The 115,343-nt window shown below is 55.7% G+C and carries 105 protein-coding genes and 1 tRNA gene (2 of these 106 only partly in view); 65 read left to right on the top strand and 41 right to left on the bottom strand.

From position 1 onward, the window contains the following. Positions 1-1,123, top strand: the 3' portion of a protein-coding gene (locus JYB85_RS16420; protein WP_207380153.1) for a methyl-accepting chemotaxis protein. 551 nt of this gene lie to the left of the window's left edge; 1,123 of the gene's 1,674 nt are visible here — the last part of the coding sequence; the start codon falls outside the window, past its left edge; the stop codon is at positions 1,121-1,123. Between the two features lie 12 nt (positions 1,124-1,135). Here the strand turns inward: JYB85_RS16420 and JYB85_RS16415 are convergent, their stop codons facing one another. The 3 genes from JYB85_RS16415 to JYB85_RS16405 form a co-directional block, all read right to left on the bottom strand. Then, positions 1,136-1,657: a GNAT family N-acetyltransferase gene (locus tag JYB85_RS16415; protein WP_207380152.1), complete on the bottom strand. Its 522-nt coding sequence runs from the start codon at positions 1,655-1,657 to the stop codon at positions 1,136-1,138. A 136-nt stretch (positions 1,658-1,793) separates the two neighbouring features. Beyond that, on the bottom strand, positions 1,794-2,615 hold the full coding sequence (map, locus tag JYB85_RS16410; protein ID WP_207380151.1) for a type I methionyl aminopeptidase: 822 nt from the start codon (positions 2,613-2,615) through the stop codon (positions 1,794-1,796). Next, positions 2,608-2,820, bottom strand: coding sequence for a ParD-like family protein (locus JYB85_RS16405; RefSeq protein ID WP_207321012.1), 213 nt, complete (start codon positions 2,818-2,820; stop codon positions 2,608-2,610). Before JYB85_RS16405 ends, map begins: the two co-directional genes overlap by 8 nt. A gap of 256 nt (positions 2,821-3,076) precedes the next feature. Here JYB85_RS16405 and JYB85_RS16400 point away from each other — a divergent pair, with 256 nt between their 5' ends. Beyond that, a complete protein-coding gene (locus JYB85_RS16400) occupies positions 3,077-4,633 on the top strand; it encodes a methyl-accepting chemotaxis protein (RefSeq protein ID WP_207380150.1) in 1,557 nt (518 codons plus the stop codon). 18 nt (positions 4,634-4,651) lie between these two features. On the opposite strand, the gene JYB85_RS16395 is transcribed toward JYB85_RS16400, so the two are convergent. Next, on the bottom strand, positions 4,652-4,924 hold the full coding sequence (locus JYB85_RS16395; RefSeq protein WP_207380149.1) for a lysylphosphatidylglycerol synthase domain-containing protein: 273 nt from the start codon (positions 4,922-4,924) through the stop codon (positions 4,652-4,654). 620 nt (positions 4,925-5,544) lie between these two features. On the opposite strand from JYB85_RS16395, the gene JYB85_RS16390 reads away from it, so the two are divergent. Continuing rightward, a complete protein-coding gene (locus JYB85_RS16390) occupies positions 5,545-7,122 on the top strand; it encodes a hypothetical protein (RefSeq protein WP_207380148.1) in 1,578 nt (525 codons plus the stop codon). Here JYB85_RS16390 and JYB85_RS16385 read toward each other — a convergent pair. Next, entirely contained in the window at positions 7,116-9,170 is a 2,055-nt protein-coding gene (locus JYB85_RS16385; protein ID WP_207380147.1) for a sulfatase-like hydrolase/transferase, read from the bottom strand. The two genes, JYB85_RS16390 and JYB85_RS16385, sit on opposite strands and share 7 nt — an antisense overlap. A 79-nt stretch (positions 9,171-9,249) precedes the next feature. Then, positions 9,250-9,573 carry a hypothetical protein gene (locus tag JYB85_RS16380; RefSeq protein WP_207380146.1) on the bottom strand — a complete coding sequence of 108 codons (324 nt, stop codon included), beginning with the start codon at positions 9,571-9,573 and terminating at the stop codon, positions 9,250-9,252. 351 nt (positions 9,574-9,924) lie between these two features. On the opposite strand from JYB85_RS16380, the gene JYB85_RS16375 reads away from it, so the two are divergent. The 16 genes from JYB85_RS16375 (at position 9,925) to JYB85_RS16300 (ending at position 25,239) form a co-directional block, all read left to right on the top strand. Further along, positions 9,925-11,352, top strand: coding sequence for a L,D-transpeptidase family protein (locus tag JYB85_RS16375; RefSeq protein WP_207380145.1), 1,428 nt, complete (start codon positions 9,925-9,927; stop codon positions 11,350-11,352). Further along, on the top strand, positions 11,349-11,747 hold the full coding sequence (locus JYB85_RS16370) for a helix-turn-helix domain-containing protein (RefSeq protein ID WP_207380144.1): 399 nt from the start codon (positions 11,349-11,351) through the stop codon (positions 11,745-11,747). Before JYB85_RS16375 ends, JYB85_RS16370 begins: the two co-directional genes overlap by 4 nt. Positions 11,748-12,414: 667 nt before the next feature. Beyond that, positions 12,415-12,609: a Flp family type IVb pilin gene (locus tag JYB85_RS16365; RefSeq protein WP_207321001.1), complete on the top strand. Its 195-nt coding sequence runs from the start codon at positions 12,415-12,417 to the stop codon at positions 12,607-12,609. 104 nt (positions 12,610-12,713) lie between these two features. Then, on the top strand, positions 12,714-13,304 hold the full coding sequence (locus JYB85_RS16360) for an A24 family peptidase (protein WP_228730131.1): 591 nt from the start codon (positions 12,714-12,716) through the stop codon (positions 13,302-13,304). Between the two features lies 1 nt (position 13,305). After that, complete coding sequence (locus JYB85_RS16355; protein ID WP_228730130.1) at positions 13,306-14,640, top strand: P-loop NTPase family protein; 1,335 nt, start codon at positions 13,306-13,308, stop codon at positions 14,638-14,640. Positions 14,641-14,685: 45 nt separating this feature from the next. Then, a complete protein-coding gene (gene cpaB / locus JYB85_RS16350) occupies positions 14,686-15,489 on the top strand; it encodes a Flp pilus assembly protein CpaB (protein WP_207380143.1) in 804 nt (267 codons plus the stop codon). A gap of 84 nt (positions 15,490-15,573) precedes the next feature. After that, complete coding sequence (locus JYB85_RS16345; RefSeq protein ID WP_207380142.1) at positions 15,574-17,040, top strand: type II and III secretion system protein family protein; 1,467 nt, start codon at positions 15,574-15,576, stop codon at positions 17,038-17,040. Positions 17,041-17,151: 111 nt separating this feature from the next. Beyond that, positions 17,152-17,337: a hypothetical protein gene (locus JYB85_RS16340; protein WP_228730129.1), complete on the top strand. Its 186-nt coding sequence runs from the start codon at positions 17,152-17,154 to the stop codon at positions 17,335-17,337. Positions 17,338-17,359: 22 nt separating this feature from the next. Further along, entirely contained in the window at positions 17,360-18,619 is a 1,260-nt protein-coding gene (locus tag JYB85_RS16335; protein ID WP_207380141.1) for a TadE/TadG family type IV pilus assembly protein, read from the top strand. An 8-nt stretch (positions 18,620-18,627) separates the two neighbouring features. Further along, complete coding sequence (locus JYB85_RS16330) at positions 18,628-19,101, top strand: TadE/TadG family type IV pilus assembly protein (RefSeq protein WP_207380140.1); 474 nt, start codon at positions 18,628-18,630, stop codon at positions 19,099-19,101. Then, a complete protein-coding gene (locus tag JYB85_RS16325) occupies positions 19,098-19,541 on the top strand; it encodes a TadE/TadG family type IV pilus assembly protein (protein ID WP_207380139.1) in 444 nt (147 codons plus the stop codon). Before JYB85_RS16330 ends, JYB85_RS16325 begins: the two co-directional genes overlap by 4 nt. Positions 19,542-19,605: 64 nt before the next feature. Further along, positions 19,606-20,850: an AAA family ATPase gene (locus JYB85_RS16320; RefSeq protein ID WP_207380138.1), complete on the top strand. Its 1,245-nt coding sequence runs from the start codon at positions 19,606-19,608 to the stop codon at positions 20,848-20,850. Between the two features lie 18 nt (positions 20,851-20,868). Continuing rightward, positions 20,869-22,185 (top strand): CpaF family protein, encoded by a 1,317-nt coding sequence (locus JYB85_RS16315; RefSeq protein WP_207320992.1) that lies wholly within the window; start codon positions 20,869-20,871, stop codon positions 22,183-22,185. 11 nt (positions 22,186-22,196) lie between these two features. Next, the gene (locus JYB85_RS16310) at positions 22,197-23,174 is read left to right on the top strand and encodes a type II secretion system F family protein (protein ID WP_207380137.1); all 978 of its coding nucleotides are present in this window, start codon (positions 22,197-22,199) and stop codon (positions 23,172-23,174) included. Between the two features lies 1 nt (position 23,175). Then, positions 23,176-24,144, top strand: coding sequence for a type II secretion system F family protein (locus JYB85_RS16305; protein WP_207380136.1), 969 nt, complete (start codon positions 23,176-23,178; stop codon positions 24,142-24,144). A gap of 45 nt (positions 24,145-24,189) precedes the next feature. Then, positions 24,190-25,239 (top strand): tetratricopeptide repeat protein, encoded by a 1,050-nt coding sequence (locus JYB85_RS16300; protein ID WP_207380135.1) that lies wholly within the window; start codon positions 24,190-24,192, stop codon positions 25,237-25,239. A gap of 278 nt (positions 25,240-25,517) precedes the next feature. On the opposite strand, the gene JYB85_RS16295 is transcribed toward JYB85_RS16300, so the two are convergent. Continuing rightward, positions 25,518-25,604 (bottom strand) — tRNA-Leu (locus JYB85_RS16295). Between the two features lie 396 nt (positions 25,605-26,000). Here JYB85_RS16295 and JYB85_RS16290 point away from each other — a divergent pair. The 3 genes from JYB85_RS16290 (at position 26,001) to JYB85_RS16280 (ending at position 27,842) form a co-directional block, all read left to right on the top strand. After that, positions 26,001-26,657 carry a Bax inhibitor-1 family protein gene (locus tag JYB85_RS16290; protein ID WP_207380134.1) on the top strand — a complete coding sequence of 219 codons (657 nt, stop codon included), beginning with the start codon at positions 26,001-26,003 and terminating at the stop codon, positions 26,655-26,657. Positions 26,658-26,708: 51 nt separating this feature from the next. Then, on the top strand, positions 26,709-26,945 hold the full coding sequence (locus JYB85_RS16285; RefSeq protein WP_207380133.1) for a DUF3624 domain-containing protein: 237 nt from the start codon (positions 26,709-26,711) through the stop codon (positions 26,943-26,945). Positions 26,946-27,038: 93 nt separating this feature from the next. Then, positions 27,039-27,842, top strand: coding sequence for a substrate-binding periplasmic protein (locus tag JYB85_RS16280; RefSeq protein ID WP_207380132.1), 804 nt, complete (start codon positions 27,039-27,041; stop codon positions 27,840-27,842). Positions 27,843-27,902: 60 nt separating this feature from the next. On the opposite strand, the gene JYB85_RS16275 is transcribed toward JYB85_RS16280, so the two are convergent. The 3 genes from JYB85_RS16275 to JYB85_RS16265 form a co-directional block, all read right to left on the bottom strand. Next, on the bottom strand, positions 27,903-29,006 hold the full coding sequence (locus JYB85_RS16275) for a phosphoribosylaminoimidazolesuccinocarboxamide synthase (protein WP_207324722.1): 1,104 nt from the start codon (positions 29,004-29,006) through the stop codon (positions 27,903-27,905). Positions 29,007-29,288: 282 nt separating this feature from the next. Next, complete coding sequence (putP, locus tag JYB85_RS16270) at positions 29,289-30,785, bottom strand: sodium/proline symporter PutP (protein WP_207380131.1); 1,497 nt, start codon at positions 30,783-30,785, stop codon at positions 29,289-29,291. 299 nt (positions 30,786-31,084) lie between these two features. Continuing rightward, a complete protein-coding gene (locus JYB85_RS16265; RefSeq protein ID WP_207380130.1) occupies positions 31,085-31,372 on the bottom strand; it encodes a hypothetical protein in 288 nt (95 codons plus the stop codon). Between the two features lie 64 nt (positions 31,373-31,436). On the opposite strand from JYB85_RS16265, the gene JYB85_RS16260 reads away from it, so the two are divergent. From JYB85_RS16260 to JYB85_RS16235, 6 genes are all read left to right on the top strand, one after another. Next, the gene (locus JYB85_RS16260; RefSeq protein ID WP_207320981.1) at positions 31,437-31,772 is read left to right on the top strand and encodes a metalloregulator ArsR/SmtB family transcription factor; all 336 of its coding nucleotides are present in this window, start codon (positions 31,437-31,439) and stop codon (positions 31,770-31,772) included. 31 nt (positions 31,773-31,803) lie between these two features. Next, positions 31,804-32,817, top strand: a complete 1,014-nt coding sequence (locus tag JYB85_RS16255; RefSeq protein WP_207380129.1) for an ArsJ-associated glyceraldehyde-3-phosphate dehydrogenase — start codon at positions 31,804-31,806, stop codon at positions 32,815-32,817. A 2-nt stretch (positions 32,818-32,819) separates the two neighbouring features. Next, positions 32,820-34,034, top strand: coding sequence for an organoarsenical effux MFS transporter ArsJ (arsJ, locus tag JYB85_RS16250; RefSeq protein ID WP_207380128.1), 1,215 nt, complete (start codon positions 32,820-32,822; stop codon positions 34,032-34,034). Between the two features lie 131 nt (positions 34,035-34,165). Next, a complete protein-coding gene (locus JYB85_RS16245) occupies positions 34,166-35,623 on the top strand; it encodes an MBL fold metallo-hydrolase RNA specificity domain-containing protein (protein ID WP_207380127.1) in 1,458 nt (485 codons plus the stop codon). A 79-nt stretch (positions 35,624-35,702) separates the two neighbouring features. Further along, positions 35,703-36,632 (top strand): DMT family transporter, encoded by a 930-nt coding sequence (locus JYB85_RS16240; protein ID WP_207324715.1) that lies wholly within the window; start codon positions 35,703-35,705, stop codon positions 36,630-36,632. 36 nt (positions 36,633-36,668) lie between these two features. Further along, a complete protein-coding gene (locus JYB85_RS16235; protein ID WP_207380126.1) occupies positions 36,669-37,289 on the top strand; it encodes an HAD family hydrolase in 621 nt (206 codons plus the stop codon). Here the strand turns inward: JYB85_RS16235 and JYB85_RS16230 are convergent, their stop codons facing one another. Beyond that, positions 37,290-37,655 (bottom strand): hypothetical protein, encoded by a 366-nt coding sequence (locus JYB85_RS16230; protein WP_207380125.1) that lies wholly within the window; start codon positions 37,653-37,655, stop codon positions 37,290-37,292. It abuts the gene before it with no gap. A 159-nt stretch (positions 37,656-37,814) separates the two neighbouring features. Here JYB85_RS16230 and JYB85_RS16225 point away from each other — a divergent pair, with 159 nt between their 5' ends. Together JYB85_RS16225 and JYB85_RS16220 are read left to right on the top strand one after the other, a co-directional pair. Beyond that, positions 37,815-38,804, top strand: coding sequence for an NAD(P)H-quinone oxidoreductase (locus JYB85_RS16225; RefSeq protein WP_207380124.1), 990 nt, complete (start codon positions 37,815-37,817; stop codon positions 38,802-38,804). Between the two features lie 256 nt (positions 38,805-39,060). Further along, positions 39,061-39,471, top strand: coding sequence for a hypothetical protein (locus tag JYB85_RS16220; RefSeq protein WP_207380123.1), 411 nt, complete (start codon positions 39,061-39,063; stop codon positions 39,469-39,471). Positions 39,472-39,678: 207 nt separating this feature from the next. Here JYB85_RS16220 and JYB85_RS16215 read toward each other — a convergent pair whose 3' ends face one another. The 5 genes from JYB85_RS16215 to cutA form a co-directional block, all read right to left on the bottom strand. Then, entirely contained in the window at positions 39,679-40,710 is a 1,032-nt protein-coding gene (locus tag JYB85_RS16215; RefSeq protein ID WP_207380122.1) for an aldose epimerase family protein, read from the bottom strand. A gap of 82 nt (positions 40,711-40,792) precedes the next feature. Further along, entirely contained in the window at positions 40,793-41,938 is a 1,146-nt protein-coding gene (galK, locus tag JYB85_RS16210; RefSeq protein ID WP_207380121.1) for a galactokinase, read from the bottom strand. 122 nt (positions 41,939-42,060) lie between these two features. After that, positions 42,061-43,686: a cation:proton antiporter family protein gene (locus JYB85_RS16205; RefSeq protein ID WP_207380120.1), complete on the bottom strand. Its 1,626-nt coding sequence runs from the start codon at positions 43,684-43,686 to the stop codon at positions 42,061-42,063. A gap of 145 nt (positions 43,687-43,831) precedes the next feature. After that, the gene (locus JYB85_RS16200; RefSeq protein WP_207380119.1) at positions 43,832-45,664 is read right to left on the bottom strand and encodes a protein-disulfide reductase DsbD; all 1,833 of its coding nucleotides are present in this window, start codon (positions 45,662-45,664) and stop codon (positions 43,832-43,834) included. Further along, positions 45,661-45,987 (bottom strand): divalent-cation tolerance protein CutA, encoded by a 327-nt coding sequence (gene cutA / locus JYB85_RS16195; RefSeq protein ID WP_207380118.1) that lies wholly within the window; start codon positions 45,985-45,987, stop codon positions 45,661-45,663. Before cutA ends, JYB85_RS16200 begins: the two co-directional genes overlap by 4 nt. A gap of 174 nt (positions 45,988-46,161) precedes the next feature. Between cutA and JYB85_RS16190 the strand changes: the two genes are divergently transcribed. Beyond that, on the top strand, positions 46,162-46,674 hold the full coding sequence (locus tag JYB85_RS16190; RefSeq protein ID WP_207380117.1) for an FxsA family protein: 513 nt from the start codon (positions 46,162-46,164) through the stop codon (positions 46,672-46,674). Here the strand turns inward: JYB85_RS16190 and JYB85_RS16185 are convergent. After that, the gene (locus tag JYB85_RS16185) at positions 46,662-48,479 is read right to left on the bottom strand and encodes a protein kinase domain-containing protein (protein WP_207324709.1); all 1,818 of its coding nucleotides are present in this window, start codon (positions 48,477-48,479) and stop codon (positions 46,662-46,664) included. The two genes, JYB85_RS16190 and JYB85_RS16185, sit on opposite strands and share 13 nt — an antisense overlap. Positions 48,480-48,673: 194 nt before the next feature. Between JYB85_RS16185 and JYB85_RS16180 the strand changes: the two genes are divergently transcribed. Beyond that, positions 48,674-49,039, top strand: coding sequence for a hypothetical protein (locus tag JYB85_RS16180; RefSeq protein ID WP_207324708.1), 366 nt, complete (start codon positions 48,674-48,676; stop codon positions 49,037-49,039). Between the two features lie 74 nt (positions 49,040-49,113). Then, positions 49,114-49,770, top strand: coding sequence for a thiopurine S-methyltransferase (locus tag JYB85_RS16175; protein WP_207380116.1), 657 nt, complete (start codon positions 49,114-49,116; stop codon positions 49,768-49,770). 52 nt (positions 49,771-49,822) lie between these two features. Here JYB85_RS16175 and JYB85_RS16170 read toward each other — a convergent pair whose 3' ends face one another. Together JYB85_RS16170 and JYB85_RS16165 are read right to left on the bottom strand one after the other, a co-directional pair. After that, positions 49,823-50,854, bottom strand: a complete 1,032-nt coding sequence (locus tag JYB85_RS16170; RefSeq protein WP_207380115.1) for a porin — start codon at positions 50,852-50,854, stop codon at positions 49,823-49,825. A 293-nt stretch (positions 50,855-51,147) separates the two neighbouring features. Further along, the gene (locus JYB85_RS16165) at positions 51,148-52,179 is read right to left on the bottom strand and encodes a porin (RefSeq protein ID WP_207380114.1); all 1,032 of its coding nucleotides are present in this window, start codon (positions 52,177-52,179) and stop codon (positions 51,148-51,150) included. Between the two features lie 413 nt (positions 52,180-52,592). Here JYB85_RS16165 and tcdA point away from each other — a divergent pair, with 413 nt between their 5' ends. Both tcdA and JYB85_RS16155 read left to right on the top strand, forming a co-directional pair. Then, positions 52,593-53,408 carry a tRNA cyclic N6-threonylcarbamoyladenosine(37) synthase TcdA gene (gene tcdA, locus JYB85_RS16160; RefSeq protein ID WP_407695865.1) on the top strand — a complete coding sequence of 272 codons (816 nt, stop codon included), beginning with the start codon at positions 52,593-52,595 and terminating at the stop codon, positions 53,406-53,408. An 88-nt stretch (positions 53,409-53,496) separates the two neighbouring features. Continuing rightward, positions 53,497-54,699, top strand: a complete 1,203-nt coding sequence (locus JYB85_RS16155; RefSeq protein WP_207380113.1) for a conjugal transfer protein TraF — start codon at positions 53,497-53,499, stop codon at positions 54,697-54,699. On the opposite strand, the gene JYB85_RS16150 is transcribed toward JYB85_RS16155, so the two are convergent. Further along, entirely contained in the window at positions 54,696-55,424 is a 729-nt protein-coding gene (locus JYB85_RS16150) for a sulfite exporter TauE/SafE family protein (RefSeq protein ID WP_207380112.1), read from the bottom strand. The genes JYB85_RS16155 and JYB85_RS16150 overlap by 4 nt on opposite strands. A 75-nt stretch (positions 55,425-55,499) precedes the next feature. Beyond that, positions 55,500-55,814, bottom strand: a complete 315-nt coding sequence (gene metJ, locus JYB85_RS16145; protein ID WP_207320961.1) for a met regulon transcriptional regulator MetJ — start codon at positions 55,812-55,814, stop codon at positions 55,500-55,502. A gap of 215 nt (positions 55,815-56,029) precedes the next feature. Between metJ and metB the strand changes: the two genes are divergently transcribed. From metB to JYB85_RS16115, 6 genes are all read left to right on the top strand, one after another. After that, on the top strand, positions 56,030-57,196 hold the full coding sequence (gene metB / locus JYB85_RS16140; RefSeq protein ID WP_207380111.1) for a cystathionine gamma-synthase: 1,167 nt from the start codon (positions 56,030-56,032) through the stop codon (positions 57,194-57,196). A gap of 9 nt (positions 57,197-57,205) precedes the next feature. Continuing rightward, entirely contained in the window at positions 57,206-59,599 is a 2,394-nt protein-coding gene (locus tag JYB85_RS16135; RefSeq protein WP_207380110.1) for a bifunctional aspartate kinase/homoserine dehydrogenase II, read from the top strand. Between the two features lie 161 nt (positions 59,600-59,760). After that, entirely contained in the window at positions 59,761-60,654 is an 894-nt protein-coding gene (gene metF / locus JYB85_RS16130) for a methylenetetrahydrofolate reductase (protein WP_207380109.1), read from the top strand. A 129-nt stretch (positions 60,655-60,783) separates the two neighbouring features. Then, positions 60,784-60,999, top strand: a complete 216-nt coding sequence (locus tag JYB85_RS16125) for a hypothetical protein (protein WP_207380108.1) — start codon at positions 60,784-60,786, stop codon at positions 60,997-60,999. Then, on the top strand, positions 60,999-61,199 hold the full coding sequence (locus tag JYB85_RS16120; RefSeq protein ID WP_207380107.1) for a cysteine-rich CWC family protein: 201 nt from the start codon (positions 60,999-61,001) through the stop codon (positions 61,197-61,199). The genes JYB85_RS16125 and JYB85_RS16120 overlap by 1 nt, the downstream gene beginning before the upstream one ends. Positions 61,200-61,295: 96 nt before the next feature. Next, positions 61,296-61,829, top strand: a complete 534-nt coding sequence (locus tag JYB85_RS16115; protein ID WP_207380106.1) for an SRPBCC family protein — start codon at positions 61,296-61,298, stop codon at positions 61,827-61,829. A gap of 55 nt (positions 61,830-61,884) precedes the next feature. On the opposite strand, the gene JYB85_RS16110 is transcribed toward JYB85_RS16115, so the two are convergent. Next, entirely contained in the window at positions 61,885-63,507 is a 1,623-nt protein-coding gene (locus JYB85_RS16110) for an endonuclease (protein ID WP_207380105.1), read from the bottom strand. Between the two features lie 630 nt (positions 63,508-64,137). Here JYB85_RS16110 and JYB85_RS16105 point away from each other — a divergent pair. Further along, positions 64,138-65,517 carry an alanine/glycine:cation symporter family protein gene (locus JYB85_RS16105; RefSeq protein WP_207380104.1) on the top strand — a complete coding sequence of 460 codons (1,380 nt, stop codon included), beginning with the start codon at positions 64,138-64,140 and terminating at the stop codon, positions 65,515-65,517. A 44-nt stretch (positions 65,518-65,561) separates the two neighbouring features. On the opposite strand, the gene JYB85_RS16100 is transcribed toward JYB85_RS16105, so the two are convergent. Both JYB85_RS16100 and JYB85_RS16095 read right to left on the bottom strand, forming a co-directional pair. Then, positions 65,562-66,917 (bottom strand): flavohemoglobin expression-modulating QEGLA motif protein, encoded by a 1,356-nt coding sequence (locus JYB85_RS16100; protein ID WP_207380103.1) that lies wholly within the window; start codon positions 66,915-66,917, stop codon positions 65,562-65,564. A gap of 127 nt (positions 66,918-67,044) precedes the next feature. Next, positions 67,045-67,224, bottom strand: coding sequence for a hypothetical protein (locus JYB85_RS16095; RefSeq protein WP_207380102.1), 180 nt, complete (start codon positions 67,222-67,224; stop codon positions 67,045-67,047). A 257-nt stretch (positions 67,225-67,481) separates the two neighbouring features. On the opposite strand from JYB85_RS16095, the gene JYB85_RS16090 reads away from it, so the two are divergent. From JYB85_RS16090 to rimK, 4 genes are all read left to right on the top strand, one after another. Beyond that, positions 67,482-69,605: a CHASE domain-containing sensor histidine kinase gene (locus tag JYB85_RS16090; protein ID WP_228730273.1), complete on the top strand. Its 2,124-nt coding sequence runs from the start codon at positions 67,482-67,484 to the stop codon at positions 69,603-69,605. Continuing rightward, on the top strand, positions 69,602-70,033 hold the full coding sequence (locus JYB85_RS16085) for a response regulator (RefSeq protein ID WP_207380101.1): 432 nt from the start codon (positions 69,602-69,604) through the stop codon (positions 70,031-70,033). The genes JYB85_RS16090 and JYB85_RS16085 overlap by 4 nt, the downstream gene beginning before the upstream one ends. Before the next feature lie 12 nt (positions 70,034-70,045). Beyond that, complete coding sequence (locus JYB85_RS16080; RefSeq protein WP_207380100.1) at positions 70,046-71,773, top strand: putative bifunctional diguanylate cyclase/phosphodiesterase; 1,728 nt, start codon at positions 70,046-70,048, stop codon at positions 71,771-71,773. 94 nt (positions 71,774-71,867) lie between these two features. Beyond that, positions 71,868-72,773 carry a 30S ribosomal protein S6--L-glutamate ligase gene (gene rimK / locus JYB85_RS16075; RefSeq protein ID WP_207380099.1) on the top strand — a complete coding sequence of 302 codons (906 nt, stop codon included), beginning with the start codon at positions 71,868-71,870 and terminating at the stop codon, positions 72,771-72,773. A 54-nt stretch (positions 72,774-72,827) separates the two neighbouring features. On the opposite strand, the gene JYB85_RS16070 is transcribed toward rimK, so the two are convergent. From JYB85_RS16070 to JYB85_RS16055, 4 genes are all read right to left on the bottom strand, one after another. Continuing rightward, the gene (locus JYB85_RS16070; protein ID WP_207380098.1) at positions 72,828-73,520 is read right to left on the bottom strand and encodes a TorF family putative porin; all 693 of its coding nucleotides are present in this window, start codon (positions 73,518-73,520) and stop codon (positions 72,828-72,830) included. Between the two features lie 266 nt (positions 73,521-73,786). Further along, complete coding sequence (locus tag JYB85_RS16065) at positions 73,787-74,059, bottom strand: HU family DNA-binding protein (RefSeq protein ID WP_207320946.1); 273 nt, start codon at positions 74,057-74,059, stop codon at positions 73,787-73,789. 129 nt (positions 74,060-74,188) lie between these two features. Continuing rightward, the gene (locus JYB85_RS16060; RefSeq protein WP_207324696.1) at positions 74,189-74,992 is read right to left on the bottom strand and encodes a response regulator; all 804 of its coding nucleotides are present in this window, start codon (positions 74,990-74,992) and stop codon (positions 74,189-74,191) included. Between the two features lie 72 nt (positions 74,993-75,064). Then, the gene (locus tag JYB85_RS16055; RefSeq protein ID WP_207380097.1) at positions 75,065-75,460 is read right to left on the bottom strand and encodes a hypothetical protein; all 396 of its coding nucleotides are present in this window, start codon (positions 75,458-75,460) and stop codon (positions 75,065-75,067) included. A 100-nt stretch (positions 75,461-75,560) separates the two neighbouring features. Between JYB85_RS16055 and JYB85_RS16050 the strand changes: the two genes are divergently transcribed. Both JYB85_RS16050 and JYB85_RS16045 read left to right on the top strand, forming a co-directional pair. Beyond that, a complete protein-coding gene (locus JYB85_RS16050) occupies positions 75,561-76,070 on the top strand; it encodes a DUF4240 domain-containing protein (RefSeq protein WP_207380096.1) in 510 nt (169 codons plus the stop codon). A 209-nt stretch (positions 76,071-76,279) separates the two neighbouring features. Next, entirely contained in the window at positions 76,280-76,804 is a 525-nt protein-coding gene (locus tag JYB85_RS16045) for a DUF3016 domain-containing protein (protein ID WP_207380095.1), read from the top strand. A gap of 3 nt (positions 76,805-76,807) precedes the next feature. Here the strand turns inward: JYB85_RS16045 and JYB85_RS16040 are convergent, their stop codons facing one another. Together JYB85_RS16040 and JYB85_RS16035 are read right to left on the bottom strand one after the other, a co-directional pair. After that, complete coding sequence (locus JYB85_RS16040; RefSeq protein WP_207380094.1) at positions 76,808-78,553, bottom strand: GGDEF domain-containing protein; 1,746 nt, start codon at positions 78,551-78,553, stop codon at positions 76,808-76,810. Between the two features lie 60 nt (positions 78,554-78,613). Then, positions 78,614-78,919, bottom strand: a complete 306-nt coding sequence (locus JYB85_RS16035) for a prephenate dehydrogenase (protein ID WP_207320940.1) — start codon at positions 78,917-78,919, stop codon at positions 78,614-78,616. A 44-nt stretch (positions 78,920-78,963) separates the two neighbouring features. On the opposite strand from JYB85_RS16035, the gene JYB85_RS16030 reads away from it, so the two are divergent. Beyond that, a complete protein-coding gene (locus tag JYB85_RS16030) occupies positions 78,964-79,878 on the top strand; it encodes a TraB/GumN family protein (protein WP_207380093.1) in 915 nt (304 codons plus the stop codon). Positions 79,879-79,920: 42 nt separating this feature from the next. After that, positions 79,921-80,559: a chemoreceptor glutamine deamidase CheD gene (locus JYB85_RS16025; RefSeq protein WP_207380092.1), complete on the top strand. Its 639-nt coding sequence runs from the start codon at positions 79,921-79,923 to the stop codon at positions 80,557-80,559. Here JYB85_RS16025 and JYB85_RS16020 read toward each other — a convergent pair. After that, the gene (locus JYB85_RS16020) at positions 80,556-81,329 is read right to left on the bottom strand and encodes a methyltransferase domain-containing protein (protein ID WP_207380091.1); all 774 of its coding nucleotides are present in this window, start codon (positions 81,327-81,329) and stop codon (positions 80,556-80,558) included. The genes JYB85_RS16025 and JYB85_RS16020 overlap by 4 nt on opposite strands. Positions 81,330-81,617: 288 nt before the next feature. On the opposite strand from JYB85_RS16020, the gene JYB85_RS16015 reads away from it, so the two are divergent. Next, entirely contained in the window at positions 81,618-82,454 is an 837-nt protein-coding gene (locus tag JYB85_RS16015; protein ID WP_407695900.1) for a MaoC family dehydratase, read from the top strand. A 103-nt stretch (positions 82,455-82,557) separates the two neighbouring features. On the opposite strand, the gene JYB85_RS16010 is transcribed toward JYB85_RS16015, so the two are convergent. Beyond that, positions 82,558-83,448, bottom strand: a complete 891-nt coding sequence (locus tag JYB85_RS16010) for an aldo/keto reductase (RefSeq protein WP_207380090.1) — start codon at positions 83,446-83,448, stop codon at positions 82,558-82,560. A gap of 213 nt (positions 83,449-83,661) precedes the next feature. Here JYB85_RS16010 and JYB85_RS16005 point away from each other — a divergent pair, with 213 nt between their 5' ends. Next, a complete protein-coding gene (locus JYB85_RS16005) occupies positions 83,662-85,356 on the top strand; it encodes a formate--tetrahydrofolate ligase (RefSeq protein WP_207380089.1) in 1,695 nt (564 codons plus the stop codon). 94 nt (positions 85,357-85,450) lie between these two features. On the opposite strand, the gene JYB85_RS16000 is transcribed toward JYB85_RS16005, so the two are convergent. After that, complete coding sequence (locus JYB85_RS16000; RefSeq protein ID WP_207380088.1) at positions 85,451-87,049, bottom strand: mechanosensitive ion channel domain-containing protein; 1,599 nt, start codon at positions 87,047-87,049, stop codon at positions 85,451-85,453. Positions 87,050-87,206: 157 nt separating this feature from the next. Between JYB85_RS16000 and JYB85_RS15995 the strand changes: the two genes are divergently transcribed. Further along, positions 87,207-87,539 carry a hypothetical protein gene (locus tag JYB85_RS15995; protein ID WP_207380087.1) on the top strand — a complete coding sequence of 111 codons (333 nt, stop codon included), beginning with the start codon at positions 87,207-87,209 and terminating at the stop codon, positions 87,537-87,539. Between the two features lie 36 nt (positions 87,540-87,575). On the opposite strand, the gene JYB85_RS19040 is transcribed toward JYB85_RS15995, so the two are convergent. Continuing rightward, positions 87,576-87,701: a hypothetical protein gene (locus JYB85_RS19040; RefSeq protein WP_266097105.1), complete on the bottom strand. Its 126-nt coding sequence runs from the start codon at positions 87,699-87,701 to the stop codon at positions 87,576-87,578. A gap of 229 nt (positions 87,702-87,930) precedes the next feature. Here JYB85_RS19040 and JYB85_RS15990 point away from each other — a divergent pair, with 229 nt between their 5' ends. The 6 genes from JYB85_RS15990 (at position 87,931) to rraB (ending at position 92,397) form a co-directional block, all read left to right on the top strand. Beyond that, positions 87,931-88,185: a hypothetical protein gene (locus JYB85_RS15990; RefSeq protein WP_207380086.1), complete on the top strand. Its 255-nt coding sequence runs from the start codon at positions 87,931-87,933 to the stop codon at positions 88,183-88,185. Between the two features lie 71 nt (positions 88,186-88,256). Further along, positions 88,257-89,387 (top strand): hypothetical protein, encoded by a 1,131-nt coding sequence (locus JYB85_RS15985; RefSeq protein ID WP_207380085.1) that lies wholly within the window; start codon positions 88,257-88,259, stop codon positions 89,385-89,387. After that, a complete protein-coding gene (locus JYB85_RS15980; protein ID WP_207380084.1) occupies positions 89,371-90,276 on the top strand; it encodes a metal ABC transporter solute-binding protein, Zn/Mn family in 906 nt (301 codons plus the stop codon). The genes JYB85_RS15985 and JYB85_RS15980 overlap by 17 nt, the downstream gene beginning before the upstream one ends. 1 nt (position 90,277) lies before the next feature. Beyond that, positions 90,278-91,063, top strand: coding sequence for a metal ABC transporter permease (locus JYB85_RS15975; RefSeq protein ID WP_207380083.1), 786 nt, complete (start codon positions 90,278-90,280; stop codon positions 91,061-91,063). A 117-nt stretch (positions 91,064-91,180) separates the two neighbouring features. Further along, on the top strand, positions 91,181-91,906 hold the full coding sequence (locus JYB85_RS15970) for a 1-acylglycerol-3-phosphate O-acyltransferase (protein ID WP_207380082.1): 726 nt from the start codon (positions 91,181-91,183) through the stop codon (positions 91,904-91,906). A 74-nt stretch (positions 91,907-91,980) separates the two neighbouring features. Continuing rightward, positions 91,981-92,397 (top strand): ribonuclease E inhibitor RraB, encoded by a 417-nt coding sequence (gene rraB / locus JYB85_RS15965; protein ID WP_207380081.1) that lies wholly within the window; start codon positions 91,981-91,983, stop codon positions 92,395-92,397. A gap of 92 nt (positions 92,398-92,489) precedes the next feature. On the opposite strand, the gene JYB85_RS15960 is transcribed toward rraB, so the two are convergent. Together JYB85_RS15960 and JYB85_RS15955 are read right to left on the bottom strand one after the other, a co-directional pair. After that, positions 92,490-93,449, bottom strand: coding sequence for a GGDEF domain-containing protein (locus JYB85_RS15960; RefSeq protein WP_207380080.1), 960 nt, complete (start codon positions 93,447-93,449; stop codon positions 92,490-92,492). 11 nt (positions 93,450-93,460) lie between these two features. After that, a complete protein-coding gene (locus tag JYB85_RS15955; protein ID WP_207320924.1) occupies positions 93,461-94,465 on the bottom strand; it encodes a response regulator in 1,005 nt (334 codons plus the stop codon). A gap of 240 nt (positions 94,466-94,705) precedes the next feature. Here JYB85_RS15955 and JYB85_RS15950 point away from each other — a divergent pair, with 240 nt between their 5' ends. Beyond that, complete coding sequence (locus JYB85_RS15950) at positions 94,706-95,512, top strand: crotonase/enoyl-CoA hydratase family protein (RefSeq protein ID WP_207380079.1); 807 nt, start codon at positions 94,706-94,708, stop codon at positions 95,510-95,512. Between the two features lie 13 nt (positions 95,513-95,525). Here the strand turns inward: JYB85_RS15950 and JYB85_RS15945 are convergent, their stop codons facing one another. Further along, the gene (locus JYB85_RS15945) at positions 95,526-96,353 is read right to left on the bottom strand and encodes a DUF3530 family protein (RefSeq protein ID WP_207380078.1); all 828 of its coding nucleotides are present in this window, start codon (positions 96,351-96,353) and stop codon (positions 95,526-95,528) included. A gap of 92 nt (positions 96,354-96,445) precedes the next feature. Then, entirely contained in the window at positions 96,446-99,355 is a 2,910-nt protein-coding gene (gene rapA / locus JYB85_RS15940; protein ID WP_207380077.1) for an RNA polymerase-associated protein RapA, read from the bottom strand. Positions 99,356-99,663: 308 nt separating this feature from the next. Between rapA and JYB85_RS15935 the strand changes: the two genes are divergently transcribed. The 4 genes from JYB85_RS15935 (at position 99,664) to JYB85_RS15920 (ending at position 108,365) form a co-directional block, all read left to right on the top strand. Continuing rightward, positions 99,664-101,058: a PhoH family protein gene (locus JYB85_RS15935; protein ID WP_207380076.1), complete on the top strand. Its 1,395-nt coding sequence runs from the start codon at positions 99,664-99,666 to the stop codon at positions 101,056-101,058. Positions 101,059-101,229: 171 nt separating this feature from the next. Next, positions 101,230-104,940: a response regulator gene (locus JYB85_RS15930; protein WP_207380075.1), complete on the top strand. Its 3,711-nt coding sequence runs from the start codon at positions 101,230-101,232 to the stop codon at positions 104,938-104,940. Positions 104,941-105,211: 271 nt separating this feature from the next. Then, positions 105,212-107,605, top strand: a complete 2,394-nt coding sequence (locus JYB85_RS15925) for a zinc-dependent metalloprotease (RefSeq protein ID WP_207380074.1) — start codon at positions 105,212-105,214, stop codon at positions 107,603-107,605. Between the two features lie 214 nt (positions 107,606-107,819). Then, a complete protein-coding gene (locus tag JYB85_RS15920) occupies positions 107,820-108,365 on the top strand; it encodes a hypothetical protein (protein ID WP_207380073.1) in 546 nt (181 codons plus the stop codon). Positions 108,366-108,757: 392 nt separating this feature from the next. Here the strand turns inward: JYB85_RS15920 and JYB85_RS15915 are convergent, their stop codons facing one another. Together JYB85_RS15915 and JYB85_RS15910 are read right to left on the bottom strand one after the other, a co-directional pair. After that, on the bottom strand, positions 108,758-111,838 hold the full coding sequence (locus tag JYB85_RS15915; RefSeq protein ID WP_207380072.1) for an efflux RND transporter permease subunit: 3,081 nt from the start codon (positions 111,836-111,838) through the stop codon (positions 108,758-108,760). 1 nt (position 111,839) lies between these two features. Continuing rightward, positions 111,840-112,919, bottom strand: a complete 1,080-nt coding sequence (locus JYB85_RS15910; protein ID WP_207380071.1) for an efflux RND transporter periplasmic adaptor subunit — start codon at positions 112,917-112,919, stop codon at positions 111,840-111,842. A gap of 127 nt (positions 112,920-113,046) precedes the next feature. Between JYB85_RS15910 and JYB85_RS15905 the strand changes: the two genes are divergently transcribed. Then, positions 113,047-113,985: a LysR family transcriptional regulator gene (locus JYB85_RS15905; protein WP_207380070.1), complete on the top strand. Its 939-nt coding sequence runs from the start codon at positions 113,047-113,049 to the stop codon at positions 113,983-113,985. 50 nt (positions 113,986-114,035) lie between these two features. On the opposite strand, the gene JYB85_RS15900 is transcribed toward JYB85_RS15905, so the two are convergent. Further along, a protein-coding gene (locus JYB85_RS15900) for an MATE family efflux transporter (protein WP_207380069.1) crosses the window boundary here: on the bottom strand, positions 114,036-115,343 show its 3' portion. 69 nt of this gene lie beyond the right edge of the window; only the last 1,308 of its 1,377 coding nucleotides appear in the window; the start codon falls outside the window, past its right edge; it ends in the stop codon at positions 114,036-114,038.

Here is a 115,343-nt window from a genome sequence, read left to right as displayed (position 1 = left end):
ATTGGAGGTGATAAAACCCCTGGACGAAATCCAGCAGATGACCCGGCAGACCCGTTGGCAAATTGTGGCCGTCACCCTGGTGCTGGCCTTGTGCCTGGGCGGCATACTGTGGCGCCTGTTTAATCGGGTGGTGATAGTGCGCACGCGGAAATTGCAGCAGACCTTCGCCGAGCTGGCCAGTGGTGAGGGAGATTTAACGGCGCGGCTGGATGAAGGACAGCAGGATGAACTCAGTATGGTGGCCAAGGATTTCAATCGTTTCCTGGAGACCTTCCGCAAGCTGGTCGCTGGCATTATCGATGTGTCCGGTACAGTGAACACGGCTTCGGTGGGGGCCAACCAGGCCAGCCATCAGATTGCAGCCAAGCTGGCGGAACAGGAACACAGCATGCATCAGATAGCCAGTGCAGTTACCCAGATGAGCGCCAGCATCCGGGAAATCTCCAACAACACCGAGTTGGCCTCCCACAACACCCATGAGTCCGATACCAGGCTTCGCAATTCCGCCGAGCGGATGCAGCGCAGCGTGCAGGCGATTCGTGAACTCAATCGCCGCATAGCCGACACGGGCAAGGTGATCTCCGGTCTCAGGGAGCAAAGCGACAAGATTGGCAGCGTGCTGGATGTGATCACAGGTATCGCCGAGCAGACCAATCTGTTGGCGCTCAACGCTGCCATCGAAGCCGCCAGGGCCGGTGAGCAGGGGCGCGGCTTTGCCGTGGTGGCGGACGAGGTCAGGGCCTTGGCCCACAGAACCCAGCAGTCGATCCTGGAGGTCCAAACCACGGTTGAGTCGCTGCAGCGCCTGGCGGGTAACGCCGAAAGTAGCGTCAAGCAGGGTTGTGAGCAGGCTGAGCTGGCCAGTGGTGATATAGAGGAAGTCAGTGCGGAGCTGATTTCCGCCATCGAATTGGAAAAAACTGCCACCCAGGCGATAGAAAGTGTGGCCGCCGCCATGGAAGAACAGTCGACCGTGACCCAAGAGATGGATGCCAGTGTGATCGGACTACGGGATGCGTCGGCTCAATCCCTGACAGAGATCCAGCACATAGTGGCCTTACTGGATGACATGGCCCGGGCTTCCATGGCGTTGACTCAGGCACTGGCAAAATTCAGGCTCTGATGCAGCCAGGCATTAGTCTGAGCTCGGCTGCTCAGGCGTCGGCAAAATTAATTGATACAGGGCCAGATCCAGCCAGCGACCGAATTTGAACCCCACCTGTTTAACAGTGCCGGCATGCTCAAACCCCAGTTTCTGGTGTAGGGCAATGCTGGCCTGGTTACCCGCATCTATGGCGCCCACCAACACGTGCAGCTGCTGCGCCTGCGCGGCCGCAATCAGTTCCCGCATCAGTGCCAGCCCCAGTCCCTTGCCCCTGTGCTGCGGGTGAATATATACAGAGTGCTCCACCGAATACTTGTTTACCGGAAAGCCCCGGAAGGGGCCATAGCTGGCAAAGCCCATCAGCTCCCCTTCAGTCGTTACCGCTCCTATAACCGGGTAATCCGCGGCCTGTTTGGCCTCGAACCAGGCCTGGATCCGCGCCATATCCCTGGGTTGGTACTCGTAGAGCGCGGTGGAATGGGCAATGGCATCGTTGAAGATGGCGAGAATGGCCTCGCCATGTTGCGGCAAATTACAGGGGATAAAGTGCATTACTGGCTCCTGTGGGGGACTGGCAGCAGTATGCCATAAGCTTTGCCCTGCGGGCAGAGACACTGTCAGTGAGAATCATGCCGGACCAAATGGAGGAGTGTGCCCTGTTTCCATTGCACAATTCTGGCCAGGGTGATTAGCCCCTTTGCGCTGACTGCAACCCCTGAAGCAGTGGCTTTTCTTCCGCCCTAAGGGTCAGGACTTCGCAGCCTGTCTCTGTGACCAACAGCGTGTGTTCCCACTGGGCGGAAAGCTTTTTATCGCGGGTGACCACTGTCCAGCCATCCTTGAGTAACCTCGTTCTGGCGCTGCCCTGATTCAGCATGGGTTCTATGGTAAAGCACATACCGGGGCGCAACTGCAGTCCTGTTCCGGGACGGCCAAAGTGCAGCACCTGTGGCTCCTCGTGCATTTCCCGGCCTATGCCGTGACCACAATAGTCTTCCACTACCGCATAGCCCTTGGCGCGGGCAAAGCTGTCTATGGCGTGGCCTATATCCCCTAGCCTGGCACCGGGACGCACCTGGTCTATGCCGCGCCACAGTGCCTGATAGCAGGTCTGCACCAGAGCTTTCGCCGCCGGGTTTGCATCCGGCATCATGTACATCTTGCTCGAGTCGCTGATAAAGCCATTCTTTTCCAGGGTAATGTCCAGATTCACTATGTCGGAAGCGCCGAGCACCTGACGGGTGTCGGGAACACCATGGCAGACCACCTCATTGACCGAGCTGTTCAGCACATAGGCATAGCCATACTGCCCCTTGCTGGCGGGGCGCGCCTGTAATTCATTGACGATGAAATCTTCGACCCTGTCGTTGATAGCCATGGTGGACACCCCAGGGCGCACAAAGTCGTCCAACATGGCGAATATCTGGGCGAGCAGGGCGCCTGAGTGGCGCATGGCAGCGGCTTCCGCGCGGGTTTTCAACGGCACCTGTGGCCTGGCATTGCTAGGCATCGACGCTGTGGCTCCCCGGCACTGTCACGGCTTCCTGGCGATAGAGATCCTGGATCAATTCGCCGTAAGTTTTACCGGGATTCAGCTCCGCCAGCATGCCCATCTTTATCCAGAATTCGGCCTGGGCATTGATGGAACGCGCCATCACGCCACTGGCCTTGCGCAGCTCTTCGTGCAGTTCATCGGAAATTTTGACTATACCCATAAAATACAAATCAAATATAAAACATATATGAATTGTATTTGTTTGATAGTTGTGTTGCAAGGGGCTCCTCGGCAGTAGTGCAGCCATCGGCAACCCGGTTATATCCAGAGGAGTAAGTATCAGGATTGCGTTCGGTATTGGTACAAATTTGTACAATACAATGGGTTACACGATGTTAGCTTGGTCATTCAATGCCCTAAAGCCGTAACCGGGCATGGGCTTATACCCAGCCGCTTTTTACAACCAGAGGAACGATATGCGCATCAACCAACCCGTGACCAACAGGGAAAGAACCTTTCCCCAGGACGTGAAACTCATTTCGGTAACGGATCTCAATAGCCATATCACCGACTGTAACCAGGCCTTTGTCGATATCAGTGGCTTCACCAAGGAAGAGTTGTTGGGCCAGCCCCATAATCTGGTGCGGCATCCTGACATGCCGCCGGAAGCCTTCAAGGTGATGTGGCAGCATTTGCGCGAGGGCAAGGCCTGGATGGGATTGGTTAAAAATCGCTGTAAAAACGGCGATTTCTATTGGGTGGATGCCTATGTGACCCCGGTGACCGATAAGGGCAAGGTCATAGGCTATGAGTCGGTGCGCTCCAGCCCCAAACCCGCCGACGTCAGGCGTGCCGAGGCCCTGTATCGCCGCATCAACGAGGGCCGTGCCAAGGCGGGGCCGGCATGGGGCAGCCTGGTTGGAGGCCTGTTGCCCTCGGCCGCGGCGCTGGCGGGCATAGGTTTCTGGTTTTCCGGCTGGCCAGTGGTGGCCCTGGCATGGCTCGGTGCCTGGCCGTTGCTGGTACAGGCCCTGGCGGCGGCCCGCAGTCAGCGGGTGTTCAAGGAGCTAAATACCCTGACCTCCGAGTCCTTTTCCCATCCGCTGGCGGCCGCCTCCTATACCGAGGAAAAGGGACCCCTGGGTATGCTCAAGGTGGCTGTGCTCAGCGGCAAGGCCCACCTGGGCACTGTGCTGACCCGCATAGAGAGCGTGGCGGCCGGAGTCAGTCAGGCGTCAAGCCGGGCTTTAAATCTCAGCCAGCAGGCCACGGCCAATATCCGCCAGCAACAGGTGGAAACGGATCTGGTGGCCACCGCCATGACGGAAATGACCGCCTCCATTGCCAATGTCTCCAACCACGTCAAGGACAGCGCCCAAGAGGCGGAGCAGGCGGCAACCCTGGCCGGTCAAAGCATGGAAGTGGCCGTGACCACCCGTGGCTCCATTGAGCAGCTGAACAATACAGTGTCGCAGATCAGTCAATCTGTGACCGAGCTGGCCCAGCAAACCAATCAGATAGCGGCAGCGGCCGAGATGATCGAACAGATTGCCGAGCAAACCAACCTGCTGGCGCTCAATGCCGCCATTGAAGCGGCCAGGGCCGGTGAACAGGGGCGCGGTTTTGCCGTGGTGGCCGACGAGGTTCGCCATCTGGCCCAACGTACCCAGCAATCGACCCGTGACATCTATGCCGTGGTTAATCATCTGATCCACAGCGCCAAATCCGCAGAAGAGGTGGCCAAGGTGGGTAAGGCCGAGGCCGAGGCCGGTCTGTCGCAGGTGTTTCGTAACGAACAGATGCTGCGGGGCATTGCCGAGGCGGTGGACCGCATTGCCGCCATGTCTGAGCAGATGGCCAGTGTGACCGAACAGCAGCAGAGCGTATCGGAGGAGATTAACGAGCAGGTGGTCAACATCTCGGCCAAGGCCCTCGACAGCCTGGAACAGTCGGAATTGGCCTCCAGTCAAATCCAGCAGTTGGAACGGGCCGCCAATGACCTGCATGAACTGGTGAGCCGCTTCAGGCGCTGATCCCAGGCTTGGCTTAACTCAAGCGGGCGTTCTGGATCTCTGCCGACGGTTGAGCCAGAGCCCGGCCAGGAAGGCCAGGGCGTCGCCCAGACTGGTGATGAGCCGCAGCAATAGCGCCAGTGACAGGGCGGCTCCCGGGCCGTAGGCCGGCTCAAGCAAGGTCACCATTATGGTTTCCCGTATGCCGAGGCCGGCCGGTGCCCCCGGGGTGACAAAGCCCGCCACCCATGCCAGGGCAAAACTGCCGGTCAGCAACCAGAAATTTGCCGCAGCGCCACTGCCGAGTTGCATGGCAAGCAGCCAGAGTATGGCCTATTGAAAAACAATTCACCCAATGTAACGTCAGGCAAAACAGCAAGGTTGGCGAGCACCGGCATGAACTTGCGATAGCCTGTTTCGAAGTTATGTCTCAACTTTACCGAAAGAGTTACTTGCATAGTGAGACTTGTTTTTGGGCAGCTTTGCCAACAGCCCTGTGTTTATCAAGAATTCCGTGTGGGAACTTTTAGAGTGAGCAATGAAAATAGTGGCTTTGTGCTGTTTTTCATGCTCTTCAGCTAAAATGCCGATTCCGAAATTTATAATCTGTGCTCTTAAAATATATGCGAGTCTTACTGTAGCCAATTCAATATCGACAATCTATTTATGACTGTACTCATAGTAACTTTCATACTGCCTATATGCACCTAATGCAGGTGATAAGTACACATAAAAGTCAAGCTGTGAAAGTCATAAATTCCGTCGCCAAAGATTCTGCGTTATTACAATCTAATTTAGCAGGCGTATTAAATTATTCATTCTGCCTATACAAAACAATGTTTGTTAACTACTCTGAATATTAGTATGGCTGTAAAGTATCCATGCCTACTATTTTTTGATTTTATATATTTTTTGGCATTGAAGGATATAGGATGATGATACTTGTTAATGTAGGATTGAGAGTTATCATTCCAATTATGATTATTATGGTTTTCGTTTTGATGTCACTATCTCAACCCATTAATGGTGATATTGGGTGGCTTTTCCATGCTACAACACAATGGCTTAATGGTAAGGAGCTTTATGTTGATATAATTGAAGTAAATCCTCCATTGATTTTTTATATAATGAGTCCTGCAGTTTTTTTTTCAAAAGCATTCGGTGTTAATCCGGTGTTGATGGCAAAATTATACTTATCGTTTATTACACTAGGTTTAACAGTTATTCATCTGATGCTGATGTTTAGAGTGGTGCATAAAAATTTGTTTTTCAACATGTATTTGCCTTGTATATTGCTTATTGTCTTTGTTATTCCTGGATACGACTTTTCTCAGCGAGATCATTTGGCTATACTGCTATTGTTGCCATATTTAACATGTAGATACTTAAAGTTTTTTAAGCACATTGAGTTTAATTTTTTCACTATTATATCTCTTGGTTTTCTAGCTGGTTTGAGCATTTGTCTTAAACCACACTTTATATTGCTAGTTATTTCTTGTGAGCTATTTTGGTTCGTTAAAGTTAAAAGTATAAATCTTTTGATTGATGCAATGATATATTCTATAATATTAACTTGCGCTTTATTCTATGTGTTATTGATAGTTTGTCATTACACATATATAAGCGAAATGGTACCTCTGGCATTGGCAACTTACTGGACATATGGTAAAAGCATATACTCATTTAATTTATGGAATTATTTATATTTTTACACTGTCATGATATTTATTTCTAGATTCATAGAGTCTGAATCCAATCGCATATTGATAGTTTTTTTTAACATACTAATTGCTGCTGCATTTATTAATTTTTTACTTCAGTCTCATTACTCCTATCAACTACTGCCATTTAAGACTCTATTCTATATAAACCTTTTTGTAGTGGTAACATCATTACTTGGTCAAGTTAGTGGCTTTTCTATACTGTCAAAGACATATTATTTCATTTCTTTTTTATTGTCATTTTATTATCTTTCTATGTACATGAAAGAAAACTGGCGGCTTTTTGAATATGTGTATGATTATAGGGCTTTGCCGCCATTTCATTTGATGGGGTATGAAAATCTAAGTGATGGTGTTAGTGAAATAAATAATAAATTTGATGGAGAGAATTTATATGTTCTTTCCAGTAATGTATGGCCTTCAGCTTTTATTTCCGGATATACAAAAGCTAAATGGGTATCTGGTTTCCCTGCTCTTTGGCCGTTGCCTGCAATTGACATGTATCAGCGAAATCCTGAGAAATTGACCAAGGATAAAATTGTCAGAATTTCAAATGTTGAAAAAAATGTGATTTCACGTATTTTATTGGAGATAGAAATCTATAAACCAAAGGCGATACTCATTGATGCAAGAGAAAATCCGAGTTATTTTATTGATGATTTTTCATATTTAGAATTTTTTAGAGAAGAACACATGCTATCTAAGGTATTTGATGATTATTCAGATTCTGGATATGAAATAAATGTATATAATAGGGTTAAGTTTAAAGTTTACATTAGAAATCAATAGGCTATTTTTGAAATCTTACTGCATGCTTCTGAATGAATTACCCCTGCATCATACTTAAAATGTTCGCAGAGTGAAGTGAGCATTAGCTTCCAAGGTGCACTACCATGATAGCTGTTCAAATATTGCCATTTTTGGGTCTGAATATTGGCTAAAATTAAGCCATCATTATCGGGTAGTAATACTAGTTGCCACTTACGGTAATAAACGGCTCGCTGCTTTCTGGCAATGTTATTTTGATAAGCTTCAGGTTTCATTACAGCTCGGCCATTTTCCCTTACTTCATACAGGGATGCTGTCTCGGACAGAACTTTTTTCTCGTCAATGAAACTGGCATTGACCGAACCTATTGGCAATGATGATTCTACAAATACCATTCTCTCATCTAATGCTTGATGCTTGGCTTTAGGAAGCGGCTGGCCATCAATTCTTGCAGTTTGTGGGAGTTTCATAATTGAGCGCAGAGTTGGCACTATATCAATAAGGGAGAAAAGTCCGCTTATTTGCACAGCTTTATTTACTGGTTTGCCATGACGATAGCTCAAGTGTGCAAGCAGCACTTCGGATTGTTCTTGGGCCAGCAAATTGGTTCCATGTCCCCATGCTGATACATTTAGTTTGTGTTTGCCAGGGGTGCTTGCTGTGAGTTTGTCTTCTGGAAGTTTAAAGCCTTCACCATGATCAGATAGCAATATTACCTCAGCGTTGTTGAGCATACCTTTGCTTTTTAACTGTGTAATGAAGTTATCCACCTGCATATCGACTTTTTTCAACATGGCCTTATACATGTAGTGGTTATAGTTTCCTTGCCATTGGTTGCTGTCGAGTTCGACAAAATCCTTGGAGGTGAAGGGCCAATGCAGTTGGCAAAAGTGAATGGCCAGAAAGTTGGGCGCTGTGGTTGACAGACTGGTCACGACTCTTTTGTTGAATAATTGCGGATCGTAGGTTTTGCCGTAGGCCCGATTGATATTGAGGTAGGGAAATAGATACTGGCCCACGGGGGTATTGATCAGCAGGTTAACCAGGGGTAAATCCGCCAGATTGGCAATAATGGCATCGGCCGCGCCAACCTTGGGGCCCACCACGCTATCGAATCCGTACTCTTCATCAATCTGATTAAAGCGTCGCTCATCCATGGCGTAGGTTGTCTGGTAGCCTCGTCTTGACAGTGCTTCCACCAAGGGGAAGGGTTTTTGCACCAGCTCGGGGGGGGCCAGATTAAAGCGGGCGCCATTGTTGGTGGGATATAGGCCCGACAATATGCTCATCCAGGCCACATAAGTTCGCCCCATTGGGGTGTAGGTTTTGTCATATACGCTGGCCTGAGACAGTAATGTATTTAGCTTGGGGGCTAAGCTGAAATCGGCGCCACGATAGGCCAAATGATCCGGTCTTAAAGCGTCTATACCAATGATAAATATGTTGGGCTGGTCACTGTTAACTCTGGCTTGGCCATTCGGAACGTCAAATATCCAAAAAGTTACAAGTAGCAAACACATCAACGTTGCACCTAAGATATTGGCCAGGCCCTTATATGGGAATATCAAACTCATAACCCCATATAGAAAATTACTAAACAATATCAATGACAACAGACTAATAAAGGGGATACTTACCAGCGGGCTATTGCGAAAAATGCCAAGTAGGGAGGTTGGGTAGAGAAGGGAGTTGGCAGCCAATGCCAATATCAGATGTAGAAGCAGTAGGATAAACCAGATCTGCGTGCGGACAATGTCATCGGCAATACTGAGGAACCAAGGACGACAAGATATTGTAATGATTACAGCCCATAAAGCGTGGAGGGAAAGTGTAACAATGAGGAAAAAGGCTATATCCAAAATAAAGCCCTTCTCCAATAGCTGATTCAAGTCTATATGGGTCATTGCATTGGCTATAGAAAATGCCGAATAGAATTGAATTAAGTTTTTGTAATTAAACAAGATGATCAGCAGCAGTATCATCAGTGCCAGGGTTCTGAAGAAGGTGCGCAGCAACGAGACCTGTGCCCCGGAGTGAGTAGAGTTTGATTCAGCTGTTCCTTGGCCCATTCAGTCCCCGTATGCCTAAAATTCTTCCCGGTTTGACTCGGTCAGATACGCATGCCGGTTTGCAACCGGCTCGCGGTTGTCACTCCTGCAGCGCATTTTCTGTAAGCTGTGCTTTGGGTTGGAAAGGTGCGCCAGGTGTTTTCTCTGTCATTGAGTCTTTTTGTGCAGTAGTGCTTTGAACTTTGAAATCCTCAACCTGTGCCAGCAGGTTTTCGCCATGGCCCGATGGCCAATCGCCAAGCAGAAGATAGCGTTCGGCCAATGTTGCCCCGGATTCTTCTCCGGACTGTAGCGCGAACCTTATCTGCACCACCTGCCATGCGGGCTGCACTATGGTGACCAGCAACAGCAAAATAATGAGATTTAAACTGAATTTTGCTGCCAGCATTTTGTTTTTGGACATTCGCGCTCCGTCTTTCCCCATTATTCCCAGATCGCTCAAGAGCATCCGCGTTCTGACTTTGGTCTTTAAAAAGTATAGACAGGAACCTGGCCCACGACCCGGACTTGAGCCATCAAGGACTGGTTAATCGTTGACTGCCGGCAGGAATGCACACCCTTTTACGGGTTGTTGTTGCTCACAAACTATACTAGAGCTTTAGGTGAGTGGCTGGAACCTTGTGGGAGTAATGAGTTGATGACGCTTGGCTGGGAGAGGGCGTTTCAGAGGAGAAGCGGGGGCAGGATAAGTCCCGGTCTGGTGTGCTGTGTCGCTTGTTTGCTGTCCTCATCCCTGTGGGCCGGGCAAGTTAACGTGCCTACGGCTACTGAAGGGGAGGACGGTGGCAGAGCCTCTTCCCCCGGACTGATTTGGTTCGACTATCAGGGGCCCAAGTCCCCGGCACTCAGGTTGCGAAAGCTGGCCACCGACCTCGGCATAATGCTGCCACCCTTGCCACAAACAGCCATTGAGCTGACTTCGGTCGACGAAGCCTATAGCGCTGTGTACCTGCAATTAGCCCGGAAACTCTCCCAAAACGGTGCAAGAACGCTGGTCACTAGTATTGAATCCTTGCGGCAACGGGCCGGCAATGGTGACCTGGACACCATGGTTGCTGAGCTGACGTCACCCTGGCCACAATTCCAAAATCTCAGACCCATGCTGAGTTATTACCGTGAACTAAGTCGCTATGAGTGGCCGTCATTGACGCCCTTTGAATTCAGATTGGGGCACAGGACGGCTGAGATAGCCAAATTGCGTTGGATGCTGACGCAACTGGGGGACTTGAAACCCAGGAAAACAGACAGCTATCGGGATGCGATTTATGATCCCGGTCTGAAATTGGGGTTACAACATTTCCAGGCCCGCCATGGCCTGGAACAAAGCGGCAAGCTTGATCCCCGCACCTTGGCGGCTTTGAATACGTCACCAGGGGAAAGACTGTTGCAGATACAGACTAACCTGTGGCGTGCCTTGTCTTTGCCCGTGGCTTTGCCCGAAGCCTATATCTGGATCAATTTGCCCGAGTTTCAGTTGTATGTGCTGGAGCAGGGGCAAAATGTGCTGCAGATGAGGGTTATAGTTGGCTCAGAGTCGACACCGACGCCATTATTATCGACCAGCTTGACCCATTTTACGGTGAACCCTGAGTGGAGGCCGCCTGCCAGTATTATCTATCGGGAGTTGTTGCCGAATAATGCCCGTAATCCCGGTCTGCTTGCGCGTCAGGGGTTTGCTTTACACAGTTTGTCATCCGATGGTGCTCCGTCGCTGGCATTGGGGCGGGTAGCTCCGGAACAGTTGGCCACGCTGTTAAGGCAATATCGCTTGGTACAAGCCCCCGGCCCGGCGAATGCTCTTGGGAAATTGCGCTTTTCCATCCGGAATGATGAAGCCATTTATCTGCACGATACCCCCGTCAAATCGCTGTTTTCCCAAAACGGGCGCGCCTTGAGCCACGGCTGTATTCGCCTGGAGGATCCGAAGCGCTTGCTGGCTTTTCTGCAATCCAGAGCTCCTGATCTGGATCCAAAGGCTATCTCCCGGGCTTTGAAGCTCACCGAGCCCAGGGATTTCGTGCTGACCAGCCCCATAGCAGTGATAGTCGGCTACCAGACTGCCTGGGTGAGCGCAGACGGGATACTGCAATTCAGGGAGGATATTTATGGTCTGGATCGCCAGCATTCGGTATTGGCTGAGCTGGAAGGTGTGAAAAGGCTGAGCCAGGGAAGTGCTTTATGACAAGACAGCACATTGATTTAATGAAGCTGATTCACCAGGAGAAAAACGCCAGGATGCGTCTTAGACTGCTGGCGTTGCAGCATTTTCTTGAGGGCAAGTCGCGCTATCAGATAGCGGCTTACTTGAAGGTCAGTCGAACCAGCGTCAATACCTGGATCAGTAATTACCTATCCCATGGTTTAGCCGGGCTGATGGAAAAAAGACGCCCCGGGCGCCCATCGGCATTGAGTCAAGCCCAGCTTAAGCAGCTGTTGTCACACATAGAAAGACGCCGCAACAGTGACGGCACTGAGATGAGTGGCCTGGAAATTCAATCCTATATTGCAGCCACATTTGGCGTAGACTACGAAATATCTAATATTTACCGCATCTTAGGCAGAATACTTCCATCCTGAAGATTCAGAATTATTACTGTCCTCAAGCTTTAGCTATTTGTCATTTCATATGGCATTGAGTCCGCTTGCATGCTAGGCAATGCAATCTCCACCTAAAGTCGTACTTGCGATCTTTCCATTGTGATTAATTAACTGGTCCTATTTAACCTGAATTAAACAAATAGGTGGAGATGACGATTGATTTTCAGTTTCTAATTAAAATCAACGTATTGCCCTGGTTTTTGGAGGTGTTGCCATTTATTGAGACCAAACAAGTAATACTTATATCTATTTGTTTTTAAGTGTTTAGTGTGTTTTTTGTGCTTAACCTGTCGGCCAAGCCATCCTGTGCCTCAAGCAACTTTATAGATCATTTAATTATTCAGTTAAAAATCGGATCCCCCCCTTTGCTACCTTTAATTACAGCTAAGAAGTGCTTTTTTGAGCGTCGAAGCTGGGGTGAAAGCTGAAGTTGGGAATACCATTTTCAGTTTCTCGCTAAAGGAATGGCGTAAAGAGGTAAAAGTATTTAGGGCATTGATTGAGGGGAGTGACGGGTGAAGCACTGCGTCTTCTCAGCAGCATCAACATATCAGTCGATATGTTCTGTCTGACAAGGCCTTCTTCACACAGATCTTACTGGGTACCTCATACGCGCTGTTTAATATGTGTTCGGAGGAAAGTGGAAATGAAACTTGCAAACCTGATGACTGAATTCATAGAAGATGAGAGCGGTTTGACCGCGGTGGAATATGCCATTGCCGGTGGCTTGGTGGTAGGAGGCATGATTGCTGCGTTTAATCTTTTGGGTGAAAACGCAACGGCTAAAATCGATTGTCTGGCGTCTGCCGTAAACGGCAACAGCCAGGATTGCACTCAATAAGTGTCTTTTATGTCGCTAGCTTTGAGTGCCGGCCTTGACAAGTAGTTGAGGGGGCACTCGAGACCTTTGACTGCACAGGAACGCCAGTAAGAGGAAGAGCTGCCATGAATGACACTCATCAGTTGCTTCAGACCCAATTATTGCTGCAAGTACTGTTGGCGGGCAGCTTCTTTCTCGTGGCTATAGGTCTGGATCTCTATCGGCAACGAATCCCCAACTTGTTATGTTTGGCAGCCATTTTCTGTGGTTTTGCTGTTAACGGCTACTTTGCTCAGCTTAACGGCGTGCTGTTGGCGAGCCTGGGGTTTGCATTGGCATTTGCCTTGTTGTTCCCTGTGTTTGTCTTACGGGTTCTTGGGGCCGGCGACGTGAAACTTATGATGGGTATTGGCGCACTGATGGGCCCACAATTGCTGCTTTGGAGTTTGGTATATGGGGTGGTCGCCGGCGCGGTCACCAGCCTGTTGCTTATCTACTGCAAGGTGGGGGGGCGAGGTTTGCTGCAAACCCTTAAACGCTATTGGGACTGCTTGTATTGCCAGACCTATTTTCGACCGGAACCGGGCGAGGCCGCCGGCCAAAAAGTGCCCTATGCACCGGCGTTGGCTTTGGGGTGGATATGGGCTTGTGCACTGGATCCCCAGGTTGCCAACCTGATGGCCGGTCTTCAGCAATGGATTAGCGGAGGCGTCTGATATGTTGCAATCCAATCAGGAGGAGCGGGTCGGCGTTGACAGTCTGGTTACAGCTCAGGCTCAGGGGGCAACGCTAAATACAGATGTACTGGCCAAACGTCCTACCACGGTAGCAGAAACCGGACTTTCCGAAGCCTTGCTATTGGATTTACTTGTAAAACATATATTTACTTCTGGAGTATTAACCAAGGAAGTCCTGGTCAACAAGATGGCCATCACAGGTGGCATTTTGCAATACCTGCTGGATACGGCCAAAAAACTGGCTTGGGTAGAAAATCGCCAAACCACGGCAGATGGGCAAATGCGCTATGCGTTGAGCTTGGCCGGTGAACTCCATGCCAAACAGGCTTTTGCCCGCAGTGGTTATTTGGGATTGGCACCTATCCCCTTGGCTCAATATGTTCCCATTTGCCGTAAACAATCCAGTCGCGCCAATCCTATCACCCTGGACATGCTGCAGCAGGGACTCAAGGGGTTGGTGTTACCCCGCGACCTATTGCATAAAGTTGGTCCGGCCATGAATTCCTGCCGTCCGGTACTGATCTATGGACCACCGGGAACGGGTAAAAGTTACCTCTGCCGCCATCTGAATCTTGCCTTGGGTGATGATGTCCTCATTCCCTATGCCTTGGCCATAGGCAATGAAATTATTCAGGTGTTTGACCCCGAGCTTCATCACAGCGTGGAAATGGTGGCGAATCACAATCCACTCGACTTGGCTCAGGGCCACGACCCCAGGTGGATTCGATGTCACAGGCCGCTGCGGATAACCGGTGGTGAGTTGACTGCGGAAATGCTGGAGGTTCGTTTTGATAACCACAGCCGAACCTATATGGCACCGCTGCAGTTGAAGGCCAATAACGGCATCCTGTTACTCGATGATCTTGGACGCCAGCGCATCAGTACCAAGCAGTTGTTTAATCGTTGGATTATTCCGATGGAAGAACGACGTGATTTTCTGGGACTGCAATCGGGTGAACATTTTGAGATCCCCTTTGAGCTGATTCTGCTTTTCTCTACTAACTTGGATCCCAAGGAGCTGGTGGATGAAGCCTTTCTCAGGCGTCTGGGCTACAAAATTCATTTCGATGCTTTGGATGAAGATCTTTATCGACAAATTTGGTTTCGGGTGTGTGACGAACTCAAGCTCAGCTGTACAGAGGAAGTATTCAGATATTTGTTGCGTGAATACCATCAAGGTTGCAATAAGCCGTTGATCCCCTGCTATCCCAGGGACTTGCTGGGCATCATCTCTGACCAGGTGCATTTCATGAAACTGGAACCGGTTGTAACCCAGTCTCTCATCGACTCGGCTTGGTCAATTTATTTTGTTTGATTCGGTGCAGCCCATGCGCATGCGGTTAGACAAAGGGAGCTCATTATGAACAACAAAAATGTGCTGTTTATCGTCCTGTCGCTGGTGTTCGGTGTTTTGGCCGTATACCTGGCGAAGACCTGGTTAAACACCAATACCCCAGTGGCTGCCGCGGAGACCCAAAGTGTGGTGACCCTGACGGCACAGGTTCCCATGGGGACCATTCTGGAGCGCAAACATTTGGCCTTGGCTGCGGTGCCCGAATCTGTGATACCCAAGGGGGCGGTGAGAACCATAGAGGACGCCGAAGGCAAAGTGGTGAATCAAAAGCTATACGAAGGTGAGGTGTTGAGAACCGAACGCCTGACCAAGAAAGGGGAAGGCAGTACCCTGGCCAGTTTAATCCAACCGCAAATGCGTGCAGTGACCATACGCGTCAATGATGTGGTTGGGGTAGCTGGGTTCTTGTTGCCGGGTAACCGTGTCGACGTGATCAACCTGTATAAGAGCGATGGTTTCAAGACTGACGTTGTGCTGTCCAATGTGAAGATACTGGCCATCGATCAGCGTGCGTCCAACGATGAAAATAAACCCGTGTTGGTGCGTGCCGTGACCCTTGAGCTGAGCCTTGAGCAGGCAGAAATTTTAATGATCGCCGAAGGGCGTGGTTCGCTGCAACTGGCCCTGAGAAACCCCAACGACGAGGTTCAGGTAGACATTGCCGACATTAAGAAGCCGGAGGTCATTGAAAAACCGGTGGCAGAATCCAAGCCCGTTGAGCGGGTGGTTTATGTCCCCGCGCCCAAGTCACGGGAAAAAGTCTATTTGTTGAAAGGCACAAAAGAGCAGGAAGTGAAGGTGGACAATTGACCCTTACCGAATCTGCCGTGACGGCAGGCCGCAAGGAATTGTTGGGTTGGAATTCAATAACGATAAGTTATACGGGAGTGCACCATGTCGCATTCAATTTATACGCTGATCAGGAGGGGATGCAGTTTGTTGGTTGTTGCGTCCCTGTTTTTGGGGATGCCGGTGCAAGCGGGCGGTCCGGTTGGGGCCAACAGTGACATCAAGCTGATCCCCATATTCAAGTCACGGACACTGAAGTTACCCAAAGCGGTCAACAGGGTTTCAGTGGGGAATCCGGACATCGCCGATATTAAGCTCTTGCCCAACAATGAACTGTATATATTGGGCAACCGTCTTGGTAGTACCAACGTGATGATTTGGAATGAAAATGATGCCCTTATCAGCGTAATGGATATCGAGGTCACCCACGATCTCAATGGCCTGAAGCAAAGATTGCATCAATTTTTACCCGGTGAAAACCTGGGGGTACAAACATCCCAGGGACAGTTGTTGCTCAGCGGCCAAGCGTCAAATCTGCAAAAAATGAACACCGCAGTTGAACTGGCGCAGGCCTATGTTGATGCCGCATCGGTGGGTAAAACCGAGAGCAGGGTGCTGAACATGATGACGGTCGGAGGCGATCACCAGGTGATGCTGGAAGTGGTGGTGGCCGAAGTTCAACGCGAGGTTGCCCGTCAGTTTGATTCCAAATTTTTGATTTATAACGAAGGGTCACACCTTGCCGGCGGTGTTGTTGGCGGCGGGGGCGGATTCCTTGAGAATACCATTGGTGGTGTAACAAGTAAGGGATTCTTCGCCCAGTATATCAACAAGGAACTGCTGATCAATTTTGCTCTGGATGTGGCGAAGCAAAATGGCTTGGCCAAGGTATTGGCTGAGCCCAATGTGACTGCTATGAGCGGTCAGGCTGCAGAGTTTTTATCGGGGGGAGAATTCCCGATTCCGGTGCCAGGCAATAACGGTAACACCACGATCCAATACCGGGATTTTGGTGTGGGCGTCAAATTTGTGCCCACTGTGCTGGACTCTGGGCAAATCAACCTGAATCTTAACGTTGTGGTCAGCGAGATCAGTAATTCCAATGCCCTTACCCTGTCTGCCAGCACCACCACAGCGGTACTTGTGGTGCCCTCCCTGGTGAAGCGGCATACCGCCACCACGGTCGAACTGGCGGATGGACAAACCATCGCCATCAGCGGTCTTATCAGTGACACCTTGAGAGAAAATGCCGACAAGATCCCTGGGCTGGGTGATGTCCCTGTGTTGGGGCAACTCTTTTCCAGCAGGAGTTTCCGCAGTGGTCAAAGTGAGCTGGTGATATTGGTGACCCCAAGGTTGGTGAGGCCCTTTAATCGCAAGGATGTGGCTTTGCCTACGGATGGCTTTGTTGCACCGTCCGATGTGCAGTTCTACTTGCTTGGCCAAATGTCCAGAAAAGAAGCACAGTCTCAGCAACAGGAGCAAAGTCAGAATACGGCTTTTATTCCGCCACAACCCGATATCAAGCTGGAAGACAGCGGCACCCAGCAAAAATATGGGCATGCCCTATAGAAGGAGATTGGCATCATGTGTTTATCCAAGACGCTATTGCAAAGTTATCGAAGCTTACTCGTCGTGCCTGTCCTGATGTTGTCTGCATGTGCCAATATGCATGATTTTTCGATGAATGACAGTTATCACCAGGTCAAACGGGTGCAGATATTGGACCCCGAGGCTGCGGAGCGAAATGACGGGCTTATTCTCAATCTGGAAGGTAATTACGGTCGCAAGGTGATGGTGACTTACCGGGAAAGTAGTGTGGCGCCTGCTTCGGCAACCACTATGGGTACATCCATTATTTCGAAATAGCCCTTGAGGGTTGGAGGCTGACATGAAGAATATGTCTGCATCCCCTAAATCGCGGCAGCAGGGCACGATTCTGGTGATGTTCACCATAGGCCTGTTTGCCATCATTGCCATGGTGGCTTTGGCTTTGGATGGCAGCGACATGTTGCTGAGCAAGGGGCGTTTGCAAAATGCCGTGGATTCGGCGGCCCTGCATGCCGCCAAATCACTGCAGGATGGTGCCACACTTGCCGAGGCACGCCAGGCGGCAATCACAATTCTGGCCCAAAATCTTGGCTATGTTGAAAACCATGCCCTGGAAGCCAACATCTCTCTTGACTCACCGGACTACAACAGCACTCAAGTAACAGCCAATGTGGCAATTGAGTTTTCGGTTTTACCGGATCCTTTCACACCAATTCTGGTGGAAGGCAGTGAGTATGTGCGGGTGCGGGTGGAGGATGTGCAGCTGGGGAATTACCTGGCTCAGGTATTTAACTTCAACAAAAGGGTCAGGGCATCGGCTGTTGCCGGTCGCAGTACCAACATCTTGTGTAATAACCGTATTGTCCCCCTGCTGGTGTGTGCCGTTAACGATAACCCAGACGACCCCGATGGCCCCTATGGTATCAGGACCAATGACCTCTACGCCATGAAGAGCAGCTCCAATCAGGATAGCTCCATTGGGCCGGGAAATTTTCAGATGCTTGCGCTTTCAGGCACAGGTGGGGATGTGGTGCGTAAATCCCTCGCCGGAGAGTATGCTCCCGATTCTTGTATCGGCCCTGGTGATTTTGTGCCAACCGAACCCGGCAATACCGTTGGTCCTGTGGTGCAGGGGCTTAATACCCGATTCGGCCAGTGGCAAGGTGGGGGGCTTAACGCGACGGATCACCCCAGGGATTTTAATATCTGTCAGGGCGACCGGGTTGATGTTGACGGCGATGGCAACATTATCCCCTTGGATCCTGGAGAGGCTTTTTATTCTTACAATCAATATGTCGCAGGGGATGATATTGGCAGTTGTATAGACGAAACTCCTCCGGCGTCCGCAGGACGGCGGAATCTGCCGGTTGTTATTGGTATGTGTGACGGCTTGGCCAACGGTCGCAATGAGATTGAGGTATTGACCACGGGCTGTTTCTTTTTGGTTCAGGAAGTTGAGCAGAAAGGCAATGACTCCTACATTGTGGGCGAGTTCGTAACCGAGTGTGCCGGTGCCGGCAACAGCTCACTGGACCCCAATGCGGTCAGCAATGTCTCCACCATAGTGCTGTACCGGGATCCGGACAGTCCGGATTCCTAGGAGGCTACATGCACAAGTCGAATCAGCAGGGGGTTGCGGCGGTTGAATTTACCATCATGCTGCCCATCTTGTTGTTGACTGTTTTCGCCACAGCCGAGCTGGGAAGGGCGATTTATCAATACAACACCCTGACCAAACTGGTCAGGGATGCAGCCCGTTACCTTGCCAATACCGCAGATATCCGGGTCACCACTAATCTTCCCGATCCGCTGAGCGATGCCAACTGTGGAAACTGCATTACCGAGACCAAGAATTTATTGGTGTATGGCAATGTCAATGGCAACGGTTCCCCTTTGCTTTCAGGACTTTCTACCAGCAATGTCAGCATAGCCGTGTCACCTTCGGGGACCCGCAGATTACTGGTCTCGGCCAGTTACAATTGGCAACCCTTGTTCGGCGACAGTCTGTCAACTTTTGGTTTGGGAGACAGCATAGATCTCGGCTTCAACCTCAATACCAGTTATGCGGTGACGGCGTTATGAAGAAGCAACGTGGGATCTATGTGGTGGAGTTTGCCATTGTCGGTGGAGTGTTTTTTGTGCTGTTGTTCAGCGCTCTGGAAATCGGTCGCCTGTTTTACACCTACAGTGTGTTGCAGGAAGCATCTCGAAGGGCCACCAGACTGGCGACGGTATGTTACCCCACCACGGATATCGACCAACTGGCGCTCTTCAATGGCGCCAATTTGGTCCCCAACCTCAGTGCCAGCAATCTGTATTTTCTTTACTTGAAAAAAGATGGCACCGCAGCCACAGAACCGGATGGTTCTGATATTGACTTGGTCAGGGCAGAAATTCGTGACTATCGGCATCAGTTTTTAGTACCGGGCTTGTATCGGACGCTGAACTCCCCCGTTTTTTCCACCACCCTGCCAAGGGAGAGTTTGGGGGTCTATCCCGGAGGGATCACCGACTGCCAATAAATACCAATTAACTGCGGATTTCCTACTATATTAAACATAGGGTGTCTAACCGAAGAGGATCATAATGGATAAGCCGTTGGAATTACTGATTTCGGATGCCAACGAGGCTAAGTCCCCCATGGACAGGGCTACATTTACCATGCCTTATCCTATCAATGCCCTGTTGCTGGATAGCCAAAAAAAGCTTTTACTCCAATTGGAACGGAATCTGGATCACTGTATCAACCTCACGTGGGAAAAGACCTCTGACTTTAACCATATCAAGAACAAAAGCGATTCAGGAAAAGCCTTCAATCTCATTCTTTTAGTACTGCCCGACGACACTCAACAAGCCAAGGCCGCACTCCAGTGCGCCGCCGCTTATAACGCCGATATCATCATACTTGGGCAGGATACACCTCAATCGGTATTGAGGGTGGCATTTCAACATGGTGTCAGTGATTTCATTCCCCTTGACGCCAGTGCCGACGAGTTATATCTGGCACTGAAAAAGATATCGGTGCAGTTAAGTGATGCTGCTGAGTTAGCCCCTGTGCTGGCGGTTATTAACGGCAAAGGAGGCTCTGGCGCAAGCTTCGTGGCAGCGTGCCTTGCGGTAATTGCAGCCCAAAGGGAGCGCTGTGACCTGGCGTTATTGGACACAGATCTGCATTACGGCTCCCTGGCACACATACTGGGGTTTGAACCCAGCTATTTTCTTTCCGATGCCCTGCAGGCATTGGATGAAATGGACGAAGTTGCCTTGAAAAGCGCCATGACCAGCAGAGAGCGTTTACATCTGCTGGCCGCCGCCCCCTTTACCCTGCTGAACACCCATGAAGAGGTCAAACTGAACAAGATCCACGACCTTATCTGGAAATGTCGGCAGCACTATTCCCAGGTCATCATAGATTTTTCCCGTGGCTTGGAAGGTTGGAACGGTGATTTGCTGCATAACGCAGAGCTGCTGGTGGTCACTCAGCAAAACCTGATGATTATCCGCGAAACCAAGGCGCTGATACAGCAACTGGTCAATAACATGGGGATCAGCAAAGACAGGATCCACCTGTTAGTTAATCGTTATGACAAGTCCAATACCACCATTAAGTTGGCAGACATCAAGAATGCCTTGGGTATCGACTCCATGTCTGTGGTGGCGAACGACTTTAAGGTTGCCAGTGAGTGTGTCGATCTCGGCAGACCCATTACTCAGGTTGCCCGTCGCCAACGGATACTCGGCGATTTGCAGGCATTGACCAATAAGCTGATCCCGACAAAAGATGCACAGCAAGATCACAAGGTGAGCTTCTGGGCCCGTTTATGGAATTAAGCCACAGGGACGCCAACGATGGAAACGACTACAACTGCGCCATATCAACCCCTCAGTGATGAGGAGCAGGAAATCAAGGTTCAGCTCTACGACCGACTGCTCAATGTCATGGACCTGTCCTTGATTGAAACCATTTCCAAAACCCAGGCAAGACAGCAAATCAGCGATATATGCGAGCGGCTGATCAATGACATGCATTTGCCCATCAACATGGTGTCGCGACAACGGTTAATAAAGCTGATTATTGATGAGGTATTGGGGCTGGGGCCCTTGGAAACCTTGCTGGCGGATCCCACCATTTCAGACATTCTGGTTAACTCCTTCGACAGGGTTTATGTTGAGCGGCGCGGTAAGCTCGAAGAAGTAAATATCAAGTTCCACAGCAATGCTCACCTGCTCAATATTATCGATCGCATTGTTTCCAGTGTCGGGCGCCGCATCGATGAATCCTCTCCCATGGTTGATGCCAGATTGGCCGATGGTTCCAGGGTCAATGCCATTATCCCGCCATTGGCCCTGGATGGCCCGGCACTGTCAATCCGGCGGTTCGCGGTCAGTAAGCTGACCGCCAAGGAATTGATAGATTACGGCTCTATTACCGAGCCCATGGTTGAGTTGCTGCGGGGGGCGGTGAAAGGAAAGCTCAACGTACTGGTGTCGGGCGGGACCGGCAGCGGAAAAACGACCCTGCTGAACATGCTATCCGGCTATATTCCCGCCGATGAACGTATTGTCACCATTGAAGACTCCGCCGAGTTGCAATTGCAGCAACCCCACACAGTGCGCCTGGAGACCCGGCCGCAGAACATTGAAGGACGTGGTGAGGTCACCCAAAGAGACCTGGTTAAAAACTGCCTGCGGATGCGACCTGACCGGATTGTCATAGGTGAGGTCCGCGGCGGTGAGGCGCTGGACATGCTTACCGCCATGAATACGGGCCATGAGGGGTCACTGACCACACTGCACGCCAACAGTCCCAGAGACGCGCTCGGGAGACTGGAATACATGGTATGTATGGCAGGGTTTGAAATGCCGGTCAGCAATATACGCACTCAAATTGCTTCGGCAATTGACTTGGTGGTGCAGTTGGAACGCCAGGAAGATGGTCGCCGCAGGGTGACCAGTATTCAGGAGATCAACGGCATGGAAGGTGATGTCATTACCATGTCAGAGCTGTTTCACTTTGTTCGCAATGGCGTCGATGCAGATGGCATGATTAAGGGTTCATTTGAGGCCACGGGGGTTATCCCCGGTTTCCATCGGAGACTCAAGCAATACGGCATAGACTTGCCTTATCACCTGTTTAACTGTGATGACCAGTTTGCGAATTTCTAGGAGCATTCCCTATGTTTTCCAACGAGGTGATTTTTCTGGGATTGATATTTGTTGCGGTAATTTTCCTGTCTCAAGCGCTGTTTTTGCCGGTTTACAGTCCACAGCGGGCGAATACGGCACTGGTGCGAAAGCGGTTGAAAAAACTGTCACAGGAGTCCGGCGACAGTACCTTTGAAACGTCACTGTTACGTAAAAATCGCCTCAGTAAACTTGGTGCCTTGGGGCGCGCCTTGGAAAACATCGGTTTTATTGAAAGTCTCAGCGACCGGCTGGAATTGGCCGACTACCGGATGCTGGGGCATCAGTATTTACTCCTGTCCGTCAGTACCGCCATTGCACTCGGCGTTGGCAGTTGGCTCTGGTCCCGCGAACCCTTATTGGGCGTGTTTATTTTGTTTATGACCTTGCTGTTATTTCGCTTCAAGCTCAACCGTGACACCACCAAGCGTATGGATGCCATAGAGGCCAGTTTTCCCGATGCACTCGACGTGCTGCGCCGTGCCCTGCAAGCGGGCTATTCATTCTCGGATGCCGTGAAATTGGTCACCGAGGAAATGGAAGGACCACTGGCAAAAGAATTCAGCTTGATGTTTGCCAATATCAACTACAGCAAGGATACCAACCGTGCCTTGTTGAACTTTATCGAACGTGTGCCGAGCGTCTCCGCCATGGCCTTTGTCAGCGCCGTGAAGGTGCAAAAAGTCACCGGTGGCAACCTGGCCGAAAATATTGATAACTTGTCCCGGGTAATACGGCAGCGATTTACCTTCAGGCGCAGGGTCAGGACGCTGTCTGCGGAAGGCCGCTTATCGGCATGGATATTGATTTTGTTGCCCTTTGTGCTTTTTGCCGTCATCTATCTGCAGACGCCAGGATATGTTGCTGAGTTGACCGGTACCGAGGATGGCAGGAAGTTGCTGATATGGGGGGCCATAGGCATGACAATTGGTGGCCTGTGGATTGGAAAACTCATTCGGATAGACATGTGATATGGACTACTTAAAAGGTTTATTCAGTGCGATATTCGACAATCCCCTGTATGTGGAATGGGCGATTTACGGGGTTGCAGCCATTGCCGGGGTGACCTTGGCAATGTCCATTTCTTTGCTAATTACCGGTATTTATTCTCCGGTCCGAAAAAGAATGCAGGGCCTATCCCAAGACGCCTCCTTGGACATCAAGGACTCTCAGGAAGTGACCGGCACATTGGAGCATGGGATCAATAAGCTGGGCAGTCGGCCTTTTCTCAATGTCAGTAATAATGAAACCAGACGCCTGTTAATCCATGCCGGGTTGCACTCCGAGAGTGCTCTGGCGGTATTCAATGCTATCCGCCTGCTATTGCTGCTGCTCAGTGCGGCTGCGTCGATCATCATTTTAAAGTTGTTTCCAGAGCTCTCCGGTGTAGTGGCTTTTTATGTGGTGTGTCTGATTGTTGGTGTGGCTTATCTTGCACCTTCTCTGGTATTGGAAACCTTGGCCAAGCGGCGGATGCGGGCCTTACGGGTGGGTTTCCCCGACGCCCTGGATTTGCTGGTGGTTTGCTGCGAGGCTGGCCTGGGGCTGCTTGCGGCACTGCGACGGGTAGCGACGGAGCTTGAATTCAGTCATCCCAGCCTGGCCAGCGAATTGGAGTTGGTGTGTTCCAAGGTCCGGGCCGGTTTGACCATCAAGGTGGCGCTGCAGGAGTTTACCGATCGCACCGGGCTTGAAGACATCAAAGGTCTGAACTCGGCCATCTCCCAAAGCATCAGGTTGGGAACCGGCATTGCGGAAACGCTGCGGGTATTTTCCGATGAGTACCGTAATAAGCGACTACAGGAAGCCGAAGAAAAGGCAGCCAAACTGGCGGTCAAAATGATCTTTCCCATGATGTTCTGTATCTGGCCTTCATTCTTTATCGTGGCGGTTGGACCTGCTGTGCTTAAGGTGATGAAGGTGTGGGGACAGGCATTTTAATCCTGGGGTACTTGTATACTGCGTCAAAGGCATGGAGCGAACACTATGGGATGTGTGCCGGAGCTTTTCTCTCGCAAATTCAAGATTAAGCTGACGGGAGTCCTTATCCTCAGCTGTTTCCTGGTTTTTTCGGGTTGTGCGAGCAAACCCGAGCCCGGGGACAAGGCTCAGTTACCTCAGCGGCAAGATCTGTTTGATGGCCAGTCAATCCTGGTCGGGCAGTCGCAAACCCGTCCCCAAAGTGAGCAGCAGGCATTGGAGCTGGCGATCAAAGAAGAGCAGGCAGGGCGTTTGGACAAGGCGCTGTATCTGTACATTCAAGCCTTGGATTTCAATCCAATCAATGCCGAAACCTTCTACAAAATAGCCCATATTCATACCCTCAGAGGTCGGGATGATATTGCTTATCGTGCCTATAATGAGGCGCTGACAGTGGACCCCAACTACATGCCTGCCCAAGCCGAATTCGGTATTATCAAAATGAGCCAGCGCGAATATACCCAGGCGCGGTTGCATCTGGAAAAAGCCGTTAGCCTGGATCAACAAAGACTGAAAGAGCAGCGGGGACTGGCGGATAATCAAACCATGATACCGCTGGACCAGCAGTCACCACTGCGGGTCTACAATGCGCTTGGCATATTGGAAGATCTGGAAAATCACCATGACAAGGCCAGGAGTTATTTTGGGCTGGCATTGGACTATCAGCCCTATTCCGCAGTGATAGCCACCAACCTGGGTTATTCCTATTACCTGGGCGGTGAACTGAGTATGGCTGAGCGCTATTTGAAACAAGCCATTCAGTATGATTCCAGTTATGAGCGAGCCTGGTCAAATCTGGGATTGGTGTATATCAGAACAGGACAATATTCCAAGGCACTTTCCACCTTTGAGCAGAACCTGAGCAAGGCCGACGCGCTCAATGACTTGGGCTACTTTCTCATGTTGGACGGCAAATACGACCGCGCCATCACCCTGTTCAAACAGGCCATAGATGCCTCGCCAAGTTACTTTGAGCAGGCACAAAAAAACCTGAAAATCGCCGAGTCCGAGCTGCAACTGCATTCTGCACCATTGGCCAGCCATACAATGCAGTAGCCTCAAAACAACGAATCGGCCCCAAGTTGACTGAGTAAATTGGTACCAGCGGTCTGAACGACGGGGCTGGCCACCCAGCAGACACCCGGCGTGTGGGTTCACTTGTCTGAGAGTCAAAAACAAAAAAAGCCAGCTCAAGGCTGACTTTTAAGTTGGTACCTTAAGTGGATACCAGAGTTCGGACCGACGGGGCTGGCCACCCAGCCGACACGCGGTGTGTTGGTTCGCTTGCCTGAGGACCAAAAACAAAAAAGCCAGCTCAAGGCTGACTTTTAAGTTGGTACCAGAGGTCGGACTCGAACCGACACGCTTTTAAGGGCGGGGGATTTTGAATCCCCTGTGTCTACCAATTTCACCACTCTGGCACAAATTTTCTGATTGTCATGCTTTTAGCTCGACAATGACGATGGATTATACCCACAGCTTTAGCCTTGGCAAGCCTTTTAACCAGCGAAAACCCGGCCTCTTGCACAACTGCACAAAATTCACCCCATCATAGGGGGCTGGAGACCAATTTGCGCCGCATTTATGTATCAAATGCAAAATCCTGCTGGGCTGGGCTGGGCTGGGCTGGGCTGGGCTGGGCTGGGCTCGCGCGATGGTTTTATCCCGACCAAGACTAATCATCTTCATCTCCAAAGTGCAAACCCGGTTAGTTGCACCGACTTTGATTAGTGGACTTGCCGCAAAGGGCGCGCAGTATTAGGGTGGTGTGACAAACAGGAGTCGTCAAGCGGCGACATTTTATAAAAGGAAAAAGCATGGAAGTGAAAGTATTTGATCGTGTCACCACGGACGATCCCATTATCAGCGCCACGGCGTATAACCTCATCATTGGTCTGACCCTGTGTTGGGGATTCGCGGTTAATTGGTGGATGGTGGAGAACATAGACCCTCAAGCCATAGCCAGTGTGAATCCCTGGATCTTCTTTATCGGTTATTTTGCGTCTTGTTTTTTAGGTGTGTACCTGTTTGGCAGCTCAAGCAATCCATTGGTGAGCTTTCTTGGATACAATCTGGTGGTGGTGCCCTTCGGCCTCATCATTAACCTGGTGGTGAGCCGCTATGATCCCGCGTTGGTGGTGGAGGCCATTCGTCTTACCGGCTTGGTTACCGTCGGCATGATGTGTCTGGGGACCTTATTTCCGGCCTTTTTTGCCGGCATCCGCAGAGCCCTGACTTTGGCTTTGCTGCTGGTTATTGTGGTCGAGTTGGTGGAGCTGTTTGTTTTCGGCATCCATCACGACATCATAGATTGGGTGGTAGTGGTGATTTTCTGTGGCTACATAGGTTATGACTGGGGCCGGGCCAATCAAATTCCCAAAACTGTGGACAATGCCATCGACAGTGCCGCGGCCCTTTATATGGATATTATTAACCTGTTCCTGCGCCTGGTGCGTATTCTGGGACGCCGTTAGTCGTTTATGTTTTCGCCCCTGGGATTTGCAGGGGCGGATTTGAGGAACACCGTGAGTTGCCATAATTGTGATGCTTCAATCTGGCGTCAAAAACTGGGGCGATGCCGACGCTGCATGCTGATGCTGGCGGCCATGAGCATGGTCGCCTGGCCCTTGTGGTGGTGGCTGTTCCGTGAACAACCCAAGACTGTGTCCGCCATTGCGCTACTGTTGTTTGCCGGCGCTTGCAGTGGCCTGTTGGTGCTGCATTTATTGGTGGCGGGGTATCGTTTCCTGCGTGGAGAATAGACGGCAAGTTAGCCAAAAGCCTTGCTGTTTTTACAGCGCCAATCATAGTAACTACACTTCAATCATCTCCTTCTTTTTTCGTCAGGATCCGGTATGCAATCAGCCCTGCTGCGCAGCGTATCCCTGCTGATGGCACTTTTGCTGCAGATGCATTGCGCTATGGCTGAGGCAGATCTGGCGCGTCTCAACTACCTGACCGAAGATTATCCGCCGTTTAATTATTCCGAAGATGGTCAGCTGAAAGGGATCAGTGTAGACATGTTGATCGCCGCAGCGGCCAAGAGTGGCCACATCATTACACCGGGGCAGATTAAAATCATGCCCTGGACCCGGGCCTATCACCAGGCCATGCAAGGGCCTGATACAGTGCTGTTTTCCACAGTGCGCACCCCGGAGCGGGAGGCGCTGTTTAATTGGGTTGGCCCCATCTCTCCCGTGCGGGTGGTGCTGCTGGCCAGAAAAAAGGATGCCATAGTCATCAACCAGCCCGGGGAGCTGGCGCAGTACAGCATAGGGGTGATGCGTGATGCCATTGGTGAGGTGTTGCTCAAGTCCATGGGTATGGAGTCCAATTTGTACCGTATCACCAACACTGCCTCCATGGTGCGGATGTTGCAGCGGGGCCGGGTGGAGCTCTGGGCCTATGAAGATACAGTGGCCCGCTGGTTTACCCGGCGTGAAGGATTGAATTTCGATGATTTTGAGGTGGTTTACCTGCTTCAGCAATCGGAACTTTATTATGCCTTCAGCAAGGATGTGCCACAGCCTCTGTTGCAGTCATTGCAATCTGGACTGGATGCACTCAAGCAAACGGACGATCTGGGGCACAGTGAATGGCAGAATATTCGCGACCTATATCTACAGCCGCCGCCTCAGGAATCCACTTCCCAGAAATAATTATCCCCGGCCTGGACCGGGGATAATGCAGTCAATCTTGCTGATCTAATCCATCAAGGCTCAGTCAATCAGATCGTATTGCTCGCGCAGTATGGCGATGATTTCCGCCTTGGGATTGCCGGACAGTTCTATCTTCTTGCCGGTCACCTTTTCAGCCACTCCGGTATAGGTACGTGACACGTTCATCATGGCCTCCAGCGGCAGGGCGTTGTCGCGGGCCAGGGCCTCACGCTCTGGCATCCGATCCTTGTTCAACAGAATATCCGGATCCGGGAAGTGATTCAGCAGAAACTGACGGAAGCCTTCCTTGGAGTTTTCGACAATTTTGCCGTCGCGGTAGGCGGCGCCGTCCCAAATGCGTGATGAATCTGGGGTGCCCACTTCATCCATGTAGATCAGTTTGGAATTGCCATTCTTGTCATTGACATAGCCAAACTCAAATTTGGTATCGACGAACACCTGATCCAGTTTGGCCAGGGCGTCGGATATGACCTTGAATCCGTCCTTGAGCAGCTTTTCATACAGATCGATATCGGACGGCTTTTCAAAGCCGAAAGCTTCAAAGTTGGCTTCGATATCGGCACGGCTGATATTGACGTCATCCTGCTCAGGCACACCTGGGATGCCCGTGAGTATGCCCTTGGTGGATGGGGTCAACAGCAGTTCCGGCAGCTTCTGATCCTTTTGCAGTCCCTCGGGCAGGGTGATGCCACAGAATACCCGCTCGCCCTTTTGATAAGCACGCCACATGGAGCCTGTGATGTACTGACGAATAATGGCTTCGACCTTGATGGGGCGGGCCTTTTGCACTATCCACACGAAGGGATGGGGGATGTCGAGGATGTGGCTGTCGGCCAGACCATTTTCCTTGAACAAACCAAACCAGTGATTGGAAATGGCGTTCAGGGCCGCGCCTTTGCCGGGAATGCCGTGCAGATCGCCTTCACCGTGGAAGATGCAGTCGAAGGCCGAAATGCGATCGCTGATGACCATGATGGCCAGTGGCGTGTCGGCGGGCACATTGTAGCCTTTTTCGCGGATCAGGCGGGCGCTGTCGGCTTCGGTCAGCCAGTAAACGCTGCGTACCTTACCGCTGTGCACCGGTTTGTCGGTACGGATCGGCAGATCGTTGTTAACGGCTAATACGGAATCGGCAAGACTCATGACGAGTATTCCTCTGAATGTAGGGGTCAAGGTTAAGTCCGGCAGGCTTATTTTGGTACTTGCCTGTTTCCCGGGGAATAGGGTGTTGCTGCGGGCTGAACCAGTCGGCTTCCAAGGAAGCGCGCTTGGCGTTCTGAAGCTGACTGGAGTGGTTCACTGGTGTCTGCCCGCTGGCAAAAGATGGGCTATTTTACAACGATTGGGAAAATTTGCCATTGCGGCAACATATCCCAATGCCAACAGACTGTTCGCTCACTTAAACAGAGGCCCGACGTTCTGGACTCAGCTGGCTTGCTGTAATTTTTCTTTTGTCGCCAGGAAGGCGGCTTGTGTTATCTGGCAGGGGGCCTTTCCAAGATAACTGGCCAGTACTATGGCAATGGTACTGACAATAAAGCCGGGGACGATTTCATACATCAGGCTGGATAAGGTTTGGCCGTTTGGCAGCAGTGGCAGTTGGCTCCACACCAATACGGTCACGGCACCGCTGAGGATACCCGCCACGGCCCCTGCATGGGTCATTCTGGGCCAGAACAAACTCAGCAATACCAAGGGGCCAAAGGCTGCGCCGAATCCCGCCCAGGCATTACTTACCAGGGACAGTATGCTGGCGTTATTGTCCAGCGCCAGCAGGGTGGCCACTGTGGCCACCGCCAGTACGCCGATACGGCCGGCCGTGACCATGGTTTTCTGATCCATCTCCTTGTGGAATACAGCGCGGTACACATCTTCCGACAGTGAGCTGGACGATACCAGCAGCTGTGAGGATATGGTGCTCATGATGGCCGCGAGGATGGCCGCCAGCAAAAAGCCGCTTATCAGGGGATGAAACAGGATCTCGGCAAACAGGATAAAGATGGTCTCGGGGTCGCTCAGAGCGGGGGCGAATTTATTCACATAGGCCACGCCGATAAGGCCGGTCGCCAGGGCACCAATGATGGTGACCAACATCCAGCTCATACCGATATGGCGTGCCACCTTAATGTCCTTCACCGAACGTATGGCCATAAAGCGGACTATGATGTGGGGCTGGCCAAAGTAACCCAGTCCCCAGGCCATACTGGAGATAATGGCCAGCAAGCCCATGTGTTCGAAGGACTCCGATAGGGGGGCTATGCTGCGGCCGGCCTGTTCCAGCATCTCTGCACCGCTGCTGAATTGTTGCAAGGCCACCACGGGCACCAACACCAAGGCGATAAACATGATGCAGCCCTGGACGAAGTCGGTCAGGCTGACCGCCAGGAAGCCACCGAGCAGGGTATAGGCCACCACCACCGAAACCGTGAGCAACAGACCCGTCTCATAGCCCAAACCAAAGGCGGATTCAAAGAACTTGCCACCGGCCACCAGGCCGGCGGAGGTGTACAGGGTGAAGAAAAGGATAATCACCGCCGCAGAAATCATGCGTACCGAACCGTTTTGCCTGTTGAAGCGCTTGCTGAAAAAGTCGGGCAGGGTCAGGGCATCGTCGGCTTCCTCGGTAAAGACCCTGAGCCTGGGGGCGACCAACAGGTAATTGAGCAAGGCACCCAACAGCAACCCCAGGGCAATCCACAGGGCATCAAAACCCATGGTGAACATGGCGCCGGGCAGGCCCATCAACATCCAGCCACTCATATCCGATGCTCCGGCCGAAAGGGCGGTCACCTGGGGGCTGACCTGACGGCCGCCGAGCATGTAGCCGGACAAGTCATCGGTGGAATTGCGGTAGGCAAACAAGCCTATCGCCAGCATGGCAATAAAGTAGATTGCCAGCGAAATATAGCTGGAATGTTCCATGAAATAATTACCTGTTTGGGGATGGGAGAATATTTCTGATGCGGGATAAACACCAAGGAAATATATAGCTAGATAGAATCAGCCAGAAACAGGCTAATTGCATAGCGTAAACAAGACGATTTTTAATAAGCTCGACATCCAGAAACGTTCCCGTATCCGGATCCTGTGAGTTGGAGGATGACATAATGATTTCCTGTCCAAATTGTGTCGTTATTGACTTGAAACTTGGCTTAAAATCATTTGAAAGCTAACTAAAACAATGGCTTGCTTCTATATTCAATTAGCGTTCGAATGACTTTCTACCCGGCCATTATTGTCAATTTAACCTTGAATATCAAGGCTGGATGAATATCTGCCACGAAATTGTCTGCTATTTTGTTGTTGCCGTTTAATGGAAATTTCCCATACAGCAGTAGCTTATGGGTAAATAATATTTTTTGGGATTTTTTCTGACATACAGAAATATTTTTGTCTGAAAGCTGGTACTGTGGCTGAATTATTTCAGTTGCAAAATCTGCTGCTACAGCCCGATATGTTGGAATCCCACCGGGCAGTTTGGGTGAGCAAGACGCGATCAAAGACGGCATTTACATATCTGATTTTTCATATATGCTTTTTGGCATATGTGCTGCTGACGCTGTGAGGGGAGTCATGGATCCCGTCGTTTTTTACAAGTCGCTCGCCGATGACACCCGGCTGCGGACCCTGATGCTGATAGGTCAGGAGGGTGAGCTGTGTGTCTGTGAGCTGACAGAAGCCCTGGGCCTGAGTCAGCCGAAAATATCCCGCCACCTGAAATTATTGCGTGAGGCCGGTTTGCTCAGCGATCGGCGTCAGGGTCAGTGGGTCTTTTATCGCATCAACGAAGCCCTGCCTGACTGGGCCAAGGCGCAGCTGCAGGCACAACTGCAGGCCACCCCCGATTTTATCCACGCCAATGCACAGCAGCTGGCAACCATGGGCTGTCGCCCCGGTCGCTGTTGCTGATGGCAGGTTAGACAAGTCTTTGGAGACAACAATGAAAATCAAGATAGGTATCAACGGATTTGGTCGTATGGGACGTTTGGCGCTGCGGGCGGCCTGGGACTGGGACGATGTGGAACTTGTTCATATCAACGATCCGGCGGGCGATGCCGCCACCCTGGCACATCTGTTGGAATTCGATTCTGTCCACGGCCGCTGGGGCCATGGGGTTGCCACTGACGGTGAACAGATACTGATAGATGGCCAGGCCATCAGTACCAGTCGCAACAGCACCATAGCCGCCACCGACTGGTCCGGATGCGATCTGGTGATCGAGGCGTCGGGCAAGATGAAGACCAAGGCCTTGCTGCAGTCTTATCTGGAGCAAGGGGTGAAGCGGGTAGTGGTCACGGCGCCGGTCAAGGAAGAGGGGGTGCTCAACATAGTGATGGGCGTCAACCAACAGCTGTACGATCCCACACTGCATCCCATAGTGACCGCTGCCTCCTGTACCACCAACTGCCTGGCCCCCGTGGTCAAGGTGATCCATGAGGCCATAGGCATCAAGCACGGCTCCATGACCACAATTCATGACATCACCAATACCCAGACCATTCTGGATGCGCCCCACAGCGATCTGCGTCGGGCCCGGGCTTGCGGCCAGAGCCTGATCCCCACCACCACCGGCAGTGCCACCGCCATCACCCATATCTTCCCCGAACTCAAGGGCAAGCTTAATGGTCATGCGGTGCGTGTGCCCCTGGCCAACGCCTCGCTCACCGACTGTGTGTTTGAGTTGGCGCGTCCGGTCACCGAGGCCGAGGTCAATGCTCTGCTGAAGCAGGCGGCCGAAGGTGAACTCAAGGGCATTCTCGGCTTTGAGGAAAGGCCCCTGGTGTCGGTGGACTATCGCACCGATCCACGCTCCAGTGTTATCGATGCCCTGTCCACCATGGTGATTAACGGCACCCAGCTCAAGCTGTACTGCTGGTATGACAATGAATGGGGCTATGCCAACCGCACCGCCGAACTGGCGCGCATGGTAGGCCGGCGCGATTTGGGACTCTGATTATGGACAGGCTCAGGCAGCTCAGCCCTGCCCTGCGTCAGTACCTGCTGATCACCGCCAATTACTGGGCCTTTACCCTCACGGACGGTGCGTTGCGGATGCTGGTGGTGCTTTATTTTCACCGCCTTGGCTATGGGGCGCTGGCCATTGCCATGCTGTTTCTCTTCTATGAGTTTTTTGGCGTGGTCACCAATCTGGTGGGGGGCTGGCTCGGGGCCCGCATTGGTCTCAACCGCACCATGAACCTGGGTATGGGCATGCAGATTTTGGCCTTGGGTATGTTGCTGGTGCCCGTGGCCTGGCTGACTGTGCCATGGGTGATGGCCGCGCAGGCACTTTCGGGGATAGCCAAAGATCTCAATAAGATGAGCGCCAAAAGTGCCATCAAGACCTTGGTGCCGGAGGAAGCGGGACAGGCGGGTCTGTTCAAGTACGTGGCGCTGTTGACCGGCTCCAAAAACGCCCTTAAAGGGGTGGGCTTTTTCATCGGTGGTGCCCTGCTGTCACTGGCGGACTTTCGTGGTGCCGTGTTTATCCTGTTGTTAATGCTGGCATTGGTGTGGCTCGATTCGCTCAAGGGCTTGAACCGGGAGCTGGGCAAGGCCAAGAACAAACCCAAGTTTAAAGACATATTTTCCAAGAGCTGGGCGGTCAATATTCTCTCGGCCGCGCGCCTGTGCCTGTTTGCCGCCCGCGATGTCTGGTTTGTGGTGGCCCTGCCGGTGTATCTGGCGAGCCAGTTTGGCTGGGATCATTGGCAGGTGGGCGGTTTTCTCGCCAGCTGGATCATAGGTTACGGTCTGGTGCAAACCCTGGCGCCAAGGCTGATGGGCAGCACTCCGGGTCGTGGCAGTGCGCTGCTGTGGGCCGGATTGTTGGCCTTGCTGCCTGCTGCTATCGCCTTTGGTTTGCAGGACCAGGCACATCAATCTCTGTGGTTGCTTGGCGGCCTGCTGCTGTTTGGGCTGGTGTTTGCCGTGAATTCGTCGCTGCACAGTTTCCTGATTGTCAGTTATGCCAAGGAAGATGGGGTGTCTCTCGATGTGGGCTTCTATTACATGGCCAATGCCATGGGGCGCCTGCTGGGCACCGTGCTGTCCGGCTGGATCTTTCAGGTCTACGGCCTTGCTGCCTGTCTGTTGCTGTCGAGTGCGCTGTTGCTGCTGACCACGGCAATTTCCCTGTTTCTGCCCAGGGAACATGGGGTTCAGGTTTGATAAAAGCCTTGTAAGACAAAAAGCTGTATCAAGTGTTCCCGCACGCTGTTTAGTGCTCTTTGTCACAGGCAGGGGCGGGAAATTGGGCCTACACTCTGGCTAAAGGCAAAGCCGGGCAGGAGGCACAACAGATGAGCATGACCCTCACTTTTTGGGGAGCCACAGGTGAGGTGACGGGGTCCTGTCACCTTCTGGAGGTCAACGGCAAACAACTGCTGCTCGATTGCGGCATGATTCAGGGGGGCAAACAGGACGAGGCCCGCAATCGCTTGCCCTTTGCCTTTGAGCCGCCGGCCATTGTGGCCGTGGTGCTCAGTCATGCCCATATAGATCATTCCGGGCGCTTACCCCTGTTGGCCAAACAGGGGTTCAAGGGCCCCATATATACCCACAGGGCCACGGCTGATCTTTGCGCCATTATGCTCAGGGATGCGGCCATGCTGCAGCAGCGGGACGCAGAGCGGCAAAATGTCAAACTCGCCCGCAAGGGGCTGGATCCCATAGAGCCGCTGTTCACCGAGGAAGATGTTGACCGGGTGTTGGAGTTGTTTGTGCCTTTGGAGTACGGCACCGATTTGCAGGTCATGGAGGGGGTTAGCGTCCGCTTTCGGGATGCAGGCCATATTCTGGGATCGGCACTGCTGGAGCTGGACATCAATGACGGCAAGCATCGAAAGAAAATGGTGTTTTCCGGTGATTTGGGGCGTGCCGGTATGCCGATCCTTAAGGATCCCGAATTTGTCGACCGGGCCGATCTGGTGCTGATGGAGTCCACCTATGGCAACCGCTTGCACCGCAGTTGGGAGGACACCCTGGCGGAGCTCAAGGCGATTTTTGGCCGCGCCATCAGTGAGAGCCGCGGCAATATTCTGATCCCGGCCTTTTCCGTAGGAAGAGCCCAGGAGCTGTTGTACCTGTTTCATCTGTATGCCAAGGATTGGGATCTGTCCCGTTGGACCGTGTGTCTCGACAGCCCCATGGCCATAGATGCCACCAAGGTATACATCCACCACTACCCCTTGATGGACGAGGATTTCAAGCGCTTTGTCCGTTTGCATCCGGGTAATCATCCCTTGATGTCCAATGTGCAGTTTATTCAGAGCACAGATGAGTCCATTGCCCTCAATGACATACACAAAGATCTGATCATCATTGCCGGCAGCGGCATGTGTACCGGCGGCCGCATTCGCAGCCATCTGGAGCACAATCTGTGGCGCAGTGAATGCGACATCATTATTTGCGGTTTCCAGGCTCTGGGCACACCTGGGCGGGCCTTGGTGGATGGGGTTGAAGAACTCACGGTCAATGGCAAATCCCTCAAGGTGGCGGCGACCATTCATACTGTGGGGGGCTTGTCTGCCCATGCAGATCAGGCCGAGCTGATGCGCTGGTACGGACATTTTGTCGATAATCCGCCCCTGGTGCTGGTCCATGGCGAGACCGAGTCCCAGGAGGAACTGCTGCAGTGCCTGCAGGAAGACCCCAATTTCCGGCCTCAGACCATGGCCGCAGCCAAGTTGGGGGATTGCCTGGACCTTGCCGCTTTGCCCGAGTTACGTTGGCTATACCAGGGCAAGCAGGCCCAGTGATGCTATTTTATTGCCGGGTGCTGGTGCCGGCAGTCGCCTTATAGCAAGATAGACGCCTGTTTCCCCTGTGGGCCTTGTCATGTTGCGCCTGGGTTTGCTGTTTGTCGCCGTTGCGGTGTTTTTCTGGGGCATGTTGCCCATCGCCCTCAAGCTGTCCGGTGATTTTATCGATCCCGTGACCCTTACCTGGTTTCGTTTCCTGGTGGCCCTGATTGTCAGTGTGCTGGTGCAATGGCTTGCCGGCAGTCTGCGGCAGTTTGCGGCACTGCGCGGCGGCGATTGGTGGCGCTTGTTGGCGGCAGGCATACTGCTGATGGCTAACTATGTCTCCTTTGTGTTCTCGCTCGATTTTCTCGCTCCTGGTGTGGCCCAGCTAAATTTCCAAACCGCCCCCTTCTTCCTGGCCTTCGGTGGTGTGCTCTTTTTTGGCGAGCGCCTGAAGCCGGTACAATTGGCCTGTTTTGCCGGGTTGGCCTTGGGTATGTTGCTGTTTTTCCATCCACAACTGGACTTCAGTGGTCATGCCGACAAACAGGTGATGCTGGGCGTCTTGGTGGTGCAGTTTTCTGCTGCCAGTTGGACCAGTTACGCCCTGCTGCAAAAAGCGCTTATCGGTCGACTGAGCCCGGCCAATGTGCTGCTGTTTATTTACGGCCTTGGTGTTGTACTGATGGCCCCCTTTTGTGACTTCGGCCATTTCAATACCATGGATAAAGGTGACTGGCTGGTGGCCGGATTCTGTGCCATCAATACTCTGGTTGCCTACGGTTGTTTCGGGCAATCGATGAAATACTGGCCCACGGCCCAGGTCAGCGCCATGTTGGCCCTGACCCCTGTGGTCAGTTTCAGCCTGACGGCCCTGGTGGTCGCCCTTGGTTGGTGGCCCGAGGTGATAAAGGGCGACAGCATAGATGGCTTGAGTCTGATGGGAATGCTGCTGATCATTCTCTCAGTGATGACACTGCAGCTGTTGCCACTGTGGCAGAAGCGTCGCCAGGTCACGGCCTGATGACTGCGTGAGTGCTGAATGCGCGAGGCAAGCAAGATGCGATTTCCCGAACTGCAAAGCGGTTTTTCTCTGACGGATATAGATGCCGTGGTGTTCGATCTTGATGGCACCCTGTCCCATTCGAATCCCGATTTTGCGGGATTGAGGGCCGAGCTCGGGATCCCGCCCGGCACGGATATCCTGGCCCACCTCCACAGTCTGCAAGGGCAACCCGGTTTTGAGGCGGCGAGCGCCATAGTGCATCGTTACGAAATGGACAGCTCGGCCAAGGCCTGTTGGATAGATGGCGCAAGGGAACTGGTGCTGCATCTGCAACATCAGGGATTACCTCTGGGGATCCTGACCCGCAATATCCGCGAAGCCGCGCAGTTAACCCTGAGCCGGCTGGAGTTATCCCTGGAGTGGGTACTTACCCGCGAGGATGCCCCGGCCAAACCGGATCCCGCCGGATTAAGGCATATTTGTCAGGCCTGGCAGCTGGCGCCCGCCCGGGTGCTGTACCTGGGGGATTACCTGTTTGATGTGCAAACCGCCACCAATGCCGGTTGTCGCTCCGGGCTGTATTGGCCGGGAGAGGCCCCTTTGCCCGGTTATGCGGCGCAGGCCGATATGCTGGTGCCCTGTTATCACGGATTGAAAGCCTGCTGGCCCAGCTAATTAGGCCTGGCGTGTATCGTCTGTGGTTTGCGAAGGCGCTTTGCGGCCCAGTCGGTAGCCATCAATGATACCCAGTAACCAGGTGCACAGCAGTATCCAGCTGACGCTGCCACCCTTTGCTTCCAGCTCCACCTGACTGGCATCCATGGCCTGTGCAATCGCAGTGGTGTTTGGGGCTATGCTGCCATCAAGGATCCCGCTTGCTATGGTCTGGGCCGAGTCATAGACCAGGGTCATCAGAAACAACAGGCAGGCGCATGCCACGGCCGCCAGTAAGGCTCCCCGCAAGGTCTTCTTCAGGTACAGGTGACCGCCACCGGGAAACACAAAGGTGGCTATCAGGGCGGCCTTGATTGCTGGTGTCATGCTGTTCCCGTGACTGTGCATCCAGGTTACAGGCTGAGGCCGGGAGCGGCCAATGTCAACGCCAAGCACAATCCAGGTCAGGCGCTGTGGCAGCATTTTTTCAAGCTGTTATGCTGGAACCTGATTTTTAAGGGATTATTTCAGTTGAGGACCTTTCCCATGTCTCAGTCTTATCGCCATATAGCCTTCGAACACAGCGGCGGGCCCGAGGTTCTGTGCCTGAGCCGGTCGCCGTTGCCACAACCCGGCGCCGGACAGCTGTTGATCCGGGTGCGCGCCGCGGGCGTCAACGGTCCGGACCTGGCCCAGCGCCGAGGCGCTTATCCGCCACCAGCGGGAGCATCACCCATCCTGGGGCTGGAGGTGGCGGGTGAGATCTGTGCCCTCGGGGAAGACACGCCGCGCTGGCAATTGGGGGATCAGGTCTGCGCCCTGGTGCCCGGCGGCGGCTATGGTGAGTATGTGCTTACCCACGGCAGTCACTGCTTACCCGTCCCCAATGGCATGGCGCTGGCGGATGCGGCGGCACTGCCGGAAACCTTTTTCACCGTCTGGGGTAATCTGTTTATGCGTGGCGGCCTGAAAGCCGGCGAGACAGTGCTTATCCAGGGGGGCTCGGGCGGCATAGGTTCCACCGCTATCCTGCTGGCCAAGGCCTTTGGTGCCAGGGTATTGGTTACCAGTGGCAGCGAAGAGAAGCGTCACTATTGCCTGACCCTGGGAGCCGAGGCTGCGTTTGATTACCGGGATCCCGAACTGGTGGCCCGGGTGCTGGCGCTGTGCCCCGCCGGCGTCAATCTGGTGCTGGACATGGCCGGTGGCAAGATGATCAATGACAATCTCAAGCTGCTGGCGGAAGACGGTCGTATGGTGTCGGTAGCCATGCAGTCCGGGCCCAAGGCCGAAGTGGATATTTTCCGGCTGATGGCCAAACGCATTGTTTGGACCGGTTCGACCTTAAGGCCCCAGAGCATAGCGGCGAAGGCGGCTATCGCCTCCGAGCTGGAGCAAAACGTCTGGCCCCTGCTCGCCAAGGGGCAATGCATACCACCGATTTCGGCCCGTTTTCCGCTGGCCGAGGCCGCCGAGGCCCACAGACTTATGGAGGCGGGAGAGCACAGGGGCAAGGTGCTGCTGTTGCTTGATTGATTAGTTTGCGCTGGGCGAAATTTGGGCTACAGTCCATGGGAAATGGAAATTTGCTGCCAAAGACGATGAATTAATGGCATAAGAGGTAAAAATTCATGGTTTTTGGCATTGATTCTGGGAAAGATTCTGCAAGAATACCCATCGTGAAACGTCCGAGATAATCAGACGGGCAGCCGCGGGGATCAGTACTGCTCCTCCGGCTGTGTTGTAAAGACAAACTCCTAGTGTATGTGTTGATTTAAGGGTATTGGCATATATGTATAACACGGCGAAGAAACAGGTTTGGTATGGCGAGCTGAGAACTTCTCGGGGCAACACTATCGTCGTCCATGACAATCAGTTACCCGAAGCCTCCCCAGGACGTATCTATCTGTACAACACTGAACGTAAAGCCATAGTGGAATACGTTGAGGATATAGTAAAAGTCAACCTGTACGATCTGGATGAAGGCGCAGTCAAGGCTGCCGAGGCTCAGTTTGGCGGTGCCTGGAAAGCGGCCCGTGCCGACTTTATGGAAAAGCACCAAGCCAGGATCAATCTGAGCAATGTGAAGGAAAGCGCGCCTGCACGTAAGTCCAAGGTTGAGGTGGAGCCCGAAGAAGAAACCGTTGGCAGCGGCGGTGACGAAGACTTCGGTGATGATTGGGGCGACGATTTCGACGATTAATTCGCTCGAACCAAGTCCACTCAGCCAAGTCAGCATCAGCCCTGATTTCTCGGGGCTGAGCCGATTTTCCCACGCTTAAGCCGTTTGCTGCTTTTTTAACCTATTCCCCAAGCCATTCTGATATCAGGCCGATGCAGACGCTGCCATCAGCCATCTTTGTTGCCGTCGTGGCGAAGTGACTTTCTCACTGAGTGCCGGACCCGGCCGTTAATCCGTGCAGTCGAATCGATAACGGCTGATATGGTGGTACACCTCACCCGCTTGTAGCCAGCCCCGGCCCAGATCCGGTTGATTGGGGGCATCAGGTGCCCGTTGCGGTTCCAGGCACACGGCCTGGTAATCCCGGTAACTTTGCCCGGCACGGCCTGGGGTGCCGCCAAGGAAGTTGGCGCAATAGAGCTGCACCGTGGGTTGGTTGCTGTAAAGGGTCATGCGCCTTCCACTGACAGGGCTGCTGAGGACGGCGCACTTTTTCAGATCTGCGGCGTCATTGTCGAGCCAGAAGGGGTGATCATAGCCCTTGGTGGCAGTGAGGGCCTCGTGGGACAAATGGTCGCCGAGCCGCTGTGGTTGGCGCAGGTCGAATACCGTATCCATCACATCCCGGATGCCATTGGGAATGCCGGTCTCATCCAGGGTCAGCACCTTGTCCGCCAGGATCTGGATCCTGTGCTCGGCATTGGTCGCCTTGCTGCCTTCGAGATTGAAATAGCTGTGCTGGGTCAGACTGACAGGGCAAGCGCTGTCGGTCACCGCCAGTATTTCCACGTAGAGGTTGTGGCCCGCGAGGCGATAATCCAGTTGCACCCGGCACTCGCCGGGGAAACCGCCGTCACCATCTGGGCTCACCAGGGTCAGGCGCACCCCATCGCTGAGCATACCCAGCTGCCAGCGGCGGCGATTGAAGCCCTCAAAGCCGCCGTGCAGGCAATTGCCCGCCAGATTGGTGTCCAGTTGGATGTTTTTACCCTGGTGGGACAGTTTTCCACCGGCGATGCGGTTGGCATAGCGGCCGGCAATGGCACCCAGGTGTGCCTGCTGTTCCAGATAGGCTGCGGCATCTTCGGCGCCCAGCACTATGTTGGCGCGTTCACCATGCCGGTCCGGCGCCCACAGTGAGCGAATGATCCCGCCCAGACTCAGAACTTCCAGGGCCAGTATGCCATTGTCCAGTCTTACGCGTTCAATTTCCCCACCGCGGGGATCCTGCCAGGGGTCGAGTACGGTAAAACGCACCATGGGAAGCTGTCCTTTTCCAAATTAAAATCAATGCAATATAAACTAAGCCGCACGCCAGGATAAGGCCTTGCATTCGTATGGATCAGGCGTCAATCCGGCCGGCACCGGTCGCCGCGGCACACAGATAGATATGGGGTTCGCCACCTGTCAGCGCCCGGTATTGCTGCTCCACCGCCTGCACTACGGCGTCCGTCAATTCATGTTCTACCAGGGCGACTATGCAACAGCCATCTGTCATTCTGACGCCGCCACGTTCGCCAATCACCTCGCTCATCACCTGCACCAGGGACTCAATCTCCGGCTGGCTCAGTTCAAAGTCGTCCCGCAGTGATGCATGGGATTGATTCATCAACATGCCCAGACGCCGGATGTCACCGCGCTCCAGCGCCCGGCCGGCACTCTGGGTGCGCTGGTTTTCACTGACCACATGGCGGGCGCGGCGAAAGAGTGTGGGATCGAGTTTGGCCTTGGCCGATTCCAGCTCCGCTTGCTCCAGGTGCCTGAGTGAATCCAGACCAAAGAAGTCGGCGGCCTGTTGGCATTCTTCCCGCCGCTGCCGGTAAGCAGTCGCCATTGCCCCGGGATCCAGGGGGGAGGAGATGATCATCAGACTGAGGGAGTCCGGGATTTGCAAGGCTTCGCTGTCGAGATCCAGGCAATCTATCACCAGAGCACAATCGGTTTCGCCCATGGCGCTCACCATCTGGTCCATGATGCCACAGGGATAGCCAAGCATACGGCTCTCGCCCCGTTGGGCCAGCTGGGCAATAGCCATGGGGGACAAATGCAACTGGCTGGTATCATTGAGCGCGGTGCCAAAGGCAATTTCCAGCGCCGCCGAGGATGACAGGCCGGCACCCATGGGCACATTGCTGACCACGGCCAGATCCAGTCCCTTGGCTTGTAGCCCTGAGAACGCCATGGCCTGGGTGAATCCCTTGAGATAGTTAACCCACTCATCGGCATTGAGATCGCCCTCGGTGCCGAATTGCCACTCCATAATTTGCCCGGGAAAACGTTCGGATACCGCCCGGAAGCGCTGATCGTCCCGGCGCTTGGCGGCAATGACTGTGTAGCTGTTGATGGCAGCAGCCAGTACAAAACCTTCGTTATAGTCAGTGTGTTCGCCCACCAGGATCACCCTGCCGGGCGCCTGAAACAAGGCGTCGGCCTTGGTGCCGAAGGTTTTGACAAACAGCTTGGTGGCGCGCTGCGCTGGGTTGGACATGCTCTGGAAACTCTCCCGTGGCCAAGGGAACAGCCTTGTACCCCAGCGGGCGCCAACTGGCAGCCGCTGGGCGTTTTCCTTGAGTTATATCATGTCTGCGAAAGGGCGGAAACTGAGATTTTTTAGCGTGCCTGGGCCACGGGGGCCACGGTTTCCTCTGGTGTCGGCTGACGCCTGAGCAATTCCTGACTCACATGGTCGACAAAACCGGCCCCGGCGGCCTCATACATGTTGTAGACGCTGTGGACACCGCTGTCCCGCAGGGACTGAATATCTTCGCCGAACTGCACTATGGCGCTGATCTTGCCCTGATAATCCATTTTTTTCAGCTGTTTGACAGCAAACAGATTTCCTGCGTGGTGGGGCATGGCCAGCAATACCAGCTCCAGGTTTGGGGCGCGCTCCACCTTTTCCCAGAAATCGCTGTCGGTGGCGTCGCCCTGAACCACGTTGCGCCCCAGGCGACGGTGTTTGTCCACCAACTCCTGTTTATGTTCAATGCCGAGGATCTCGCCACCGAACTTATGTTTCAGCTCGTCGTAGGCTCCGCTGCCAATACGGCCCATACCCAGGATCAGGAAGCGGGGATTGCCAAGGGGGATTTGCCTGTCCTCGGGATGCAGCGGGTGGCGTTCCATACGCCTGAGTCGGGTTTGGTGCCTTTGGTAGACACTGCCCACCAACTTGTTCAGCGGCGCCGCCAACAGGAAACTGAAGCTCAGGGCCATGGCGGTGATCACCAGCCATTGGGAGGGCAGCCAGCCCTTGGAGGCGGCCACGGCGGCGACAATCAGGCCGAACTCGCTGTAGTTCCCCAGGTTGAATGACGCCAGCAGCGAGGTGCGGGATCTGAGCCTGAAGCGGGTCAGCAGCAGCAGGAACAGCGCCACCTTGAGCGGAATAAACAGCAACAGCACGGCGGCCAGCGTCAGGTCTTCCCAGGCGGGCAGCCCATTGAGCCCTATGGTGAGGAAGAAGGCCACCAGGAAAAGTTCTTTGAAATAAAACAGTGACTTGGCGAGTTCGTTGGCCTTGCGGTGTCCCGCCAGCAACAGACCTATCACCAAGGCTCCGAGATCAGGCTTCAGGCCCACGGCCTCGAACAGCCAGGCGCCCAGCACAAGCACCATTACCAGACCAAAGAGCACCAGCAATTCACCGTGACCGACCCGGTCGAAGGCGCGGTAAATCAATGGCCGCGCCAAAGGCAGCAACAGAAGCGCCAGGGCCCAGATGCTGGGCATTTCACCCTTGGAAATGGTGAGGAAGGCGACGGCAAAGATATCCTGCATAATGAGGATACCAATGGCGACCCGGCCATAGAGGGATTGAATGTCCCCCTTGTCTTCCAGCACCTTGACCGCAAATACCGTGCTGGAAAAGCTCAGGGCGAAGGCCAGCAGCGCCAGTTGCCCCCAATCCAGGGGTAACAGTTGTGACAGACCTATGAGTCCGAGCAGCTTGAGTACCGGCACAAAAAACAGCATTGAGCCCATCAGGTGCAGGCTGGCCCCGGCCCAGACCTCGGCCTTGAACAGGCTGCGGATATCCAGCTTGAGGCCGATGGCGAACAGCAGCAGGGTGACCCCGAGATCCGCCAGTTGCCTGAGCAGTGGCAGGCTGTCTTCTTCGATGCCAAACATAAACAGTACAAATCCGGCCGCCAGATAGCCTATCAGCGGTGGCAATCCCACCCGACTGACCAATAAACCACAGACTAAGGTGATGACAAGTATGGCGGGCTCCATGGGACTCCTTGCTGTTATTGCTTCTATTGCTTCGCAGTAGGGACTCTGCTGATTGGGACCATTGTATAAAACTTTAAGGAACAGAAAACGGAAAAGGCAAACTTTCTTGCAAAAGTTTGCCTTTTTATTGAGAGACTTGCTCTGATTATTGCTTTAGCAGCAGGTCCAGGTGATCGGCAAACTCCGCCGGCGCCATAAAACCCGTGACCCGCAGGTCATCCCGGCTCACGCCCTTGGCGTCAAACATCAGCAGGGTTGGCAGGCCCAGCACGTCATAGGCTTCCAACAGGGCCACATCTTCGTCATCGGATCGGGTCACATCGGCCTGCAACAGCACCATGGTATTCATGCGCTCTTTGACCGCCCCATCCTTGAAGGTAATGGCCTCGAATTCCTTGCAGGCCACACACCAGTCGGCATACAGGTCAACCATCACAGGCTTGCCGGCTGCCTTGGCCGCGGCAAGTTCGGTATTGAGCTCCGCCAAGGTCTTGAAGCGTTTGAATTCATGGGCTTCGCCTTGGTTCAATATGCCGTTTACCGGGCTGACGGCCCTGGGCATGCTGAATCCCAGGGCGCCCATCACCGCATGGAAACCGTAGGAAAAGCTGGTCAGCAGCGCCAGCAGCAAGATCACCGAGCGCACCGTTTGCTTCCAATTGAATTGGGTCTGTTTGTTCTGGTGCATCAGGTAGGCGATCATGCTGATGCCCCAGATGGACCACAGCAGATCAGACAGGAGTCCGGTCCAGATCCGGCCCAGCATAATGATGGACACAGCCAACAAGAGGAAGCCAAACAGGGTCTTGATCAGATCCATCCAGGCGCCGGCCTTGGGCAACAGTTTGCCTCCGGAAGTGCCAATCAGCAGCAGTGGCAAGCCCATGCCCATGCTCAGTACATAGAGGGCCAGGAAACCCAGCAGCAAATCGCCACTTTGGGCCACGTAAATCAGTGCGCCGGACAGGGGGGCCGTAGTGCAGGGGGACGCCACCAGACCGGAAATAACGCCCATCAGGAAAACACCCGTGAGTTTGCCGCCTTTTTGAGCGTTGGAGGCGCTGTTGAGCTTCTGTTGCCAGGAAGAGGGCAGGCGAATCTCATAAAGGCCAAACATGGACAGGCTGAGCACGGCAAACAGCAGCGCCAAAACCACCAATACCGCGGGATGCTGCAAGGCCGCCTGATACTTCATGCCGGCAGAGGCGACCACCAGTCCAAGTAAGGAATAGGTGATGGCCATGCCCTGGACATAGACCATCGACAGGGTGAAGGCTCGGGCGGTGGATAAATGCTGCCCGTGGCCCACTATGATACCGGACAGTATGGGGTACATGGGGAATACGCAGGGGGTCAGCGCCAGGCCAACACCAAGGCCAAAGAATATCAACAGGGTCCACAGCAGATTGCTGCCCGCCAGCATGCGGCTGAGCCTGTCTTGCTCGGTCACGGGAGCCTTGGTCACTGCAGTTTCAGTAGTGCTGCTGTCCTGGGCATTGCCCTGAATGTCGGACTTTGGCAGCTGGCCGTCGTTTTCCGCCACCGCACTCAGCAGCGCGGTGCGGGTGGTGGGGGGATAGCAGAGCTTGTCCTCGGCACAACCCATAAAGGTCACCGAAACCGAGCCTGTGTCCAGGGCCGACTTGAGGGCCACGGGCACTTCGACATAGCTGTAGTAGACCTGCTGCTCACCAAAATAATCATCGACATGGGGCTTGCCGGCCGGCAGGCCTATCTCGCCGAGTGTGGCTTGATCGGCACTGAATTTGAGCTTGTCCCGATACAGGTAGTAGCCGTCGGCTATGACCCAGGAGATTTTCAGAACCGAGCCCTGTTGTTCAAAATCGAACACAAAGGCCTGATCCACGGGCATAAGTTCGGGTTCGTCCTTGAGGAAGTCAAAACCATTTGCCGCGAGGCTTGTATGACTGAGCAAGACCAGCAGCAGGGAAGACAGCAGGGTGGTGAATTTGTTCATGGGTGTGTGGTTTCTTTTATCCAATCCAAATAACCGGGCAGGCCCCGATCCAATTTCAGTGCAATAATCTCAGGCAACTCATAAGGATGCAATGACAACAGCCGTTGTTGTAATGCGTCATAGCAGGAGGTATGGCACTTGATAAACAACTGCACCTCGGTCTCAATGCACACCTTTCCCTGCCAGCGATAGACAGATTGCACCGGGGCGCTGATTTGAACGCAGGCTGCCAACCCCTCCTGCACCAGCGCATCTGCAATGCTAACTGCGGTGTCGTTATCGGGGCCGGTGGTCAGTACCAGCAAAGCGTATTGGTCTTGCATCTGGGTCTCATTCGGCTCCGGTGTCCGGGGTCACACTTTAGCGTTTTTTGCCCGCACAGTGCACCATAATTGATGTTAAACAGTGATGCAGGTACGGCTTATGAGCTCACATCCTTGAAATCAGACCCGCGCAACCCCATTTAATGTTCAACGCGCGAGAAAAAAGAGGCCGGTATGTTTTTATTGTTGTTGCTAGTGTTCATTGTGGTGCCGGTACTGGAACTGTCCGTGCTGATCCGCGTCGGTGAGGTGCTTGGAAGCTGGAGTACCGTGGCTCTGGTGCTGCTGACCGCCGTGGTGGGGGTATCCCTGGTGCGCAGTCAGGGGCTCAGCACCCTGATGTCGGCACAGCAAAAACTGGCCCGGGGAGAAATGCCCGGCAGCGAACTGGTTCAGGGCATGATGCTCGCCATGGCCGGTGTCCTGCTGCTGATTCCGGGGTTTATCACCGACTTTATCGGTCTGCTGTTGTTGACTCCATTGACCCGCAAACCCCTGGCGGCCCTGCTGCTGAAACGCATTCAGCTAACCGTGGTCAGCGGTGGCCCCGGTCCTCACTTCGGTAAATCGCCTTTCCAGCATAAAGATCATCAGGGTGGCCAAACCTTTGATGGCGACTTTGAGCGTCATGATGAGCCCAGGGGGCACCTGGGCGATGACAGCAAGCGCAAGGATCAGGATGACTGAAAATCGGCCGGGCGCGGATCTTTGGGGTAAAAGTTATCGGCCCTGGTTTCCAGCGTGCTGAATCTACGGGTGTTCTTGTAGGGCAGTTTCATAAAACCCGATACCCCATTGCCGGAAATCTTGTCCACGTGATGCAAAATCCGGTCGAGACTGGCCCGGAAGGCCGCCTGTTTGCGTGGATTGAGCAGTTTTAAATAACTGTGGATCTTGAGGTGGTCGTCCACCGCTTCGAAAATAATGCACCCCGTGTGGTGAATTTGGTTCAGCCAACCCAGTTCGGTCATGATTTCGGCCGGCAGCTCCAGATTTTCATCGGGATCTTTGCCGTCCTCAAAATAGGAATGCAGCCGGGATTTGTCTTCCAATGTGGGGACATCCCCGACTTCAAAAGGCAGCTGTTGATCGGCCCCGGCGATAAAGGCGGCCCCCGGGCCGCTGCGCTCTATGTGCAGGGTGTCGCGGGCATTGAAGAAACAGGCCTTGAACACCCCCACCTTGCGTATGCCCCTGGCCAGGGTCACCATATTGTTGACCGCCTGGATCAGCGCCGACTTGAGCCCGGGGTCGTGCAGTGCCAGGTTGGAGTCGATAAAAACCCCCTCTTCCTGCCAGTGGATCGCCAGGCCGCCCACTATGGGATAGTGACCCAGACGACCGACCGCGGCAATAAAGCCCTTTTCGGTATCCCCCATGCCTGCCAGAAAGTTACGGTAGTACTTATCCAGCTGGACATCGTCCATATGGGCTATGGGTTCGTGGTAGTTGTGTTCCTTGAGAAACGATTTGCGTGAACTGTAGCTCACAGTCTCCACATCCTTGCCGCGACTCTGGAGCCAGACCGGGATCTCCGCCATGGGTTCCGGCCTTGGCAAATCCACCAGTTTCAATCTGTGGCTTTGGCTCATGGTGCGCAGGAAGTAGTCGCCGCCGCGGTTACGCAGCTCGGGATCGTCACTGAGCATGGCGTCCAGGGTGCGGGCCAGTTCCACCGGCAGGCCGACGCTGGTGGCGGGGATCACCTTGTGACCAAAACGGCTGGCCTGGCCCGAGGCCAGGGTATAGAGGGTTGCGGCTACCCCCTGTTCATCGAATCTGGGGTTGGACAGGGCGCCGCCCAGTTGCTCCTCACCGATAAAGTACACATCGCCCATGCGGGCATTGGTAAGTTGTTGATCGCTGGACAGCAGGCTCATCACATGTTCTTCCACCGGGCGTCCCCGCTCATCGCGCTGGGCAAACACGGCGGAGCCCCAATCAATCAGTGACAAATGGCCACTGTCCAGGTCATAGACCAGATTGGAAGGTTTGATATCGCCGTGAACCAGTGGTCTTCCCCGGCGCAGGTACAGGAGTATATCCGCCAGTTGCCTGGCAATGCTCATCACCATGGATACCGGCAGGGCGCCGAGGCGGCGACAGAGCTGCTCCAGATCTTCGCCCTTGGCGCGCTCCATCACCAATATGCCCTGCTTGCCGACCCTGTCAAACTTGATCACCGGTGGCACATTGGGATGGTTGACATTGGACAGCATGAAGGCCTCTTCCTCCAGCCTGTCCTGCACATGCTGGGGCAGGGTGATGCGGGAGAACTTGAACACATGGGCATCCCCCTGGCTATTGATGCCGGCGAACACGAATCCATAGGCGCCCTTACCGATAAATTCGATGTCGCGGTAGCCCAGTTTGCTCAATTGCTGTTTACACAGCCGCACCCAGGCCTTGTGCTTACGGGCATCATCTGCTTTCAGCAGATAAATGGATTGCTCTTCCGAGATATAAAAATGTTGCAGCTGGGGGACTTGCACTCTGTTGTGTTCCTGACGGCGGCACAGGTACCCATTTAAATCCATCCGGGCCTTCCCGCGCAAGTCACCAGCGTCTGCCTACCCAAGTTTTTCCTAATTCATTTTGACCTGCATCAAGTGAAGTTCAATCGCTAGACGTTATGCTGTCGGACAAGAGTGAATGGTACCGCCACAGGCGGTTCCGGAGGCGGGGTATGTCTGACCCAATTAAAGAGCAACTTATTGAGTTATATAACTTTGCCCGCAAGCGGGTGATACTTTCCATGGAATTGCGTCATTGCCCCCACGCAGGATTTTACAATCCAACCGATGAGCGTTGTCTGTATTGCCATCAGGATATGGAATGTTTGTGGATGAACCGCAATGATGAACTGGTGGCGCTGGAGCAAAAATCCATTGCCGAGCTCAAGCAACAACTGCTGGTGGCGCTGGACTTTGTTGAGTCCAGTCTGACACCACACCATCTGTCCCGCCGTCAGTGCCAGTGCGAAAATTGCGTTTGGCAAAGACAGGTCATAGAGGTGCTGGACCAACTGAACTCCAGCGATGGCGCCCTCTAGCGGCATTTTGCATAGCCCGGCGTTTGGCGCTAGAGTAGGGCCACTTTTCACCGAACAAGACTTCAGGGCGGCGCATGGAACCGGGATTTTGGCACGATAAATGGCATTCACAACAAATTGGTTTTCATCAGAGCGAGATTAATCCGCTGCTGATCAAGTATTGGTCCCGTGTGGGATTGACCGAGGGCAGCAAGGTTTTTGTCCCCCTTTGTGGCAAGTCGCTGGATATGCTGTATTTGGCCGAGCAAGGTCACCAGATCCTGGGGTCGGAGCTGAACAGCCTGGCGGTGGAGCAGTTTTTTTCTGAAAATGGCATGGATGCAGCGACAGAGACCGTCGCCGAGCACAGGCAATATGTCTGTGGTCCCTTCAGCTTGTTGCAAGGGGATTTTTTCACCTTCCCGGCTCAGCTGAGTCAGGCCTGTGAGGGCTTCTATGACAGGGCTGCGCTGATCGCCTGGCCCGAGCAGATGCGCCATGACTATGCCAAGCAGTTGGCCGCTTTGTTGGCCCCCGGCGCCCGCGGTTTGTTGATTACCCTGGATTATCCTCAGGAGGCTCTGGTTGGCCCACCGTTTGCTGTGTCACCAGCCTGGGTGAATGAATATCTGTCACCTTTCTTCGATATCGAACCCCTGGAATGCCTGGACGTGCTGGCGGACAACCCTCGCTTTGTCAAAAAGCAGGTGCCCTGGCTCAATGAAGCTGCCTACCTGCTGGTTCGTAAATAAAGATACCCCAATAAAAAAGGCGCCGCAGGCGCCTTTTTTATTGCATGACGGCTTAAAAGTCGTAACGCACGCCAACGGTGAAGACGTTTTCGTCCTTGAGATCGACCTTGACGCCTTCGACCTGATATTCACCTTCGTACATGGCGTAGTGACCAAATACCATGGTGGACTTGGATACCCGATAGTCGGCACCCAAAATAATGTTTTGCACCTCGGCATCAGCCCCGGCTACGCCACCCAGGCTTTTGAAGTACTTACCGAAACCGGCGTCATCCTGCCCGTATTCGGCCTTGAGGTTAACCCCGTTGAGATTGTAAGCCAGGTTCACAATAAAGCTGTCGCCGTCGACACTGCTGTCGGTGGCTCTTTCTGTGTGCTGATACAGGCCGCCAAGTTTGAACTCGCCCAGCTTCACCTGGGCTACACCGCGGTAGGCATCGACGCCGGAAATACCTTTGTTATAGGCCGCCGCCGCATAGAAAGCCTGTTTCTTTAATGCCTTGTCGCCCAGGGTGATGCTGATGGCGTATTGGTTGTCATCGGTATCATTGTTGTCGTCAAACAGGTAAGTGGCATTGATGGCAAGCAGATCGGCAATCTTGGGTGAGTAATACCAGACACCGTCGGCGCTACGGGTTTGGCCGGTGAGCAACCTGTCCATATCGCCATTGGTGTTGCCAAACAGATCCACGCCGCCTTCGGACTGCTTGAAGACAGTGTCATTGCGGCCCACCAGCACTGTGCCTGCGGCTGACTTCAGACCCAGGTAGGTGTTGCGGGCCTTGAAGGTGTCACCCTTGGATGAGGTGTTTTCCACCTGAAATTCCATTTGGTACACGGCTTCGATGCCGTCGCTGAGCTTTTCGCTGCCTTTTACGCCAACATTGGAGAAGTTGTTCTCCAGATAGGTGCCGCTGTCACCGACGCTGGCGTTATTGGTGCCACTCTGCACCGTTGAGCTGGCATCCGTATTGGTCACGGCCAGTTCCAGGCGGCCATAAAAGTTGGGGCCATCGGCCAGCGCACCGAAGGAGGCCAGGGCCAACACGGCGGTGACGGATGCAGAGGTAAGGGTCTTATTCATGTTTTTTCCTTAGCAGTGTGTTCCATTGATCATTGTTATTGGTGTTCACCCCACTTCATGGCTTGGGTTGGGAACATGTATGCCAGGTGAACGCTAAGGCTAAGGCAATTAGCGGGCCACAAAGTATGTGTTAACTAAGTTGTTGGTTATTTAAGAATATGTTGAATAAGTCTTGAGGATTGCTGGGTGGATATCCCCCCAATGGGGCAGGTTGTTTGGGTGGGAATCCGCCCAAGGTGCATGTCGTCCATAAAAAAGGCGACCCTGGGGTCGCCTGTAATGAACTGCATGGATTAGAAGTCGTAGCGTACGCCGACGGTAAAGACGTTGTCGTCTTTCAGATCTACCTTGGCACCATCAACCTCATATTCGCCCTCATACATGGCGTAGTGGCCAAACAGCAGGGTCGATTTGGATACGCGATAGTCGGCACCCAGAACTATGTTCTGTACGTCGACATCTGCACCGGATACACCGCCCAGAGCCTTGAAATATTTACCAAAACCGGCATCATCCTGACCGTATTCGGCTTTCAGGTTAACGCCGTTGAGGTTATAGACCAGGTTAACGAGGAAGCTGTCGCCATCAACGCTGCTGTCGGTTGCCTTTTCCGTGTGCTGATATAAACCACCGAGTTTGAATTCGCCCAACTTCACCTGGGCTACACCCCGGTAGGCGTCTATGCCGGAAATGCCCTTGTTGTAGGCTGCGGCGGCATAGAAGTTGTCTTTTTTCAGCGCCTTGTCACCGAAGGTCACGCTGAGGGCATACTGATTGTCATCGGCGCCATTATTGTCTTCAAACAAATAAGTGGCGTTGATGGTGAACAGATCGGCGATCTTGGGAGAGTAGTACCAGACACCATCGGCACTGCGGGTTTGGCCGCCCAGCAGACGGTCGATATCCGCATTGGTGTTACCGAACAGATCGACGCCGCCTTCGGACTGCTTGAAGACCGTGTCATTACGGCCGACCAGAACCGTACCCGCCGCGGTTTTGAAACCCAGGTAGGTGTTGCGGGCCTTGAAGGTATCGCCGCTGGAGGAGGTGTTTTCTACCTGAAACTCCATTTGGTACACGGCTTCAATACCGTCAGCGATCTTTTCGCTGCCTTTGACACCGACGTTGGAGAAGTTGTTTTCCAGGAAGGTGCCGCTTTCACCGGCGGTGGCGTTGTGGGTGCCACTTTGCAGGGTTGAGCTGGCGTCGGTGTTGGTTACCGCCAGTTCCAGGCGACCGTAAAAATCAGGTCCATCGGCCAGCGCGCCGAATGAGGCCAGGGTCAGCACTGAGGCAACAGATGCAGAGATAAGGGTCTTTTTCATGTTTTCATGCTCCCGTGAACCGAAGTTCATTCCATTTTTATGCTTATATACCAATGTCCTTTTCAATGACGGTGTGAGACCGGCAATTGAGATGTCGCTGATTCTTACAGTTTTATGTCATCGGAATTGAGGTATTGATCATGTTTCTTCTGTCATCGCCGGGTATTTGTGACATATTTACTGCCCCTTAAGCCCAAATTGGGCGCCCGGTGGCAAAAGAATCGCTGAGGATCGGGTATTTTTACCTGATTTTAGGTAGTTGCACCCTAACTTAGCCGCATTAAATTTAGCAGATGCGAATGCAGTGGCAAGATTGCGGCTCAATGACTGCGTGATGACAGCTGTGCAATGCTGCGGCGAACCGTCCTTTGGGGTAAAATGCAGCTCTTTGCCCCATATTAAGGATCTCTGTTGTGACTCACCTCTTATCCGAAGCCTATCTGAACCGTTTCGCCGGCATAGGCAGACTCTATGGCCAAAAGGCACTGCTGAGTTTCAGCCGCGCCCATGTGGTCATAGTGGGGATCGGAGGAGTTGGAACCTGGGTGGCCGAGTCTTTGGCCCGCAGTGGTATAGGCAATATCAGCCTGATTGATCTTGACGATATCTGTGTCACCAATACCAACAGGCAGATCCACGCGCTCGCCGGTGCCATAGGCCAGTCCAAGGTGGCCGTGATGGCCGAGCGAATTCGCGCCATCAATCCCGAATGCCGGGTCAACGAGGTAGAAGACTTCATTACCCCGGATAATCTGGGGCAACATTTTGGTCCGGATGCAGCCATAGACTATGTGGTTGATTGCATTGACGCAGTTAAACCCAAAGCCGCCCTCATTGCCTGGTGCAAGCGCAATAAGTTGCCGATAGTGACGGTTGGCGGCGCCGGTGGTCAGCTCGATCCCCAGAAAATCCAGGTTAGCGATTTGTCGCGCACCATACAGGATCCCTTGCTGGCCAAGGTTCGCGGTATTCTGCGCAAGGACTACAACTTCAGCCGTAATCTGGATCGGAAATTTGCCATCGAGGCGGTGTTCTCCACCGAGGCGCTGACCTATCCCGGCAGCGACGGGGAGGCCTGTGCCACCAAGGCCGATGCGGCCCCCGGCAGTATGCGCATGGATTGCTCCTCCGGGTTTGGTGCCGTGACCATGGTAACGGGCACCTTCGGTTTTATGGCCGCCAGCCGGGTCCTCTATAAGTTGCAACAAAAGGCGCAGGCCCAGGGCTGAATGGTCGGCCGGCATAAAAAATAACGCTTTGTTCATCGACAAGCGGGTGATTGAACTATCCTTGTTTTTATAACAAAACCGAGGATGAATGATCATGAATAAGACCGCGCTTTTTACGGCCATAAGTGCCGTGTTCCTCAGTCCATTTGCGTTCGCCGGCCAGGATTATTTCGAGGCCCGCAGCGATGCCATGGGGGGCACAGGAGTGGCTGCTTCCAATATCGAAGGGGCCGCCTTTGCCAACCCGGCCCTGTTGTCCCTGCCATCCATGCGTGATCAAGGGGTCACCTTGTTACTGCCGACCCTGGGGCTTGATGCGGCCGACAAGGACGACATGATAGACAAGATAGATCTGCTGCAGGATGACTACGATGCCTTGCAGACGGCTATTGATAATGCCAATCCCACCGCAGTTGATACCTATCGCAATGCCCTGGTGAGTGATCTGGAATCACTGCAGGACAACAACGCCTATCTTAGTGGTGGTATTGGCTTGAGCGTCAGCATGCCTTCCAAGGGAATGGGCTGGGCCGTCATTTACAAGAGTTATCTGGATGGTATTGGCATAGCGGATATCAGCGACGCCGATATAGTACTGCTTAACAGTGTGGATCCGGTCAATCCACCGCAAATTGGGGATTTGACCTCCCAGGGCCGGGTTATAGCCGGTGCCATATCAGATATCGGGGTGGCGGTCAGTATGCCGCTGTCGATTGTTAATATGCCGGTGACAGTGGGGGTTACCCCAAAAATCCAGCGCCTCGACAGCTTCAACTATGGTGTCAGTGCCAACAATTTTGATGAAGGCGATTTCGATGGCAGCGACTACAGCAACGATGAAACCGGTTTTAACCTGGATGTGGGTATCGCCATTGAGCCCATGCATGGCATGGTCATAGGTCTTGCCGGCCGCAACCTGATAAAGCGGGAGCTGGACACAGTTGAGTCAGAAGGTATTCAGGCCACCTACAGAGTGGGGCCAACAGTGACCGTTGGCGTGGCTTACCAGTGGGATGGTTTTACCGTAACCACGGATTTGGATCTGCTTGAAAATGAAAAGTTTGTCGACATGGAGGGTACCCAGTATTGGCGTGTGGGCGGTGAATACCAGGCCATGGACTGGTTGGCGTTACGGCTGGGCTACCGCCACGATCTGAATGATGTGACCGCCAATCTTTATTCCCTCGGCACCGGTTTTGCCATAGGCAAGAGTTTTAAGCTGGATCTCAGCGGTATGTTCGGCAATGACAATGCCTACGGCGCGGCACTGCAAACCTCCTATCACTTCTAACCAAGCAGGCTGGCCAGCGACTTAAAGGTCAGCAGCAGGGCGCTTAAGGAACATAAAACCAGGGTCATCACCCTGGTTTTATTTTTATCAACCCTGTGGATCATTTTCCCGGCCAGCAGGTAGGCCAAAATGACACCGGGCAGCAGTTGCAGCGACCACCACAAGTGCTCAGTGCTCAGCAAGCCTGCCAAGGCCAGAATCACCAAAGCAATCAGGGAGCTGAAGATAAAAAAGGCCGACAGTGCCGCCCGGAATTTACCGGGATCCTTGCCCGCCAGCAACAGCGCCATCGGCGGGCCGCCAATGGCGGCTATGGTGCCGAATACCCCGGACAGGGTACCGGCCGCGAACAGGGTCAGGCGGTTCACCGGCAGTTCGAAGCGTTTAAGGCTGAGCAATACGGCGATGGCCACAATGGCGGCTATGGCCAGCCCCAGTACATCCTGTGGAGCCAGGAGTAACAGGGTGGCACCCAGCAGGCCGCCGGGAACCCGTCCCAGCAGGGCATATTGCAGACCCTTGAACTCCAGTTGACCGCGCTCCCGCACCAGGGTCAGCAGGGCAATGGAGAAGCCCATGACTATCACAGGGGCCGGCACCAGTCGCGGCTCCAGCAGATACAACAGCGGACTGGCTACTACAGCCAGACCAAAGCCAATCAGACTTTGGATCAGGGCGCCACTGAAGATGATCAGCAGGGCCAACAACCAGGTAACAGGATCCATCAAAGTACTCCGGGGCCAAAAACACACAAGGATCGCCGAGCGATCCTTGTGTGTTTATCTTTCATTGACAGGAGTTTACTCCATGTCTTCCCATTCGATTCCCATCTCATCCATCAGGCGCTTGGCTTCGGCGGGGATGCTGTCGGGTTTGTCTTTTGACAGGTCGTCATCATTGGGCAGCGGTTGGCCCGTGTAGGCATGTAAAAAGGCCTCACACAGCAATTCACTGTTGGTTGCATGACGCAGGTTGCCGACCTGGCGACGGGTGCGCTCATCGGTCAATACTTTCAACACTTTCAAAGGAATGGAAACGGTAATCTTTTTAACCTGCTCATTCTTCTTTCCGTGCTCAGCATAGGGGCTGATGTATTCGCCATTCCATTCAGTCATTGACTCACCTGTGATATCCGAAATTCGGTGCCGATTTTAAACCCTTACAAACTACAGTCAAATAATTGCTGCTAAAACGCCCCATCTGTGGGCTCTCGCCAACAAGTATAGACGTCTAAAAGTCTGGATGCCTATTGACCTCGGTATAATTGCTGAGTTAATTTAGACGTCCAGACATCCATTGTGATGCGCAAGCGTATTTTGAGGATCCGAGTATGACAGAGCGTCGAGCCGCAACCATAGCCGTACGTCAGGGCATTGAGAGTGACAGCCAGCATGGTGCCGTGGTACCGCCCATCTACCTGTCGACCAATTACAGTTTTGACGGTCACACCCAGCCACGGGCATTCGACTACAGCCGTTCGGGTAATCCCACCCGCTCCCAACTTGGAGAGGCCCTGGCCCAATTGGAGCATGGCAGCAGCGGTATCATTACCTGCACCGGTATGGCAGCCATCACCCTGGTGACCAGTCTGCTCGGAGCCGATGATTTATTGGTGGTACCCCATGACTGCTACGGCGGCAGCTATCGCCTGTTCACCAACCTGGCGAAGAAAGGCCAGTTCCGCCTGCTGGTGGTCGATCAATCGGATACGGCGGCGCTGGATGCGGCCCTGGCCCAAGGACCGGCCATGGTATGGCTGGAGACTCCCTCCAATCCGCTTTTGCGGGTAGTGGACATAGCCGCCATTGCCGATGCCGCCCACAAGGTGGGCGCCAAGGTGGTGGTGGACAACACCTTCCTCTCGCCCATATTGCAGCAACCCTTGTTGCTGGGGGCCGACATAGTGGTGCACTCCACCACCAAGTACATCAATGGCCACAGCGATGTGGTCGGTGGCGCCGTGGTGTGTCGCGATGCCGAGCTGGGGGAACGCCTGCATTGGTGGTCCAATACCCTGGGACTCACAGGCGGCGCCTTTGACAGCTACCTGACCCTGCGCGGGGTGCGCACCCTGGCGGTGCGGGTGCGGCAGCACCAGGCAAACGCCGAGCGCATAGTGGCCCGTTTGGCTGCCAGCGAGCTGGTGCGCAAGGTGTATTACCCCGGGCTCAAGGATCACCCTAGGCACGAGATTGCCGCCCGGCAACAACAGGGCTTTGGCGCTATGCTGAGTTTTGAGCTTGAAGGTGGCCAGGAAGAGCTGGTGGCCTTTCTCGGGGCGCTGCAGTTTTTCAGCATCGCCGAAAGTCTCGGTGGGGTAGAGAGCCTGGTGGCAGTGCCCGCCACCATGACCCACAGGGCCATGGACAGCGATGCCCGCGCCGAGGCCGGGATCAGTGACACCCTGCTGCGTTTGTCGGTGGGGATTGAAGATGTGGAAGATTTGCTGGCCGACATAGAGGCCGGACTCGCCGCCGTGGCGGCCTGCAAGCAATAGGAGCCTGATGTGGCACGATGTCATTTACATAAATTCGGTGGCTCCAGCCTGGCGGATGCGGACTGTTATCGTCGGGTGGCCCATATACTGCTGACCCAGGGGCGCAGTGACGATCTGGTGGTGGTGTCGGCCGCCGGCAAGAGCACCAATTTTCTCTATCGTCTGCTGGAGCTGAGCGACAAAGGTGCCCTGTGGCAGGAAGAGTTGCAGCAGCTGATGGGCTATCAGCAACAACTGATTGAGCAGTTGCTCAGTGCCGAACAGGCCCGCCACCTGCGTGAGCGCCTGGCCACGGACAAGGCCCAGTTGCAGACCCTGCTGGCCCTTGGTGAACGCAACGACTATCAGGTGAATCAGGTGGTCAGTTTCGGCGAGCGCTGGTCGGCTCGTTTGATGGCGGCGCTGCTGCGTGAATCCGGCGTGGCGGCAAGCCACGTGGATGCCTGCAGTATACTGGTGGCCGATGAGGGCGCTGTGCCACAGATTCGCACCGCCGAGTCCCGTGCCAAGGTGCAGGCGCTGCTGGCCGAACATCCGGACGAGCGCTTGGTGATCACCGGCTTTATCTGCGCCAACAGCCGCGGCGATACCCTGCTGCTGGGCCGCAACGGCTCGGATTTCAGCGCGACCTTGATTGCCAGCCTGGCCGATATCGACCGGGTCACCATCTGGACCGATGTGGAAGGGGTGTTTAACGCCGATCCCAACAAGATCAATGACGCCAAGTTGCTGGCCAGCATGTCACTGGCCGAGGCCGACCGCCTGGCCCGTCTGGGTTCGCCCGTGCTCCATTCCCGTACCCTGCAACCCCTGTTTGACACCCGGGTCAGCATGGCGGTGCGCTCAAGCTATGCGCCACACACCGCCTTTACCCTGGTGGCGCCCTCAAGCTCCCGCGCCAGCGCCCCCGTGGTGACCAACCTTAACGAGGTGGCCTGTTTCAGCCTGACCCTGGGCGGTGACTGCGACACCCTGCTGAGCCAGCTGGCAGAAGCCGGTGTGGCTCCGCTGGCCTGGTGGCCCGCAGCCAATGGCCGATTGGAACTGGCCTATATGCCCGAGCTGCAACGCCAGGCCCTGAACCAGCTCAATGCCCTGGCGCCGGAGCTGGAGATCAGTGACATCAGCGTCGCCACGGATCTCGGACTGGTGGCCCTGGTCAGCGCCGATGCCCACTTATATCGCCGCGGCTTTGCCCGTTTGCTCAGTCGTGAGGCCAGGCCCCTGTATCAGGACGGTCTCAGCCTGGTGACCCTGGTGCCCAAGAATCAGGTGACCCTGTTGACCCAGAAGGTGCACAGACGCTGCGCCGGGCCGCGCAAACGCATCGGCGTGGTGCTGCTTGGGGTTGGCAACATAGGCGAAGCCTGGCTGGATCTGTTTCGCCGCGCCGCCACTTCTTTGGGGCGGGAATTGGAGGCCAGTATTGAGCTGCTGGGTTTGGTCAGTTCCGGCAAGGCACTGATTGATGGTCAGGGCATAGATGCCGGCAACTGGCGCGATCGTTTCGCGGTAGAAGCGCACGAATGGGACTACCCAAGCCTGTTTCAACAGCTGGAGGCCCTGGAATGCGACGAGCTGGTGGCCCTGGATATCAGCGCCAGTGCCGCATTGACGCTGCAATATCCAGAGCTGTTTGCCCGCGGCATTCATCTGGTCAGCGCCAATAAGCTGGCCGGCTCAGGCCCGCTGCCTTTCTACCGTGAACTGAAACAACAGCTCGGTAACCGCAGGCTTTACTGGCGCTATAACGCCAGCTGCGGTGCGGGATTGCCGGTGCAACATGCGCTCAACGATTTGCACAACAGTGGCGACACAGTGGAGGCGGTCGGCGGTGTGTTCTCCGGCACCCTGTGCTGGTTGTTCGAACACTATGACGGCAGCCGCCCCTTCTCCGAACTGGTACTGGAGGCCAAGGGACTCGGTATCACAGAGCCCGATCCCAGGGACGATCTCTCTGGCCGCGACATGCAGCGCAAGCTGTTGATCTTGGCCCGTGAGATAGGCCTGGAGCTGGAGCTGGACGATATAGAGGTGACATCGCCGGTGCCAGAGGCGCTGGCCGCCTTGCCGCTGTCCGACTTCCTCGGGCGGATCAGCGAGCTGGATGCCCCCATGCTGGCTGCCCTCAATGCCGCCCGGGATGAGGGCAAGGTGCTGCGCTATGTGGCGGCGCTGGACAGGGCCGGCGGGCGCGTGAGTGCCAAGGTGGGACTGAGCTGGGTTGAGCCGGACCACCCCTGGGCCAACCTGACACCGGGTGACAATGTGTTTGTGATCCGCAGCGCCTTCTATCAGGGCAATCCGCTGATCATCCGCGGACCCGGTGCCGGCCGTGAGGTAACAGCGGCGGCGGTGCAGTCGGATCTGGCGCAGATCTGCCACGAGCTGTTACAGGAATAAGCTTGGCTGTGGGTGATAAGGGACGCATTGGCGTCCCTTTTGTTTTTAGGATGGGCAAATTGGCGTTTTTTACGCTTGACTTGAATTGAGATTGCTCTAGTATGTGGACGTATAGACGTCCAAACGCCCGAACGTCCATTTTAGCAGTCGAGGAATATTTAATGGCTTTTCATCACGCACAACATTCTCACTCCCTGAACCAGAGTCTGGCTGAGCTCAATGGCGAGATTAATGTGTCATTCGAATTCTTTCCTCCTGCCACCCCCGAAATGGAAAAGCTGCTGTGGAGCTCCATTCGCCGTTTGGAACCGCTCAAGCCCAAGTTTGTTTCCGTGACCTATGGCGCCAATTCCGGGGTCCGTGACCGCACCCATGGGGTGATTGAGCGCATCCAGCGCGAGACGGACCTGATAGCGGCACCACACCTGACCCTGGTGGATGCCAGCGATGAGGAGCTGCTGGGGCTGGCCAAGACCTATTGGAACAGCGGTATCCGAAACATAGTGGCGCTGCGGGGCGATCTGCCCGCCGGCAGCCCCAGGCCAACCCGCTTTGCCGCGGATCTGGTGCGTTTGCTGCGCAGCGTCGCCGACTTCGATATTTCCGTGGCCGCTTATCCCGAGGTGCATCCCGAGGCCGCCAATGCCCAGGCGGACCTGATTAACCTCAAGCGCAAAATCGATGCCGGTGCCAACCGGGCCATTACCCAATTCTTTTTCGATGTGGAGTCTTACCTGAGATTCCGCGACCGCTGCGTCGCCGCCGGCATAGATGTGGAAATCGTGCCCGGAATACTGCCGGTGACCAACTTTGTGCAGCTCAAACGCTTCGCGGCCATGACCAATGTGTCGATTCCCGCCTGGTTGCACAAGCAGTTCGAGGGGCTGGAGGATGACGCCGGTACCCGCCAGCTGGTGGGGGCCAACGTGGCCATAGACATGGTCAAGGTGCTGTCGCGGGAAGGGGTTAAGGACTTCCACTTTTACACCCTTAACCGCGCCGAACTCACCTACGCCATCTGCCATACCCTTGGGGTCAGACCCCAGCAGGGGTAACGGCAGCAGGGCTCCCATACGGGGGCCTTTTGTTTTTGGCGACCATGGGCTAGGCTGTGTAACGGCCCTCTGCAGTCAGGTTTGATTCCGACCGTGGGGGGAATGCCGGATCAAAAAGGAAGCCAAGCCATGGATGAGCAGAGCGTACACGAATTTCATATGGAAAAATTACCGCTGGACATCAGTAAGTTACTCCTGTCGCTGATGTTAATGTCCAGCCTCTATCTGATGTCATTTACCACAGAAACCCTGCTGGGCATGTTCCTCTGGATAAGTTGCGGCTGTTATGGCCTGCTGTCGCTGTTCGGCCTGTTGTGGCGCCTCTGGTGCATGGGTCGATCCTGATGCGCGAGACCCTTTGCCCCTTGTGTGGTCAATCCAATCTCTGTGCCCTGACCCAAGGCCAAAGCATTGACCAATGTTGGTGCCTGAACGCCAAGGTGCCCAGGGCGCTGCCAAAGCGCCGGGATGCCTGTTTGTGCCAGACCTGCTTGCAACGCCTGGCCGAGGAAGAGGCTCTGGGGATCAAGCGCCTGGATGCTTAATTGGTAACTGCTTGAAAAATGGCTATACTTTTTCAGCAAAATCCAATTTCGTCGCTGCAACCACTTTGGCAATCGGCAACCCATAACGGAGCTACCATGCTGAAAAAAATCCTGCTGTTTTTACTGCTGCTGTGCGCCATCCCCCTGGTGGCGGCACTCTTTATCAGAAAAGAGTACGCAGTGACCACGTCCATCGTCATAGATAAGCCGGTTGTTGAGGTTTATGACTATGTCAAATATCTGAAAAATCAGAATAACTATAGCAAGTGGGCCAAGATGGATCCCAAGGCGAGACTGAGTTTTCGCGGTACGGATGGCACAGTGGGCTTTGTCTCGGCCTGGGACAGTGACAACCCGGATGTGGGCCGTGGTGAGCAGGAAATTACGGCCATGGTGCCGAACAAACGCATCGACTATGAGCTGAGATTCTTAACCCCCTTTGAGGCCACAGATCTGGCCTTTATGACCACTGACGCGACGGCCGAAGGCAAGACCCTGGTGAGTTGGGGCTTTCGCGGCCATATGGATTATCCGATGAACCTGATGTTGGTGCTGATGGATTTTGAAACCATGATTGCTGACGATCTCAACACAGGACTTGGCAACCTCAAAACCCTGCTGGAGCAATAATCGCATCCCATAAAAAGGCCCCTTTAGCAGGGGCCTTTTTCATTGCAGGCTTCTGTTACTGACCGCAGGCGCTGCCGAAGATGCTGTTGGCCCAGGCCGGATTGTCGATGAAGGGGTTGCGGTTGTGCTGCCACTCATAAACCCGGTTATTGCGGCGCCGCTCCCAATCGCTGACGGGATCCTGATTGTGCCAGCTAAGCAGGGTGCAGAGGTCACCGAGTTTTGGCTCGTTGGTGCCTGTGGTGCCTTGGACCGCGATCAGATCCGGCGTGTTGCTGCTGTCGCCGCCCTGATAGCGGACATCCATATAGAGCACCATGCGCGCCACATCGCCCTTGACCGCGTCGGCGGGTTCAAAGCTGTCGGTATCGGTTTTGTTTTCAGGTGCCTCGGAGAGCGCTGTGCCACCCAAGGCAAAGTCCTTGTTGCCGCGGCTGCTGTTGACCGTCACGTCCGCCGGACGCAGGTGGTGAAGGTCGGTGTAGGCGTGCTGGCTGCTGTCTGGGAAGCCATGGCTCTTGGCCCAGACGTGCTCCCGGTTCCAGGCATCCAGCGAACTGCTGAGGCCGGCACGGTTGGTCTTGGGTTCAGAGCGACCTGTGTACAGCAGGATCACATTGTCAGTGTTGGCGGGATCTTCATCCGTGTAGTTGAGGCCATCCCACACTTGGGTGTAGGTGTAGCGGGTATGGTCGCGGATGATGAGATTGAGGCTGGTCTTGAGCTCGTTGCCACTCTTGCCTATGGCTTGGGCGTAATAGGTCTCATAGCTGTAACCTGCAGGATCCGGCTCAGTACCACCGCCGGTGCCGCCGCCGGTACCCGCATCCGTGTCGTAGTCGAGCTGCAGCGAGGCGCCGCTGAAGGCCTCATAGGCCTGCAGTTTGATGTACCAACGACCTTCCTGGACCGTGGCAATCTGGCATTGCTCGTTGTTGCCGCTCAGATAGGGGGCGCAATCGTACTGGCTGGTACTGGGTTCGCTACCAAAGCGCACATAAAGGTCGGCATCGCCACTGCCACCGGACAGGGTCACCGCCAGATTGCTGCTGCCGGCCGGGATATCGGCGACAAAGTCCAGCGCCTGCCCTTGGGCGGCACTGAGATTGGTCCTGACTTCGCCCTTGGACAGCAGATTTTCGGTCGGCAACGGCGCGCTGCAACCGGCGAGTGTGCCAGAGCCCGGGGTGCCGGCGCTGGTTGCCGCGGTCCAGTCGGCTTCCGTCTGGGTGTTGACTATGGTGGTGCGCTCCAGCGCCACGTCACGCACATTCAGGTTCCAGCCGCTGACGCCCCCTTCCCAGGCCACCAGATCCACCTGCTGGCCATTGAGGCTGAGTTTCACGAAATCGCCCGAGTTACCAAGGCTGAAGGGCAGGGGAGCGAAGTCGGGCGCCTTGCCAAACAGACTGGTGAATCCGGCGGCGTTGATGGCCAGGCTGTAATACTTGCCCGGTGCCAGGGTGCCACTGAGGTTAAGGCTGCTGCTGTTGTCGCTGAGCTGATATTGACTCAGGTCAACCGGGTCGCAGCCCGAGTTATAGAGTTCGATGAATTCCTCGACGCTGTCATTGTTGGGGGCGTCGTAAAGCACTTCACTGATAAGCAGCGCGCCATGGACATGGGTGCTGAGACCGGCCAGCAACAGGGCTGCGGTCAGGGTTGGTTTTGTAATCATCCTAGTAAGTCTCGCAATTATAGTTTTGGCATCCTGCGTATTGAATCCCTGCAACTCCTTTGTCTGGGGCTTTCGCGGAGCCGAGTATGCCACAACCAATTTGCGTGTTAATGCTTTGTTTATTTGAAACTTTTATTTCAAATATGCCCTGAGAAAGGCGTTTTCATGGGTGATGTTGGCGACTAATTGAGCTGAATTGGCTGCTTTATGCGGGATTAGCTGCATTTGGCGACGAGTGGAGAATATTGACTGCATAAACAACATGCGAGCCTTATATAAGTTGTCAAAATCTTTAAGCATGCTGTGAGTAAGTAGATTCTAAGGTGATTAAGCGTGCCTTTATTTTGAATAATTACTCATTGATGGTGTGCGGTTTTGTTGCGGAATTGCAAGTTTATTTGCCATAAGAGAACCAAAGCACGGCTATAGAATAAATGCTCCAACTTACGACTGAATTGATTGCTGGTTTTTTAACCGCCTTAAACCAGCGCTCACCCCAATAGCGGCACATGAACAGAGTTGGTTTTCAATTGTTAACTTTTCGTTGTACTCTGGGGCTCTTTATGGCCTGCTGCCCGAGGCGCGGCCCTTGCCAATAACAATAAATTCGATAATTACCATGAGGTGCGAATGGAAGCCGTAACTGCATTTGTAAATATGATCAATGGCGTGGTGTGGGGCACTCCCATGTTGGTCATGATCCTGGGTGTTGGTTTGTTTCTGTCCCTCGGCCTGCGGCTGATGCCAATCCTGAAGTTGGGCACAGGCTTTCGCTTGCTCTGGTCCGGTCGCAGTGCGTCAAAGGAAGGCGCTACCCAGGGGGAAATCACTCCCTTCAACGCTTTGATGACTTCTCTCTCTGCCACCATAGGTACGGGGAACATCGCCGGGGTGGCGACCGCCATCTTTGTCGGCGGCCCCGGCGCCCTGTTCTGGATGTGGTGCACCGCTTTGGTGGGAATGGCGACCAAGTTTTCCGAGGCCGTGTTGGCGGTTAAATACCGTGAAGTGGACGACAACGGCAATCACGTTGGCGGCCCCATGTACTACATCAAAAACGGTTTGGGCAGTAAGTGGACCTGGCTGGGGACGGCCTTTGCGCTGTTTGGCTCCTTCGCCGGTTTCGGTATCGGCAATACAGTGCAGGCCAACTCGGTGGCGTCGGCGCTGGAAAGCAATTTCGGAGTTCAGCCCTGGGTAACCGGCGTGGTGATGATGATCCTGGTGGGCCTGGTGCTGATGGGCGGTATCAAGCGTATCGCCGAAGTGGCTGGCAAGCTGGTGCCTCTGATGACCATTTTCTATATCACAGCCGGTCTGGCGGTACTGATTGTGTATATAGATCAATTGCCTGCGGCCCTGCTGTTGATAGTCAAAAGTGCCTTTACTCCTGTGGCGGCCCAAGGCGGTTTTGCCGGTGCGGCTGTGTGGGCGGCGATTCGTTTCGGGGTGGCCCGCGGCGTATTCTCCAACGAAGCCGGTCTTGGCAGCGCGCCCATAGCCCATGCGGCGGCCCAGACCAAAAATCCCGTGGCCCAGGGCTTGGTGGCCATGCTGGGGACCTTTATCGATACCATCATCGTCTGCTCCATTACCGGTCTGGCGATTGTCGTCTCCGGTAGCTGGACCTCGGGCGAGAACGGCTCTGCGCTGACCTCCTATGCCTTCTCCCACGCCTTGCCATTCGGTAACTACATAGTGGCCGTGGCCCTGGCCATCTTTGCCTTTACCACCATTTTGGGCTGGAGTTTCTACAGTGAAAAGTGCGTCCAGTACCTGCTTGGCGTCAAGGCGATCAAACCCTTCCGCTTGATTTGGACCCTGGTGGTGCCGCTGGGCGCCATCAGTTCGCTGGACTTTGTTTGGTTGCTGGCGGACACACTCAACGCCATGATGGCGATCCCCAACTTGATTGCCCTGACACTGCTGAGCCCTGTGGTGTTCGGCCTGACCCGGGAGTACTTCCTGCAAAAGCGTCAGGCGGCAGCCCAGGCACAAGAAGCCAAGTGATGGGTTAACCCAAATAAAAAAGGATGCCTTGGCATCCTTTTTTGTTATTCGACCGTACTGTCGAACTCAGTCTCTTCCTGCCCGGCATACAGGGGCTCGACATTGGGCAGTATTTTGAATTGGCGCTGGAAGTGGCGCTGCACCCCCTTGAGGTTGATATTGCCAAGTCCCGAGGCGAAACCAAACCAGGCATAGAGGCCACTGTAGTCTTCGAACATGGGTGGCAGGTAGCGCGGCGCCGTGAGTATGCCGTCCCGGTATGCCAGATACAGGGTGGGAATGTCCTCAATGGCCAGCTTGCCAAGGAACAGCATGGGGATCAGTTCCGGTAAGCCCGAGGCGATGGCGCTGCGGATAAAGTTAACGTTTTCAACGTAACCGCGCACATAGGAGATGTCCTTGGTGAAGCAACTGCCGCCGGCTACCATGCCGCCGCGAAACACCCTCTGGGTCACCCGGTAGCTGTCCTTTTCACTCAGTCCCTGCTCACGGAAATTGCGGTAAACCTCGATAAAATCGGCGCCCTTCTCGGCCATATCCACGGCCGCGACCCTGTCGCTGATGCGCCTGGCCCGCCCCGGGGTGGAGCTTAAGGTCAGCATTTCCAGCAGTACGGCCAATCCTTCCTGGGCGGCGGCCACCCGGGGGGAGCCAACACTGAGCCAGGTGGCGTGGGGCTGAGCCCGGCCATTGAGTGTGGTGCCCACATGCACCCAGCCTTCATGGACTTCATACACATTCAAATCGGCCTGGCTGAACATGGCCTTGCTGTTGATTTTAACCGTATCGCCACCCACAGCGGCATCGGACACTATGCCGTCGCTGAGTCTGACCCGCATATCATCACTGTGGAAATAGCGATCGAGCCGCTGGCTCAAATCGTCCACGGCTGCGGCGGCATCTATGGTTTTGGGGTGCTGCTTGTTCATGTGGCCCGCCGCCGGCAGGGAAAAGATATAGGACAACCGGTCGCCCAATTGTCTCAGGGTATGGCGATCTCCATGCAGTTTATTGGCGGCACTGCCATAGAGTTGCTGGCTCAGGCGGCCAAAGGTTGGGGTTCCCCTGTGGGTCAGCATGTCTATGACCTGGCGGTATTGCTCCACATTGGCCACCAACAGACGCCCCAAGGGATCCTGTTTGCCGAGGGTCTTGTGAATGTTCTGCTTGAGCTGCTTTAGCTCTTGTTGCACCTGGTGGGGGGCAAAAGGTAGGGGCAGTGCGTCGTAAAAGTCCTTGTTTATGGCCGGCAGTTGGCTGCCCCCGGTGGCGAGAAAACGTTGCTCCATTTCCCTCGGCCATTTGATGGCGTCGAGGATTTTAATGGGGGCTTGCAACTGCACCAGGGTATCTGAAAACTGGCGTAACTGCTGACAGTAGAGTTGTCTGGCGGCAGACATGGGATCACCGAAAGTCTTAACATCTGAAGACTTATGATAGCCTGTCACCAGGAGCTTAGCTATTAAGTCACTGAAATAGATGGGCTAACGCTAATATGATTGGAGCCGCCGTAGCGGCCCCATGGGGTTAGAAATCATCCTCGTCCACGCCCAGCGCTTTGCGCAGCTCGGCACGTTCCAGATAATCCTCCAGGCGCCGCTTCACTTCGCGTTTATGCTTGAGCGCCTTGGCGGCCTGGGCATTTCTTGGGGAGGTCAGTTCTTCAATTTCAGTATCGTTGGGCACGACTTCTACTATATGAGCCATAACGAATTCCTCATGCTGTCCTAAAGGCATTTCTAGCCAATAAATCGAACTTGGAAAAGCAAAAAATTTTGCTTTTAGCAGTAAAAAATTCTGAATTTGGTGCCGATCACGAATTTCCCATGGGCAAATTAAGCGGACTACTCCTTTGGCATTATAGTTGAGCAGTTTGCTTGGTTTTACCTTGTAATTTCCTGATCCCTTGCCAAAACTTATTGGCAGCTAATTCACTTTCTGGCAGGGAACAGCGATTGGCCATTATGGATGATGTCAGGCAAGCGCAACGACTCAAGTTCACGCCGTTTCGGGCCCCCGCTTCGGTCTGGCTGATCATGCTTGGTGCGGCGCTGTTTTGTGTGTCGGCCTGGTACCTGTTTCATCGTTATATCAACGAACGTGGTGAAGAACGTTTCCATGCCCAAGTTGTGTCCCTCGCCAGATCCATAGACAGTCGGATGCTGGTGTATGAGCAGGTACTGCGCAGCGGTATTGGTTTGTTTATGTCATCCCATGAGGTGTCCAGGGATGAGTGGCGGATTTATGTTCAAAATGCCAGATTGCAGCAGTATTACCCCGGCATCCAGGGCCTGGGATACAGCGTTATTCTTACCAAGGACCAATTAGCCAGCTTTATTGAGTCGGTACGGGCCGAAGGTTTCCCCGATTTCAAGGTGTACCCCGAGGGCGACAGGCCCATTTACCATTCCATCCTTTACCTTGAACCCTTCGATTGGCGCAATCAAAGGGCCTTTGGCTATGACATGTATTCGGAGGCCCGACGTAAAGAGGCCATAGACAGGTCCATTTTGACGGGAAATGCCTCCGTGTCGGCCAAGATAGTGTTGGTGCAGGAAACCGCCCGGGATACCCAGGCCGGTTTTTTGATGTATCTACCTTTGTATGACAATGTGGCCAGTGTCGAACGTCGCGCTAAGGGCGTGATTTATGCGGCGTTTCGGATGCAGGATCTGATCAACGGCATCATAGGCGAGGATTTTGAAGGCCTGGTGCTGAGCATTTATGACGGTGAAGCGCAAACAGCCGCCAATCTGATGTTTACCAATGATCCCAGTCCGGGTGTCCCTCTGAGCTACAGCCAGGTTAAAGCTATCAATGTGGGGGGGCACAATTGGTTACTGCAGGTCGGCAGTCGTACCGATTTTGTGTCCGAGCAGGAATATGTGCAAAGTCTGCTGATGCTCTTTTTAGTGGCGGTGTTTTTGCTCTTGCTGCTCTACTTCCTGCTCAATAACGCCAAGGCCAGACACCAGGAAGCGCTGTTTGCCACCGAAATCCTCTCCAATGAAAAACGCTTTCGTTTGGTGATAGAGGCCTCGCCCTGTGCTCTTATCATGACCGATACCCGCGGCCTGATCACCTTGGTGAATGCCCATACGGAACAGTTGTTTGGTTATGCGCGGGATGAGCTTTTGGGGCGCAGTGTCAATGTGCTGCTGCCGGACGTGTTGCAGCAGCAACATGAAGAGCACATGCGCGGCTATCTGGCCAATCCGATTGCGAAGAAGATGTCTCTGCGGGATGAGCTCTTCGGTCGTTCCAAGGATGGCCGACGGGTGCCCATAGAAGTTGGCCTGACCCCAGTTCACTTTGCCAATGGCATTTCTGTGCTGGCCACCATCAATGACGTGTCGGAACGTCGTCGTATTGAAGAGCAAAAAAATAAATATACCAGAGAGTTGGAGCGGATAAACAAGGAGCTCGACAGCTTTGCCTACATAGCCTCGCACGATCTCAAATCCCCCCTGCGGGGCATAGAACAATTGGCCGAGTGGTTGAATGAAGATCTGGCGGACAATGCCAGCGAAAACGTCCGCAAGTACCTGAAGTTGATCAAGAGCCGCATCCAGCGCATGGCCATGTTGCTTGACGGTCTGCTGGCTTTTTCCCGCATTGGCCGGATAGAGGCCGAGCTTAATCAGATCAATTGCGCCGACCTTATCAGTGAAACCTTCAATTTGGTGGCGCCCCCGGAGGGTTTCTCTCTGACTCTGGAGGGCATGGTGCCGAATTTCATCACTGCCCGGGTGCCATTGGAAATGGTGTTTCGCAACCTGTTTGCCAATGCCATCAAACACCATGACTTGCCCCAGGGGCACATCAATGTGACTTGGGCGTTGGAGGGAGAGATGATCCGCTTCTGTGTGACCGATGACGGCCCCGGGATCCCGGCGCAATACCATGGCAAGGTATTTGCGATATTCCAAACCCTCAAGCCCAGGGATGAAGTGGAAGGCAGTGGCCTGGGGCTCTCTCTGGTAAAGAAAGCCGTTGAACATTACGGTGGCCGGGTGTGGGTCGAATCAGAAGGACGAGGTACCAGCTTCTGCTTCACCTGGCCCCTGGTGATTAAGGAGGCGGCATGACTCCAACCAAACGTTACCGAGAGGTGACTATCTTCCTTATTGATGATGACGATGTTGACTATATGGCGGTTGAGCGGGCGATGCGGCAGCTGAAATTACTCAATCCCCTGGTTCGGGCCAGGGATGGTGTCGCCGCCCTGGAGATGCTGCGCAGGGGCGACATTGCCGGTGCGTTTATCATTTTGCTGGATCTCAATATGCCGAGAATGAATGGCCTGGAATTTCTCCGGGAGCTGCGTCATGACCCTGATTTGGCCTCTGCCGTGGTATTTGTGCTGACCACTTCCCGCGCCGATGAGGATAAGCTCGCGGCCTACAGCTACAACGTGGCCGGTTATATGGTCAAAAGTGATATTAAGGATGGGTTTCTGAATATTCTCAATATGCTGGATGGTTACTGGCGAATTGTGGAATTACCGGAACTGTGAAGGAGCTGGACCATGAGACTCTTGCTGATCGATGATGATGAGGTCGATAGAGAAGCCATAGTGCGAGCGCTGGGCCAATCTGTGCATCGTTTTCACGTGACCGAGGCCAATTGTGCCAAGGATGGACTGGACATGGCCGCGCGGCGTCACTTCGACGGTATTTTACTGGACTACCTGCTGCCGGATGCCAATGGACTGGAGGTCTTAACCCACCTTAACCGTGCCGCCCGTGACCAGACTGCCGTGGTAATGATCAGCCGTTATGAAGATGACCGTCTGGCCGAGCGCTGCATCGAATTGGGGGCCCAGGATTTTTTGCTCAAGGATGAAGTGACGTCCGGGCGCCTGACCCGCTCCATCCGCAATGCCAAACAGCGCAGTGCCATGGCCCAGGCACTGCGTATCAGTCATGAAAAATTAAAGGAACTGGCCGAGCACGACTCCCTGACCAAACTGGTGAACCGTTATGGCTTTGAGCTTTGTCTTAACCGGGCCTTGAACCAGGTTAAACGTCAGGGAGATATATTGGCGGTGATCCTGCTCGATCTTGATGATTTCAAGGGTATCAATGACACCCTGGGGCACCAGATGGGCGACATTTTGCTGGTGGAAGTCGCCAGCCGCCTCAGCAAGGTGGTACGGGAGAGCGATCTTATCGCCCGCATAGGTGGGGATGAGTTTGTGGTGTTGGTGACAGAGCAGCAAGGACGTTATTTTCCCCTCAGTCTGGCCAAGCGCCTGCTGAAGGCCTTTGAAGATTCCTTCCACATCGGCGAAACCGAAATCATGATCAGCGCCAGTCTGGGAATAGCCATGTATGGGGAGTCCGCTGATTCGGCATCTGAGCTGCTCAAGTGCGCCGATATTGCCATGTACAGGGCAAAAAAACTGGGCCGCAACCAGGTTCAATTTTATTCGGAAGAGTTGGACAGGGAAGTGCGGCAGCGCAACCGCATTGAACAAGGCCTTAAAAAGGCAATAAAAAATAATGAATTACGGCTGTATTACCAGGGTAAGTTCGATGCCGTCAGCGGGCGTTTGATGGGGATGGAGGCACTGCTGCGCTGGATGCATCCCGAAGATGGCCTCCTGGGCCCCGATGCCTTTCTGCCGGTTGCCGAGGAAATCGGCATGATGGAGGACATAGGCAACTGGGTGCTCTACACGGCCCTTAAACAGACCCGAACCTGGCAGTTGCTGCTCGCTGATTCAGGCCAGGCCTTGCCCGTGGCAATCAACCTGTCGGCATCCCAGATAGGCGGTGAGTCCCTGAGCGACAAAATTAAGGGGGCCCTCGACTTAAGTGGCCTGCCGCCGCAATTGCTTGAGTTGGAAATTACCGAAAATGCCCTGATAGAAGAGCCCAAACAATTGGCCAGGGAACTGGAACAGGTGGTCGCCCTGGGGGTGACACTGGCCCTGGATGACTTTGGTACCGGCTTCTCTTCGCTTGAGCATCTGCGGCATTTTCCGATTCAGGTGCTGAAAATTGACAAGAGTTTTGTGGCCACCGTCGGCAAGGACGAAAAGGGTTGTCGCTTATTGTCGGCCCTCATCAACTTTGCCCGGGGTTTTGATGTCATTGCCGTGGCCGAAGGCATAGAAACCGAGGAGCAGGCCAAATTCTGCCGTGACAGAGGTTGCGATCTGTTGCAGGGCTATCTGTATAGCAAGCCGCTGACGGTGGAAGAATTTGAGCAAAAACTGGTTCGTCCCCTGTTGTGTCTGCCGCGTCACTGAACTTCACTTGCCAAACTCGGGCCGATGGACAAAAATTTGCGTTTGGTGCCCTTAATGGGGCAGGCTTTTCAAACCTTTATTGGTACTCCAAACGATGAAAATAGGCGTGCTGTCGCAGTTCCCCGAGTTGTATTCCACCCGTCGCTTGCTGGAAGCCTGCCACAACCGGGGCCACGAGGCCCTGGTGATCAATCCCATCAACTGTTACATGAACATCAATTCAATCAAGCCCAGCATTCACCTGGAAGGCCAGGAAGTGCTGGGGTTGGATGCCATTATTCCCAGAATTCATGCCAGTGTGACCTTCTATGGCTGCGCCGTGGTGCGTCAGTTTGAGATGATGGGGGTCTTTGCCGCCAATGATTCCATCTCCATCGCCCGCTCCCGCGACAAACTCAGGGCGCTGCAGCTGCTGTCGCGCAAGGGCATAGGTATGCCGGTGACCGGTTTTGCCAACAAGCCCGATGATATTCCCGACTTGATCAACATGGTGGGCGGTACGCCACTGGTGATTAAATTGCTCGAAGGCACCCAGGGCATTGGGGTGGTGCTGGCCGAGACCCGCAAGGCGGCCGAAAGCGTGATCGAGGCCTTTTTGGGGCTCAAGGCCAACATTATGGTGCAGGAGTTTATCAAGGAGGCCAATGGCAGCGATATCCGCTGTTTTGTGGTCGGCGATAAGGTGGTGGCGGCCATGCAACGCACCGGCCCCGAGGGAGATTTTCGCTCCAACCTGCATCTGGGCGGCAGTGCCCAGAAAGTGAAGATCACGCCACTGGAGCGCAAAACAGCGGTGGCCGCGGTGAAAGCCATGGGCCTGTGTGTGGCTGGGGTGGATATACTGCGTTCCAGTCGCGGTCCTCTGGTGCTGGAGGTCAATTCTGCGCCGGGTATTGAGGGCATAGAACAAACCACGGGTATTCAGGTGGCCGAGCCCATAGTTGAATACATTGAAAAAATGTTGGCCGCCCGTAAAGGCGGCCGAAGTTATGTTGCCTAAAATAGCCGCCTGGTTTTTTTGTTATGTAGGTCAGGCGACATTATTCCTGGGGCGTTACAGCTCGAAGCCGTAGGAGTATTTCAGTACCAGCTTGGCATCATCGCCCGGCAGATCTGTGTCCGCCAGGATAAAGCTCACTGTGCCTATGTTGGTCTCCTTGCTCAATGACAGGGAATACTCACTGTAGTGGGACACGGCGTACCAGGCCTGATTGACTTCCCCATCCGCATAGCCGTAATGGGCGCCCACTGACAGGCTGTCACTCAGGGGAATGCTGACATCGGCGGTCAGGTATTTCATGTCGGTGTTGTCGAGTTCATCGGGAGTTACATCGTCACCGGCGTGGATAAACTGGGCGTATTTCAGGGTGAACCACTTCCAACCCAAAGAGGCATAGAGTTCACCGAAGTCTATGTCACCCTCGGCGTCGGGATAGGCGTACAACAGGTAACCCACATCATAGCTGAAGTCTTCGGCGAAGCTGCCGGCATAGCCGCCATAAAAGTCCAGCTCAAAGCTGGTGTCATCACCAAAATCAACGCTGGAAGCCCAGGTGCCAACATAGAAGCCGGACTCATGACTGTAATCCACGCCACCATCGACGGCGACGCCGTCCTGGGTTTGGGTGACGCCGCGCCACAGGTAATTGGAACTGACGCCTATGTTGCCCTCAAATGTGGCCATGGCTGGCGCCATGGCGAGTGAGGTCAGACCCAGCAAGGCAAATTGGCTCAACAGTTTCTTCATTCTCATCCCCTTCAATTGTTTTGGAGGCCGGACTGCACACCTCTTTGGGTGACGGCACTTGGTGTTTATTACTGTAGCTACGATTGCCAATCTTGTGCCATTTAAATAAAGCTCATTAATACAGAATGTTACAATATTGGCTTTTGGCTTGGCTGTGGATATTGCCCCAGTATGACGCAGCCGATGCACGCTTTTTGTGCAGCGAGGGCGGATATGGCACCAATAAAAAAGCCTCCGATTGGAGGCTTTTTTTACTGAACTCAGTCTTAGTTCACGCTGTCGCGCAGAGCCTTACCGGCCTTGAACTTGGGAATGGTTGCCGCTGGGATCTGGATCTCTTTGCCGGTCTGTGGGTTGCGACCGGTGCGGGCGGCGCGGGTGGAGGTTTCAAATGAACCAAAACCCACGATGGAGATTTTGTCGCCATTCTTCATGGCTTCGGTTACCGCTTCTTCAAAGGATTTCAGCGCACGTGCCGCATCGGCCTTGCTCAATTCAGCTTGCTCGGCAATCTTGGCGATCAGTTCAGCTTTGTTCATATGACAGTTCTCTTCTTTCCGTGATTTATTGTTGTAAAACCCGCCTAACATGCCACAGGGATTGGCTTTTGGGAAGTTTTCAAACCGGTCAAAATCCGGTATTGGTGCAAATTTTTTACTTTTTTGACCTCAGTGCTGATCTTCGAGCAGGGTATAGAGGATTTTCTTCACCCATTGGGGCTCAAATGGCTTATCGCACAGGGCGTTGACGCCGGCCTGGGCCACGTTGCTCAAATGGGCCTCGTTGGCCTCGGAAGACACCATGAGGATGGGAATGTGCGACTGTTGGCTTTGGTTGCGGATAAATTGGGTCAGGGCCAAACCATCGACGCTGGGCATGTTGTAGTCGGTAATCACCAGATCAAACATTTGCTCCTGCATCAGGGCTATGGCTTCGGCACCGTCTGCGGCTTCGACTATCTGGCGCATGCCCAGATTGCTGATGGTGCGACGGATATGATTACGGGCCATGCGGCTGTCATCCACCACCAGTACCCTGAGATCCTGCACATCATAGTGGCTGAGATCCAGTTCATCGTGACTGAGCAAATCTATGGTGGCATTGAGGGCCTTGCCCAGGTGGTCCTTGCTGAAGGGCTTGGGCAGGATGGCGACCACACCGGACTGGCGGAAAATCTCCAGCTGTTCCTGCCGCCACTCGCTTGAGACCAGCATAAACTGCACTTCCTGATATTCACGATTGCCCTTGACCCAGTCGAGCAATTCCAGAGCATCGCCATCGGCATAATGCATGGCACTGGCAACGAGATCCGGCTTGTGGCGCAACAGGGATTCCCTGGCTTCGGCCAGGGATGCGGCTGTGCTGATGGCGTGCACCCCTTCCTGCTGCAGGCGGGAAATGATGATTTTACGTTGAGTATCTGAAGGTTCCACCAAAAGGATGGACAATTCACTGGGGGACAGGTGGCTCATACTACTGCTTCTGTGTCTGCTGTATCTGGCAGCAAACTACCCCAGGGATAACAATTTGACAACAGAATCCGCCTATTCCTGTTGTGGAATGCGGCGCAAATAGGCTTTGGTTGAGGCCGAAAACGCGACCCAATATTGGTAAGCCAACAAGCCGATAATGCAGAGGACGACGGCGGCAAATGGCGGCTGATATCCCAACAGCTCCACTTTTACATCCTGTGGCGTGATTTGCAGTGCCAGGATGGCGGTGACGCCGAAGGCGGCAAAACCCAGGGTTTGGATGGCAATGTAAAGCTTCAGCACCACCTCAGACCAGGCGGTGCGCAGCAATAAGCCGACCACGACGGGTATGACCCCCAGGGTGAAGAGGTCCAGCGCGCCCGTGCTGATGCTGCGGGCCAGGGCCGCGATGCTCAGCAATAAATACAACAGGATTAACAGGCGTAATGGCAGCGGGGCCTTGAACATGGGACATTTCCGGTCAATTTGCGATGGCCAAGTGTAGAAAAAGCCTGGGGCTGAGTCCAGAGCGGTGTAAAATGGCGCGGTTCAATAACAGGTGACAAGTATGACTGAAGAGCTTTATTGGCAGTGGGTAACCCGGACCTCCCCCGGGCAGGACCAGGGCTCGCTGGCGGCACAGCTGCGGACCCGATTGCAGGATTTGGGTAATGAAGAGTTGGCGGCCTTTGATAAATGGTTCGGCCAGCAGATGCGGCGCTGCTACCACTGGGATCTGTGGGGCGCCGCCTATGTGATCACCGGCTGTGACACAGACTATGGCTTTGCCGAGTTCCGTTGTTTTCTGATTTCCCTGGGGCAGGCGCGTTTCGAGGCGGCCCTGGTCGATCCTGACTCCCTGGCGGCACTTGAGGCCTGGCCCTTGATGGACGAATACGCTTATCCGTTTGTGGAAGATTATGATCTGATTGCCGGTCAACTCTATGAGGAGCGGACCGGTCACGAGCTGCCCTTTGTGCCCTCCGGCCAGGCCAAGCCCGCCGGTAAGCAGTTCAGTAACAGGCCCAAAGATTTGCGGCGGCAATATCCACGTCTGGCGGCCATGTTTCCTTTCTAGCCGGCGCCCCTGTCGCCGCTCATGGCTGATACAAGACGCTCATGGCTGATACAAATTGTCACCATTGGCGGCTGAACTATTTTCGTTCAATATCAACTAAAATAGTAAGTTGCAATTGCTGTGGCGAATGATTGCTGAACCGGTGTTAAGCAGGGGAACTGCCGGATAACCCGGGTTGAAGGCAGATACTGGTACCCAAGGAGGCTGAGATGCGTAAATTAATGACACTCGTGGCTGGATGCATGCTTGCGGGCGCGGCTGTGGCGGCCGATGAGGCGATGGAAAATCCGGTCACCGAACAGGGAATTGTCAAGATTACCTGGCAGGAACCCAAAAAATTCAGGGATATAGAGTCCAGTGGTGAGTTGCAGTCCCGCTTTGAACAGCGGCTGTTTGAGACCCTGACCAAGGAACTGGACAAGAGTGCGCAGAAACGTTTCAAACCGGAACAGAAGCTGGAACTGACGGTGACGGATCTGGACATGGCCGGTGATATGCGGCCGACCTTTGGCGCAACCACCACGGATTTGCGCATAGTCAAAGAGGTCTATCCACCGCGGATCAGCTTCAGTTACCGCTTGCTGGATAAGGATCAGGTGATCGCCGCCGGCGATGAAAAGCTCATCAACATGAATTTTATGAATGACATACGAAATTACAACGACCGCCCCTTTATGCATGAGGTGCGGCTGTTGACCCAGTGGGTCTCCAAGGATCTGGTACTGCCCGAGTAACCGCTAAGCACTCAGCAGCGCCGGTCTGTCATCCAGCAGGCAAAACCCGTCCATGGCGAGTTTTGCCTGTTTTTTTGCCCTGGCACTCAGCAGCGACAGTTCGTGCTCGCTGGCATTGAAGCTGTGCCTGGGGCTGAGAATGCCGACGCTGAGGCTGATTAACGGTAGCTGCCCTGGCATGCCATCCCTATCTTGTCCGGGCATGGCCTGGGAATGCCAGTGCTCCGCCTGGTAGAAGGATTCCCGCCTGCCATTAAACGCCAGCAATACTTCCCTCGACCAGTCGAGCATGCGCTGGTCGGTGGCTATCATCACAAAGTCATCGCCGCCAATATGGCCAATAAAACAATCCGGTCCCTGGAAACGAGATAACAGGCTGGCCACCTCACAAATCACCTCATCGCCGCGACAAAAACCATAGACATCGTTGTAGGGCTTGAAATGGTTCAGGTCGAAATAACCCAGATAAAAAGGCCGGCGCTGCCGCTGTAAACGCTGCAACTCCTCCTGAATGGGCACATTGCCGGGCAAATCGGTCAGGGGATTGGCATGGCGGGCCATCTTGATGCGGTACTCGGTGATCCTCGCCAGCAGATCCTTGGTATGGCCTATACCCAATAACTTACCCTGGCGCATGATGATAAATTGCTGAGCCATCTGGGATTCGCTGTCGGCGGTCAGCAATTGACTGACCATGGACAGTGGTGCGCCGGCTTCAATGCGCGGCACCTGGGTATCCATGACTTCGGACACCCTGTGGTTTTCGTGCAGCGCCCGGCCATAGGGGGTGCTGAACAGCTCCAGCAGGCTGGCGCGGCTGATAATACCTACGGGTTTATCCTGCGCCTGCACCACCACGGCCTGCAGTGTCGGTTCGGCGCTGAAACGCTCACCCACAAGCTTGAGGCGGGTTTCGGCGCTCACTGTGACCGCGTTGCAGCACAAACTCTCGGCGGTTTCACTGTACCTGTGGGGTGCAGGTTGATGGGAGGGGAGCAGCCGGCTTTGCAAACTGCGATTGGGGTGCAGTTCAGGTTTGCCCAGCAGGAAACCCTGGCAATAAATGATCCCCAGTTGCTTGAGGATCAGCAGTTCCTGCTCTGTCTCTATGCCTTCGGCGATCACCTTGCAGGTCAGACTCTGGCACAGCTCGACTATGGAGCGGACAAACTCCTGTTTGACCGGGTACTTATCTATTTCGTGGATAAAGTGGCGGTCGATTTTGACATAGTCGGGCGCCAGTTCGGACCAGAGTCTGAGGCCGGAATAGCCGGCACCCAGATCGTCGATGGCGGTCAGAAATCCCTGATCCCTGTACCTGTGCAGGCAGGCCTTAAGCAGATCTATGTCGTCTGCGGGGTGTTGCTCCGATAATTCAATCACCACCTCTGAGGGCGGGATCCCCAGCTGCTGCAGCAGCGCCAGGGTTTTGCCCTTGGGATGATCGGGATCCAGCAGCGCCTTGGGCGAGATATTGATAAACAGCTTGCCGGGCAACTGGCGCCGGGCAAACTGTTCCACCGAAATTTGCCGGCACAGGGTTTCCAGTTCACTGAGGCGACCGCACAGCTCTGCGGTGCGAAACAGCTCCACCGGAGAGTGCAAACAGGAGTCCCTGGGGCCGCGGGTCAGTGCTTCATAACCGTGTACCTTGTTGGCGGCAATATCGAAAATTGGCTGAAACAAGGCATTGATGGTGCGTTGCTCGACAATCTGCGCCAGTGCTGTCTGTTGTGCCGCTGCGGCCATGGGTTGCTCCTACGAAAGTTTGGGGCAGTCTATGGCGAAACGATGACACTAATATGACGCTTACTTATTGTGGCTTTTGAGGGCCTGCAGGGTTTGCAGCAGCAGTCCCAGCTTGCGCACCATGGATTCCAGTCGCTCCGGGGTGGGGGCCTGCTTGAGGGTATTCAGCTCTTCCGCCAGCTCCTGGATATAGGGCTGAAAACGGTTGCTGCGGGTGCTGAAGCCTTCCTCTGCGGTAAACACATAGGAGAATTTGCCATGGCCGGCCTTCTTTAATTCATCCAGAGTATTGTCTGCATCTATGGCCTGGCGATAAGCCAGTTGCAGATTATCGGTCAGTTGCTCAATCACCTTGGTGTATGGCATAAGGGCTATCCAATGAAAATTTTTCAGGATTATAAGAGGCAAGGATGATGGCAACAAGTCGCTTGGTCTGGGGTTTTGTCTTGATGTTGTTGACGGGGCACATAGCGTGGGCAGCCGTCGACGACAAACCGCCGTTTTTCAGTTTCAGCTATCAGGGCAAAACGGTACACCTGCTCGGCTCCATCCATGTGGGCCAGGCGGATTTTTACCCCTTACCAAAGGCGGTGTCGCTGGCATTTGAGCAGGCCGGGGCCCTTGTGGTGGAGGCCGATGTCACCAATCCACAGACAGATATGGCGGCGCTGCTGCGTCAATACGCCATGCACCCGACGCCTCCAGATAAGGCAACCGGTGCCGCCTTGGCGTTATTCTGCCGGGACAAGGCCCAGGTGTGCAGTCAGCTGGCGGCCATGAGTCCCTGGTTGCAGGCGACCCAGATCACCCTGATGCGTTTTGCGGCGGCGGGGCTGGAGGCCCAGTATGGTGTCGACCAGTATCTGCTTGAGCGCCACGGCGACAAGCAAATCCTCGAGCTGGAAAGCATCGACTTCCAGTTCAAACTGATGCATGGCCTGCCGCCGGAGACCCAGTGGTCCATGGTCGATGAGGCCCTGGCCATGGGGGATGAGCAAATCAGCACCATGATCGCCAGTTGGCGCCGGGGGGATGCCCAAACCCTGCAAGCCTTGCTGGATGAGGGTATGGGCGCGGATGACGCCAGGCTGCATCAGCTGCTGCTGACCGACCGCAATCGCAAAATGGCCGACACTCTGATGGGGATGCTCGCGGCGGAGGATACCCCGGAGCATTTGTTTGTGGTGGTGGGTGCGGCACATTTGCTGGGGGATGAGAGCCTGCCTTACTGGTTGGCCAGACAGGGCATAGCGCTTGAGGGGCATTTCGATATCTGCGCCGCCAACCCCTGCCGCATAATGCCGGGCACCATGCAGCTGCAATAGGTCCGGCTATACTGGGGGAAGCAAGTCAGCCAAGGAGGCGGGATGGTGCTGGATTCTCGACAGCATGCATACCCCGGCTTTGAACGCACCCCCAGATATTGGGACAATGAGCAGCAGTCCTGGGTGGCGCGGGTCGATCCCGGGGAGTACTACATCAGCAATCAGGATGAACTCATCTATACCCGCCTGGGTTCCTGTGTGGCGGCCTGTATCTGGGATCCGCTGATGGGCATAGGCGGCCTGAATCATTTTTTGTTACCCGAGCGCGCCCTGCATGAGGATTGGCACCAGCTGACCAGTTACTCCTGTCGCTATGGCAACTGGGCCATGGAGCAGCTGATCAACAGCATACTCAGTGTCGGTGGCCTCAAGAGTCGCCTGCAGGCCAAAATCTTCGGTGGCGCCAGCCTGGGGCGCATGTCAGTGCTCAATGTGGGCCAGTCCAATATCGATTTTGTTCGCAATTATCTGGCCATGGAGGGAATCGAAGTGCAGGCCGAAGATCTCGGTGGTCCCTGGCCGCGCAAGGTGCTGCTGCATCCCCAAAGCGGCAAGGTCAGGGTAAAGCGTTTGGCCATAGAAGGTATCCGCCAAATCGAGACCGAAGAAGCCAGGTACCTGCGCGGCGTGACCCGCCAGGCGGCCGAACCGGCACCGGACAGCGTGGAGCTGTTCGATTAGTCCTGTGGTTTTTGGCCGATGAAATGCACGTAACGGCCGAGTGGCACATAGACTGGCTCGGTGGAATAGCGCAGTTCCATTTCCAGCAAGTCCTGCTGGCTGAACTCCGGCGGCAGGCTTTTCTTCAGATAATCATGTATCACCCGCACCCCGGATTCGCGTTGGGTTTGCAGCTGCCATTCGCTGAACCAGTCCCGCACCTGGGCCACAGGCAGGGGATGGGTGGGGGTCAGGCGCACTTTTTTCTTAATCTTGAAGTCGGCCCGCACATAATCGAAATTGCCGGACACCAGGGCATGGAAACGCATGGCATCGAGATTGAAAAACATCAGCGACAGCAGCCCGGCCGGTTTCAACAATTGCAGCAACCCCTCAAGGGCGCTCTTGGCATCCGCCAACCACTCCACTACGGCGTGGCACAAAATGAGGTCAAACTGGCCGTGCTCCGTCAGGTTAAGGGCCTGCAATGGACCGTGAACCAGACGTATGTTGAGTGGCACCGGGTTCGCGGCTATCTGCGCCTCGGCACTTGCCAGCATCTCGGCGGAAATGTCGCACAGCACCACTTCATGGCCCAGGGCCGCCAGCTTCTGGCTGAAAAAGCCAAAGCCGCCACCGGCATCGAGTATCCGCAATTTGCGGTCGCCATAGGGCGTCAGCACCGTTTGCAAGTCACGCCACAACACGGCGGCGCGGATCTCCCCCTTGGGGGTGCCGTAAATGTTTTTGGCGAACTTGCCCGCCAGTGAGTCGAAGTTTTTATCCTGCATTGAAAGTACGCAAAGCCAGGTTTGGGGCGCTAGTGTGGCATAAGTACCCGAATTTGGCATCTGCCTCTGATATCAGTGGCTATTGGGAGCGGGTAATTGGCTGCCGGTATTTAAAAAATTCATTTGATAACAAGCATGTGCAACATGAAAATGGCTGGGGATACAAAGCCGCATGAATCAGGGTATAATTCCCGGCTTCCTTCGGGGCCTTTGTGACTTTTGGATGCTGTTTAACAGGTGTTATTTAACTATGGGTAAGCTATGAAACACAGTGTGGAATTGAAAGCGATGCCATCGCTGTTTTCTCTGTACCGCAAGATTTTTTTCGGCCGCAAGCCGGGCTGGGATGGCCAAAGCCTGCCACAGATTGAGGTGAGCTGTGCGCCCCAAACCCTGTCCGCCGACAAGGTGGCCCAGTATGCCGAGGTTTGCGGTTTCGAATTTGATGGTGAACATCTGCCGCTCACCTACCTGTATGTGATGGCCTTCCGTCTGCATGCGGTGATCTTTACCCACCAGGCCATTACCTTCCCTCTGCTGGGAATGATCCACCTGAAAAACCGCATCAGCCGTTATCGCCCCTTGAAGATCAGCGAGGCCTATCGTCTTGACTGCGCCCTGACCCACAGCGAGCTGACCGATGCCGGTCTGGAGTTTGAGCTGGTGTCCAAGGCCTATGTGGGTGATGAGCTGGTGTGGGAAGCCCATTCGGTATACCTGTACCGCATGGAGTCAGCCGGTCGCCGCGCCCGTCCGCCCAAGGGCAATGACATGGCCTGGGATCAGCCCCAGCACTGGCAGCTCGGCGAAGATCTCGGTCGTCGCTATGCCAAGGCTTCCGGCGATTACAACTTGATCCACCTGCATCCGCTGTTGTCCAAGCGCTTCGGCTTCGATCGCGTGTTGGCACACGGCATGTGGTCCAAGGCGCGCTGCACCGCTGCCCTGATGGACAAGATAGGTCAGCGTCCCTGCACCCTGGATGTCAGCTTCAAGCTGCCGCTGTTTATGCCCGCCGAGGTCAGCTTTGCCGCCGAGCCCATGGCCGAAGGGGTTAGGTTTGAACTCAGAGATCAGAAGGGCCGCAGGCCACACCTGAGCGGCGAGCTGCACTTTCTCGATTAACCCGGAGTTAGCGACCGCATTAAAAAAGCCGGCATCATTGCCGGCTTTTTTATGCCTTCATCAAGGCACTCTTGCTCTAAGGTACTTTTGCTCTAAGGCACTCCTAAGGCACCTTGTGGCCCATGGCCGCCTGCCAGATGCTGAACCACTGCTGGCGGTCCAGCTGAATCGCCGTTGAGGCCAGGGCCGAGCGGATCCGCTCAATATTGCCGCTGCCTATGATGGGGATGGGGCGGCTGGGGTGCATGCGCACCCAGGCATAGATGAGCTGGGCCATGTCCCTGGCGCCGGTTTCCTGCATCAGGCGCTGCAGCTCCACCCGCAAGCGGCCGGCCTTGGGGCTGTCACCGCTGAACAGGGCGCCGCCACCCAGGCAGGACCAGGCCATGGGGCGAATGCGTCTTTGCTGGCATAAATCCAGGGTGCCGTCGGAGAGGGTGTGCATCATCAGCGGCGACAGTTCCACCTGGTTGGTCTGCAGTGGGAACGCCAGCCGCGATTGCAACAGTTCAAACTGGGCCGGGGTGAAGTTGGATACCCCGAAATGGCGCACCTTGCCACTGTCCCTGAGCTGCACAAAGGCCTCGGCCATCTCGTCGGCATCCATCAGGGGATCGGGTCTGTGGATCAGCAACAGATCCAGCCAATCGGTTCCCAGCAACTGCAGCGAGCGCTCGGCGCTGGCGATGATGTGTGCCTTTGAGGTGTCATAGTGATTGACATAGCGGCTGCTGTCGCCGGCCAGCGCCGGCTTGATGCCACACTTGCTTACCAGCTGCAGCTTGCTCCTCAGGCCAGGTGCCAGGGCCAGGGCCTCACCGAACAGGCGCTCGCAGCTGTAGTTGCCGTAGATGTCGGCGTGATCCATGGTTACCACCCCCAGCTCCAGGTACTGCTCAATCAGGGTCAGACGGGCTTGCCCGTCCAGGCCCCAATCGGCGAGGCGCCAAAAGCCGGCGGCAAAGTCGGACATGATCAGAGAGGTGTGTGACATAGATGACTCCTGTTGGTGGATGGCATGGTTTTGCCCTTGCTGGCCAAGTGCAAGCACCGAACTTAATAATCAAGAATAATTGCTGAGAAATTGACCTGGATTCAGGAAACGCTGTTTAAGCCATTTCCCCCTCTGCCACAGGTTCCCGAGATCCCCTAGGATGAGGCATCGCTGTACCCCAATACAAAAAAATAATAATCCGGAGATCCCGATATGCGCTCAGACATGGATATTTCGCGCTCAGCAAGCCTGCAACCCCTGGCCGATATTGCCGCCCGCCTGGGGCTGACACCAAACCAGTGGCGACTTTATGGTAGCCATAAAGCCAAAGTTTCCCTATCCGCAATCCCAGAACAGACTGATCGCCCCCGTGGCAAATTGGTGGTGGTTACCGCCGTCACGCCAACGCCCTTTGGTGAGGGCAAGACGGTCACCACCATAGGTGTGACCCAGGGGCTGCAACATCTGGGACAGAAAGTGTGCGCCTGCATCCGTCAGCCGAGCCTGGGGCCCGTATTCGGGGTCAAGGGTGGTGCCGCCGGTGGCGGTTTCTCCCAAGTGGTGCCCATGGAGGATTTGAACCTGCACATGACAGGGGATATCCATGCCGTCACCAGCGCCCACAACCTGGCGGCCGCGGCCATCGATGCCCGCCTGCACCACGAGACCCGCATGGGCGAGCGCTTTGAACGTCAGACCGGTTTGAAGCGCCTGAACATAGACCCTGAGCGGATCCTGTGGCGCCGGGTGGTGGATCACAACGACAGGGCGCTCAGACAAATTCAGGTGGGCCTGGGGCAGGGTAACGGCCCGGAACACGAAAACGGCTTTGATATCACGGCGGCCTCGGAACTGATGGCGATTCTGGCCCTGTGCCGGGATCTCAAGGATATGCGTAAGCGCATAGGTCAGGTGTTGTTGGCGCTCGACGTCGACGGCAAGCCCGTCAGCGCCGAGGATTTGGGGGTGGCCGGTGCCATGACCGCCATCATGCGTGATGCCATTGAACCTACCCTGATGCAAACCCTCAGCGGCGCGCCCTGCCTGGTCCATGCCGGTCCCTTCGCCAACATAGCCCATGGCAACTCTTCCATCATTGCCGACCGCATCGCCCTGGCCCACGCCGATTTTGTGGTCACAGAGGGGGGCTTCGGCTCGGACATGGGATTCGAGAAATTCTGCAACATCAAGTGTCGCCAGTCCGGCGAACGCCCCGCCGCCGCCGTGCTGGTGGTGACCTTGAGGGCGCTCAAGGCCAACTCGGGTCTGGGGGATGAGGCCTCATCCCAGGAAAAACTTGAGGCCGGTTTTGCCAATCTGGCTTGGCACATCAGTAACGTGCAGGGCTATGGCATTCCTGCTGTGGTGGCTATCAACCATTTTGCCGAGGATGCCCAGCAGGAACTGCTGTGGCTCAAGGAGCAAGCCCTGGCGGCAGGCGCCTTCGGCTGTGAAATCAGCGATGCCTTCAGCCTCGGCGCCGAAGGGGCCGCGGCCCTGGCTGCCGTGGTGCTCAAGGCCACAGCGCAACAGTCTGAATTCAAGCAACTTTACAGCGCCGATGACAGTTTCGGTGCCAAGCTGATGACCCTGGCCGAGCGCTACGGGGCCGCCGGGGTACTGATGTCTCCCGAGGCCGATGCGGATCTTGCCGAGTTGACCCGTCTGGGACTCGATAAATTACCCCTGTGCATGGCGAAGACCCCCCTGTCCATCAGCCACGACCCGGCGCTCAAGGGCGCTCCCCGCGGTTTTGAGCTGCCGGTGAGAAGGCTGCGTGTCAGTGCCGGTGCCGGCTTTATCACTGTGCTGACCGGCAACGTGATGACCATGCCGGGGCTGGGGCCCAAGCCCGGCTACCTGGCCATAGACATAGATGATGACGGCCAGATAGTGGGTCTGGCCTAAGGTAAAAACAAGGCACCCTGTGGGTGCCTTGTTGCTTAATAGTGTCGAGCTTGTTTGCTGCTGTTTTTTCGCTGCGATGCTATTTGCTGCGATGCTATTTATTTCTGTAAAAATGCACATCGCGCTGGGGGAAGGGGATGGTAATGCCCTCGGCGTCGAAGCGCATCTTCACCGCCTTGGTAATGTCCCAGTAGACCTCCCAGTAATCGTCCGGTTTTACCCATGGCCGCACCACGAAATCCACAGAAGATTCACCCAACAGATGCAGCCGCACCTTGGGCTCAGGGGTGTCCAGCACCTTGGGATGGTGCTGCACTATGTCGCTGAGTATGGTTTCGGCGTGTTCTATGTTGTCGCTGTAGCTGATACCAAAGGTCATGTCGATGCGGCGATGGCGCTCGGCGGTGATGTTGTTGATGGTGTCGCCCCAGATCTTGTTATTGGGGATGATAAGTCGCTGGTTGTCGAGGGTTTTGACCGTGGTGGACACCAGGCTCATATGGCTGACCCGCCCCGTGACACCGGCGGCTGTGATGAGATCGCCCACGTCATAGGGACGGTAAATCAGGATCATCATCCCCGAGGCGAAGTTGGACAGGGTGTCCTGCAGTGCAAAACCTATGATGACACCGGCGATCCCGAAACCCGCCAGCAAGGGGCCCAGTTCGAAACCCAGCTGCGACAGGGCGATCAGCAGACCCAGGGTAAATACCGCCTTGGACGACAGGGAGGTAAAGAAGTCCTGCAACAGGCGGCTGAAGTTGAGCTTGGAATTACTGACGGTGCGGCGCACCGCCTGTTTCACCAGCTTGCCGGCGAGGCTGGCAATGGCCAGGATAAGCACGAAGATAAACAGCTTGAACATCAGCCTGGGGCCGTTTTCCAGCAGTTGGGATTCGGCATTGCCAAACCATTGCCGGGCCAGTCCCGAGGCCACGTCGAGATTGAGCACGTCCTGGGTGATGTCGCCGGAGACACTGAACAGGGTCTTCTTCAGCTCCGCACTGTCCATGCCCAACTCATCAATCAGGGCCACAGTGGCATTGAGGCTGGCGCTGTTTTCGGCCAGACGCTGGCGCAATTCTGCCAGTCTGGCCGTTTGTTCGGCGCTGACATCCTTGCCGGCGGCCCGGGCTTCCGCCGTGGCTTGCTGCAGGGCGTCCTGAGTGTATTTCAGCAGGCTGTCCAAGCGGTCGCCGCGATCGCTGAGCCTTTGTCCCAGCTCCGCCACTTGAGATGAGGTGTCCATGCCCAACTGTTTGCCCCAGCCCAGCAGCTGCCACTCACGCTGCAGCAGTTCATCCCGTTGGCTTTCACGCCGGGCGATAGCCAGCAAGGCCTGAGCCCCCTGTTCCTTTCCCAGGTTTTGTCCCAGTTGTTTTATTTGGCTGTCCAAATAATCCTGGCTGCGCTTGGCCAATACCAGCTGTTGACGGATAAGGGGCAACAGCCAGAGCTTTTCTTCGGCACCCTGTTCCATCTCCCTGGCCAGTTGGGTAAACAGCGCCTGGGTCTTGGTGGATATCCGGTATTCGCCTATGGCCAGCAACTCACCTTTGGCCTGTTTCAGCTCCTGCAGTTCGGTTTCTATGCCGCTTTGCAGAAGCTGCAATTGATGTTGGCTATCCGCTGTGTCGGCCAAGGCGCCAAGGCTCAGGCCAAGCAGGAATAAAGAGGACAAAATGCGCTTCATTTTCAATAGTCTTCTCCATGAAGTAGTCAGCAGATCATAAGCCGCAATCTGCTCTTGTGTAAAACTTGCGGCAAAAATCGGGTGGAATTTTTGCGCCCAAAGGGGAATGGGCCTAGAATCGGCACTCTTTTATCGTTACGGCCCCAAGAGTGATTCAATGATCTGCAGTCATTGCCATAAAGCCCTGCGCGTCAGCGCCATCAGTCATCAGCGCGGAAAGGGGCTCAAGGCCCAGATCCAATGCCCACACTGCGGTGCCTGGCTGGGGCGCAGTCCTGTAATGGCCAGCCTGAAGCTGGGCAGTTTCTATCTGGGGCTGGTGTCGGCCTCAGTGGCCTGGTGGCAGGAATCCTGGCGTCAGGGAGGGACTTTGCTGGCGATACTGTGTCTGATAGCCCTGCTGTGCGTTCACCTGATGGATCAGCTCAAGGTGGTGGAGGCGCCGCCCGCCAAGCCGGATGACAGCCACGAACGGCAAAAATACCGCTAGGGCCAACGTCCGGGGCGCGGCTGAGGGAAGGGCGCTTTAATCCAGCACCCTTTCCTGAGACTCCAGACTGTGCTCCACATACCAGATGCCGCCGCAGATCCCGCCGAAAATCAGCGCGGTCACCAGGATCAGCCCCAGATTGTTCTTAATAAATTGCCCCATTTTTGATGCTCCTATGGCAAAGTGCCCGTGGTTATGACCCTATCCTAAGTCGAAGGCCTTAAGGCAAGATTAATCCCGCTAGTCACATTCTGTAACCAATGTCGAAGTTATTGTCCGGTTGTCTGCGGCGCCGTGCTGTCTTACACTCTAGGCGATTTTCCGCAGTACGGGACGGATTACGGGAGTTCCTTGGGTGAACATGGCACTTAAAAACAACAGATTAATAGCGATGTGGCTGGCAGTCACATTGGCGCTGTTGTCCGTGTTTGCCGCTGTTCACAGCCTGCAACATATGGACGGTGGTATCAACAACCACTGTACCTCGTGTGTTCACCAGCAGCAGCTGAATAAACTCTTACCGGGCAAGTTACCCGAACTGCCGGTAAGCCATTTTGTTCCCGTTCGCCACAGCAGCCTTACCCCCGGACTGCATACCGTTCCCGGTTACTTTAACTATGGCCAGGGGCCACCGCGACACGCCTGAAAGCTTAAATTCATCATGATTTTCTGCCGGATGCACTTTTGCAGCCGGCGCGACAGCATTCAGGAGTTTGTATGCGTTTTGCTATTGCCCACGCGGGTCTGTTAACCACAGGTGTTATCTCTTCGGCCGCATTGGCGGCGGATCCTTCTTTATCCAACCCGGCACTGAGCCTGGTGCTAGACGGCTATTATCAGACGGCCGAGCGCCCCATGGCCGAGCGCGAAGAGGGTTTTGGTCTGGGCGAAACCGAGCTGGCATTGAGCGCCAGCATAGATGACATGTTCTATGGCAAGGCCACCGCCGTGTTTGAAGACGGTGAGCTTAACCTGGAAGAAGCCTTTATCCAGACCCTGGCACTGCCCGAGGGCTTCTCGGTCCGTGCCGGACGTTTCATGTCGGACATTGGCTATCTGAACAACCAGCATCTGCACACGGACAGCTTCAGCGACAGACCTGTGGCCTATCGCGCCTTCCTCGGCGGCCACTATTTTGATGACGGTGTGCGTCTGGATTATCTGGCGCCGACCGAGCTTTACTGGAGCATGGGCCTGGAAGCCTTCAAGGGTGAAAGCCTGAGGGCGGAGGACGAAACCGGTCTGCGGGAGTTTGATGAGCTGGGGGTGTTGACCGCGTTCACCAAGCTGGGGGGCGACTTTGATGAATCCAGCTCCTGGCTGCTGGGACTGAGCTATCTGCATAACCGCAACGGCAGCGCCGGACCACACCAAGAAGAGGCAGTCGCCGAAGATGACCATGGCGGCCATCAGCACAGTGCCGGTTACACAGGGGAAAATACCCTGAGTGCCGCCTTTGTTTACAAGTGGGCTCCACAGGGGAACTACAAGTACCGCCATCTGACATTGAGCGGCGAATACTTCCGTGTCAGCGGTATTCAGGATGCAGAGCCGGATCTCAGGGACTACCATCAGGGCTGGTATCTGAGCGGTGCCTACCAGTTGAGCCCAAGCTGGTCAGTGGCGGCCCGTTATGGCGAGCTGGATGCGGTGGATCTGGAAGAAGAGCAGTTGCAAAAGCTCAAGGAAACCGAGCTGAGCCTGGCCTGGCACCACAGTCATTTCTCCACTGTGAGGTTGCAATATACCCATCAGCAAGGAACCCACTTCGACGCGTTAAGCGACGATAATATTCTCACTTTGCAATATGTTATGTCTCTGGGGGCCCACGGTGCGCATCAATTCTAAACTGCTTGGGGCCCTGCTGGCCCTGTCATTCGGCCACAGCTCAATGGCGATGGCCGCCCTGAATATCTTTGCCTGTGAACCCGAGTATGGCGCCCTGGCCAGGGAACTGGCGCCCGGCGCCAAGATCTATACCGCCACCACGGCGATGCAGGATCCCCATCAGGTGCAGGCACGTCCCAGCCTGATTGCCAAGATGCGCCAGGCGGATCTGGTTGCCTGTGCCGGTGCCGATCTGGAAATTGGCTGGCTGCCCATGTTGCAGATGAAATCCGCCAATGCCGCGGTGCGCGAGGGCAGTGATGGTCTGTTCTTCGGTGCCGACCAGGTGGAGACCCTGGACAAGCTGGCCAGTGTTGATCGCAGCATGGGCGACGTCCATACCAAGGGTAATCCCCACCTGCAGTTTGATCCCCACAGGATGCTGACAGTGGCGCGGGCATTCAGTGACAGGCTCAAGCAACTGGACCCGGAAACGGCCGCCGACTACGAGGCCGCCCATGCCAACTTCGCCGCCCGCTGGCAGGCCGCCACCACGCGCTGGCAGGCCCAGGCCGAGCCGCTCAAGGGTAAGAAGGTGATCGCCTACCACACCACATTTCGCTACCTGTTCAACTGGCTCGGCATAAGCCAGGTGGCCGATCTGGAGCCCAAGCCCGGTCTGCCACCCACCAGTGGTCACCTGGCAAGCCTGGTGGAGCGGGCCAAGGCCGGTGACATCCTGGCCATAGTGGTCGCTTCCTATCAGGACGAGCGCGGTGCCCACTGGTTGTCCGACAAGACCGGGGTGCCTGTGCTGATCTTGCCCGCCTCTGTGGGTGCCAACGACCAGAGTCAGGACCTCTTCGGTCTCTACGACAACGTCCTGGCGCTGTTGCTCGGAGGCAAGTGACATGGATATGGAATTGCTCGGCATCCTGTTGCCGGCGCTGGCGGCGGGGGTGTTGGTTATCTCCACCCACGTGGTGCTTGGCAAGCAGGTGCTCAAGCGCGGCATTATCTTCATCGATCTGGCCATAGCCCAGGTGGCGGCCCTTGGCGCCATAGTGGCCCATCTCAATGAAGATCTGGAACACTTGCCCTTTGTCCACATGTGGATGCCGGCGCTGTTTGCCCTGGCCGGCGCCGGGCTGATCGCCTGGCTGTCGAAACGCCTGGTGGGTGAGCTTGAGGCCATGATAGGTTGCTTTTACGTGCTGGCGGCGGTGGCGGCCATGTTGCTGCTGTCAAACGATCCCCACGGCGCCGAGTTGCTCAAGCAGCTGATGTCCGGGCAAATTCTCTGGGTCAGCTGGGAGCAGTTGATGCTGCCGGCCCTGGTGTCTGTGCTGGTGCTGGCGCTGATTGCCGCCAAACCCAGGGTGCTCGATGGCGCAGCCTTCTACCTGCTGTTTGCCCTGGTGATTACCCTGTCGGTGGAGCTGGTGGGGGTATACCTGGTGTTCAGCACCCTGATACTGCCGGCCCTGGCCCTTAACCGTTACCAGGGGCGCTATGCCCTGGCGCTGGCCTATGGTGTCGGCCTGGCGGGTTACCTGCTTGGGTTGGTGTTGTCTGCCAGTTTGGATCTGCCCAGCGGTGCCGCCATAGTGGCGACCCTGGCCCTGTGTGCCTTCGTTTTCCGCATCGCCAGCCATGGCAAGCGGGGCTCCCCCGGCACTGAAAATATCATCGACTAGGACAAGTTGTTGATAGATAGATGGATTAAAAATTACGGCGTACAAGTGTAAACATAGTGTTTGAGCTGCAGCAGCGCTGTGGCTATACTGTCGCCGTTATTTTCACCGGAGTGCGTCGTGCTGTTAATCGCCAGATCCCTGTTGTTGGCCCTGTTGTTGCTATTGGTTTTCGTGGTCGGCAGTCTCGCCTGCCTGGTGCGTCCAAGGCACCGCGACAATGTACATATGTTCGCCAGGTGGTTCTCCGCCGCGGCCCCGGTATTGGGGGTGAAACTTATTGTTCGCCGTTCAACGGCTGCCGGTAGTGAACCCTGCATCTATCTCGCCAACCATCAGAATAATTACGATATTTTTACCCATACCGCCGCCGTGCCCCGTGGCACTGTGAGTCTGGGCAAGAAGAGCCTGGCCTGGATGCCGCTGTTCGGCCAAATCTATTGGCTGTCCGGCAATATTCTGATTGAGCGTAACAACCGCAGCCGGGCTTTTGAAACCATGGCCAACACGGTACGCAAGATTAAAGACAAGTGCCTGTCGGTGTGGATTTTCCCCGAGGGTACCCGCTCCCGCGGCCGCGGTTTGCTGCCCTTCAAGGCCGGCGCTTTCCACACCGCCATCGCCGCAGGTGTGCCCATGGTGCCGGTGCTGGCCTCCAATCAGTGTCACATCAATCTTAACCGCTGGAACAATGGTGTGGTGATCATCGAGATGATGGACCCCATTGAGACCCAGGGACTCGACCGTTCCCATGTGAAGGCGCTGTCGGAGCGCATCCATGCGGCCATGGCGGCCAAACTGGAAGCACTCAATCAGGAGGCGGCCAGCCTGATGCAGCGCGCCTGAAAAGGCCGTGTTATACTCGCGCACTATCAGGGGCAGCACTGTGCCCGTAAGCCCAGCCAAGGTGGAGACAGCCAATGTCGATTGAACGTCAGTTAAAGGAGCAGTTGGAAGAGAATCGCGAGATAGTCAAAGCGCTGCTCGACGATGGTTCCGATCCCGATGCCGAGTATGTGATTGAACATCATTTTTCCAGCACCAACTTTGACCGCCTGGAAAAGGCCGCCGTGGATGCCTTCAAACTGGGCTTTGAAGTGAACGATGCCGAAGAAATGGAGCTGGATGACGGCATGACCATCTTCTGCTTCGATGCCATCGCCAGCCACAAGCTGGACCTGGCGCTGCTGGACAAGGCCAGTGAGCAATTGCTGCAATTGGCCGAGAAGCAAAAGGTGGAATACGACGGTTGGGGCACCTATTTCATGGGTGACGAAGATGACCTCGATGAAGAAGACGAGGATGATCTCGACGACGACGGTTTTCCCCGCGACTGATAGACAAAATTCAATAAAAAAAGCCCATCTTTGATGGGCTTTTTTTATTGGTTCTTCGCAGCTGGCCGTCAGCCGGCTATTCCTCAAAGCTGCTATTCCTCAAAGATGATAGAGCGGTTACGCCCTTCCTGCTTGGCCTGGTACAGGGCATGGTCGGCATTGGACAGCCACATGGAGGCACTATCCACGGGATCCCCTACCTCGGCTATGCCCAGGCTGATGGTGACCTGTATGCTCTGGCCTTCGAACTGGATCGGGCTGGCGGCGATGCGGGTCCGCAGCCGCTCGGTGAAATGCCAGGCATCCCGGGCGCGGGTGTTGGACATCACCACGGCAAATTCTTCGCCGCCATAACGGCCGGCGCAATCGGTTTCCCGCAGCGACTGGCTGAGGATATGGGCTATGTGCTGGATGACCTTGTCACCGGCCATATGGCCATAGGTGTCATTAACCCGTTTGAAGTGATCTATGTCGAACATCACCAGACTGGCGGAATCGCCGTAGCGGGAGAAGCGTTCATACTCGTGGTTCATGCACTGCTGCCAGTGGCGCCGGTTGAACAGCTGGGTCAGGCCGTCTGTCTGGCTCAGGTGTTCCAGCTGGGTGTTGGCGGCCTTGAGTTGCAGCTTGTTGATGGCGATGTCGGTCACGTCATAAACAATCATGCTCAGATGAGTCACCTGACCCGTCAGCGATGCCAGCGGCAACAGGGTAACGTTCTGGTACATGAACTCGGCCCGACCGGTAATGGGGCGATAGTTTTTGAACTTGAACACAAAGGGCCTTTGTTCCCAGCTGATAAAGGCGCGGTTTTTCAGCAGGAACACCGACTCCATCTTCTGCTTCAGCCAGTTGGCGGGCAGGTTGGGAAATTGCTCGAACAGGTTGCAACCCTTGATGGCATTGGGGGAGATGCCACTGTGGTTTTCCATAAAACCGTTCCACAGCTGGATATTGAAATTTCTGTCCAGCACCACCAGCCCCACCTCTATGGTTTGCACCATATCGATGAGCCAGTGAAGTTCGTTCATTGCATCTGCATTTTGCGCCATGGCTGGGATTTCTACTCCGGATCCAGAAGGTAACCGAGCTTATAGCTCAGGGTGGGCAGCGAGTCTTCGGTAAACAACAGCAGCAGATCGCACTCAATGTTGTGATCTTCGATGCGATAGTTGATCTCCATCGCCAGGGTGCGTTGCCATTTTTCGGCATTGTCGTGGATCAGATCATTGACGGTGCAGTGGCGCCCGAGCACCACTGGGTGGCCCTGGCTGAACTGCATATCCAGCTGTTCGGAAATACCGTTGAGGAAGGCGCCAATCAGCACATTGCCGGTGTCGATCAACATCTCGACCTCGGTATTGGCATCGTCGGGGTTGTTGAGCCCCATCAGCTTGGCCATGTCGGCGAAGCTGGAGTCATGGAACAGCAGCAGGGCCTCGCCGGCAATCCCGGCGCCGATAAAGCCCTGGCACAGGGCGGAGATCTTCTTCGACGACTCGGTGGCCTTGAGGGCCATGGTCAGCTCGCTGACTTCCAGCACATTGACGTTGGGGATCGGCAACAACACGAACACATCCAGCAGCTTGGCCAGCAGATCCGCCGCCCGGCCCATGGCCACGTTGGCGATTTCCTGGCAGGCATCGCGCAGGTCCACCTTGACCATGTCGCTTTGCAAGGCAGGATCCTGTGTTCCCAATTCGCTGAGAATACCGTAGTCCTGCAAAATGGCGGCAATGGCATCGGCGCTGACGGGCTTCTGGATAAAGTCCAGCGCTCCCAAGGCCTTAACCCGCTCGTGTGCCTTAATCTGAATGTCGCCCGACACCACTATTACCAGTGCCGGCAGATCTTGCTGCTGTATGGTTTGCAGCACCTCATAACCGTCCATTACCGGCATATTGAGGTCGAGAAACACCACTTCGCCCTTGCCGGCACGGATCGCTTCCAGGCCCTCGGCGCCGTTGGCAGCATAGGTGATCTCCACATCCCAATCCTTGGGCAGGGTGCGGGCCATCTGCTTTCTGGCCATGGCCGAATCGTCGCAAATCAGTACCGGAAGCGCCATAGGGGGTCGGGATCCTCACTTATTCTTATTATTGAAGATAACACCAAAAATTCTGGGGCGCGGAAAAATGGTGTTGGTCAGCGGTTTAGCCCGGAAATGTCGTGGCATGGGGCCAAATTCAAAGGTGTTTGGCGTCAATAAAATGTCAGACGTCAAAACGTCCGCGTATGTTAGCCCTATTAGGTGAATATGCCAAATGTGTTAACATTTAATCTGGACAGACCAGTAAGGAATGATTTCATGGATTGGCATACCCTCAGCGTAGAGCGCCGCGGCCCCCTGGCCCTGGTCAGCCTCAATAGACCAGAGAAGCTAAACGCAGTTAATTTTCAAATGTTTCAAGAGCTTGATAAGTTAATCAAGCAGCTTGGCCGCGACAGCAGCCTGAGGGCCGTGGTGCTGAAGGGGGCCGGCGGCAGCTTCAGTTCCGGGCTTGACGTCAAAAGCGTGATGGCCTCGCCCTGGCAGGCTGTGCGCTTGCTGTTCAAGGGCTTACCCGGCAATGCCAATCTGGCCCAGCGGGTGTCATTGGGCTGGCAGCGTTTGCCCGTCCCCGTGATCGCCGTGCTTGAGGGGCGTTGTTACGGCGCCGGCATGCAGATAGCCCTGGGGGCGGATTTCCGCCTGGCGGCGCCGGATGCGGAACTGTCCATTATGGAGGCCAAATGGGGTCTGGTACCGGACATGGCCGGATTGGTGGCCCTGCGGCAAATTCTGCCCAAGGACAAGGCCATGGAATTGACCATGACCGCAGAATGCCTGCCTGCGGCCAAAGCGGCTGAATTTGGGTTGGTGACCCGGGTGGAGGCCGAACCCTTGGCGGCGGCCCTGGCCCTGGCAGAGCGCCTGTGTGAGCGGTCGCCGGACGCATTGGCGGCCATCAAGCTTAGCACCAATCGCAGCTGGAGCGCGGGCTTAAGATCCCTGTTGTCGCGGGAAAGTCGCTATCAGATAAGATTGCTGCTCGGTGCCAATGCCAAAATCGCCGCCAAGCGTCAGCTCAAGGATGCCGATGCGCCCTACCGGCCAAGGCAGAAATTTTGGTAGCCCGGAAGACTGGCTAGGGCTGGCTCAGGCGCCAGGCAAAGCCCCTGATCTCCTGCAAGGCATCGGCCCAGGCGCTGGGGCTGTGCAGGTCCAGCGCCAGTAATTGCTGGCGATATTCCAGCCCCGACTTGGCTGCCGAAGCCGAACGCCTGGCCTCGGCGGCCTTCTGGGCCGCAGCATGGGCGTCCGGTGACACCAGATCCAGCACCGGCACACTCAGGCCCGCCAGCATGGGCGGCAGCTGCACATGCAGCGGCGCCGCATCGCTGTAGGGATTGATCACCACCAGCAGATCCGGCGGTGACAGCTTGTTGTCCGCCAGCAGTTTGATCACCAATGCCGCACTCCTGTTTTGAGCCAGCAACACCCGCTTGCCGGGAAAATCACTGCCTATACCGTCGAGGGCGGTCAGTTCTCCTTCCAACCAGCTCAGCTGCGCCCCGAGCTGGGCCTCAAGCTGTTGCTCGGTGTATTTTTCCGTGGCCTTGTCCCTTGGCAGCCGGGTTTCACCGTCACCGGCCAGGGCTATCTCGGCCGGATCCGTGGCAAAGTTGGGGTAGGGGGGATTGCCCGGTGGGGTGATACTGATGCTGGCCCAGCCCAGAGGGGCCAACTCACTGTGCAGGTAGGCTATCAGTCCCTGGCTGTCCGCCTGCTGCCCGGTGTCGGCCACCAGGATCACAGCGCCGTGGCGCTGTTTGCCTTCCCAGGCTTGCACCAGGGGCGGTTTGGGGACGGGGTTGTTCAGCACCTGTTGGTCGGTTTCCGCCAAAGCGAGCGGTGACAGCAGCGAGGTAAGGAGTATCGGCAGTAGGGGGCGCATGGATGGCACGGGAGTCATGGGCTATGGCCCAAGCTTAACCCAGGGTGGCTGCCAATGCACGGCCACCCTGGGCTTGTCGCTCAAAACCCGGAGCAGGTTCAATTAACGGCTCAGGCGTGACTCACCAGCACCAGACGAATGGCATCCAGCTGCAACTGGGTGTCGCCGAGGTAGCCGGACAACTCCTGCATCTGGTTGCGGATAAAGCTCAGTTCCTCGTCACGGATATTGGGGTTGACCGCCTTGAGGGCTTCCAGACGGGCCAGTTCGCCGCCCAGTTGCTGATCCATTCTCTGGCCCGCCTGCTCTACCAGGTCGGCCAGGGCCTCGGCGGCCATGGCCTCGCCCTTGGCAAACAGCGGATGCAACAGGGTTTGGGAAGCGTTCACCAGCTTGCTGGCGATATGGCGGTTCACCGCGCTCAACTGCTTGTCGAAGCTCTCGTAGTCCACCTTGGCCGACAGGTTGTTGCCGCCCTTGTCCATCAGCACCCGGATAGGTGTGGGGGGCAGATAGCGGTACAGCTGGCTCGACTTGGGCGCCGTGGTTTCGGCCATATAGATCAGCTCCAGGAACAGGGTGCCCGCCGGCAGAGCCTTGTTCTTGAGCACGGCCACGCTGGTGCTGCCGGTTTCAGAACCTGTGATCAGATCCAGGCCCGTCTGCACCAAGGGGTGCTCCAGGGTGATCAGGGCAATATCGTCCCGTGACAGGGCGGTATCCCGGTCGAAGGTGACGGTCACCCCATCTTCGCTGAGACCTGGATAGGTGGGGAACATCATGTGCTCGCTGGGGCGCAGCACTATGCAGTTCTCGCCCCTGTCTTCCTGATCGAGACCTATGATGTCCCACAGGCGGATCACGGCTGCAATCAGCGCAGTGTCACCGTCTGCGGCCGCCAGGCGCGCCACCAGGGCATTGGCCTTGCTGCCGCCATGGCTGTTGAGCTCCAGCAGCTTGTCGCGGCCGTGCTCCATGGCATCCTTGAGTTCCTTGTAACGGGCACGGGTGGCCGACAGCAGGTGCGCCGCATCGTCCTCGTCGGCATCGCCGGCCAGCACCTGCAGCAGGGCCTCGCGGAATTCACCGAACAGTATGTGGCCGCCGGGGCAGGTGAGTTCGAAGGCGTTCAGGCCCTCGTGGTACCAGCGCAGCAGTTTTTCCTGGGCCGTGTCCTCCAGGAAGGGCAGGTGAATTTGTACATCGTGCTTCTGGCCGATACGGTCGAGACGGCCGATGCGCTGTTCCAGCAGGTCCGGGTTCAGCGGCAGATCGAACAGCACCAGATGGCTGGCGAACTGGAAGTTACGGCCCTCTGAGCCGATTTCGGAGCAGATCAGCGCCTGGGCACCGCCCTCTTCCTGGGCAAAGTAAGCCCCGGCCTTGTCCCGTTCAATGATCGACATGCCCTCGTGAAATACGGTGGCGGCTATACCTTCGCGGGTGCGCAGCGCTTCTTCCAGTGCCAGCGCCGTTTCGGCACGGCTGGCGATCACCAGCACCTTCTTGCTGCGGTGGTTCTTGAGGAAATCCAGCAGCCAGTCGACCCTGGGGTCAAACTTCCACCAGCTGGCGTTATTGTCATCGAATTCCTGGTACAGCTTTTCCGGGCTCAGGGCCTGGGCCGCCTTGGCCTCCAGGGTGCGGGCACCGCCCATCATGGCGTTGACCCGGCTGGCGGTGGCGTATTGCTCCGGCATGGGGTAGCCGTAGCTGTGGAAGATGCGCTTGGGGAAGCCCTTGACCGAGGCGCGGCTGTTGCGGAACAGCACCCGGCCGGTGCCGTGACGGTCCAGCAGTTCCTGCAGCAGCTCCTCGCGAGCGGCGGCGTGCAGTTCATCGTCCAGGTTGGGGGCCTGGATCTGGCGTATGGCCGGCGCTATGTCTTTCTCCGACAGCAGTTCGGTCAGGCTGTTGATGGCGGCATCGCTTAATGGCTTGTCTCCGGCCAGGGCCTCGGCGGCCTCGGCCACGGCGCGGTAGCCGGCCTCTTCCTGAATGAAGGCGTCGTAATCAAAGAAACGGTCGGGATCCAGCAGGCGCAGACGGGCAAAGTGGCTCTGGTGCCCCAGCTGGTCGGGGGTAGCGGTCAGCAGTAGTACCCCGGGCACCAAGGCCGCCAGGGCTTCAACCACCTGGTAGGCGCGGCTCGGTTCATCTTCGCTCCACTCCAGGTGATGGGCTTCGTCCACCACCATCAGATCCCAGTCGGCGTCGAGGGCCTGGTCGAGGCGGCGCTTCTTGCGCAGCAGCTCCAGGGAGCAGATCACCAGCTGTTCCGTGTAGAAGGGGTTATCGTGATCGGCAAAGGCCTCAACACAGCGGTCCTCGTCAAAGACAGAGAAGCGCAGGTTAAAGCGGCGCAGCATTTCCACCAGCCATTGGTGCCTCAGGGTGTCGGGCACTATTACCAGTACCCGCTCGGCGCGGCCGGTTTGCAGCTGTTGATGGATAATCAAACCGGCCTCAATGGTTTTACCCAGGCCCACCTCGTCCGCCAGCAATACCCTCGGCGCGTGACGGCGGCCCACTTCGTGGGCAATCCACAACTGATGGGCAATCAGGCCCACCCTGGGGCCCTGCAGGCCCAGCAGATCCGAACTGGCCAGTTGGTGGCGCAGCAGTTGGCTCTTATAGCGCACCCCGAAGCGGTCGAGCCGGTCTATCTGACCGGCAAACAGTCGGTCCTGGGGTTTGTTGAAGCGGATATTGTGCTCCAGCAGGGTTTCCCGCAGGCTGGTGGTTTCCCCTGTGTCACAGTGTTCGCCGTGGTAGAGCACCAGGCCATTTTTTTCTTCCAGATGGCTGACCTTGAGGCTCCAGCCCTCGGCACTGGAGATGATGTCTCCGGGATTGAAGATCACCCGGGTCAGGGGCGCATCGGCCTGGGCAAACATACGGTTTTCGCCGGTGGCAGGAAACAGCAGGCCCACCATGCGACCTTCCACCTGTACCACGGTTCCCAAACCTAATTCCGACTCGCTGTCACTGATCCAGCGTTGCCCTAATGCGAACGACATCTTAACACTCTCAACTATGGGGGTATGCTCAAAGGGCGCGTATGTTATACCAAGCGCCGGGAGATTTAAATCATCCCTGAGCCTAGTCTGAGCCGGGATAGAATACAAATTGACCAAGGGGGAGGCGCTGTCACTTGGGTGTCATAAAAGGGCCATTACACTGGCTTGGGGTTATTTACTTCCGCCTGTGGCCTGTATTAAGTTAAAGACAGGGCTTGAAATAACTTTCTTGTCCCTCTCCCCGCCACTGAAAAGGAGCCCTGCGCAGTCGTAACCATACACCCTATGTCACGCAACCCGGAGGCGCCATGGAACAAGACGACAGAAAGTTGTTTGTATTGGATACCAATGTCTTATTGCACGAACCCTTAGCCATATATTCCTTTAAAGAACACGATGTCGTAGTACCTATGACGGTACTGGAAGAACTGGACCAGATTAAGGACAGAAAACGCGATGTCAGCCGCGACGCCAGAGTCGCCATCCGCGCCCTGGAAGACACCCTCGGCGGCAAGACCACCCCGGAAGAAATAGTGAAGGGCGTCCCCCTCCCGGCCCGCGAAGGTCACGGCGATGCCACCGGCACCCTGGCCATATTCCCCGACCACCAGCTGGAATTCAGCACAGAGAACCTGCCCGGCGATCACAACGACAACCGCATTATCAATACCGCGCTGCACCTGCAAAAACTGCATGCCCCAAGAACCGTGGTGCTGGTCACCAAGGACATCAATATGCGCCTCAAGGCCAAGGGCGCAGGCATCAAGATAGTGGAGGACTATCGCACCGACCAGCTGATCGACGATATCCGTTTCCTGACCAAGGGCTTCCACCAGTTTGACGGTAACTTCTGGGAACACCTGAACAAGGTGTCCACCACCCGCCACGGTCGCAATACTGTGCACGAAGTGCCGCTCAAGGATCTGGAAAGCGATCACTTGTACATCAACCAATACCTGATAGATGAAGAGTCGGACTTCTGTGGCCGGGTATCGGCCCGGGACGATTCCCACCTGCATATCCTCGACCTGGGCCGCGGTCGGCTGCTGAATCAGGAGGCCTGGGGCATCAGGCCGAAGAACATTTACCAGGGCATGGCGTTGCAGGCGCTGCTGGATCCGGAAATCGACATGGTGATACTGACCGGCCCCGCCGGTTGCGGCAAAACCCTGCTGGCGATGGCAGCGGCACTGGAGCTGGTGGTGGAACGCAACCAGTATGACAAGATTATCGTCACCCGCAACACCCCGGAAATTGCCGAATCCATAGGCTTTTTGCCCGGCACAGAGGAAGAAAAGATGGCCCCCTGGTTGGCAGCCATCACCGACACCCTGGAGGTGCTGCACAAGAATGACGTCAATCCCCACGGCTCCATGAATTACATCATGGAAAAGGCCAATATCCAGTTCAAATCCATCAACTTTATGCGTGGCCGTTCCATCCAGAATGCCGTGGTGCTGCTGGATGAATGTCAAAACCTCACCGCCTCGCAGATCAAAACCATGATCACCCGCATGGGCGAGGGCACCAAGCTTATCTGCAGTGGTAACCTGTCGCAGATAGACTCCAACTACCTGACGGCCGTGACTTCGGGCCTGACCTACATAGTGGAGCGCTTCAAAAACTTCGAGGGCAGTGCCAACGTTTACCTCAACGGCGTGGTGCGTTCGCGCCTGGCGGAGTTCGCCGAGGAACACCTCTGACCCCTGAGAAGACGGCCCCGCGGGGCCGTTTTTTATTGCCAAGTCCATGTATTTAAAGCGCTAATGAAAAGACAGTCCGCCGAATAAAATTTTGGGACAGTGGCCTGCTTCCTGCTACTATATCCCATCGGACAAGACCCGGGCGGCCCAGGGTCGCTGCAAAGGTACCCCATGAAATCGAGCGAGCCGGATCTCCAGCTGAAATCCCCCATCCAGCGCAACTACAACAGGGCTGTGTTCTACACCTACATAGGGGTGATAGTGCTCGCCTGCCTGACCGCCTGGGTATTCTTCGACAGACAGAAGACCCAGCTGATGGAACAGCGCGAAGAGCAGATTGCCCGCCATGTGCTGCAAATCGACCTGTTGCTGGAATCCAGCATCCGTGCGGTCAAGAGTATGCGCGACGTGGCCGTGGACCATTTGCGTCTGGGGGAGTCCGTGCTCAAGCAGCGTTTGCCCCTGTATGGCAAATTCAATGAAAGCGGCCAGTACTTTACCCTGGAACCCACATATGCCGAGAACGGCAAACCCTTTACCAACATGGGGCGGATCACCGGCTCGGGTTCACTGGACGGCCGCAGCGACAAGTTTTACCAGGAGCTGGAGATGCTGTTCGAGCTGTCTCTGGCCTTCCCGGTAGCCAAGGAGGCGGCGCCCAAGGCCTCGGCCATCTACTACGTCTCCAAGCGGCGGATGATGTCCTATTATCCCTGGCCGTCCGACGAGCAGCGATTTCGCGATGAACTGCTGAACAAGAAACAGTTCCAGTACGCTACCCCGGCCATGAACCCCCAGCGCAGCGTGTTCTGGAGCGAGGCCTATGTGGACTCCAGCGACAAGGGTCTGCTGACCACCCTGGGTGTGCCCATCTACCTTGGGGACGAGTTCATCGGCTCCATCAACCTGGACATGACCCTGGCGTCCCTGGCCAAGCAAATCCGCCTTTATTTCAAGATGCCGGGCACTGTTATCCTGCTGGACCAGACCAACAATATCCTGTCGCACTCGGATATAGAGGGCGATGACATCAACCGGGTGTACCACATCAGCCAGCGTATTCCCTCGGAGCTGCACTCGCTGCCGGAATCCGAGCTGTTCGATGCCCACGACGGTATGATCCGCAACGGCTACTACATACACTCGGTGGCGCTGCACAACGCCCCCTGGAGGTTGCTGTATATCCAGGATGTGGACGAGCTGTTCCAGGACTCCTGGGAAAAGCTGCAGATGACCTTTATTTTGGTGGTGCTGGCCCTGTCGGTGCTGGTGACCATAGTGCACTGGCAGACCCGCCGCTCCTTCGTAAATCCGGCCTCACGGCTGCTGTCCCATCTGGAAGGCTGCTCGGTGCAGCCGCGCAAGGTGCCGCAGAAGATCACCCCCGGCTGGGAGCCATGGTTCCAACTGGTCAGCCGTATTTTTGAAGAAAACCAGCAATATACCCGTCACCTGGCGGAGCAGAACAAGCGCCTCGACAAACTGGTGGGCCGTCGTACCGAACGTCTGCGGGAAGCCACAGAGCGGCGCGAGCGGGAATACGCCCTGCTGCGATCGCTCTTGGACTCCATCCCCGAGGCCATTGTGTTCAAGGACAAGGAAGGCCACTACCTGGGCTGTAACAAGGCCGCCGAGCGCATGCTGGGTTACACCGAAAGCGAGATGATAGGCCTGTCGCCGGAGGAGCTTACCAGTCCGGAGCAGGGCCGCCGCATCCGCGCCGAGGACGAGCGGGTGCTGAGCGAGCGTGCGCCGCTGCGCTACCAGGAAAAGGTGGAGCTGGCCGGCAAGCCTGTGCTGCTGGACACCCTCAAGCTGCCCTTCTATAACCGCCGTGGTGAACTGCAGGGCCTGATTGCCGTGTGGCGTGACGTGACCCGCGAATTCGAGTCCGCCGAGCAACTGCGGCTGTCGGAGGAGCGCTACCATCTGGCCATGGACGCGGTGGAAGACGGCCTGTGGGACTGGTATCTGGATTCGGAGCAGATCATCTGCAACGCCGCCTACTTCTCCATGCTGGGCTACAAGGCCGATGAATTCCCGGCGCTGCTGAGCACCATAGACGAGCTTATTCACCCAGACGATCGTATCCGGGTGCAGGAATACCGCGAGCAATACCTCAAGGATCCCGTCAGCACCTACGAAATTGAATTCCGTATGCGAGCCGCCGGCGGCGACTACCTCTGGGTGCTGAGCCGGGGCCGGCTGGTGGAATTCACCCAGGACGGCCAGCCCAAGCGTATGGTCGGTACCCACAAGGACATCACCCGTTCCAAGAGTAACGAAGTGGCGCTGCTGGAAGCCAAGCAGGATGCGGAACTGGCGAACCTGTACAAGAGTGAATTCCTGGCCAACATGAGCCATGAAATCCGCACTCCGATGAACGCCATTATCGGTATGTTGCAGCTGGCGGGCCGCACCGCCCTGACCGAGCAGCAGCGGGACTACCTCGACAAGGCCGGTTTCTCGGCCCAGTCGCTGCTGCGGATCATCAACGACATCCTCGACTTCTCCAAGATTGAGGCCGGTAAGCTGGAGCTGGAGCGGGTTGCCTTCCCGCTGGACAAGGTGCTCGACCATGCCCTCGACCTCAACGCCCTCAAGGCCCAGGAAAAGGGCGTCGAATTGCTGCTGTATGCGCCGGTCACCGCCGGCTTGATGTTGCAGGGCGACCCCCTGCGTCTGGGACAGGTGCTGATCAACCTGCTGTCGAACGCGGTCAAGTTCACCCAAAGCGGTGAAATCGAGCTGGGCTGCGAGGACGTGGGCGAGCGCGATCACCGCATCACCCTCAAATTCTGGGTCCGCGACACGGGCATTGGTATCAGCCGCGATCAGCAGGACAAGCTGTTCGACGCCTTCGCCCAGGCGGATGGTTCCACCACCCGCAAGTACGGTGGTACCGGCCTGGGGCTGTCCATCAGCAAGCACCTGGTGTCCATGATGGGCGGCAAGATGCAGGTCCACAGCGAGCCCGGTGTCGGCAGTACCTTCAGCTTTACCCTGAGCTTCGAGATTGCCGCCGAGGCCAAGGTCACGCCCCTGGTGGTGCCGGAGCGGCTCAACAGCCTGCGCACCCTGGTGGTGGACGATAACCCCACGGCGCTGCAGATTTATTCCTCCCTGCTCAAGGACTTCCACTTTGTGGTGGACACGGCCACCACGGGTGCCGAGGCCCTGTTCAAGCTGGAGCAGAATCCTGTGGATCTGCTGCTGCTGGACTGGATGATGCCGGAGATGGACGGCCAGCACGTGCTCGATGCCATAGATGAAATGGTCGCCGACGGCCGCCTCGCGGTGCGGCCGGTGATCATCATGATGACGGCCTATGCCGCCGAGCCGCTGCAAAGCGACATCGACGGCGAGCGGGTGTTCGCCCTGTTGCAGAAACCCTTCAAGGCCTCGGCGCTGTTCGATCAGATCATCGCCGCCTTTGCCGGCCCCAAGCCGGCGGTGTTGCCGCCGGAAGAAAAGGCCGAGGAAGAGGGCGAACACAAGGGCCTGGTGCTGCTGGTGGAAGACAACTTTATCAACCAGCAGGTGGCCACCGAGCTGCTCAAGAGCGCAGGATATGAGGTGGACGTGGCCGACAACGGTCAGGTGGCGCTGGACATGGTGGACAAGCGTGCCTACGACGCCGTGCTGATGGACATTCAGATGCCGGTGATGGACGGGCTCACCGCCGCCGGCGAGCTGCGCAAGCGCTACAGCAGTGAGGCGCTGCCCATTATTGCCATGACGGCCCACGCCATGTCCGGCGACCGGGAAAAGAGCCTGGCGGCGGGCATGAACGCCCATATCACCAAGCCGATAGTCTTGACTGAGCTGTTCGATACCTTAAGTCACTGGATTGGCTACAAGGAAAAGCACAGCAAAGCTTGAGTCAGGTTTCAACTGAATCAGGTTTTAACATAGTTTGGTGTTAACACAGGTGCTGACCGGCAATATGGCCGACACCTTGATCAACATCCTGAGCCACTGGATTGGCTACAAGGAAAAGCACAACAAGGCCTGACGAGGCAGCAAAAAGTTGGAAAAGCGCTGCGGCAGCCAAGTATGGGAATAACTTGAGCTATTTGCGCTTGCCTGTGGCCGGGGATGGGGTAGTCTGGTTGGCAAACTGCAACCAGAACAAGCATAACAAGGAGTTTGCATGCGTCCCTACAGCCTCGCCCTGGCGCTGTTGCTGGCCCTCGGCGCCGCCGCGCCCCAATCCCAGGCAGCCGATAGCGCCGCCCTGATCCAGCAGAGCAAGAAAGTCAGTGGTTTCCTTGAGCTTTTTTATCACAGGGATGGCCGGCTGTACCTGAACCCGGCCCGCCTCAATCAACCCTTCATCATGCTCACCAGCCTGCCCCAGGGCGTGGGCTCCAATGACATAGGTCTCGACCGTGGCCAGCTGGGCCGCACCCGTCTGGTACAGTTCGAACGCCTGGGGCCCGACATCATATTGCGGGAACTCAACAGCCGTTACCGCGCCGGCAGCGATTCGGCCTCCGAACGTCGCGCCGTGCATGAGGCCTTTGCCGAATCCGTGCTCTGGCGCGCAGCCCTGGAGCCCGGCAAGCAATTGCTGGTGCCGCTGAACGAACTGCTTCTGCAGGACCTGCACGGGGTGGCCGACAGCCTCAAGGCCGCAGGTCAGGGCGAGTTCCAGCTCGACAAACAACGCTCGCTGATTATCCCCGAGGGGGTTAAATCCTTTGAGCGCAACAGCGATGTGGATGTGCTGCTGACCTTTGCCTCAAGTAATCCCGGCGCCTATGTGGCCCAGGTGACGCCGGATCCCAAGTCTGTGTCCATCCGTGCCCGGGTGTCCTTCATCGCCCTGCCGGAGCCGGGCTATGAACCTCGGGACTACCTGGCCTACAGCGGCTTTTTAATGGATGAATACCTGGACTATGGCACCGCGGTGGACCAGAGCGTGGTGCGCCGCCACATATTGCGGCACCGGCTGCAGAAAAAGGTCCCGGGTCCCGCGCCCTCAGAGGTGGTCAAGCCCATAGTCTATTACCTGGATCCGGGTGTGCCCGAGCCCATCCGCAGCGCGCTGCTGGACGGTGGCCGCTGGTGGAGTGAGGCCTTCGATGCCGCTGGTTTTATCGGTGGCTTCAAAATGGAGTTGCTGCCGGAAGATGCCGATCCCCAGGACGTGCGCTACAACGTGGTGCAATGGGTCCACAGGGCCAGCCGCGGCTGGTCCTATGGCTCGGCGGTGGCCGATCCGCGCACCGGCGAAATCATCAAGGGCCATGTGACCCTGGGCAGCCTGAGGGTCAGGCAGGATCATTTGATAGCCCGTGGTCTCAGTGCCGGCTGGGATGACAGGCAGGCCGCCGGCGAAGCCGCCAAGGCGCTGTCCCTCGCCCGCATCCGCCAGCTGTCTGCCCACGAGATAGGTCACACCCTGGGGCTGGAGCACAACTTTGCCGCCTCCAGCAATGACAACAGCTCTGTGATGGACTATCCCCATCCGCAAATCGGCATCCAGGCGGGCCAGATAGACCTCAGCCAGGCCTATGGCAGCGGCGTCGGCGCCTGGGATAAGTTTGCCATCAGCTACGGTTACGGCGATTTCGGCGAGGGTGAGGCCGAGCGTCAGGCCCTGGCCGAACTGGTGCGTCAGGCCCAAAACCAGGGCCTCAGATACATAGGCGAGGCCGACTCCCGCCGTGCCGATGCCAGCCACGCCTACGCCAGTTTGTGGGATAACGGCAGCGATCCCGTGGCCGAACTCAACCGTCTGCAACAGGTGCGCCGTCTGGCGCTGGACAAGTTCGGCCCCGAGGCCCTGCTGCCCGGCGAACCCCAGGGCGAGCTGGCCGATGCCCTGGTGCCCTTGTACCTGCTGAGCCGCTATCAGATTGAAGCCGCGGCCAAGTTTGTCGGCGGCACAGATTACAGCTACCAGGACCGCAACGGCAGCTGGCAATATATAGCCCCCGAGCTGCAACGCCAGGCCCTCAGTGCCGTACTGGCCACCCTGGCACCCGAGTCTTTGACCCTGCCGCGGGAACTGACCGAATTGCTGGTGCCCAAGGCCGGCAGTTACGGCGATACCAGGGAAAGCTTTGCCCGCGGCACCGGGGTCATCAGCGATCCTTTGGCCATGGCCGAGGTGCTGGGGCGCCACAGCGTCCACAGCCTGCTGTGGCCAAGGCGCCTGAACCGGGTGGCGGAGGCGGCACTTAACGATCGCGAGCAGTTGAGTGTCACCGAACTGGTGGACAGCCTGCTGGCCAAGACCCTGTATCTGGATAACCCCACAGGGCCGGAGCGCGGCCCCTGGCTCAGGGTCAATGCCGTGGTGGTGGATGAATTGTTGCAGGCCCTGCACAGCCCCGATTGCAGCACTGAGGTTAGGGCGCAATTGGTGGCACGCCTCGATGAGCTGCAACAGCAGCTTAAGCGCCGCGCCAGTAGGGGCAGCGAGGATCTCGCTGCCCACTACAACTTCCTCGCTGGCGCGATTGGCAAGGGTATGAACGACAGCCAGTACCGGTTGATCCCCAAGCCCATGGCCATGCCACCGGGTTCGCCCATCTAAGTATTTGAATTGGAAGGCGCCTGCGGGCGCCTTTTTGATTCACTTGAGCGGTCAAAGTCAGTCTTTCGACTGCTGTTCGCAATAGCCTGTGACCAGTAGCTTATGCAAACCACAGTCATGACTGAAATCAGGTCTTTAAAGAAACCAGAGCATGACGGAAACAGTCATTGCAGGACAGCAATGGCCAACACATAAAAGGATAAAAGGGACTGATATGTTAAGGATAATAGTGCTGCTCGGCGCCCTCGCAGGGGCCATCTTCGGCTACCGCCATTACTACTCCCCCTTGCCGCTGCAAAGCCACTTTATGGCTACTGTACCGGTCAAGCTCAAGCTGTTGCCGGACCCTAAGGTCAGATCCCAGGGCTCGGATCAAATCAGCCTGGAGGAAGTGACCACCCAGAAAAACAGCAAGGATCCCCTGGTGCTGACCGCCATCAGCCTCAGCACCGCCTTCGATACCTATGACGAGCAGGATATCCTGGAATTGGCGCTGGAAGACATGGACAAGTTGGGCGCCATCATTGGTCAGGCCAGCCGCAATAAAGCCCGCGTGGTGCGTCGTGGTTTTATCGACTATCAGGGCCACAAGGGCTATGAGGTGGTGTATGAACTGGATAAGGACAGTGGCAAGGAGCAGATGATCCAGCGGGTCTTTACCCACGACAATCATATGTTGATGCTGATCGCCAGCTATGAGCCTTCGGCCCAGCGCGAAGCCACGGTGGAAAATTTCTTTGCCTCGCTGGAATTCCTCTAACTTATTCGAACGCTCCCTTTGGGAGCCATGAGCCCTCGGCACTCTTTCAACCCGAACAGGAAGCCAGGGTAGAAAACTTCTTTGCTTCGTTGGAATTCCTTTGAACCACTCAATGGGTTCATGAGCCCTCGGCACTCTTTCGACCCGAACAGGAAGCCAGGGTAGAAAACTTCTTTGCTTCGTTGGAATTCCTTTGAACCACTCAATGGGTTCATGAGCCCTCGGCACTGTTTCAACCCGAACAGGAAGCCAGGGTAGAAAACTTCTTTGTCTTGCTTGAGTTCCTTTAACCCTGTTGCCCAAAAAAGAAATGACCGAACAGTCGCCTGTTCGGTCGCGCCGGGAAGCGTTTTTTCATGCCGCGGGCCAAGGCCCACGACCTTAAAGCCGGGTTATGTCTGTGGTTCACCTCCCGGGACAACCCTGAAAAACAGGCTGTAGATCAGCGGCAGCACTATCAGGGTCAGCAGTGAGGCAAAGCCCAGACCAAAGATGATGGTGATCGCCATGGAGCCGAAGAAGGCGTCGGAAATCAGCGGCAGCATCCCCAGCATGGTGGTGATGGCCGCCATCATTACCGGCCTGACCCGGCTGACACAGGAGTCCACCAGGGCGGCATAGGCGGGCTTGCCTTGGCTCAGTTCCAGGTTTATCTGATCCACCAGCACTATGCCGTTTTTAATCACCATGCCCGACAGGCTCAGCAGTCCGAGCAGCGCCATAAAGCTGAAGGGCGCATCGAACAGCAACAGGCCCGCCGTCACCCCTATCAGGGCCAAAGGCACTGTCAGCCAGATCACCAGCGGCTGGCGCACCGAGTTGAACAGGAACACAGTGATCAGGAACATCACCAAATAGCCCATGGGGATGGAGCTGAACACCGCGGCCTGGGCCTCGCCCGAGGCCTCGAACTCGCCGCCCCATTCCAGGCTGTAGCCCGCCGGCAAGGGAATGGCCTCCACCTTGGCCTTGACCTTGCGCAGCACAGAGTCCGCTGTTTCGTTCGAGCCCAACTTAGGATCGGCCATAACTGTCAGCACCCGCTTGCGATCCCGGCGCATCACCAGCGGATTTTCCCACTCGGTTGCGAACTCGCTTACCAGCTGGGACACGGGCACAAAGCTGTTGTACTCAGAACTCCAGATCTGCAGCTTCCACAGGTTGTCGGCCTGCAGCCGTTCGTCCGCCGGTGCCCTGGCTATGATAGGCAGCGAGTGGCTCGCCTCCCGGTACAGGCCTATCTGCTTGCCGCTGAAGTTCAGCAGCAGGGCATCGTCGAGATCCCGCTTGCTGAGGCCGCTCTCCCTGGCCCTGGCGTTTTGCAGCTGGGGCCGGATCAGCGCCACCTGGTTGCGCCAGTTGTGGTGCACATCATCCATGGTCGGTTCGGCGGCAAAGATGGCTTGCGCCTGGGCCGCCAGGTTGCGCAGCACCCCGGGGTCGTCACCGTAGAAGCGGGCCTCTATCTTGGCAGCCGGTGAGGGACCGTTTTCCATGTTTTTAAACCTGTACCTGGCCTGGGGAAACTCCTGGTTCAGCCATTGCTGCAGCTTGGGCATATAGGCCTCGAGCGACTCCAGATCCTGCATTTCCACTATCAGCTGGGCATAGGCAGGATAGGCCTCCTCCGGCTGGTAGGGCAGCACGAAGCGCTGCGCCCCCTGGCCTATTACCGTGGTGATCCGCTCAAGGCCCATGTCCCGACTGTCGCCGCCGCTCAGCAGCGCCGCCTCTATGTCGGCGGTAAAGCGCTCGGTGGCCTTGATATCCGTGCCTTCCGGCAGCCAGACATCGACGAAGAAGATAGGGGTGTTTGAGGCCGGGAAGAACACATTCTTGATGTGGCCAAAGCCCATCACGGCCGACACCAACATGGCGAGCACCAGCACCAGGCTCGGCAGGCGAAAGCGCAGGGTGAAGTTCAGCGCGGCGCGGTACAAGGTAAAGAACCAGCCCCGGTAGGGATCGGCGGCCTCATCTTCCAGGCTTGCCCCATCCTTGAACAGCAGGTGGCAGAAGAAGGGCGTGAGGGTGATGGCCGTTATCCAGCTGATAAACAGGGAGATCAGCAGCACCTGGAACAGGGAGCGGCAGAACTCACCGGCGGCGTTTTGGGACAGGCCTATGGGGGCAAAGGCGATAATGGCGATAACGGTCGCCCCCAGCAGCGGCCACTGGGTCTGGGTTACTATCTGGCTGGCGGCCTCAAGCCGGCTCTTGCCGCGGCGCAGGCCTATGATGATGCCCTCGGTGACCACAATGGCGTTATCCACCAGCATGCCAAGGGCTATGATCAGCGCCCCCAGTGATATCAGCTGCAGGTCGATATTGAGCAGCTTCATCACGATAAAGGTGCCCAAAATGGTCAGCAGCAGGATAAGCCCCATCAGCAGGCCGGATCTCAGCCCCATGAACAGCAGCAATACGGCTATGACTATGGCGATGGACTCAAGCACGTTGAGCAGGAAGCCGCTGACCGTGTCGTCGACCGCCAGGCTTTGGTTGTAGACTGTGTCCAGAGTCATGCCCAGGGGCTGCTCGGACTCCAGCACCGCCAGCCGCCGGGTTATCCTGCCGCCCACTTCCACCACGTTGACGCCACTGGAGAAGGCAATGCCCAGTGACAGCGCCGTTTGCCCCTGATTGTGGTACAGCAGGGTCGGGGTCTCGTCGTAGACCCGGTCAATTCTGGCTATGTCCCCCAGATGAATAAGCTCAGTGCTGCCCGGCGGGCTGACAATCAGCCGCGCCAGATCCTGCACGCTGGCGAACTCGCCGGTGGGATGGATGCGGATGCGGTTATCGCCCAGCAGCAGGCTGCCGGCGTTGGACACCACGTTCTGGTTCTTGATAAGACCATAGATATAGCTCTGGTCGAGTCCCAGGGCCGACAGCTTTTGCTGGGAGATCTCAATCACCACCTGCTCGGTCACGGCGCCGGCCACTGAGACCTTTTTCACCCCGGGAACCAGCATCAGTTCCCGGCGCAGCAGATCGGCATAGTTGTTCAGTTCACGGCTGCTGTAGTCCGCACCGGACAGGTTCAGCAGTATGCCGTAGACGTCGCCGAAGTCGTCCATCACCTTGGGGGTGCCTGTGCCCGGCGGCAATTGCCCGGCTGTGTCATTGACCTTGCGGCGCACCTCGTCCCACACCTGGGGCAGGCTGTGCTTGTCGTACTTGTCTTTGATCTCTATGCGGATCTGCGACAGACCGGCGTTGTTGATCGAGGTGATGTGCTTGATGCCGTCGAGCTGTTGCAAGGCATCTTCCAGCGGCAGTGTCACTTCCTCTTCCACCTGCTCCGGCGAGGCGCCGGGGTAGGCGGTGATCACCAGGGCTTCCTTGATGGTGAACTCGGGAAACTCCAGCTGGCCCAGGCCAAAGAAGGCCAGGCTGCCGCCGAGCAGCAACAGCAGGGCAAACATCCAGCTGATGACCCTGTGGCGAATCGAATATTCAGCAAGATTCATCTTAAACCCCACGCTGCCAGTGCAATGGCTTGACCTTCATGCCGACGCTGAGTTGGGCCACGCCGGTGCTGACGATTTGATCCCCGGCCTTCAGGCCGGCGAGGATCTCTATGCCCTGACTGCTGACCCGCCCCAGGGTGACGGGTACCGGGGCCACCAGGCCGGAATTGGCCTGATAGCGCCACACCTGCACCAAACCATCGCTGTCACTCTTGTCCAGGGCCGACACGGGCACTATGGCCAGTGGTTGGGCCTGGCCGTCACCCAGGCTCAGGCTCAGTTCGGCGCTCATGCCGGGCAGCAATTGCACGGCCTCGGGCTGGGCCAGGGAGAACACCAGCTCATAGGCCTGGGTGCCAGGGGTGATCTGGGTGGAATACTCCTTGAAGTTCGCCTTGAAGCTGTGGCCGGGGAAGGCGCTGAAGCTGACGCTGGCCTCCAATTCCTTGAGCCCGCTCGCCTGTTTCAGTGTCGCCAGCAGGGATTCGGGCACCTGAATGCTCACATCCAGCAGGCGGTTGTTCTGCAGCGTCAGCACAGTCTGGTTGGGCTGCACTTGCTGATGGTTGTCCACCAGGCGCTTGGCGATTGTGCCTGAAAAGGGCGCGGTCAGGCGGGTGTAGCTCAGCTGATCTTTGGCCGCCGCCAGCGCCGCGGTGGCGGATTTCAACTGGGCCTGGGTGGCATCAAAGTCGGCCTGGGAAATCAGCTTTTGTTCCAGCAGCGCTGCCTTGCGCTGATGGTCGGCGGACAGCAGCTCGTGCTCGGCCTCGCGGGTCATCAGGTTATTGCGGGCATCCCTGTCATCGAGTCTGGCCAGCAGGCTACCCTCGGTGACGCTTTGGCCTTCCACCAGGGCCAGCTCGGTCAGCTGGCCGGAGATCCGAAACGACAGATCGGCGCGGCTGTTGGCCGTCACCCGGGCGGGAAAGCTGCGCTGGGTTTGGGCGGCAAGATCCTCAATGGTGAAGAGTTTCACCGGGCGGACCACAGGTGCTTGCATGGCGCTCTCGGCCGGCGTGCAGCCGGAGATGAGCAGGGGCACTGTGAGTGCGAGTGGCAGTATCAAGGCAGATTTCATCGGCGCTGTTCCTGGGTTGTGGCGGGAAAATTCAACAGGCGCGACGATAGCAGTTTAAGAGGTTGCACTAAACGGGATTGTTTGGAACTATAGGTTCCATAATTTGAGACTATTGCTGACATGGATAATGAAGACCGAAGATCTGGCCCTGTTCCACCGCATAGTTGAGAGCGGCAGTCTGGTGACAGCCGCAGACTTGCTCAACCTGCCCAAGTCAACCGTGAGCCGTCGCCTGCAGAGCCTGGAGGAGGAGCTGAACGTCAAGCTGTTCCATCGCCAGAGCCGGGCCATCAGCCTGACCGCGGCCGGCAGCCTGTTCTACCAGCGGTCCCTGGGAATATTGTCACAGCTGGATGAGACCCTGATTGAGATGACAAGGGATGATGCCGAGCTCAGCGGTCACTTAAGGATCCAGATGTTTCCGCTGCCGGAAACCGTGGTCCTGAACCGCTTGATCTTCCGCTTTATGGCCCTGCATCCCAAATTGACGGTGGAGGTGATAGACAGCACCGAAGTGGTGGACATGGTGAAACACAACCTGGATGTGGCCTTTCTGATCGAGCAATCCATAGAGGGGCAGGACGTGGTGGCCAAGCCGGTGCTGACCACAGAGCTGGGTTTTTTCGCCAGCCCGGACTACTTGGCACGCCAGCGGGAGCCCCGCACCCTGGAGGATATGGCCGCTCACAATGTCGCCCTGTATCGCCTTATCAACGGCAAGGTATTCAACGAGGTGGAGGTGGGCACAGGGCCCGAAACCCTCAAGGTCAGGGTCCAGGGTAACTTCTGTACCAACAACCTGATCATGGCGCGGGAGTTTGCTTTGCAGGGCAAGGGCATAACCTACCTGCCGACGGAGATGTGCGATGCCTATCTGGCCAGTGGCCAGTTGCGGCAGCTGTTAACCGGTTACCAGTCCCATAAGGGCGAGTGTTTTCTGGTGTATCCGTCCCGGCGGTTCGTCAGTCTGGCCTGTCGCCGCTTCATCGACTTTATCCTGCAGGAACTGACCCCGGACGGCAAACCCCTGTCAATGCGAGTGGCCACAGGTGCCGAGCCGATTTAAACCTGTGCCTAAGAGCATCCCGTACCTGAGAGCACCCAGGGCTGAAAGCCCTAGTCCTGGGCACTGCCGCGCAGTTGCCCGGCACTCACAGCCGCGCCGGGCTCGCTCACCTTGCCGGCGAGAATAAAGCAGGCCAGGCCCATCAGGGCATTGGTCAGCGGCAGCGCCAGCATCAGTCCCTGCACCCCGTAGAGGTAAGAGCCCAGCGCCGCCAGCGGTAGCATCAGCAGGAACAGGCGGCAGACGTTGATCACCAAGGACGCCATGGACCTGTGGTAGGCGTTGAGCGAGGTGGCGACGATAATCACCACCCCCAGGGGGCCGTAGGCGGCGGGCAGGGCGATAAGATAAAAGCTGAGCCACTCCACCACCTGGGGATCGCTGCTGAACAGGGCGGCAATGGGGTCCGCCAGCAGCAACAGCGGCAGGTACAGCAGGGTTTGGAATAAGAGCACAAACTTGAGCGCCAGCATCAGCGCTTCCCGGGCCCGCGCCGGCTGACCCGCCCCCAGGTTCTGGGCGATAAAGGGCATCAGGCTGGAAGAGAGCGCCATCACTACCATCAAGAGCACGGATTCGATGCGGGTACCGGCGCCAAAGGCCGCAACCGCGCCGTGGTCGACCCGGGCCAGCATGGCCATGATCACCGCATTGGCAATGGGATTCATCAGGTTCATCAGCGCCGCCGGCTGGGCGATGCGCGCCAGGCGGCGCCAGTTAGCTTTGAGCCTGGGCCAATCGGCATCGGCGAACGCTATCATGTTGCGTTTGACTATCAGCAGATAGCCCGACAGAAACGCCGCCAGCAGCCAGGACAGCAGCGAGGCTATGGCCGCCCCTTGGATTTCCAGCCGCGGGAAGGGACCTATGCCGAAGATCAGCAAGGGATCCAAAATCAGATTGATCACCGCCGCCAGGGCCATGATCTTTGCCGGCGAGTGGGTATCGCCGGTGGAGCGCAGCCCCTGGTTGCCCACCATCACCATCACTAAGAGCGGCGCGCCGAGAAACCAGACAAACATATAGTCGTGTATCAGGCTCAGGCTTTCTCCACGGGCGCCGAGCAGGCTGAACAGCGGGCCGGTAAACAGGCTGCCAAGGGCGCAGATAAGGCTCACCAGAGCAAAGGTCAGCAGCAGGGTGTCGTGCAAAAACACCTTGGCCTCGCCGCTGTGGCCGCCGCCAATCAGGCGTCCCAGCAGGGTCGATACCCCGGCGCCTATGCCGACGGCTATGCTGGACACCACCAGGGTGACGGGAAAGGTAAAACTGATGGCCGCCAGCGCCTCGGTGCCGAGTTGGCTGACAAAGAAGGTATCCACCAGGCTGAATCCCAGAATCGTCAAAATCCCCACCAG

Source organism: Shewanella sedimentimangrovi, assembly GCF_017354965.1.
Taxonomy (GTDB): Bacteria; Pseudomonadota; Gammaproteobacteria; order Enterobacterales; family Shewanellaceae; genus Shewanella; species Shewanella cyperi.
Note: the sequence above shows the minus strand (reverse complement) of the source record. Positions and strands in the feature narration are given on the sequence as shown.

Bases quoted from the DNA above. Each gene is read 5' to 3' on its own strand.
- JYB85_RS16415 (WP_207380152.1), bottom strand. From the start codon at position 1,657: ATGCACTTTATCCCCTGTAATTTGCCGCAACATGGCGAGGCCATTCTC.
- map (WP_207380151.1), bottom strand. From the start codon at position 2,615: ATGCCTAGCAATGCCAGGCCACAGGTGCCGTTGAAAACCCGCGCGGAA.
- JYB85_RS16405 (WP_207321012.1), bottom strand. From the start codon at position 2,820: ATGGGTATAGTCAAAATTTCCGATGAACTGCACGAAGAGCTGCGCAAG.
- JYB85_RS16400 (WP_207380150.1), top strand. From the start codon at position 3,077: ATGCGCATCAACCAACCCGTGACCAACAGGGAAAGAACCTTTCCCCAG.
- JYB85_RS16395 (WP_207380149.1), bottom strand. From the start codon at position 4,924: ATGCAACTCGGCAGTGGCGCTGCGGCAAATTTCTGGTTGCTGACCGGC.
- JYB85_RS16390 (WP_207380148.1), top strand. From the start codon at position 5,545: ATGATGATACTTGTTAATGTAGGATTGAGAGTTATCATTCCAATTATG.
- JYB85_RS16385 (WP_207380147.1), bottom strand. From the start codon at position 9,170: ATGGGCCAAGGAACAGCTGAATCAAACTCTACTCACTCCGGGGCACAG.
- JYB85_RS16380 (WP_207380146.1), bottom strand. From the start codon at position 9,573: ATGTCCAAAAACAAAATGCTGGCAGCAAAATTCAGTTTAAATCTCATT.
- JYB85_RS16370 (WP_207380144.1), top strand. From the start codon at position 11,349: ATGACAAGACAGCACATTGATTTAATGAAGCTGATTCACCAGGAGAAA.
- JYB85_RS16365 (WP_207321001.1), top strand. From the start codon at position 12,415: ATGAAACTTGCAAACCTGATGACTGAATTCATAGAAGATGAGAGCGGT.
- JYB85_RS16360 (WP_228730131.1), top strand. From the start codon at position 12,714: ATGAATGACACTCATCAGTTGCTTCAGACCCAATTATTGCTGCAAGTA.
- JYB85_RS16355 (WP_228730130.1), top strand. From the start codon at position 13,306: ATGTTGCAATCCAATCAGGAGGAGCGGGTCGGCGTTGACAGTCTGGTT.
- cpaB (WP_207380143.1), top strand. From the start codon at position 14,686: ATGAACAACAAAAATGTGCTGTTTATCGTCCTGTCGCTGGTGTTCGGT.
- JYB85_RS16345 (WP_207380142.1), top strand. From the start codon at position 15,574: ATGTCGCATTCAATTTATACGCTGATCAGGAGGGGATGCAGTTTGTTG.
- JYB85_RS16340 (WP_228730129.1), top strand. From the start codon at position 17,152: ATGAATGACAGTTATCACCAGGTCAAACGGGTGCAGATATTGGACCCC.
- JYB85_RS16335 (WP_207380141.1), top strand. From the start codon at position 17,360: ATGAAGAATATGTCTGCATCCCCTAAATCGCGGCAGCAGGGCACGATT.
- JYB85_RS16330 (WP_207380140.1), top strand. From the start codon at position 18,628: ATGCACAAGTCGAATCAGCAGGGGGTTGCGGCGGTTGAATTTACCATC.
- JYB85_RS16325 (WP_207380139.1), top strand. From the start codon at position 19,098: ATGAAGAAGCAACGTGGGATCTATGTGGTGGAGTTTGCCATTGTCGGT.
- JYB85_RS16320 (WP_207380138.1), top strand. From the start codon at position 19,606: ATGGATAAGCCGTTGGAATTACTGATTTCGGATGCCAACGAGGCTAAG.
- JYB85_RS16315 (WP_207320992.1), top strand. From the start codon at position 20,869: ATGGAAACGACTACAACTGCGCCATATCAACCCCTCAGTGATGAGGAG.
- JYB85_RS16310 (WP_207380137.1), top strand. From the start codon at position 22,197: ATGTTTTCCAACGAGGTGATTTTTCTGGGATTGATATTTGTTGCGGTA.
- JYB85_RS16305 (WP_207380136.1), top strand. From the start codon at position 23,176: ATGGACTACTTAAAAGGTTTATTCAGTGCGATATTCGACAATCCCCTG.
- JYB85_RS16300 (WP_207380135.1), top strand. From the start codon at position 24,190: ATGGGATGTGTGCCGGAGCTTTTCTCTCGCAAATTCAAGATTAAGCTG.
- JYB85_RS16290 (WP_207380134.1), top strand. From the start codon at position 26,001: ATGGAAGTGAAAGTATTTGATCGTGTCACCACGGACGATCCCATTATC.
- JYB85_RS16280 (WP_207380132.1), top strand. From the start codon at position 27,039: ATGCAATCAGCCCTGCTGCGCAGCGTATCCCTGCTGATGGCACTTTTG.
- JYB85_RS16275 (WP_207324722.1), bottom strand. From the start codon at position 29,006: ATGAGTCTTGCCGATTCCGTATTAGCCGTTAACAACGATCTGCCGATC.
- putP (WP_207380131.1), bottom strand. From the start codon at position 30,785: ATGGAACATTCCAGCTATATTTCGCTGGCAATCTACTTTATTGCCATG.
- JYB85_RS16265 (WP_207380130.1), bottom strand. From the start codon at position 31,372: ATGCCGTCTTTGATCGCGTCTTGCTCACCCAAACTGCCCGGTGGGATT.
- JYB85_RS16260 (WP_207320981.1), top strand. From the start codon at position 31,437: ATGGATCCCGTCGTTTTTTACAAGTCGCTCGCCGATGACACCCGGCTG.
- JYB85_RS16255 (WP_207380129.1), top strand. From the start codon at position 31,804: ATGAAAATCAAGATAGGTATCAACGGATTTGGTCGTATGGGACGTTTG.
- arsJ (WP_207380128.1), top strand. From the start codon at position 32,820: ATGGACAGGCTCAGGCAGCTCAGCCCTGCCCTGCGTCAGTACCTGCTG.
- JYB85_RS16245 (WP_207380127.1), top strand. From the start codon at position 34,166: ATGAGCATGACCCTCACTTTTTGGGGAGCCACAGGTGAGGTGACGGGG.
- JYB85_RS16240 (WP_207324715.1), top strand. From the start codon at position 35,703: ATGTTGCGCCTGGGTTTGCTGTTTGTCGCCGTTGCGGTGTTTTTCTGG.
- JYB85_RS16235 (WP_207380126.1), top strand. From the start codon at position 36,669: ATGCGATTTCCCGAACTGCAAAGCGGTTTTTCTCTGACGGATATAGAT.
- JYB85_RS16230 (WP_207380125.1), bottom strand. From the start codon at position 37,655: ATGACACCAGCAATCAAGGCCGCCCTGATAGCCACCTTTGTGTTTCCC.
- JYB85_RS16225 (WP_207380124.1), top strand. From the start codon at position 37,815: ATGTCTCAGTCTTATCGCCATATAGCCTTCGAACACAGCGGCGGGCCC.
- JYB85_RS16220 (WP_207380123.1), top strand. From the start codon at position 39,061: ATGTATAACACGGCGAAGAAACAGGTTTGGTATGGCGAGCTGAGAACT.
- JYB85_RS16215 (WP_207380122.1), bottom strand. From the start codon at position 40,710: ATGGTGCGTTTTACCGTACTCGACCCCTGGCAGGATCCCCGCGGTGGG.
- galK (WP_207380121.1), bottom strand. From the start codon at position 41,938: ATGTCCAACCCAGCGCAGCGCGCCACCAAGCTGTTTGTCAAAACCTTC.
- JYB85_RS16205 (WP_207380120.1), bottom strand. From the start codon at position 43,686: ATGGAGCCCGCCATACTTGTCATCACCTTAGTCTGTGGTTTATTGGTC.
- JYB85_RS16200 (WP_207380119.1), bottom strand. From the start codon at position 45,664: ATGAACAAATTCACCACCCTGCTGTCTTCCCTGCTGCTGGTCTTGCTC.
- cutA (WP_207380118.1), bottom strand. From the start codon at position 45,987: ATGCAAGACCAATACGCTTTGCTGGTACTGACCACCGGCCCCGATAAC.
- JYB85_RS16190 (WP_207380117.1), top strand. From the start codon at position 46,162: ATGTTTTTATTGTTGTTGCTAGTGTTCATTGTGGTGCCGGTACTGGAA.
- JYB85_RS16180 (WP_207324708.1), top strand. From the start codon at position 48,674: ATGTCTGACCCAATTAAAGAGCAACTTATTGAGTTATATAACTTTGCC.
- JYB85_RS16175 (WP_207380116.1), top strand. From the start codon at position 49,114: ATGGAACCGGGATTTTGGCACGATAAATGGCATTCACAACAAATTGGT.
- JYB85_RS16170 (WP_207380115.1), bottom strand. From the start codon at position 50,854: ATGAATAAGACCCTTACCTCTGCATCCGTCACCGCCGTGTTGGCCCTG.
- JYB85_RS16165 (WP_207380114.1), bottom strand. From the start codon at position 52,179: ATGAAAAAGACCCTTATCTCTGCATCTGTTGCCTCAGTGCTGACCCTG.
- JYB85_RS16155 (WP_207380113.1), top strand. From the start codon at position 53,497: ATGATCATGAATAAGACCGCGCTTTTTACGGCCATAAGTGCCGTGTTC.
- JYB85_RS16150 (WP_207380112.1), bottom strand. From the start codon at position 55,424: ATGGATCCTGTTACCTGGTTGTTGGCCCTGCTGATCATCTTCAGTGGC.
- metJ (WP_207320961.1), bottom strand. From the start codon at position 55,814: ATGACTGAATGGAATGGCGAATACATCAGCCCCTATGCTGAGCACGGA.
- metB (WP_207380111.1), top strand. From the start codon at position 56,030: ATGACAGAGCGTCGAGCCGCAACCATAGCCGTACGTCAGGGCATTGAG.
- metF (WP_207380109.1), top strand. From the start codon at position 59,761: ATGGCTTTTCATCACGCACAACATTCTCACTCCCTGAACCAGAGTCTG.
- JYB85_RS16125 (WP_207380108.1), top strand. From the start codon at position 60,784: ATGGATGAGCAGAGCGTACACGAATTTCATATGGAAAAATTACCGCTG.
- JYB85_RS16120 (WP_207380107.1), top strand. From the start codon at position 60,999: ATGCGCGAGACCCTTTGCCCCTTGTGTGGTCAATCCAATCTCTGTGCC.
- JYB85_RS16115 (WP_207380106.1), top strand. From the start codon at position 61,296: ATGCTGAAAAAAATCCTGCTGTTTTTACTGCTGCTGTGCGCCATCCCC.
- JYB85_RS16110 (WP_207380105.1), bottom strand. From the start codon at position 63,507: ATGATTACAAAACCAACCCTGACCGCAGCCCTGTTGCTGGCCGGTCTC.
- JYB85_RS16105 (WP_207380104.1), top strand. From the start codon at position 64,138: ATGGAAGCCGTAACTGCATTTGTAAATATGATCAATGGCGTGGTGTGG.
- JYB85_RS16100 (WP_207380103.1), bottom strand. From the start codon at position 66,917: ATGTCTGCCGCCAGACAACTCTACTGTCAGCAGTTACGCCAGTTTTCA.
- JYB85_RS16095 (WP_207380102.1), bottom strand. From the start codon at position 67,224: ATGGCTCATATAGTAGAAGTCGTGCCCAACGATACTGAAATTGAAGAA.
- JYB85_RS16090 (WP_228730273.1), top strand. From the start codon at position 67,482: ATGGATGATGTCAGGCAAGCGCAACGACTCAAGTTCACGCCGTTTCGG.
- JYB85_RS16085 (WP_207380101.1), top strand. From the start codon at position 69,602: ATGACTCCAACCAAACGTTACCGAGAGGTGACTATCTTCCTTATTGAT.
- JYB85_RS16080 (WP_207380100.1), top strand. From the start codon at position 70,046: ATGAGACTCTTGCTGATCGATGATGATGAGGTCGATAGAGAAGCCATA.
- rimK (WP_207380099.1), top strand. From the start codon at position 71,868: ATGAAAATAGGCGTGCTGTCGCAGTTCCCCGAGTTGTATTCCACCCGT.
- JYB85_RS16070 (WP_207380098.1), bottom strand. From the start codon at position 73,520: ATGAAGAAACTGTTGAGCCAATTTGCCTTGCTGGGTCTGACCTCACTC.
- JYB85_RS16065 (WP_207320946.1), bottom strand. From the start codon at position 74,059: ATGAACAAAGCTGAACTGATCGCCAAGATTGCCGAGCAAGCTGAATTG.
- JYB85_RS16060 (WP_207324696.1), bottom strand. From the start codon at position 74,992: ATGAGCCACCTGTCCCCCAGTGAATTGTCCATCCTTTTGGTGGAACCT.
- JYB85_RS16055 (WP_207380097.1), bottom strand. From the start codon at position 75,460: ATGTTCAAGGCCCCGCTGCCATTACGCCTGTTAATCCTGTTGTATTTA.
- JYB85_RS16050 (WP_207380096.1), top strand. From the start codon at position 75,561: ATGACTGAAGAGCTTTATTGGCAGTGGGTAACCCGGACCTCCCCCGGG.
- JYB85_RS16045 (WP_207380095.1), top strand. From the start codon at position 76,280: ATGCGTAAATTAATGACACTCGTGGCTGGATGCATGCTTGCGGGCGCG.
- JYB85_RS16040 (WP_207380094.1), bottom strand. From the start codon at position 78,553: ATGGCCGCAGCGGCACAACAGACAGCACTGGCGCAGATTGTCGAGCAA.
- JYB85_RS16035 (WP_207320940.1), bottom strand. From the start codon at position 78,919: ATGCCATACACCAAGGTGATTGAGCAACTGACCGATAATCTGCAACTG.
- JYB85_RS16030 (WP_207380093.1), top strand. From the start codon at position 78,964: ATGATGGCAACAAGTCGCTTGGTCTGGGGTTTTGTCTTGATGTTGTTG.
- JYB85_RS16025 (WP_207380092.1), top strand. From the start codon at position 79,921: ATGGTGCTGGATTCTCGACAGCATGCATACCCCGGCTTTGAACGCACC.
- JYB85_RS16020 (WP_207380091.1), bottom strand. From the start codon at position 81,329: ATGCAGGATAAAAACTTCGACTCACTGGCGGGCAAGTTCGCCAAAAAC.
- JYB85_RS16015 (WP_407695900.1), top strand. From the start codon at position 81,618: ATGCCATCGCTGTTTTCTCTGTACCGCAAGATTTTTTTCGGCCGCAAG.
- JYB85_RS16010 (WP_207380090.1), bottom strand. From the start codon at position 83,448: ATGTCACACACCTCTCTGATCATGTCCGACTTTGCCGCCGGCTTTTGG.
- JYB85_RS16005 (WP_207380089.1), top strand. From the start codon at position 83,662: ATGCGCTCAGACATGGATATTTCGCGCTCAGCAAGCCTGCAACCCCTG.
- JYB85_RS16000 (WP_207380088.1), bottom strand. From the start codon at position 87,049: ATGAAGCGCATTTTGTCCTCTTTATTCCTGCTTGGCCTGAGCCTTGGC.
- JYB85_RS15995 (WP_207380087.1), top strand. From the start codon at position 87,207: ATGATCTGCAGTCATTGCCATAAAGCCCTGCGCGTCAGCGCCATCAGT.
- JYB85_RS19040 (WP_266097105.1), bottom strand. From the start codon at position 87,701: ATGGGGCAATTTATTAAGAACAATCTGGGGCTGATCCTGGTGACCGCG.
- JYB85_RS15990 (WP_207380086.1), top strand. From the start codon at position 87,931: ATGTGGCTGGCAGTCACATTGGCGCTGTTGTCCGTGTTTGCCGCTGTT.
- JYB85_RS15985 (WP_207380085.1), top strand. From the start codon at position 88,257: ATGCGTTTTGCTATTGCCCACGCGGGTCTGTTAACCACAGGTGTTATC.
- JYB85_RS15975 (WP_207380083.1), top strand. From the start codon at position 90,278: ATGGATATGGAATTGCTCGGCATCCTGTTGCCGGCGCTGGCGGCGGGG.
- rraB (WP_207380081.1), top strand. From the start codon at position 91,981: ATGTCGATTGAACGTCAGTTAAAGGAGCAGTTGGAAGAGAATCGCGAG.
- JYB85_RS15960 (WP_207380080.1), bottom strand. From the start codon at position 93,449: ATGGCGCAAAATGCAGATGCAATGAACGAACTTCACTGGCTCATCGAT.
- JYB85_RS15955 (WP_207320924.1), bottom strand. From the start codon at position 94,465: ATGGCGCTTCCGGTACTGATTTGCGACGATTCGGCCATGGCCAGAAAG.
- JYB85_RS15950 (WP_207380079.1), top strand. From the start codon at position 94,706: ATGGATTGGCATACCCTCAGCGTAGAGCGCCGCGGCCCCCTGGCCCTG.
- JYB85_RS15945 (WP_207380078.1), bottom strand. From the start codon at position 96,353: ATGACTCCCGTGCCATCCATGCGCCCCCTACTGCCGATACTCCTTACC.
- rapA (WP_207380077.1), bottom strand. From the start codon at position 99,355: ATGTCGTTCGCATTAGGGCAACGCTGGATCAGTGACAGCGAGTCGGAA.
- JYB85_RS15935 (WP_207380076.1), top strand. From the start codon at position 99,664: ATGGAACAAGACGACAGAAAGTTGTTTGTATTGGATACCAATGTCTTA.
- JYB85_RS15930 (WP_207380075.1), top strand. From the start codon at position 101,230: ATGAAATCGAGCGAGCCGGATCTCCAGCTGAAATCCCCCATCCAGCGC.
- JYB85_RS15925 (WP_207380074.1), top strand. From the start codon at position 105,212: ATGCGTCCCTACAGCCTCGCCCTGGCGCTGTTGCTGGCCCTCGGCGCC.
- JYB85_RS15920 (WP_207380073.1), top strand. From the start codon at position 107,820: ATGTTAAGGATAATAGTGCTGCTCGGCGCCCTCGCAGGGGCCATCTTC.
- JYB85_RS15915 (WP_207380072.1), bottom strand. From the start codon at position 111,838: ATGAATCTTGCTGAATATTCGATTCGCCACAGGGTCATCAGCTGGATG.
- JYB85_RS15910 (WP_207380071.1), bottom strand. From the start codon at position 112,919: ATGAAATCTGCCTTGATACTGCCACTCGCACTCACAGTGCCCCTGCTC.
- JYB85_RS15905 (WP_207380070.1), top strand. From the start codon at position 113,047: ATGAAGACCGAAGATCTGGCCCTGTTCCACCGCATAGTTGAGAGCGGC.